The sequence below is a fragment of the Chelatococcus reniformis genome, assembly GCF_014640075.1.
GTDB classification, from domain to species: Bacteria; Pseudomonadota; Alphaproteobacteria; order Rhizobiales; family Beijerinckiaceae; genus Camelimonas; species Camelimonas reniformis.
This window is the reverse complement of the sequence record NZ_BMGG01000003.1, coordinates 361,440-475,093: the sequence shown is the minus strand read 5'-3', so window position 1 is coordinate 475,093 and position 113,654 is coordinate 361,440. Positions and strand designations below refer to the sequence as shown.

Genomic DNA, 113,654 nt, shown 5'->3' with positions numbered 1-113,654 from the left:
CGCCTTCGACGTAGATGGTTCGGCCGGCCGTCCGGGCGACGCCGTCGCCCCGGGCGCCGAGCTCGTCGATAGTGAGGTCAACGGCCATGGACAGCCTCGCGCCGGTCGGCGGCGATGAGGTATTCGCGGTTGCCGTCACCGCCGGCGATGGGCGAGGGGATGCTGCCATGCACCGCGAAACCCGCCTGCGTGAGGGCTGCCGCGACGTCCCGGCGGACGGTCTCGTGCACGCGGGTGTCGCGCACCAAGCCCTTGCGTACGTGCGCGCGCCCCGCCTCGAACTGGGGTTTGATCAGCGCCACCAGCCGGGCGTCGGGCGCGCACAGGGGCGGCAGTGCCGGCACCACCAGCGCGAGCGAGATGAAGCTCACGTCGATGACGGCGAGCTCGACGGGCTCGCCCAGCAGCGCGGGGGTGAGGCTGCGGGCATCGCGGCCTTCGTAGGCGACGACGCAGGGGTCGGCGGCGAGGCGCGGATGCAGCTGGCCGTGGCCCACGTCGACGGCATGGACGCGGCCAGCGCCGCGCGTCAGCAGCACGTCGGTGAAGCCGCCGGTCGAGGCGCCGAGATCCAGGCAGACGAGGCCCCTGGGGTCGATGGCGAAATGGTCGAGCGCCGCAGCCAGCTTGACGCCGCCGCGCGACACCCAGGGATAGGGGGCGGCCGCCTCGATCTCGGCCTCCGCGTCGACGAGCTCGGCAGGCCGCGTCACCGGCCGCCCGCCCGCCTGCACGAGGCCGGCGGCGATGGCCTCCTGGGCCTTGGCGCGGCTGGCGAAGAAGCCGCGGGCGACGAGCAGCTGGTCGGCGCGCCGACGGGTCATGGGTGGGGCGACATTCGCGGATCCTGCTCCTTGCATGGCGTCAGCGCTCAGGCTGTTCCAGTTCGCTGAACAAAGCCGAGATCAAGGAGTTGCATATGTTTCTTCGAGTCATCGCTTAAGTTATGCGCGGCCGGGCCCGCTCGCCCTAGGCGTGCAGAGCCGGCTCAACATCGGTCCGGGACAGGCCGGCGCCCTTGAACAACAGGGGCGCCTCGAGGGTCATGGCCAGCGCGTAGGCGGCGCAGTCGCCCAGGTTGAGCCGAGCGGGGTGACCGGAGCCGTGGCCGAAACGCCTGTAGGCGGAAAATGCCAGCTCGCTCTGGCGCCGGTCGAAACTGGCGGGGGCGATCGCCAGTCCGTCGACGAGTTCCGCCAGGTCCTCGGTCAGCGTCGGCTCAGCCGAGCGCAGGAGCACGGTGTGGGCTTCGAACAGATTGAAGGCGGAGATCGTCAGCCGCGAGGCGGCGAGCAGGGCGTCCTGCAACCGCGCCGCTTCGGCGTCCTTGAGCAGGATCGCCACCAATGCGGAGGCATCGACAACCACCGTCACCCCTCGCCCTCGCGCCGCTCGTCCCAGAGGCGATCGAAGTCCTTCGTGCCGACGTCCACGGTCCGGCCGGCAAGCTTGCGGGCCACGTTGTCCTGCACGCGGCCGACCAGCTGTCGCTTGCGCGCGATTTCGACGTCCCGCTCGGCCCGCGCTTGGGCAAGCCGGAGCTCCAGCGCCTTGCGGACGGCTTCGGTGATGGTGTCACCGGTCAGCTCCGCCACCTCGCGGGCGAGCCGTTCCGTCTCGGTGGATTTGATGTTGAGCGCCATTCGCCCTCGTCTTCCCCTTCCTGCCAAGGAAGATAGTCGTCCGGGGAAAACGCGCCAGCCGCTCTCTGCGGCTATTCCCCGGGCCTTCGCCGAGCCCGCCCGCGGTCGGGATCGGCGCGGGCCTCAGGGATGGATGCCGATCAAAGGGTGCTTCTGTCGGCGTCGAGGTCACGCTCGGTGAAGATGCCGAGCGGGCCCGGGCGACGGTCGTTGTCCTGCATGTGGCGCAGCTGCGCCATCTTGGCGGCCACCCGGGCGTTGTGCGCGGCGCGCGCCTGCACCAGGCGCGTCTCGAGCGATTTGCGGACCGCTTCGCCGACACTCTCGCCCGTGAGTTCTGCGACTTCCAGGGCAAGGCGCTCGGTCGTGGCCGAGTTGATGTGGAGAGCCATTTTATCTTCCTCCCTCAGCACAGGGAGATAGAGCCGTCGGGAAGAAGTCGCAACCTGCGAATTGGTCAAATTTTCGTCACGCTCGCCGGGCCGCGGACTCCTGGCCCAGGGCCGCGAAGACCGTCTTGACGATGCCGGCGGCGTCGAGGCCGGCGGCCGCGTACATGCGCTCGGGCTTGTCGTGCTCCTGGTAGATATCGGGCAGCACCATGGGGCGGATCTTGAGGCCCCGGTCGAGAACGCCGCGCTCGGCCAGAAGCTGGAGCACATAGGCGCCGAAGCCGCCGACCGAGCCTTCCTCGACGGTGACCAGAACCTCGTGCTCGGCGGCGAGACGCAGCACCAGGTCGACGTCGAGTGGCTTGGCGAAGCGCGCGTCGGCCACGGTGGTCGAGAGCCCGCGCGCCTCCAGCTCTTCGGCGGCGGCGAGGCAATCGGCGAGCCGGGTGCCGAGCGAGAGCAGGGCGATGCGGGTGCCCTCACGGACGACGCGGCCCTTGCCGATGGCGAGGGGAATGCCGCGCGCCGGCATCTCGACGCCGACGCCTTCGCCGCGCGGGTAGCGGAAGGCGATGGGTCCGTCCTCGTGGGCCGCCGCGGTGGCGACCATGTGGACAAGTTCGGCCTCGTCGCTCGCCGCCATCACCACCATGTTGGGCAGGCAGCCGAGATAGGCGACGTCGAAGGCCCCCGCATGGGTCGGCCCATCCGCGCCCACCAGCCCCGCCCGGTCGAGCGCAAAGCGCACGGGCAGGTTCTGAATGGAGACATCGTGCACCACCTGATCATAGGCACGCTGGAGAAACGTGGAGTAGATGGCGCAGAACGGCTTGTAGCCTTCTGTCGCGAGGCCGGCGGCGAACGTAACCGCATGCTGCTCGGCGATGCCGACGTCGAAGGTCCGGGTCGGGAATTCCGCTCCGAACAGGTCGAGGCCGGTGCCCGCGGGCATGGCGGCGGTGACGGCCACGATGCGGTCGTCCCGGCGCGCCTCGGCGATCAGGCTGTCGGCGAAGACGCGGGTGTAGCTCGGCGCGTTGGCCTTGGGCTTGGCCTGGGCGCCGGTGACCACGTCGAAGCTGACGACGCCGTGGTACTTGTCGGCCGACTGCTCCGCCGGCGCATAGCCCTTGCCCTTCTGGGTGACGACATGGACCAGGACGGGCCCGGCCTCCGCGTCGCGCACATTCTTCAGCACCGGCAGCAGGTGGTCGAGGTTATGGCCGTCGATCGGCCCGACATAGTAGAAGCCGAGCTCTTCGAACAGGGTCCCACCGGTGAGCAGCCCGCGCGCGAACTCCTCCGCTCGCTGCGCCTTCTCGTAGATGAACGACGGCATGCGCCGCGCCAGCTGCTTGCCGATCTCGCGGATCGAGCGGTAGGTGCCGCCGGAAACCAGCCGGGCCAGATAAGCCGACATGGCACCGACCGGCGGCGCGATCGACATATCGTTGTCGTTGAGCACGACGATCAGCCGCTCGCCGCGTGCGCCGGCATTGTTCATCGCCTCGTAGGCCATGCCGGCCGACATGGCGCCATCGCCGATGACGCAGACGACGTTGCGATTCTCGCCCTTCAAGTCGCGCGCTGCGGCCATGCCCAGGCTGGCGGAGATCGAGGTGGACGAGTGGGCCGCGCCGAAGGGATCGTAGGCGCTTTCCGTGCGCTTGGTGAAGCCTGACAGGCCGCCGCCCTGGCGCAGGGTGCGGATGCGGTCGCGCCGCCCGGTGAGGATCTTGTGCGGATAGGCCTGGTGGCCGACGTCCCAGATCAGCCGGTCGTGCGGGGTGTCGAAGACGTAGTGGAGCGCGACGGTCAGCTCGACGACGCCGAGCCCGGCGCCGAGGTGGCCGCCGGTGACCGACACGGCGTCGATGGTCTCCGCCCTGAGCTCGGCGGCCAGCCGGCCGAGGTCTGCCTCCGGCAGGCGGCGCAGATCGGCGGGAAGATGGATGGTATCGAGGAGAGGGGTCTCGACCGGCAAGTTCAAACCTTTGCGCTCGCGCCGCGCGGGTCTAGGTCGGGCGACCTGGCGGCAGAAACCTGTTCGGCAGACCTCATCAACACGTCCGATTTGGAGCGGTTCGATATAAGGACATAGGACTTCCGGGGGCGAGCGTCAAAAAACATCTCCGTGCTGGTCGTCAGTCCGACGAGTCCAGGGGCTCGACCCCCCTGGGCTTGCCGTCGCTGCCGAGCGAGATCTTCTCGATACGCGCCTCGGCGTTGCGCAGCAGGCTCTCGCAATGGTTTTTCAGCGCTTCGCCTCGCTCATAGATGGCGATGGATTCCTCGAGATCGACGCGGCCCTCTTCGAGCCGTTTCACAATCCCCTCGAGTTCGGCCATGGCGGCCTCGAAGCTGAGGGTGTCGATGTCAGGGGGCGGAGTGCCCGTCATCATGGCTTCCTCTCATGCGGGGCGAGGCGAGGCTTATGGCGCCGCGCCCCGCCTCATGCAAGCTTCGGCGTGTCGCCGGGTGGGTCCGCCTGAGGCGGCGGTCGGCGCACCAGCAGCTTCTGGTAGGCGAGCCCGATGCCGACGAGCACGACGCCGAGCCCGATGAACGAGAGCGCCCGCAGCATGCCCTCCAGGCTCGCCAGGTCGAGCAGGAACACCTTCAGCACGGCGGCGGTGACATAGACGGCCGAGAGGAGGCGGGCGAAGCGGATGTCGCGTAGCAGCCCGACGGCGAGCGCCAGCACGCCGATGGCGAGCAGCACCAGCGAATAGGCCCACAGTTCGCCCGAGCCGGTCGGCCGGGCCAGGCTGATGTCCGGGCCCTGGAACAGCCGGCGCACCTCGGCGATCGCATACATGAACTGGAGGACGAGCGCCGCGCAGGCCGCGGCGCGCGCCCACCCGGACGGCTGGAAGGTGCGTAGCGAGAATGCGAGCGCAGCCGCCGCCAGTGCCGGCAGCAGGTAGCCCGGCAGCAGCGTGTTGAAGATCGCGCCGCCCGCCACGGTGGCGCCGCCCAAGAGCGGGTTCACGGTCGTCAGCAATTGCTCGACGGCGATCGCCAGCGCCACGAGCCCGGCGGCAAGGGCGCCGTAGCGGCGGATGGGCTCGCTGCCGACCCGATCGGTCCGGAGCAGGACGGCCGCGAAGGCGAGCGCTGCCGCCGCCACCGTGCCGGCCTCGGCCAGGCCCCAGGTGCGGGCCAGGGGGTCGCCGCCTTGGAAGGCATGACGCAGTTCGAAGAACATCAGGCCGAAGCTGAACAGGATGGCCAGGCCCTCGCACAGCGAGACGACGAGGTCGCGGCGGCGCTCGGCCAGCAGGCGCGCCGCAAGGCCAAAGGCCAGCGCCGGCACGCCGTAGCCCCAGAGCAGCCAGTTGAAGATCGGCGTTGAGCCGAGCCGGTTGCCGACCAGCACCGGGTCCCAGACCAGGCGGGCGAGCACCAGTGCGCCCAGCGCCCCGACCGCATAGCGCAGTGCCGGGATCTCGGACCGCCGCGCGATCCAGGCGGCGGCGAGCGCGGTCACCGCGAACGACACGGTCAGCGTGCCCTGGGCGAACATGAAGGTGAGGCCGAGCGCGAGGGCGCCGACGGCGCCGGCGGCGCTGGCACCGAGCGCCAGCGCGAGCGCCGGGCTCCCCGCCGTCTCGCGCTTGAAGACGCCGGCGGCAAAGGCGAGCAGCAGCGCCAGGACGCCGGCCACCGCGGCAAACGGGACGCTCGTGTCGAAGGCCGTGACCCGCCAGTAGCTGATGACGAGCAGCAGCATCGGGCCGCCGAGCGGGGCAGCGACGTAGGGTGCGGCGACGGGAAGCGTGAGGGCGCGGCCCCGGCGCAGCCGCCAGAACGGGCCGGCGAGCAGCACCAGGCCGAGGCCGACGGTGAAGGCCAGATAGAGGCCGATGGCGGCCGGCAATTGCGTCGGCGCGGCGGCGCTCGGCAGCACGGCGGATGGCACGCGCGCCGCGAGTTCCGCCACCGGCCACAGCGCCAGGGTGGCGGCTCCCATGCCGGCGGCCAGCAGCGCAGCCGGTGAGACGGGCGAGAAGCGCAGGGCCAGCGTCAGCTGCATCAGCGCCAGCAGGCCGACCACGGCGGCGCGGGCGCCGCCGCCGGCACTGAGCTCGGCGGCGAGCACGCCGAGGATCGCCAACGCCGCGAGGACCGGCAGCGCGAAGCGGTCGAGGCGGGCGTCGGCGTCGGCGATGCCGCGGTGCGGGTCGGCCACCAGGAACAGTCCGGACAGAGCGGTCTGCGACACCACGAAGGCGACTACGGCGCCCAGATCAGCCGAGCTGGAGATGAGGACCAGCAGCAGGCCCCACAAGGACGCGCCGATGGCGGCAGCCAGGGCCAGCCACCGCCACAGGCGGACGCGGGCGAGCGCATAGGCGGCGGCGACGAGGAAGGCGAGGTAGAGCACCAATGGCCACGGCTGCGGATCGTCGGATGCGACAAGCAGCGGCGTGGCCAGGGCGCCGACGAGGCCGAGGGCCGCCAGCGCCGGGCCGTGCAAGGCCGAGGCGAACATGGTGGCGAGCGCGATGGCGCCAAGCAGGACGAAGGCGGCGGCCGGGCCGATGAAGCCATAGAGTGCGTGAGCGCCGTAGCCGGTGGCGAAGGCGGCGACGGTGCCGGCGGCGGTCAGCACGCCCGGCACATAAGCGTTGGCGAGTCCGGGCAGGCTCACCCGGGGCTCGCGGCGCCGGAACCATTCGCCGCCGGCCAGCAGCGCCGTCGCGAACAGCGCCGCGCAGACAATGCGGGCGCCCGGTCCGAAATAGCCCTGCTCGATCGAGTAGCGGACCATGAGCACGGCGCCGAGCGCCAGCGCCACGCCGCCGACCCAGACGGCCCAGCGGCCGCCGAGGCGGTCCTCGAACGCCCCGTGCGTGGGCGAGGCCGTGCCGGCAAGCGGCGGCGCGGGCGGCGGGCTCGCGGCCCGGCCGGGCATCCGCGGCAGGTGCGGGGCGGCCTTGGGCGATTCGCGTTCGGGCGGACCGGCCGGGGCGGGCGGTTCCGGCGCCTTGAGGTCATCGCCTGCCGGTAGTGCGTCGCTCGGCCGCGCGTCCTGCGGCGGCGGCGCGGTGGGCGGCGGGCCCGTGTCGAGCCCGGCGGCGGGCTCGGCCGCGGCCAGCCGAGCTGATGGTGCGGGTCCTGTGGCCCGCCGTTCAAGGAGGTCCAGCCGCTGCTCGAGCGTGCGCACGTGACGGCGCAGATTGAGCACCATGATGATGGCCGCGAGCCCCGCGAAGGGCAGGGCCAGAATCACCAGACCGAGAAGGATGTACTCCATTGCCACTCACTGGACCGGCGGTCCGCCTAGAGCATTCTGCCATTGGATGAGGCCATCCAATGGCAGAGAAAAGCTCGTAGTCTCTTGAATCTGGAGCGCTTATTCGCGATCGGGTGGTTCCACCCGATCGCGAATAAGCGCTCCAGGCCAACTCGCCGCTCCAATCCCCTGCGCTGGCCCCCAACCGATTCCGCGACGTCAGCCCATAGGGCGAGGTCGCCGCGCGAATGTCACACATGTCGGGGGTACGGGCAAAGCGGCCACGCGGCGGTGCCATGGCGCACTTGAGCGGCCGGTGCGGCTACACCGGCTCCGCGGAAGCTTCCGCGCGGCCCGTCGGAGCTGGCGGGTGCGAGCGCAGCACGAGGGTGCGCGAGCCGAGAGGTACGCGGCCGTACAGGTCGATGATGTCCTGGTTCAGCAGCCGGATGCAGCCGCTGGACGCGGATTGTCCGATCGACTGGGGCTCGGCGGTGCCGTGAATGCGGTAGAGCGTGTCGCGGCCCTTCTGATAGAGATAGAGGGCCCGGGCCCCGAGGGGATTGTCGGGGCCTCCCGGCATGCCCTTGGCCCACGGCCGGGTACGCGGGTCGCGTGCCATCATCTCGGCCGGCGGCGTCCAGGTCGGCCATTCGGCCTTGCGTGCGATGACGGCGCCGCCGCTCCATCCGAACCCCTCGCGGCCGACGCCCACGCCATAACGCAAGGCCCTTCCGCCGGGCTTGATCAGGTAGAGCGCGTAGGCGCCGGGATCGACGATGATCGTGCCGGGCGGTTCGCTGCTCGCGTAAGCAAGCTCCTGGCGCAGGTGCTGCGGGTCGATGCGGCCGAGATCGACGGCGGGGATCGGAAACTTCTCCGTGGGAATCGCCGCATAGCGCACATCGTTCATCAGGCGATCGTTCTGATCCAAGCTGCTTTTGTCCAAGGCGCTCTTGCCCAAGCTGTCTTTGGAGGCCTGCGTCCATGGATCGGCAGTACAGCCCGCAGTCAGGAGCGGGGCCGCGAAGGTGAAGAGTCGGCGGGTCAGCGTGACGGCCGCGGTGGGCGTATCCGGCCGCACGCAGGCGCGCGTCGGCATTGCGCCGCCATTGAGAGGGCACATGATGATACCTTTTTGCCTCAACGTTCGATGGATTATTTGGATATGGGTTGCGTCAACGTCGGCATCCCAATTTGGGCGCCGTCCTTGCGCAATTACGCCTGCGAAAGCGACCTGAACACTTCGAGCGCATTGCGCTCGACCCAGTTATGCTGGAGCATACCATCCTCCGAGACTTGCCAAACCGCTGTGCCGCACAACTCGATCGGCGACCCGCAAGGCTCGGTTCCCGCGAAGCCGTTGTTTCTGCCCGTGATGCGCCAGCGTGAGGCAACCCGATGTCCGCTCTCGCTTTGAAACGTCTCGACGACGTGGAAATTGAACCCATCGATCCTGGCGAGAAAATCCGCGACCCACTGTTTGAATGCTGCCTTTGAGCGAAGCTCGACGCCGCCGGACGTCAGGACGAAGTCGTCGGCGACCAGTCGATCGACGGCGCTCGGGTCGCGAGCCTGCCAGACCTCCCGCCAGAAGCGATTGACAATTTCCACCGAGTTCTGCGTCGGCATGGTGCATGAACCTCACATGTGATTGCACGCGTCATCGCGCGATGAGCCTGAAGACTGAATGCATGGGTGGCCGATCAGGAGCGTCGGGGTTGCCCCAGCGCGGTCGATCCGGATATGTTTGACACAATCGTCAAGTTTGACGGTTATGTCAATAATGGTCGAATCAGATTCTTGAACTGCGCTCTCCCACGCACCGAGCGTCGTGCGGTGAGGCCGGGCCACGGGACGCGGCCGGCGTGAGGAAGATGACATGGTCGGAGTTCGACAGTTCGATGAGGCGGAGGCGCTTCGGAAAGCGTTGACGCTGTTCTGGACGAAGGGCTTCGACGAAACCTCGATGCAGGAACTTGCATCCGCAACGGGTGTGCAGCGCGGCTCCCTCTACAATGCCTACGGGGACAAGGGGGCGCTCTTCCTCAAGGTCTTTGAGGTCTATCGTCGCGATTTCCTCCGGCAGCTGCGTGCGTCCCTCGACAGGCCGAAGCTGCACGACGCGCTGCAGAGCTTCTTCGATTGCGTGGTCACCTCGATGACCACCGGCAATCCCACCCGTGGCTGCCTCTCCACGAAGACCGCTGCCAGCACCGCCATCGTCGATGAGTCGATCCGCGAGGCCGTGCAGGGGCTGCTCGACGAGCTGGAGGGGCTCCTTGGCGGGCGCCTGGCCAGGGCGCAGCCGAGCGACGGCTTGAGGCTGGCGCCGGGGGAGGCCGCGCGCCTCATCGTCACGCTCACGCGCGGCATCGTCATCATCGAGCGGGTGTATCAAGACGAGCAGCGCTTGCGGGCAACCGCGGATGCATTGATTGCGCTGTTGTTGGACGACCGGGCGTTAGCGTCCGGCGGTGATCGCGCGTGAACCCCGGCCGGTCGCAGCGAGATATTCTAGATATAGCGCAGCTCGAACGGCTCGCCCTCGAAGGCGTCGGCGCCCCGGCCGATGGCGGCGACCGCGTTCACCATGCGGCCGTTGCGGCCGAGCAGGACGTCGGCGGCCGCAACCAATGCGGCATTCGGTGTCGCGGTCGGCGAGGCCTCGCGCAGCCGCCACGCCAGATCCGCCTCATCGATGGCCGGCGCCAGCGCGCAAGCGCTGATGAAAGCCGCGGCGGTCGAGCGGCTGACGCCGGCATAGCAGTGGATCAACAGAGGACGGCCGCGGTCCCAGCGCCGCACGAAGTCGAGCAGCGCCTCCACATGCGCGGCGCCCGGCAGCACGTGGCCGGGCTGGGCAGAGACGATGTCGCTGACGGCGAGGTTGAGATGGCAGTCCGCAGCGATCGCCGCCGGCCGCGTGACCGCGACGCCGCCGGCATTGAGCAACGTCACCAGATGGGTGGCGCCGAGCAGGGCGGTCGTCTCGCCGACACGCGACAGCGAGCAGACGTGCAGGGTCGGCATGGTCTAGACCTCCGTGGCCAGCGCCTCGAAGCGGGCAAGGAACGCCGTCTTGGCGGTGTCGGCGTCCCATGGGACGAGCATCGGATCGAGCGTGCGCGGCAGTGGGTCCGGCCGGCCGAAGACCTTGAGCGCTTCCTCGCGTGAGAAGCCGGCGAGGCGCGTGGATTCCAGATAGGCCGAGACGCGATCGGCGCGCTTCAGCACGCGGCGGACGGCTTGCGGGGTCTCGGGTGGGAGCCCGAAGCGCAGGTGGACGGCGGTGAGCAGCCGAGCCTCGATGGTCTTGTAACCGTCGCCCAGCACCACCTTGAATGGCGAGATCATGTCGCCGATGACGTATTCCGGGGCGTCGTGCAGCAGCACCATCAGCTTGGCCGGGGGCGGCAGCAGCGGCTCCAGGGTGCAGGCGATGGCGTCCACGAGCAGCGAATGCTGGGCGACCGAGAAGATCGACGCACCGACCGTCTGGCCGTTCCAGCGTGCCACGCGTGCCAGGCCGTGGGCGATGTCCTCGATCTCGATGTCGAGCGGGGAGGGGTCGATGAGGTCGAGCCTGCGGCCTGAGAGCATCCGCTGCCAGGCCCGTGGCGCAGATGGGGGCGGCATCAGACGGTGCTCCCGTAACGCTGAGGCGGATGGCGGGCAGCCGTGGGATCCATCGACCCGGAAGCGATGCGCTCGGCGCTACTCACGCCTCTGCTACCGCTTCTTCGCCAGGGCCGCGCAGGCCGCGTGGCGGCAGCAGCCGACCAGATGGTCGTTGACCATGCCGACCGCCTGCATGAAGGCGTAGGTGATGGTGGGGCCGCAGAAGGTGAACCCGCGGGCTTTGAGCTCCTTGGCCATGGCCTTCGACGCCGCGCTGTCCACCGGGATCTGGCTGCGCGCCGTGAAGCCGTTCTGCTGCGGCACCCCGTCGACGAAATCCCACAGGAAGCGCGAGAAGCTGTCGCGCTCCTGGATGGCGAGATAGACCTTGGCGCTCTTGATCGTGCCTTCGATCTTGGCGCGGTTGCGCACGATGCCGGCGTCGCCCATGAGCCGCGCCACGTCATCGTCGCCGAAGCGGGCGATCGCCTCGGGCTCGAAGCCGGCAAAGGCGCGGCGGAAATTGTCGCGCTTGCGCAGGATGGTGATCCAGGAGAGGCCGGCCTGGAAGCCGTCGAGGATGAGCTTCTCGAACAGCGCCCGGTCGCCGTACTCCGGCACGCCCCAGTCCGTATCGTGATAGGCGACGTAGAACGGGTCGCTGCCGGGCCAGAAGCAGCGCTGCTGGCCATCCTCGTGGAGAATCAGGTCGTCGGGCACCGGTCGGTCTCTCGCGTTGGCTCGAATCGGCGGCGGATCGGGCCCGCCCAGCGCCGAAGGTAGCGCCAGAGCGGCCGGGCGTCGCCAGGGCGTGTGCCCGACGGCGCGAACCCGAGGCTTCAGGAGGGTTGAGCTGCCGCCGGCTGCCGTGTGGGGAAGGGGAATGTCGCCCATGCCGGCTTCTCGATCGCGACCGGCACGCCCGCTGCCGTGATCGGCTGCCCGCCGGTGAGCGCATCGCCCAGCCGATCGAGCCGGACGAGGGCGAGCCCATGCGCCCCGGATGCCGAGACGAGGGTACCCAGCCGCGTGTCGGCGCAGACGATCTCACTGCCCGCAGCGACCGGCTGCGCCGCGATGAGGCGGGCGGCGACGATGCGCGTGCGCGCCGTGCCCCGGTGCTGCATGCGCGACACCACCTCCTGGCCGACGTAGCAGCCCTTGGCGAAGTCGACGCCGCCGAGTTGATCCATGTCGGCCTCGTGGGGGAAAGCGTCGGCAAAAGCGTAGTCCTTGCCGCCCTCCGGGATGCCGAGGGCGATGCGGTGGGCGTGATAGGAGTCGGCCTCGTCGGCGCCGAGCGCGGCGACGGCGGGGCGATCGCCGATGGCGCGCCAGCCGAGCGCGGCCAGCCGCGGATCGGCAAAGACGGGCGCGGCCACCGCCCGCAATCGTTCGGCCGCCGCCTCGTCGCCCCAGGCCGCCGCCACGGCGAGGGTGGCCGAGCGATCCGTCACGGTCACCTTGGCGCGCAGCTTGTAGAAGCCCAGCCGCTTGGCGAGTTCGGCCGCCTTGTCGGCGGCGACGTCGAGGAGGTACCGCGGGCCGTCCTCCGTCGGAACGGCGACGACCAGGAAATCGAACAGGATCTTGCCCTGCGGCGCCAGCAGCGCGCCGAGGCTGGCGCGGCCCGGCGCCAGCGCGTCGATGTTGCAGGTGACCAGGTTCTGCAGGAAGGTGGCGGCCTCCGGGCCACCGACCTCGATGACGCCACGATCGGCAAGATGGGTGATGGGCATCGGCTGGGCTTCCACGTCGGCATGAGTGCCGGGCTGACCTGATATGAGCTCGGAGCGTGACATCTTAGACCGCGCGAAGCGCCGCCGGCGAGCGCGCGCCGAGGCGGCTGGTAGCACGAGCGCCGCTTCGGGCGCCCCACAGGGCCAGCCGCGCCACGCGCCGGGTGATCGCCACGAGCAGCAGCAGGGCGAGCCATACATAAGCCGCGGCTGCCGCCACCCAGCCGGCCAGCGCCAGCACGCCGGAGGCCAGGACGATGGCTCCTCGGCCGAGGACCCGGAGCACGGCCCGTGTGGCCGTGCCGTGGCTCTCCGCCAGACGGGCGACGCGGCGCAGTTCGCTCGCGTCGCGCGCCAAGCCGAGCGCCTCAGACGTCGCCCGCACGCCGGCGCGGCGGCCGATCAGCGTCACGTCCGTGGCGATGCCGCGCAAGGCGCCGAGAGAGGCGGGACGAACCGTCGCCCGGGCCGCGGTGCGCGCCGCAGCGAGGTCGAGGCCGGCCAGCGATTTGACGGCGGTCTTGGCGGCCTGCGTATCGACCGCCGCATGAACGAGACGGCCCAAGTCGGCGGCCAGCGGCTTGGCCAGGCGGCCGCCCTTCGCTGCCGCCTTGAGGGTCGAGATGCCCCCACGTGCGGGCAGTGCCGCCCCGATCGAGGCGATGGTCGCCCCGGAGATAGCGAGCCCGACGGCGGCCAGGCCGACAACCAGGCGGTCGGGCTCTTCGCCGCCGGCAGCCCGACGTCCCTCGCGGATGAGATCGCGGACATCCCCAACACCGGAGAGATCGGCGGCAACGGTGCCGGCCAGGCCCGCGCCGGATGTGCCGTGGCCTCGGATGGCGCCCTCGTAGAAGTCCGTCGCCATGCGCCTGGCCTCCGCCGTCGAACTGGTCGCAGCCTCATAGCGTTCACGCAGCGCGGCGGGCACCGCCAGGCCCCGGGCCTCGGCGAGGCTGACGAAGCTTCCCGCCAGATCCACGTCGTCGGCGTCCAGCGCTCCTTCGAGCTCCGCACGCAGCCGGTCGGGCGTGAAGCTTTCCGATAGACCTCGTGCCGTCAGGGCAGAAGGGTCATCCTGCGCCGTCAGCCAGCCCCGGGCGTCGAAGGCGCGCGGCAGCAGCAGCCAGCCTGCCGCGACGAATGCGGCGGCCAGAGGAAACGCTAAACGTCCATGCCTCATGGATCCTCGCGCGGCATCAGCCGCGGGCAGAAGGGCTCGGCGGCAGGTGCGGCGCCCGATCCCGGCGGGAAGCGGTGCCGCGCTGATTCGGCCGGCCCGGGGGGGCGGGCATCGCAGGTCTGCGCTCCACGGCCGGTTGCACGGCCGCTACGGCTGACATAATCCCCCGCTAAGTGTGTTTAAACCGGTATCGCGACGGCTTGGTCCGCGGCGACCGAGGAGGGGCGTCCCCGATGGCCGAAGTCTACGATCTGGTGCTGAGCGGTGGCACAGTGGTCAACCACGACGGCGAGGGCACGCGCGACCTCGCCATAAGGGGGGGCAAGATCGCCCATATCGGGCCCGTCGACGCCTCCCGCGCCGCTCGCATCATCGACTGCACCGGCCTTACCATCCTGCCGGGCGTCATCGACACGCAGGTGCATTTTCGCGAGCCGGGGCTCGAGCACAAGGAAGACCTGGAGACGGGCTCGCGCGGCGCCGTGCTGGGCGGGGTCACGGCCGTGTTCGAGATGCCCAACACCGAGCCGCAGACCACGACGGCCGAGGCGCTGGCCGACAAGGTGGCGCGTGGGCGCCACCGGATGCATTGCGATTTCGCCTTCTGGGTCGGGGGCACCCGCGACAACGTCGAGGCCATCCCCGAGCTGGAGCGCTTGCCGGGCTCGGCCGGCATCAAGGTGTTCATGGGTTCGTCCACCGGCTCGCTGCTGCTGGAGGACGATGCGGGCGTCGCCGACGTGTTGCGGCGGACGCGCCGCCGCGCCGCCTTCCACTCCGAGGACGAGGCCATGTTGCGCGAGCGCAAGAACCTGCGCGTCGAAGGCGACCCGTGGAGCCACCCGGTGTGGCGCTCTGCCGAAGTGGCGCTGCGCTGCACCGAGCGGCTGGTGCGGATCGCCCGCGACGTGGGCGCGGCGATCCACGTGCTGCACATTTCCACCGCCGACGAGATGCGCTTCCTGGCCGGCCACAAGGACGTCGCCTCGGTCGAGGTGACGCCGCACCATTTGACCCTGGCCGGGCCCGAGGCCTACCGGCGCCTCGGCACCTACGTGCAGATGAACCCGCCGGTGCGCGATGCACACCATCGGGACGGCATCTGGGAGGGCGTGGGGCAAGGCGTCGCCGACATCCTGGGCTCGGACCACGCCCCCCATACGCGCGCGGAAAAGGACAAGCCCTATCCGGCCTCGCCCTCGGGCATGACCGGCGTGCAGACCCTGGTGCCGATCATGCTGGATCACGTGAACGCCGGCCGGCTCAGCCTGCAGCGCTTCGTGGACATGACCAGCGCCGGGCCGGCCCGGCTCTTCGGCATCGCCGGCAAGGGTCGGATCGCCGCGGGCTACGACGCCGACCTGACCATCGTCGACATGAAGCGCCGCAATGTCATCACCGACGATTGGATCGCCTCGCGCGCCGGCTGGACGCCCTACCACACGACGGCGGTGACGGGCTGGCCGGTCGGCACCCTGGTTCGCGGGCGCGTCGTGGTCTGGGACGGCGAACTGGTCGCGCCGGCGCAGGGCGAGACGGTGCGGTTCGTGCAGGCGCTGTGAGGCGGCGCTCGCCGTCGCTCGCAGGGGTTGGTACCGGCTGCATGATCGTTCGTGCCGAAGAACCCGGGGATCGGCGGGCCATCCGCGCCGTTCTCGAAGCGGCTTTCCCGACGCCGGCGGAAGCCGGGTTGGTCGACCGATTGCGGGCCGACGGCAACACAGAAATATCGCTGGTTGCGGTCGATGAGGGCGCCATCGTCGGCCATGTCATGTTTTCGAGAATCGCAGCCGAGTTTCGGGCTTTGGGACTGGCTCCCGTCGCGGTCCTGCCGACGCGGCAGAGATCGGGCATCGGCAGCCGCCTGATCAGGTCCGGCTTGGCGCGAGCTGAAGCCGACCTGTGGAGGCTCGCTTTCGTCCTCGGCGACCCGCCCTACTATCGGCGGTTCGGCTTCGATCCAGCGCTCGCCAGCGGTTTTACTTCGCCGTATGCAGGTCCATACTTCATGGCGTTGGCGCTCACGCGCCCGTTACCGCCGTTGTCCGGCAGAATAGACTATGCGCCTGCGTTCGCTGCCTTGGCTTAGATCCTCCGTGCGGACGCCATCTGCCAAGCGGGCTGCGGCCCGGCCGTCGAACTTCGCCTGACGGCTGATGGTCGCTTCGGGCGGCATTGGCTCGACCCCGGGCGCCCGCAGCGCCGCGGCGGTGGATCCGCCGGCTACTTGACGATGACCTTGGCGCCCACCGATACGCGATTGTAGAGGTCGATGACGTCGATGTTGCTCATGCGGATACAGCCGGACGAGACGGCGCGCCCGATCTTCTCCGGCTCGTTGGTGCCGTGGATGCGGTAGAGCGTGTCCTTGTTGCCCTGGAACAGGTAGAGCGCACGGGCGCCGAGCGGATTGCCGGGGCCGCCGGCCGTCTTCCGCACGTGGGGCCAGCGCGCGGTCATCTCGGCCGGGGGGTTCCAGTCGGGCCATTCGGCCTTGCGCTGCACCGTCGCCGCGCCGCTCCAGCCGTAAGCTTCGTCGCCGACGGCCACGCCATAGCGGATCATCTTCCGGTTGGGCAGCACGTAAAAGAGCAAGCGCCGCTTGGTGTCGACCACGATGGTGCCCGGAGCCTCGCCGGTCTCGTCATCGGTCAGGTAGCGGGCGTACTGGGGATCGAACTCCGCCTTGGGGACCATCGACATCCACTGCTGGTCGCGCGTGCCGACCTGCGGGTCTGGGACCGAGGCGAAACAGCCGCCCAAGGCCAACGCCATGGCAAGAACGGCCAGCTGTCGAGCTGTGTATATCACGGAATCTCTTGCCCCCGCCCGCTTTGAGCCGCGGAATCCTTATGGGCATAGCGCGCGATGGCGGGGGGGACAACACGGGCCGCATGAGCCGGTGCACTCGGCGCGCACGTGATGCGGTGTCACCACACTTTTTACGGCGCACGAGGCCTGTCGCCCGCCAGACGGAGGCACTCCGCCCGTGCTGGATACCTGCCAATCGCTTGTTTGATACTTGCGGCGCGGCACCGCGACGCTAGGCTGTGCAACCGTAAGAAGAGCGTCACCGTCGCAGATGGGCGGGCCGACGCGATGGGAAGGGAGGGACGTGTTTTCATGAGCATGGTTGGGAGACTCGCGGCCGGCGTTGCCGTCGCGCTGCTGTCGGCGCAGGCGGCGCAGGCCCAGAAGAGCTACGGTCCCGGGGCGAGCGACACCGAGATCAAGATCGGCCAGACGATGCCGTACAGCGGCCCCGCCTCCGCCTACGGGACGCAGGGCCGGGCGGAGGTCGCTTACTTCGCCATGCTCAACGCCCAGGGTGGCATCAACGGACGCAAGGTGAATCTCATCTCGCTGGATGATGCCTACAGCCCGCCCAAGACCGTCGAGCAGACCCGCAAGCTGGTCGAGTCCGACGACGTTCTGGCGCTGGTCAATACGATCGGCACGGCGACCAACGCTGCGGTACAGAAATACCTGAACACCAAGAAGGTGCCGCAGTTGCTGGTCTCCTCCGGTGCTGCCAGGTGGAACGATCCCAAGGCCTTTCCCTGGACCACGCCCGGCGTCTGGTCCTATCCCTACGAAGGCAGGGTCTACGGCAGGCAGGTCGTCAAGACGAACCCGAACGCCAAGATCGCGATCCTGTCGCAGAACGACGATGCGGGCCGCGACTACGTGCGCGGCTTCAAGGAAGGATTGGGCGACGCCGTCAAGGACGTCGTGAAGGAGGCGACCTACGAGGTCACCGATCCGACGATCGATTCGCAGATCCTGCAGCTGAAGAGCTCCGGGGCCGACACGCTGTTCGTGATGGCGACGCCGAAATTCGGTGCCCAGGCGATCCGCAAGGTCGCCGAGCTCGGCTGGAAGCCGGCGTTCTACATCTCATCGGTTGCGGCATCGCGCGCGCAGACCCTGGCGCCGGCGGGGCTGGACAATGCCAAGGGGCTCATCACCGCGACGGTGCTCAAGGAGGCGAGCGATCCGAACTGGGACAACGACCCGGGCATGCTGGCTTACAAGAAGTTCATGCAGGAGTGGTACAAGGACGGCGATCCGTTGAACAGCGGCAACGTGTTCGGCTACACGATCGCGCAGATCACCGCGCACATCCTGAAGAGCGCCGGCGACGATCTGACACGCGAGAACGTGCTGAAGCAGGCGACCAACATCCAGCGCCTGTCGGTGCCGCTGCTGCTGCCCGGCGTGACGCTGAACGTCTCGCCCACCAATTACGCCACGTACGATACCTTCCGCTTGCAGCGGTTCGACGGCGAGCGCTGGGTGGTCTTCGGCGACCCCATCACGGTCGAATAGGCTGATCCGCCGCCCCGTCCAGGACGGGGCGGCGCTGCCGCGCATGGACATCGGCGTGCGCCATTGTAACAGTTCCGGCTTTCGGCGCGGGGCATTGCCGCGGGCCGACCGCCACGCCGAGGCCGCTGTGAGCACGCTTTATCTGACGCATCCCGCCTGCCTGGACCACGAAACGCCGCTCGGCCATCCGGAGTGCGCCGAGCGGCTGCGCGCGGTCGAGCGCGCCCTGGAGCAGGAGAAGTTCGCGCTGCTGCTGCGCGAGCAGGCGCCGCTCGGCAGCCGCGAAGCGATCCACCGGGTTCATCCCGAGCGCTACGTGGAGGCTATCGAGCAGGCGACGCCACGCTCCGGCATCGTCCACATCGACGGCGACACGGCGTTGTCACGGGGCAGCTTCGAGGCGGCGCTGCGGGGCGTCGGCGCCGCGGTGCGGGCGACCGACGAGGTCATGGCGGGGCGGGTCGGCAACGCCTTCTGTGCCACGCGGCCACCGGGACACCACGCCGAGCGCGCACAGGCCATGGGTTTCTGCCTCTTCAACAACGTGGCCATCGCCGCCCGTCACGCCCGCACCGCGCACGGCGCCGGCCGCGTCGCCATCGTCGATTGGGACGTGCACCATGGCAACGGCACGCAGGACATCTTCTGGTCCGATCCGGACGTGCTGTACTGCTCGACCCACGAGATGCCGCTCTACCCCGGCACGGGCGCCATGTCGGAGCAGGGCGAGCACGACACCATAGTCAACGTGCCGTTGCCGGCGGGCACCAACAGCCGCAGCTTCCGCGAGGCGTTCGACTTCGCCATCCTGCCGCGCCTCGAGGCGTTCAAGGCGGATCTGATCATCATTTCGGCCGGCTTCGACGCCCACTGGCGTGATCCGCTGGCCAACCTCAACCTCACCGAAGCCGATTTCGCCTGGGCCACCCTGCGGCTGATGGCGATCGCCGACAGCCAGTGCAAGGGCCGCATCGTCTCGATGCTCGAGGGAGGCTACGACCTCGATGCACTCGCCAAGTCGACCGCCGGCCACGTCGAGGCGTTGATGGGCATGTAGCGGGGCGAGCGCTCCGGCAGCCGGCGCGCATGCGGGACCCTGCGAACCCGACCGCCATGGCGGACCCACCTGGCCCGGGATCGCTGGGCCATCGGAGGCCGTCAGGCGCCCTCCGCGACCAGCCAGTCGATGAAGGCGGCGAGCGACGATGTCTTGTCGGCGTCGAACGGGACCAGCGCGACGTAGCCCGCCCGCGGCACGCGGATATCGGGAAGGGGCGCTACCAGGTGTCCGTTCGCAACGTCGTCGCAGAGCACCGGCATCGGGCCGATGGCGAGCCCGAGGCCGTCCTTCGCCGCCTGCAACGTGACGAAGAAGTGATCGAACATGCGACGGCGCCGGCCGGTGGTGGGGGACAGGCCGGCGCGGCCAAGCCAGTCGTCCCAATCGCCAGGTCGCGTCTCGGTGGCAAGCAGGATGTGCTCTGCGATGTCGCTCGCCATTCGGATCGGAGATCGCGCAAATAGGGCTGGGCTCGCGATCAGCGTGTCGGCCTCGCCCAGGAAGCGGACGGCGCGGTGCTGCGGCCAGGCCTCCCGTTCCGCCGATCCCTGGCGGATGGCGACGTCGAAGCCGCCGCGCAATTCGTCATGCAGCGTCGTCGTGGTGGTGACCGCGACCTCGACCTCGGGCCTCTCCAGATGAAAGCGCTCCAGGCGGGGAATGAGCCAGCGGATGGCGAACGTCGTCGGGGCGCTGACGCGCAGGATGCGGCGGGCGCCCCGGCGTCCGTAGGCGTCCGCCGCGGCCGTCACCCGGTCAAACGACAGGCTGACCTCGCCGGCGAAGGCGCGCGCCGCCGGCGTCGCCACCATGCGCCGACCCGACCGCACGAACAGGCGCTGGCCGAGCCAGCTCTCCAGGGCAGCGATCTGGCGACTGACGGCTCCGTGGGTGAGGCCGAGCTCGGCGCCCGCCGCCGCGTAGCTGCCGGTGCGGGCCGCGACCTCGAAGATGCGAAGGGCGTTGAGCGGGGGAAGGCGGCGCATGCAATCCGTGAGGAAACCAAACAGATAGCGTGAGATATCACGTTCTATTCGAGAAAAACTCCCGTTCGTAGAGTGTGCCGACTGGGGACGGGGGCCATCGCATGGACGGCACGGACACGGCCGTTTCGTCGCGGCCCGAGAGCACGCAGCAAACGCCGGTTCAGCGGCGGGGACTCGCGGGCGCCTGTGTGGCTCATGCCGTCCACGACGGCTACACCGATCAGCTCTATGTGCTGCTGCCGATCTGGCAGGCGGAGTTCGGACTCTCCTACACCGGCCTCGCCGTGGTCCGCGCGTTGTACTTTGGCCCCATGGGTGGGCTGCAGGTGCCGGCCGACCGGGCGACCCGCTGGCTGGATCCGCGCACCGCCCTCGCGCTCGCCACATGCGTCGCCGCTGGCGGCTATCTGCTGATGGCTCTGCCGGCCGGCTTCGCCACACTTTGTGTCGGCCTCGTGCTCGCCGGTATCGGCTCCAGCGTGCAGCACCCTCGTGCATCGCTCCTGGTGACACAGGCCTACGGGTCGGCCGCGCGCGGGCCACTCGGCGTCTATAATTTCGCCGGCGATCTCGGCAAGGCGGCCTTTCCGGCCGCGGTGGCTCTGCTGCTGACGCTGCTGCCATGGCGGCCGGTCGTCGGCCTCATGGCCGGGGTCGGGCTTGCCGTCGCCGTCGCTCTGCTGGCGCTCATCCCGCGGCAGCTTGGCCAGCCGGCAGCGGGCCCCGCGCGCGCCGACGTCAGCGAGGGCAGCCCCGTGGGCTTCGGCCTGCTCCTGGCCATCGGCGCGCTCGATACGGCGGTCCGCACGGGCTACCTGCTGTTTCTCCCGTTCATGCTCCAGGCGCGGGGTGGTGGGGCGGCAAGCATCGGGCTCGGCCTGGCCCTGCTTTTCATCGGTGGGGCGCTTGGCAAGGCGGCCTGCGGCTGGCTCGGGCAGCGCCTCGGCGTCGCGTGGAGTGTCATCGTCACGGAGGCGGCTACCGCCTTGCTGATCGCCACGACAATCGTGCTGCCCCTGACAGGGATGCTCATCGCCCTGCCGATTCTCGGCATCGTGTTGAACGGCACTTCGTCGGTGCTCTACGGGACCGTTCCCGAGCTGGCGCCGAAGGGCGATGTCGGCCGCGCCTTCGCTCTGTTCTATACAGGCGGCGTCGGTGCCGGCGGGCTGGCGCCGATTGCCTACGGCGCGATTGCCGACCATGCGGGCCAGACGTTCGCCATCATTGCCGCGGCGTTGACGGCTATGGCCATCATGCCGCTCGTTCTGGCCCTGCGGTGGCAGCTGCCGAGGTGAGCGCCACCGGTCGAGCGTTTCTTTGTTATTGGATGAAGCCATCCAACGGCAGAGAAGTGCATATGACCTCGGCGGCCTCGCACGCCGGGCACGACGTCCTCATGGGCCTCGCCGTTCGGCGCCCGTTCGCAGCAAACCTTCGCCGAGCACGACAAGCGAGATGCCGAGCAGGGCGACGTCCTTGATGATGAACTGCCCGAGCGAGTTGAGCCACGGAAAGCCGCCCGACTCGGTGTCCCAGATCGGCTGCGCCAGCAGAATGGACACCGTCACGGCGAAGGTCGCGGCGCCGAAGGCGCCGGCTGCGACCCCGGCAAGTGGCCACCGCAGTCCGGCGAGGAACAGCACCGCCGTCGCCACCTCCACCACGCCGAGCAGGTAGGACGCGCCGGCGGCTCCAAGGAGGGCGGGCAGCCAGGCGAGCCAGGGCGTGCCGGTCAGCAGCGGCTCAACGCCCTCGATCTCGCTTTGCGTGAACTTGGAGATGCCGATGAGGACGAGCGGCAGGCAGACGCCAGCGAGCGCGACCGCGCGGCCGATACGGCGGAAGAGGCGGCCGAGCGCGGCGGCGCGCCGTGCGTCGGGCGGCCAGCTTGAAGCGTCCACGGTCATGGCGGACCCCCATCGGTCTGCGTCGCGGCCAACTGCCTGGCCGCCTTGAACGCCGCCGCGTCCCGGGTCGGCCCCGGGGCACATCGAAGCGCTCCAGACGCAATTCGCCGATCTGCGCCGATCGGTTACAGGGACCCGGCCCGGATGCGGCGCACCCCGTGCGCTAACCCCTGCTGCTATGGTTCGAGGGGCTCGGTGCGCACGATCTCGATGCCGAAGCCGGCGAGGCCGACGAAGGCCCGCGGCGTCGACGACGACAGGTGAACGATCGACGAGACGCCGAGATCGCGCAGGATCTGGGCGCCGAGGCCCACCTCGCGCCACAGCTGGGAGCGCGCCACCTCGGAGTTCGACGACCCGTCCTGCATCGTGACCGGCACGCCCGCGGTGCCGTCGCGCAAGTAGACGAGCACGCCGCGCCCTTCGCGGGAGAAGCGCTTCAGGGCGCGGTGCACCGTCGAGGGGCCGAGGACGTCAGGGACCACGTGGGCGCGGTGCAGGCGCGCGGGCACCTCCTTGCCGTCCCCGATATTGCCCATGACGAAGGCGAAATGCTGCACGGGATCGAAGGATGTCATGTAGGCGTGGCCCACCATGGCGCCCCATTCGGTGTCGACATGGAAGGTGTTGACGCGCTCGACCAGCTTCTCGCGTGCCTGCCGGTAGGAAATGAGGTCGGCGACCGAGATGCGCTTGAGCTGGTGCTTCTCGGCGAAGGCCTCGATCTGAGGCCCCTTCATGACGGTCCCGTCGTCGTTGGCGAGCTCGCAGATCACGCCCACCGGCGGCAGGCCGGCGAGCTTGCAGAGGTCGACCGCCGCCTCGGTGTGGCCGGAGCGCATGAGCACGCCGCCGTCGCGGGCGATCAGCGGGAAGACGTGGCCGGGCCGCACGAAATCCGCCGGGCCCATGTTGTTGTTGGCGAGCGCCCGCACGGTGGAGGCGCGCTGCTCTGCCGAGATGCCGGTGGTCAGCCCGTGCTTGACGTCGACGGTCACGGTGAAGGCGGTGCCGAGGGGCGCGTCGTTGGCCGCGACCATGGGATCGAGCCGCAGCCGCCGCGCCTCTTCCATGCTCAACGGGGCACAGACGATGCCGCAGGTGTTGCGGATGATGAAGGCCATCTTCTCCTGCGTGCACAGCGTGGCAGCGCAGACGAGGTCGCCTTCGTTCTCGCGGTCGTCGTCATCGGTGACGATGACGATCTCGCCGCGGCCGATGGCTTCGATGGCTTCGGTCACCGAGTGGGACATGGCTGATCCAATTCCGTTGAGCGCGGTTCTGTTGTGGGTGTGACGGATCCCGTCCCCTTGCACCGCATCTGCTTGTGGGCGCCTCAGGGCCAGGCGCGGACGGCGCCGATCTGGCCGCGATGACGCAGATAATGGTCGGCGAGGACGCAGGCAACCATGGCTTCGCCGACCGGCACGGCGCGCAGGCCGACGCAGGGGTCGTGGCGGCCCTTGGTGAGGATGTCGGTCTCGTGACCCTGGCGATCGACCGTCAGCCGGGGCGTCAGGATCGACGACGTCGGCTTCACCGCGAAGCGGGCGACGATCGCCTGGCCGGTCGAGAGGCCGCCCAGGATGCCGCCGGCATGGTTGGACAGGAACAGAGCCTGGCCGTCGTTGCCGCGGCGGATCTCGTCGGCGTTGGCTTCGCCGCGCAGGGTTGCGGCGGCGAAGCCATCACCGATCTCCACGCCCTTGACGGCGTTGATGCTCATCAGCGCGGCGGCGATATCGGCGTCGAGCTTGCCGTAGATCGGCGCGCCGAGACCGGGGGGCACGCCCTCGGCCACCACCTCGACCACGGCGCCCACGGACGATCCGTCCTTGCGGATGCCATCGAGGTAGTCTTCTAGCATCGGCACCATGGCCGCATCCGGACAGAACAGCGGGTTGCGGCCCACCTCGTCCCAGTCCCAGCGGTCGCGATCGACCGCATGAGGCCCGATCTGCACAACGGCGCCGCGCACCAGAAGGCCCGGCACCACCTTGCGGGCGATGGCGCCGGCCGCGACCCGCATGGCCGTCTCGCGGGCCGAGGCGCGGCCGCCGCCGCGGTAGTCGCGCACGCCGTATTTGACGTCATAGGTGAAGTCGGCGTGGCCGGGCCGATACTTGTCCTTGATGTCGCCGTAGTCCTTGGAGCGCTGGTCGGTGTTCTCGATGAGGAGACCGATCGGCGTGCCGGTGGTGATCTGTTGGCCGCTCGCCTCGTCGACGAAGACGCCGGACAGGATCCTCACCTCGTCCGCCTCGCGTCGCTGGGTCGTGAACCGGGATTGGCCGGGCTTGCGGCGGTCGAGCTCGCGCTGGATCTCGCTGGCCTCGATCGCGATCAGCGGCGGGCACCCGTCCACGACGCAGCCGATGGCCGGGCCGTGGCTTTCGCCGAAGGTGGTAACGCGGAAGAGATGACCGAACGTGTTGTGCGACATGACGAACCTTTGGCCGGTGCATTACGCACTGCCGCCGCGCCGGTCAAACCGGTCGGGCCACGCGCTCGAAGGTCTCGACGGCGGCGAGCAGCTGGCTGCGCAGCCAGGCGTTGGCTGGATCGTCGTCCGTCCTCGCGTGCCAGTAGAGATGCATGCCCGAACTCGCGGTATCGAGCGGGAAGGGCAGGATCTGGTTGTCGGTCCCGGCATTGAGGACCTGCGCGTATTGCTCCGTCAGCGTGAGCAGATAGTCGGTGGCGGCCACCATGTGGCAGGCGGCGAAGAAGTGCCGGCTGCGCACCTTGATGCGCCGCTCGAGCCCGGCGCCGTGCAGCGCATAATCTTCCAGCCCCAGACCCTTGCGCCGGGCGCTCACCAGGATATGGCCCTGGGCGAGGTAGGTGTCGAGATCGAGGTCCGGCCCTACCGCGGGATGGCCCCGGCGGGCAACGACAGCGAAGCGGCGGACGGTCAGTGCCGCGCTCCGCAAATCGCCTGACACGGGGCGCCAGATGTCGACGACCGCGTCGACGGAACCCGTCGCCAGCTCGGATTTCATCTGACCGCGGTCGACCTTGATCATGACGACGTCGACAGCCGGCGCCAGATGCGCGACCCGGGCCAGGAAGATCGGCATGGCCGTCGCCTCGAACGGCTCGGGCAGGCCCAGGACGAAGGTCGTCGCCAGCATCGATGGATCGAACGCGCCGTTCGGCGCGAAGGTCGTCTCCAGCCGTTGCAGCGCCGCACGCACCGATTCGACCATCTGCCGAGCGCGCTGGGTCGGCACCATAGCCTGGCCCCGACGCACGAACAGCGGGTCGTCGAACATCTCCCGCAGCCGTGTCAGGGCGTGGCTGATCGCCGGCTGCGACAGGTTGAGGCGTCGGCTGGCGGGCGTGACTCCGCCCTCGGTGAAGATCGCGTCGAAGATGACGAACAGATTGAGATCGACGCGCGACAGATGCACAGGATGCATGACCTTCGATGCGGACAAAGCATTTGCGCCGTTATAATCACGCCCCTAGCCTCCAGCAAGAACGAAAGTAGATCGGCTTCGATCGATCGTAAATCGGCAGAATTCATAAATAAATCAGGGAGGATGACATGACCCTCGACCGTCGGCGGCTGCTGGCCGCCGCGCTGTTCGGCTTCGCCCCGCTCCCGCTCGGCCCGGCGCGGGCGGCGGAGCAGGGCGTGTCGGCCGGCGAAATCGTCGTCGGCCAGACCATGCCCTACAGCGGCCCCGCGTCGGCCTACGGGACCGAGGGCAAGGTCCAGGCCGCCTATTTCGATATGATCAACGAGCAGGGCGGCATCGGTGGCCGCAAGCTTCGCCTGATCTCCCTGGACGACGCCTACAGCCCGCCCAAGACGATCGAGCAGGTGCGCCGGCTTGTGGAGGGCGACGAGGTGTTCGTGCTGTTCAGCCCGCTGGGCACCGCCTCCAACATGGCCATCCGCAGATACCTCAACGCGAAAAAGGTGCCGCAGGTGTTCGTCAACAGCGGCCTCGGCACCTTTGGCGATCCCAAGGCCTATCCGTGGACCATCGGCTGGCAGCCGGCCTACGAGGCGGAGGGCAAGATCTTCGGCCGGTACATCCTCGACACCGTGCCCGACGCTCGTCTCGGCGTGCTCTATCAGAACGACGACTTCGGCAAGGCCTACCTCGCCGGCCTCAAGCTGGCGCTCGGCGACCGATATGGCGCGCTGGTGGTGCGCGAGGAGCCCTATGCCGTCTCCGATCCGACGGTCGATTCACAGATCGTCAACCTCGAGGCCGCCGGCGCCGATACCTTCGTCAACGCCGCGACGCCCAAGTTCGCCGCCCAGGCCATCCGCAAGGCCGGCAGCATCGGCTGGAAGCCGCTGCATTTCGTCAGCTACGTCTCGGCCTCGATTCCGACTGTGATCCTTCCGGCCGGCGCGGAGCACGCAGTCGGCGTCATCACCACACAGTTCTTCGCCGACCCGGCCGACCCGCAGAATGCCGGATCGGCAGGGGCCAAGGAATACTTCGCCTTCATGGACAAATATTATCCAGCGGGCAACAAGATGGAGACGATCAACGTCTTCGCTTACATGATGGCGCAGACCTTCGTCCAGCTCCTCCGGCAGTGCGGTGATACTCTGACGCGCGAGAACGTCATGCGCCAGGCGGCCAATCTGGACCTCACCCTACCCATGCTGCTTGAGGGCGTGCGCATCAGGACCAGCCCGACGAACTTCCACCCCATCCAGACCTTGCGCCTGGGCCGCTTCGACGGCGAGCGTTTCGTCATCTTCGGCAAGGCGATCGACGCCGGGCTATGAGGATGCGGGCTCCGCGCGTAGAGCGCTTCCTGACCAATTGGTTCCACCCGATCAGGAGTGCTCCCAATTCAAAGACGTGGAGCATTTCACCGATCGGATGATTCCATCTGATCGGGAAGTGCTCTGGTCGCGCCCGATGAGCCGCGGGCGGGCGGGTGTGGTCCAGGCGGTGTGAGAACGGGCGGGGCCCGGACATGCCGCGATCGGACCGTCTCCGCCCCCTAGCGCATTTCCGTGTTTCTTCGAACCACCGAAATGCTCTATCTGTTTGATTTTCCGTGTTTTCTTCACGCGAACCGGCGTCCACTTCGCTCGAAAACGCTCCAAGTGAAGCGACAGCGCTCAACGCCCACGGATCACGATTCCACCGGTGGCGTAGGGATTGTTGGCGCTGTCGGCGGAGTAGGGGCTGCCATAGCGGCCATTGGGATTGTTGATGCTGTCGGGGGAATAGGGGCTGCCGTAGCGCCCGTGCGGGTTGGCCACCGAATCCGGGTCGTAGGGATTCTTGTTGAGGTGGCCGAGGAACTTGCCCTCCTTGCTGTAGAGGCAAGGGGAGCTGCTATCGCAGGCGAGCGCCGCGGGCGCCATCATCAGCAGAACGACGGATACACAGGCCGGCCGCATCGGCGATCCTCCCGACCGTCGACCGCGGTTGAGCACGGCCGAGTATCGAGCAATTGTTGCATATCAAAAATTGCAGATCAAATTTCATCATCTATCAATGATTGCAATTTGGGCCCAAGCTGCCCTGCTGCGATTGCTAGCGCCGCCTCCCGCGCCGTGGCCGCGCGGCAGGCCGGTCGCGGTGAGGGCGCTCAGGCCGCCGATTTGAGCTGCGGCGTCACCACCGCTGCCGCCGTCCCGTGCGCGACGGGCTCGGCCGGGGCGCCGGCCCATTCGCTGTGACCGGGGATCGACTCGCCCTTCATGACGATGGTCAGCGGCCCGATGCGGGCGAACGGGCCGACCTTGGTATCGTAGAGCACCGTCGCGCCGGCACCGATGGTCACGCCGTTGCCGATCGAGACCCGCCCGACCTTCATCAGGCGATCCTCGTAGAGGTGGGTCTGCAGCGCCGCGACGGCGTTGATGGCGACGAAGTCGCCAACCTCGACGCAGTCGAACTCGGTGATGTCGGTCGTATCCATGAACACGCCCTTGCCGAACTTGGCGCCGAACAGCCGCAGAACCCATGGCAAGTACGGGGTGCCGCGCAACTGCTCGAGCAGCACCTTGCCGGTCAGGCCCCAGTAGAGCACAGCGGTCGCCTCGGTGCGCAGCGACCAGAACGTCCACATGGGCTTCATGGTGGGCTTGTAGGCGCCCATCATCAACCATTTCAGGCCGATGACCACCGCCGTCATGGCCATCGAGATGGCGACGCTGAGGCCGATGAACCCCGGCACCAGGGTCGCGACATCGCCCGCCAGGATCGCCGGCGCCAGCAGCTCGACCGCGAGGGTGCCGAAGCTGATGAACAGCATGGTGGGCAGCGACAGGTTGAAGGCTTCGAACACGGCCCGGCCCAGGCGCCGCAGGCGCGACGGCTCATAGGTCCAGTTGGCGGCGACGTCGCCGAACGTCTGGCGCACCGGCAGCTTGATCGGCGGGGAGCCGAACCAGGTATCGCCCGATGACATCGCGTCGTTGGCCGGCGGCTTCGACTTGATGCCGATCAACGCATCCGCGGGAATGCGCGTACCGGGCGGCACGACGGCATCGTTGCCGACGAAGACGCGCGCTCCTGTCTTGACCCGTTTCAGGATCATCCAGCCCTGGCGGATGTCCTCGTCGCCGAGCACCACCTCGTCGGCGATGAAGTTCTTCTCGCCGATCTCGACCAGGTCGTAGCGGCCCGACAGATTGGTGGAGATCTCGGCGTCCTTGCCGATCTTGGCGCCCATCAGGCGGTACCAGCCGCGCATGTAGACGGTGGCGTAGAGGGTCGAGAGGGTCTCGAGCGTCACCTCGGTGGCGAGCGAGACCACCCACTTGCGCACGTAGAACCAGCTGTGGACCGAATAGATGCCCTCAGACACGCGCGGCAGCACGACCCAGCGCGCCGCCACGATGAAGGCGATGGTGGCGAGCACTAGGCAGAAGGCGGTCGGCCAGGCGAGCACGGGCAGGTAATAGAGGTAGCTGATGCCCAGGGGGCCGCTGAGGACGTCGTCCAGGCGGTCGAACAGGAAGAAGGCCGGGAAGATCGGCAGCAGACCGAGCGGCGGGATCAGCAGGCCGCCAGCCACGTAGGCGCAGTTCTGGAGCGTCCGTTTGACCGGACCGACTGTCGGCCGCGGCGGCAGATCGCTATCGGGGACCGTGCCGACATGCCGGGCGGGCGAGCCGTCCCACGTCTGGCGGGGGCCGACCGCGGTGCCGGCGGCGACGGCGGTCAGATCCGCAAGCTCGGCGCCTTCACCGACGGCGACACCGCCTTCGAGCACGCACGACGTGCCGACGTAGGCGTCCTTGCCGATGCTGATCGCGCTGATGACGAGCTCGTTGCCGACGACCTCCGCGGTCGCGAACTTGGCCTTGCCGCCGACGCACACGCCGTCGCCGATGGTGAGCAGGTCGAAGGCACCGCATTCAATCTCGGCCAGGATCGTGTCCTTGCCGATGCGCGCTCCCAGCGCCCTGAGGTACCAGACGATCAGCGGCGAGTTCTGCATCCACTTGATGTGGGCGAGCCCGATCAGCCGCGTCGTCAGCCACCAGCGGAAGTAATAGGTGCCCCAGAGCGGATAGCGGCCCGGCTTGGTGCGGCCGATGATGAGCCATTTGGCGACGATGGAAATCGCGATGGTGACGAGGTTGATGACGAGGTAGAGGCCGAGCAGAGCCGCGATCTCGGCACCGATGCCGGCTTCGCCGCCGGACAGCAGCATGTAACCGATGAAGATGCCGAGCCACTGCGCCGTCATCAGCGCGATGATGAAGGGCAGCGCCACAGCCTGACCCACACCGCACAAGACGCGGCGCAGCAGCGGCGGCGGTGTGAAGGAGAGATCGCGCGGCCCCTGGCCGCGACCGGCAGCTTCCAGCTTGGCGGCCATGGCGCGCAGGGTGCGGGCGCCGTAGACGTCCTGAAGGGTGATGCCGGCATAGGCATGGTCTTCGCGCACGGCCGAGACGAAGCGGGCGGCGAGCAGCGAATGACCGCCCAAGTCCATGAAGAAGTCGGCATCGAAGGGGATGGCCTGGCCCGGGAATACGAACTTGGCCGCGGCGAGCAGGGCGGCCTCGGCCGGCGTGCGCGGCTCGTCCTCCGCTAGCGCCTCGGCGGCGGTCAGGGACGCGGCCTTGAGCACCTTGCGGTCGATCTTGCCGGAGGTCAGCCGGGGCAGCGTGTCCACCAGCTCGAAATGGGCCGGCACCATGTAGGACGGCAGCCGGTCGCGCAGCCCCAGGCGCAGCGCCAGCCGGTCGATCGTCTGGCCGGGTTCGGGCACCAGGAAGGCCACCAGCCGGTCGAGGCCGTTGTCCTGGCGCAGCACCACGGCGACGTGGGCGACGTGAGGAAAGTCGGCCAGCTTGGCCTCGATCTCCCCCAGTTCGACGCGAAAGCCGCGGATCTTGACCTGGTCGTCGATGCGGCCGTGGAAAACGATGTTGCCGGCCCCGTCCAGGCTGACGGCGTCGCCCGAGCGGTACAGCACCGGGTCGATGCCGGTCTGATCGGCGAAGGGGTTGGCGACGAATTTCTGCGCCGTGAGCTCGGGCCGGCCGAGATAGCCGGCGGCGACGCCGGGACCGCCGATGAGCAGTTCGCCCTGCTGGCCGTCGGCCACGGGATTGAGGTCGTCGTCCGCGATGTAGCAGGTGTAGTTGGGGATCGGTCGGCCGATCGTCACCGCCTCGCCGGGGAGCACCTCCGCCACCGTCGCGACGACGGTCGCCTCGGTCGGCCCGTAGGTGTTGAAGATGCGCCGGCCGGGCCGGGCCCAGCGCGCCACCAGTGGCGAAGGCAGGGCTTCGCCGCCCAGCAGGATGATTCGCAGCGATGGGATGTCGCGTGGCAGCATGGCGAGCAGGGTCGGCACGGTGTCGAGCACGGTGACGCCGGCATCGATCATCAGGTCGGGCAGGCGTTCGACGTCGCCGATCATCTCGGGCGTCGCGACGAACAGCGTCGCTCCGACCAGATACGGCACCCAGATCTCTTCCATGGAGAGGTCGAAGGCGACGGAGGCGCCCTGGAACACCACGTCGTCGGAGGCGAAGCCGTAGACCTCGTTGGCCGAGCGCAGGAAGTGGCAGATGTTGCGGTGGCTGATGACGATGCCCTTGGGCGTCCCCGTCGAGCCGGAGGTGTAGATCAGATAAGCCGGACTGTCGGCGGTCAGGCCCCGCGCGCGCGGGTTGGGCAGCGCGCCGGGCGCCGCACGTTCTAACAGCGCGGCGCTCGTCCACACGGCAACGCCGGTGCCCTCGGCACGCTCGATGAAGGCCGCGCTGGTGAGGATGCCCTTGGCTTGGGCGTCGGCGAGGCAGACCGAGATGCGCTCGACCGGGGCGTCCGCGTCGAACGGCAGCCAGGCCGCACCGGACTTGGTGATGGCGATTTGCGCCATCAGCAACTCGACGCCGCGCGCCATCCACAGCCCGACGATGTGGCCGGGCCCGATGCCCTGGGCGACGAGCCCGCGCGCGATCGCGTCGGTCTCCGCCTGCACCTGGGCGTAGGTCCACACCTTGTCGCCGCTGATGTAGGCGACGCGGTAGCCGCGTCCCTGGACGGTGGACTGGAAGACTTCTCCCAGCACCTCGTCGCGGTTCAGGTCCGGGCGGACGGGACCGTCCAGCACGGGCGCGGTCAATACGGGCCGGGGCGCGCGGGGGATGGCGATGGAGGGCGTATAGGCGGCGGTGAGCGTCGTGTCGGTCGCGTGCTTCATGGTGTACGCCTCACTCGAGCCTGCTCGGCGTGGCGCTCCGCAACGCGGCCGCGCCGAGACAGCTCGGATCCGTGAGCGGTCGGGAGCACAACGCCTCGGCCACTCCTGGAGCAACGACGGCCGCTCGCGCTTCCCCGGGGCGGAGAAGTCGTCGCTACGGCAGCATCGTGGATTGCTCCGTTCGCCCCCCGTCCGGTGCCGCGCGCCTTGCGGACGCGGGGTCACCGGAATTCTTGCGGCAACGCCATGGATCGGGTGAGCCAACCGGAACGGCCGCTGCGCCGGGACCATGGGCTCCCGTCAGCGCTTCCAATGCGCCGGGATCGCTGAACCATTGATGAACAAAGCCGTCGGCAGGTCATCGAGGTCACGGCCAAGTTCTTATGCCGCATCGCAAAGGCGGCGCCCGCCGCGCTACGGAGGAGCCGTGGCAGCGGCCGCCGGCCCGCGCACCTAGCGCGGGCTGCGTCCGTGTCGACGGCGCCTTCCGGCGTAGGTCGCCGGCTTTGCGCCGTAGGCCTTCGCGCGGAAGCAGGTCATCCGATTTAGGCAGCCTCGCCGCCCATCGACTGAGCCGGCCTGACCGCAGTATCGCGCCTGGAGCATTTTCGCGTCTTCGAATCGCCGAAATGCTCTATCTGTTTGATTTGTCGCGTTTTCTTCACGCGAACCGGCGTCCACTTCGCTCGAAAACGCTCTAGAGACCTTCGCTCCAGGTCAGCCGGCCGCCGGCGAAGACGAGGACGCGACCCTGCCAGATGTCGAGCTTGACGGCCTCCGCCGTTGCGACGCCGGCGAGCCCTGCGGCCAGGGCGCGGGCGACGCCACCGTGCGAGACGATGACGGTGTCACGGACCAAGTCCCGCACGAAGGGGGTCAGACGGGCGGCGAGGTCGGCATAGCTCTCGCCGCCCGGGGGCACGAAGTCCCAGATACGGGCCTTCCGCTCGCCGTGCAGGCGCGGCTGGCCCGTGCGGATCTCGCGCCAGGTTAACCCTTCCCACCGCCCGAAGGAGAGCTCCATCAGCCGCTCGTCGAGCGCGTAGGCGGCGGGGGCGAGGCCGATCGCGTGACGCAGCCCCTCCATGGTGGCGCGCGCACGCCGCAGTGGGCTCGACACGTAGGCAAGCTCCGCCGGAGCGGCGATCAGCGCGCGCAGAGCGCGTCCGCTCGCCTCGGCCTGGCGACGGCCGGTGGCGTTGAGCTCGGTGTCGCGCCGGCCCTGCAGGCGACCTGCCGCGTTCCAATCGGTCTCGCCGTGGCGCACGAAGTAGAGGGTCGGCGCTGCCGCCGTCCCGGCGCCGGTCTCGGGCCCGCTCACTCCTTGCCGAGCACGATGTCGGGCGCGTCCGGGTTCTTCATGCCGACGACGTGGTAGCCGGCGTCCACGTGGTGCACCTCGCCGGTGACGCCGCGCGACATATCGGACAGCAGATAGGTTGCCGCCTCGCCGACCTCTTCGACCGTCACCGATCGCCGCAGCGGCGAATTATACTCGTTCCACTTAAGGATGTAGCGGAAGTCGCCGATGCCGGACGCGGCCAGCGTCTTCACCGGGCCGGCCGAGATGGCGTTGACGCGGATGTTCTGCGGCCCCAGGTCGGCGGCGAGATAGCGCACGCTCGCCTCGAGGGCGGCCTTGGCGACGCCCATGACATTGTAGTGGGGCATCCATTTCTCGGCGCCGTAGTAGGTCAGCGTCAGGATCGAGCCACCGCCCCGCATCAGCCGCTCCGCCCGCTGGGTCACCGCAGTGAGCGAGTAGCAGGAGATCAGCATGCTGCGCGAGAAGTTCTGTTCGGTCGTCTCCAGGTAGCGTCCGGTGAGCTGGTCCTTGTCCGAAAAGGCGATGGCGTGCACCAGAAAATCGAGACCGCCCCACAGCCGCTCCACCTCGGCAAAGACGGCGTCGATGCTCGGCCCGTCGGTGACGTCGCAGTGGCCGACAACGCTCGCGCCGAGCTCCGCCGCCAACGGCTCGACCCGCTTCTTCAGCGCGTCACCCTGGTAGGTCAGGGCCACGTCCGCCCCGTGCTGGCGCGCTGCCTTGGCGATGCCCCAGGCGATCGAACGGTTGTTGGCCACTCCCATGACGAGGCCGCGCTTGCCGGCCATGAGTGAGGATTTCTGCGCGACGCTCTCTGCCATGGTATGATCGGGGCCTTGTGATCGTCGGAACGAACAGCCGACGCTGCGGATGGGGGCATCATTAGCCGAGCCGATGGGGGGACGGAAGCCCGCATCGCCACCATGCCGGGGCCCGGCAACCGTGTTCGCGCTTGCGCTCCCGCGCCCCGTTATATACGTCCGGCGCCTTCGGCCAGCGCAAGAAGGTCAGCATGCCAGCGGACACCGCCCTAGCGGCGGACCCTCAGCCGGCGGGGGACGGAGACCCGTCCACCCACGTCGCCAGACCCGGCTTTTGGACGCTCGTCGTCGGCAGCGCCGGCGTCGTCTACGGTGATATCGGAACGAGTCCGCTCTACGCCTTCCGAGAGGCTGTGACCGCCGCGCGCAGCGGCGGGGCGCCCACGGCAGAGGCGGTGCTCGGCGTGCTGTCGCTCATTCTGTGGGCGCTGATCCTCGTCGTCACTGTCAAGTACGTCATCCTCCTGCTGCGGGCCGACAACAACGGCGAGGGCGGCACGCTCTCGCTCATGGCCCTGGCGCAGCGCGCGCTGCGGGGGCGGCGCGGACAGGTTGTGGCGACGCTCGGCATGCTCGGCGCCGCCCTGTTCTACGGCGACGCCATCATCACGCCGGCGATCTCGGTGCTGTCGGCGGTCGAGGGGCTGAAGCTGGTGACCCCGGTGCTGGACCCCTACGTGCTGCAGATCACCATCGTCATCCTCGTCGGGCTGTTCCTGGTGCAGAGCCGGGGCACGGCACGCGTCGCCGCGTTCTTCGGCCCGGTCATGCTGCTTTGGTTCGCGGTGCTCGCGCTCGGCGGGCTCATCCACATCGCGGACGAGCCCGGCGTATTCGCTGCCTTCGACCCGCGCCACGCGGTCTCGTTCCTGCTCGGCAACGGGTACATCGGCCTGCTGACGCTCGGCGCCGTGTTTCTGGCGGTCACCGGAGCGGAGGCCCTGTACGCCGACCTCGGCCATTTCGGCCGCCGGCCGATCCAGCTCACCTGGCTCGTGATGGCGCTGCCGGCGCTGGTGCTCAACTACCTCGGCCAGGGTGCGCTCGTCCTGGCCCAGCCGGACCGTCTCGAGAATCCGTTCTTCCTTCTCTATCCGGCCTGGGCACTGGCGCCCGTCGTGGCGCTGGCGACGGCGGCGACCGTCATCGCCAGCCAGGCGGTGATTACCGGCGCCTTTTCCCTCAGCCGCCAGGCCATCCAGCTCGGTTTGCTGCCGCGGCTCGAGATTCGCTACACGTCCGAGGCGCATGCCGGCCAGATCTACGTGCCGCGCATCAACGTCCTGCTGCTGATCGGCGTCATCGTCGCCGTGGTCATGTACCGGTCGTCGAGTGCGCTGGCATCCGCCTACGGCATCGCCGTCTCCGGCACCATGGTGGTGACGGCCCTCATGGCGTTCGTCGTGATCTGGAAGATCTGGCGCTGGCCCGTGTGGGCGGCGGCGCTCGTCATGGCGCCGTTCCTCGCCATCGAGACCATCTTCCTGTTGGCCAATCTCCTCAAGGTGCTCGACGGGGGCCTGTTCCCGATCATGCTGGGCGGCGCCATCATGCTGCTGATGATCAGCTGGCGGCGCGGCACGCGCATGGTGCTGCAGAAGACGCGCCGCACGGAGATGCCGATCGCCGAGCTGCTCGACGTGCTGGCCAAGAGCAGCCCGCACCGGGTCCGCGGCACGGCGGTCTTCCTCACCAGCGACCCGGCCTTTGCGCCGACGGCGCTGCTGCACAACCTCAAGCACAACAAGGTGATGCACGAGAAGAACGTCATCCTGACGGTGACCACGGACGACCGCCCCTGGGTGCCGGACGCGGAGCGTGTGCTCATCGAACCGATCAGGGACGGCTTCAGCCGTGTCAGCATGGCCTTCGGCTATGCCGAAACCCCGAATGTGCCCCGGGGCCTTGCCATCGCTCGCAGCATCGGATGGCGCTACGACATCATGGCGACGTCGTTCTTCGTCTCGCGCCGGTCGCTCAAGGCTGGCGCCACCACGAAGATGCCGCGGTGGCAGACGCAGATCTTCCTGCTGCTGGCTCGCAATGCCAGCGACGCCACGGACTTCTTCCAGATCCCGACCGGGCGCGTGGTCGAGGTGGGCACGCAGGTCACCATCTGAGCGCCGTTCAGGGCGGGTGTCGCGCCCGGCGCATGCCGGCTTAGCCTACGACGCGAAGGGGAACATCCGGACGGCGCAAGCCCTCGATGTGAGGGCCGCGGCGTCGGCGTGGGAGCGCGTCGGCGGTCGGGAAGCCCTCCCATGTGCCGCAGCGCACGCCGGCGCGTTCCCGCTTCAGCCAGGTTAAGAGAGTGAGCGGTGTCAATCGCCCGAGTGTCGGCACAACGGCGGCGGAATGCTCGATCCGGAGCGCTCAGCGCGAGGGAGGTCGCCGAAGCCACACGTTGCATTGCAGTATTTATCGACCTTGCACGAGGTTTCCTGAAACATCCGTTAATCTTTTGTTATCCGTCGCGGCCGTCATGCGGTCGCTGAGATCAACTCGCCTCTAAATTTACTCAATCAGGCCTTTTGAACGACCGGTTTCAACGCCACGTTATAAGGCCGCTCCGGGCGGTTCCCGGCGCGTGAGGCGACAGAGAAGGAATGTATTCGCCATGACGACCCCCACGACGACCTGGACAACGGGGATTGCGCCCGACGCCGCTCCTCGTCGCCGCGACCGCTCCGGCCTGACCTTCCGCGCCATCGGCATTCCGGCCGTGGTCGGTGCCCTCACGGCGTCGGCCAAGAGCGCCGTGGTGCGGCCGGCGGCCCCGTGCGGCGCCGGCTACGCCCAGGACGAGCAGGCGGACGAGGATCGGGTGGCGGGCCGCGGCGCCCACGACTGATGCCGGCGGTTACTCGCCGGCTAGGAAGTAGTGCCAGGTGCCGTCCGGACCGATACCGAGGCGCCATGAGCTGTAGCGGCCCGTGGCGAGCGAAGCCTTGAACTCGGCGGCACGCAGGATCCGATAGACCTCGACGCGCTGCCCGGCGTCGAGTTCTGTCGGCGGATACGCTGCAAACCACGGCCAGACATACATCTCCTCGGCCGTCCCGGGCTTCAGATGCACATAGGGCCCCTCGATCACGTCGAGCAGGATGCCCAGGGTCTCGCGGCCGTCGCCGTCGCCGGAGCGCGCCTTGAGCCCGGCGATCGGATCGCCCGTCTGGCCCTTGCTCAGCAGTGGCGGCATCTCGTTGCGTTCCAGAGCCAGCCGCAGCTTTTCCACATCGCCGGTCTGTGCCGCCTCGATGATCGCGGCGCGCATGCGCGCGACCAGCGGCGGGAGCTTGGACGGATCGGTCTCGATCTCGGGCAGCGTCCGCCTGGGCTGGGGCGTCGCGGTCGCGTCGGCGGCTGGGCGACGTTCCATGGGCCGTGTGCCCTTGGACGGGGCAGGCGGGTTCGCCTTGGACGGGACAGCCCCGCCGGGGGGCGTCTGGGCCCATGCTGCCCCGGAGCCGGCAGCTGTCAGGAGCATGGCCAGCGCGATGGCCGATGGCACGATCTGCCATGCCGGGCCGCGCAGCTGCGGCATGGCGCGGCGATCAGCGGGCGACTGGATGCGGTGGGCCAATCCTGCCTTGAGCGGCCGTCGTGGCCCGATCAGTGCCGGGGCCCGGTGGAGAAGCCGCCGCCGCGCAGGCGCTCGGGCAGCGTCTCGGCAAAGCGGGCGACGGCCTCCTCGCCATAGGCATAGACGAGTTCGCGGAACGCGGTGAACAGCGCCGCATGGGCCACGCAATCGCCGTCCAGCCCATCGAGCTGTGCCTCGGCGAAAGCTTCGGATAGATACGTCAGCGCCGCTCGCTTCTCGTCGGTCGATTCGATCAGGTCGTAGGAAAGCTGGTTGTCGTTCATGGTCCGCGCCTGGCCCGACGATACTGGATCGCCCCCTTAGAATAACGCCTGCACCGAAGGGCGCTATGCGGTTCTTGCCGAAGAGTTAATCCAGGCGCCGACGCTTGGCAAACGCGGCCGGCCGCGCCCTGAGCTTCAGCCGCCGTAGCGCGAGGCCAGCGAGCGCTGCAGCGCCTGGCCCTCCGCCAGGTAGCGGTCGATCGCCCTACCGGCTGAGGGCGTGCACTGGCGATAGGTGAGGGCGAAGCCTTGAAAGCCCTTGTTGAAGGCACCGGCGAGCCGGTCCCTGCGCTCCTCGGTCTGCGCCTCCACGTCCACGAGATTCTTCATACGGGTGCGCCACTCGGCCGCATCCGGCGCCTTGCACAGGGTGCGCAGGAAGGCCAGCGACCCCATCACCTCGGCGAGGCGGGCCAGATCGCGGTCGTAGGGGGCATGTGTCGCGTTGGGGTCCGCTGGCTTGGCTTCGGCGGGCTTGGTTTCGGCAGGCTTGGTGGCCGCTGCCTTGGGCTCGGCGCGGGTGGCCCGCGGGCCGGACTGGCCGGGCCGCTGCTGCGCGAACGCCATAGCGGGCAGCGTGAGCATCAGCACCGCTGCCAGTAGCGCCCGGATCACGGCATCAGCTCCACTGCGCGGGCGGCGATCTCGGGCAGGCGATCGGTGGTGGGAAGCGCCGCGATCTCAGCCGGCGTGGCCCAGGCCACCTCGGCGGCTTCGGCGCTGACGGCGGGCTCGCCGTCGCGCCAGCGGGCGGCGAAGGCGACGATGACGAAGTGCCGCCGCACCCGGCGGCCCGGGCTGGTCGTGTCCCACTCGATGTGCTCGACGTGGCCCGCGACGCCGCCGATCTCGGCACCGACACCGACTTCCTCCATGAGCTCGCGCAGTGCCGCTTCGGCCAGGTGCTCGCCCACCTCGACCAGCCCGCCGGGCAGGCTCCACACCTGCGCCATGGGCGGGCGGCCGCGCCGGGCAATCAGGACACGGCCATCGCGCACCACGGCGCAGCTCGCCGCCAGGATCGGCCGCATGGGAAAGAGCCGGTCGTCGTCGCCGGCAGCCGTGGCGCCCGGCGCCGCAGGTTGCGCGGCCGCCGTCATCACACGTGCTGGCCGCCGTTGATGTGGATTTCGGCGCCGTTCACGTAGGAGCTCGCCTCGGTGCAGAGGAAATAGATCGCCTTGGCGACTTCGTCGGGCTGGCCGAGCCGGCGAAGCGGGATCTGGTCGACCAGCTTCTCCGTACCCGGCGAGAGGATGGAGGTGTCGATCTCGCCGGGGGAGATGGCGTTGACACGCACCCCCAGCGGCCCGAAGTCCGCTGCCATCTCGCGGGTGAGCGAGGCCAGTGCCGCCTTGGAGGTGGCGTAGGCGGCGCCGGCGAATGGGTGCACGCGGGAGCCGGCAATCGAACTGACGTTGACGACCGAGCCCTTGACGCGGACCAACTCGTCGAGGAGCCCGCGCGCCAGCATGATCGGGGCGAAGAAGTTCACCTGGAACACGTGCTGCCAGTCGGCGAGCGGGGTGTTGATGGTGTTGAGCCGTGCGCCGCCGGTGCCCTTGGGCGAGATGCCGGCGTTGTTGACGAGCGCGTTGAGGCCACCTTCCGAAGCCAGGCGCTGCTTGATCTCGTCGATGGCGGCGGTGGTGCTCTCCGGATCGCTGAGGTCGACCTGGATATGATCCTCCGGGCCCATGTCCCACGGGCATTCCTCCGGGAAGGCGTGGCGCGAGCAGGTGATGACGCGAAAGCCCGCCGCCGAGAACCGCTTGACCGTCGCGTGGCCGATGCCACGGCTGGCGCCGGTCAGCAGCAGGACGCGACGGGGGGAGTTGGATGAGGTCGACACGGATCGAAAACCCTCGAACGGCGAGAGCGCTTCGCGATTGGGTGGAATCACCCAAGCGCTAAACAGCGCTCTAGATTCAAAAGACCTGGAGCATTTCTGTGCAACTGGATGATCCAATTGCACGAAAATGCTCTTGCGTGGCGAATCCTGAGTTCGCGTGACTTCAAGAGTCGCGTCACCTCGTGGCAGGGCTGGAGCGAATGTCCGATTCTCGGTCCACGCTGGCAACCCCGGGATTCCAGCGTGGTTTAGTGGATCTGAAGATCCTGAGCGCCGATGCCGACGCCGACGCCGTGCGGGTGGGAGACGTCATGTCCACGACGGGTGGACCCTACGCCACGCGCGAGGCAGCGTCCATGCGCACGGCGGCGCAGGCATCCTCTGCGCCGGCACGCCGCGCTCAGGGGAACAGGCGCTGACGCGCCCAAGGGACGTCGGCGCTAGCGCGCGAGAAGACGACGCGGTCGTGCAGGCGGAACGGCCGATCGTGCCAGAACTCGATGGCCGCCGGCAGCAGCCGGTAGCCGGTCCAATGCGGCGGCCGCGGTACGTCGCTCGCTTCCGGATAGCGGCGCTCCATCTCTGTGACGCGGCGAACCAGCGTCTCGCGGGAATCAAGGGGCCGCGACTGGTCGCTCGCCCAGGCGCCGATGCGGCTGCCCCACGGGCGGGTGGCGTAGTAGGCGTCGGCCTCCGCGTCACCGACGCGCTCGATCAGGCCGCGCGCCCTGACCTGCCGCCTGAGCGATTTCCAATGGAAGGCGAGGGCGGCCTTGCCGGTGCCGTCGAGCTCGCGCCCCTTGGCGCTCGCCGTATTGGTGAAGAACGAGAAGCCGCGCTCATCGAGGGCCTTCAGCAGTACGATGCGCACGTTGGGCAGACCGTCGGCATCGACCGTGGCCAGCGCCATGGCGTTGGCATCGTTGATCTCGCTCGCCGCGGCTTCCGCGAACCAGGCGGCGAACAGCGCCAACGGGTCCTCGGCAACGGTGAAGTCACCTGACGTTAACCGATCCACAGCAAATGTCCCTGTCGACGGATGGAGATGGAGGCCACACGCGTGCAGCTTGTCGCGAGGCGACAGAGATATAGGTTGTCCTGCGCCGCGCGCGAAGGGGCAAAGCCGGTCGCGGCGGTGCTCGTCTGTGTGCTGCTGGCGGGCATCACCGGCGGCTGCGCCCTGTCGTTCCCGATCATGCCGCTCGCCAGCGACGACATGCCGACCGGCTCGGTCAAGCCCATCGCCGATCCCTCGCCGCTCTCGCCGCGGCAGACGGCCGAGGACTGGCGGCGGGCCAGGAGTGCGCTCGCGGTGGCCCTCGACCCGGTCGGCAACGGCTCGCGGGCGGTCTGGGACAACCCGGCGACCGGCCTGTCCGGCTCGTTCACGCCGGCGGGCGCCCCCTATGTCAAGGCCGACCAGGTTTGCCGGGCCTTCCGCGCCGAGCTCGCCGGGCAGGGCGACGCGGACACGCTCGATGGCGTCGCATGCCGCGTCGCTGCCGAGGAATGGGTGCTCAAGTCCGTCAAGCCGCGCGAGAGCTGAGCCCGGTCGCGGGCGCTGCTGCCCGCGCCGCGGAGCGGTGCGCCGAGCGGCTTCCTTCCTGGCGATCCACGGCTTGTAGCGAGAACGAGCGTTGCAGAAACGCAACATATCGCCCATATGCATCCGGCCACCGCTCGCCCCGGCCGGATGAGGAGCCTTTCGACGATGCGTGACCCCTACGAGGTGCTTGGCGTCTCGCGGCAAGCGAGCAGCGACGAGGTGAAGAAGGCCTTCCGCAAGCTCGCCAAGACCTGGCACCCGGACCAGAACAAGGACCCCAAGGCGAAGGAGCGCTTTGCCGAGATCAACGCCGCGTACGAAATCGTGGGCGACGCGGGCAAGCGTGGCCAGTTCGACCGCGGAGAGATCGACGCGGAGGGCAAGCCCCGCTTCCAGGGCTTCGAGGGCTTCCGGCCCGGCGCCGGCGGAGGGGCGGGCGCCGGCGGCTTCGAGGGCTTCTCGTTCAACTTCGGGCGTGGCGCGCGGGTCGATCCTGCGGATATCTTCGGCGACGTGTTCGGCGATGTGGGCGGCGGCACCCGCACCGGTCGGCGCACGCGGGCGGCCCCACGCGGCGCTGACGTGGAGGCCGAGATCACGCTCACCCTGAAGGAGGCCGTGCAGGGCGGCAATCGACGGCTGGTGCTCCCCAACGGCCGCGAGGTGGAAATGACCGTTCCGATCGGGGTGACCGATGGAAAGGTCATGCGCCTGAAAGGGCTGGGCGAGCCGAGCACGTTCGGCGGCGAGCACGGAGATGCCCATCTCACCATCCGCATCGCGCCGCACGAGCGCTTCACCGTCGACGGCAAGCTGCTGCGGGCCCGGCTGCCGGTGGCGCTCGAGGATGCCGTCCTTGGCGGCAAGGTGCGCGTGCCGACGCTGGACGGCGAGGTCGAGATGACCATCCCGGCGATGACCAACAGTGGCCGCAGCCTGCGGCTGCGCGGCAAGGGCCTGCCCGCCAAGGACGGGCCGGGCGACCTTATCGTGACCGTGGAGATTACCCTGCCGCCGGAAGCCGATCCGGAGCTCGATGAGCTGATGCGCAAGCGCCGGGCCTCGAAGGGCTGAAGCCCGGTCGAGCATTGCGACCCGTCCGATGGTTGCATTCGGCCGGGATGTGTTCCGGGCCTCGTCCCGCGTCTGTCCCTCGCTTACCCGACCCCGCCGGCAGCCGCATGTGGGGGGCGGGCGTGGGCCAGCAGACGCTTCTTGCGGAGCAGGTGCCACGCCTTGACCAGGCGCTCGGCGAACGTGTCGTAGCCCTCGTGCGCGATCACGACCTTAGGCCAGCGCCGGCCGTAGATGTGCAGCGTGAGATACAATTTGCGGCTGCCGATGAACTGGCCCCAGCGCAGCTTGTCGCCCTCGCGGAACTCCAGCCGGATCTTGCCCTGGCCGTCGATCTTGAACTCGATCGGTCCCGCGAACGGGGTCTGCTCGATCGCGGGCTCGCTCAGAAACGGCCACGGCGAGCGCCATGCCACCGTATAGTGCGAGACGTAGATCGGAAACGGGCTCAGGTTCATCACCGTGATCTCGTCCGGCTCGTCCTCGAGGATGGTCAGGGATGCATCCGCGACCAGGCGCAGGCGGTCCCTGATAAATGTCTCCCACACCTTCAGCATCGCCAGCCCAGCCGAAAGCAGAAATCCGAGCGATGCGAGCCACGGCGTCAGCTCGATCATGCCAAAGCCTCCCTTTGCCAACGCACCACCTTGGTGATGGTTGAGTTTACGTAGGGTAAGGAAAGTTGGTTGACGAGAGATGACCGGTGGAGAGCAGCCGACAGTCAGTTACGGGCGATTTTTCGGGCCGACGGCTTTGGGGACACGCTGGCAGAGGCACCCCGACAGTCGATTCCGAAGTTGCGCGGAAGGCGTCGGCACCATGAGGGGAGGCGCCGCGCCTGGCTTGTTCGGCGAGATCGTCCTACAAAACCGCGGCGCGGCGTGGCACTGGCCTAGTTCCACGCGAGGCCATGGGGAGCGAGGCGAGGGCACGGGCGATGCCCGGGCTGCCGGCGCGCTTCGGCCTTGAAGGGAGGGCGACGATGAGCCTGGAATCGGCAGTCGGTCTGCCGGTCGATCTGCCGCCGCTCGGTGAGCGCAACGCGGTTGCCGCATTGAGGGGAGGGGCGGCGCGCCACCCCGACAAGCTCGCCGTGCGCGACCCCGAGCGATCGCTGAGCTATGCGGCGCTGTACCGGGAGGCGATGGCGCTGGGCGGCGGTTTCGATCGTCTGGGCGTCGGCCGCCAGGAGCCTGTGCTGCTGATGCTCGACAATCACCTCGACTATGTCAGCTGCTGGCTCGCCCTGAGCCTCACGGCACGGGTCGAGGTGCCGGTCAACACCGCCTACCGGGGTTCGATCCTCGCCCACGTCGTCAACAACTGCGGGGCAAGGGTCCTCGTCATCGATGCGCCCTATCTGGAACGCATCGCCGCCATCGCCGATCAACTGGGTCAGCTGGAGTGCGTCATCGTGCGCGGCGATGCCGGTTCGCCCGCATTGCCCGCGCACGTGCGGGCCATACCCTTTGCCGAGCTTCGGCAGGGGCCTGCCGCGGGGCCGGCAGAGGTCGCGCCCTCCGACCTCATCGGCATCATGTACACGTCGGGAACGACCGGCCTGTCGAAGGGTGTGCGGGTGACCCATGCTCACGCCTACGGTTATGCGGCGCCGGGCCTGTTCGGCGCCGCCCGGTCGACCGACACGACGCTGGTGCTGCTGCCGCTCTTCCATGTGGGCGGCCAATGGCAGGGCGTCTACAACGCCCTGATCGCGGGGGCGACGGCGGTCGTCCTGCCGCGCTTCAGCGCCTCCAGCTTCTGGGACGAGGTGCGCCGCTACGGCTGCACCTGGACCATGCTGCTCGGCGCCATGGCCAACATCCTCTACCGCCAGCCGCCGGCCCCCGACGACGGCGACCATCCGTTGAAGCGCATCCTGATGATCCCCGTGATGCCTGAGGTCGAGGCGTTCCGCACCCGCTTCGGCATGGAGGCGGTCGGCACGGGCTTCGGCTCGACCGAGGGCTCGACGATCATGCGCGCGCCGCCCGGCCTGGCCGTGCCGGACGCCGTCGGCTGGCTCCGCCCCGATTTCGAGGCGCGGCTCGTCGACGAGAGCGACATCGAGGTGCCGGACGGCCGCACCGGCGAATTGGTGATCCGCGCCAGGGAGCCCTGGTGCCTCATGGACGGCTACCACGGCATGCCCGAGGCGACCGTCGCCGCCTGGCGGAACCTGTGGTTCCACACCGGCGATGTCATGCGCCAACTGCCGTCGGGACAGTATCAGTTCGTCGATCGGGCCAAGGATGCGATGCGGCGGCGCGGCGAGAACGTCTCGTCCTTCGAGGTCGAACGGGAGATCCTGGCACACCCGCGTGTGCTCGAATGCGCTGTCATCGCGGTGCCGAGCGAACTGTCGGAGGACGACATCAAGGCCTGCGTCGTCTGCAAGCCCGGCATGACGGTGGAGCCGGCGGAGCTGCTGGACTTCCTGCTGCCGCGCATGCCCGACTTCATGGTGCCGCGCTATGTGGAGCTGCTCGACGCGCTGCCCAAGACGCCGACTGAGAAGATCCGCAAGCAGGAACTGCGCGCGAGCGGCGTCACGCCGGCGACCTGGGACCGCGAGGCGGCCGGCTTTACGCTGAGGCGGCGCGCCTGACGGCGCCGGAGTGCTGGTGAAAGGGCGCCGACAGCGCGCCGGACCGAACGGGGAGAATGGCTATGCAGCAGGTAGCGACCGGATTCACGCTGGTGGAGGGCCCGGTGTGGGACCCCGCCCGCGGGCTCTATTTCAGTGACGTGCTCAACGGGGGTATCCACCTGCTGGACCGGAGCGACCGTGTCTCAGTGGCGGTTCCCAAGCGGCGCGGTGTGGGCGGCATGGCCTTGCACGCGGACGGCGGGCTCGTCGTCGGCGGCCGCGACATTGCCCACGTCGGCTTCACCGGAGAACCGGCGAAGCCGTTCCTCACGACCGAGGCGATTTCCGGCGCCACTGGATTCAACGACCTGACGACGGACGCGCGCGGCCGCGTCTACGTCGGCTCGCTCGCCTTCCGCGTCTTCGGCGGGGAGCCGCCCAAGCCGGGACTGCTGCACGTGATCGATCTCGACGGCACGGTGCGCACCATCTCCGACGGTGTCATGCTGACCAATGGCCTCGGTTTTTCGCCGGACGGGACGCGTCTCTACCATTCGGATGCCGGCTCGGCGCATGTGCGGGTCTACGATGTTCATGCCGATGGCTCGGTGGGGCCGTGGCGCATCTTCGCCTCGCTGGCCCCCGCAGGCACGCCGGATGGGCTGAAGGTGGCGAGCGATGGCTCGGTGTGGGTGGCCGACGCCCACGGCGGGCGCGTCGCCGCCTTCAATCCCGACGGCTCCCATCGGGCCGACGTGCCGGTACCGCTGCCCATGGTGACGAGCCTGTGCTTCGGCGGCGACGACCTGCGCGACCTCTATGTCGTGACCGGCTCGAACGGCGGCCCGAGCGAAGCCTGTGGCTCGGTATTCCGGTGCCGGGTGGATATCCCCGGCCAGCCGTTGCCCAAGGCCCGCGTCCCTCTCGGTTGATGTGGTCGCCCGGCGAGCTCGGATGTTTGCCGAGCGGACGGACCCGCCGATCGGACGTAAAGATTTCAGATTCAATGCCTGAGATTCTAGAGCCCTCCCGCGTTTCTTCGAATCGCCGAAATGCTCTATCTGCTTGATTTGTCGCGTTTTCTTCACGCGAACCGGTCTCCACTTCGCTCGAAAGCGCTCTAGGCGACCGGCGTGGTCTGATCCCGGAGTAGCGTGGTTCCCGCTGGAAATGCGATCCACGCGGCCTTGGTCTCGCACCATGCCGCGACTTGCGGAGCCTGGAACGTGGGGTCGGCAAAAGCCCCGACGGGGATGCCGATCACGCCGGGCAGCTCCGGTGCGTTCCGCTCGGGCAGATGCGCGCGGCTCGTGCGAGCGACCCGAAGGCGGTGGACAAGGGGCCGGTCCTAACGCCGCATTAACATAGCACGCGGATTGATGCCGCCGCGTCGTCCGCGGAATGTCTGGCGCTCCCGCGGCGCCGAGCTATCAACAGGTTCGGGTGTGTGTCTCAGCCGAGTCCATTGACGAAATGTTCCCTATTTGTTCTCATGCGTCATGGGACAGGGCAACGCCGCATGCGGATCAATTCAGCTGGCGCGGGACTGGCCGCACCAAGTGGCGCTGCCATCGGAACCGGTGGTCGCTCACCATCCCGAGATCGTGGCGTTCTGTCGGGTGCTGTCGGTCGCGCCGCGCACCCATTCGGTGCGGCACGCCGAGTGCGACTACACCGTCTTCTGCTTTTCCGATGCTGCCGACGCAGTCCGGTTCCGGGAGCGGTGGGGCGGCGAGCCGTTCGACCCGCGTGACAAGGGTAAGGGCAACGAATGGTTCAAATGGCGCAAGGGGCCGTCGGCGAGCCGGCGAGATTGATCTAAATGGCTGAGATCATCATCTATTTTACTGCGGCGGCGCGCCTCCGACGTGCTTCGCTGCGCCTGCCGCAGCGGGCGACCGGCAGGCAGTACGGTGCCGCGGGCGTTGGAACAATAACGGTCCTATCCGGGTTTCCCAGCCCCCCGGAGCGCTGCCGCGTGCTCGCCTTTCCCCCTGCGGACCGCGGCGGTCGATCCATGTGATCGGCCGAACCCTGTGAACTGCGCCCGGGAGAAGGAGTACCTGATGAAGCTTATGTCGATGATCGGTGCCGTCGCGCTGCTGGTGGCGGTCGGCACGGGGGCGGCGCAGGCCGCGCCGCTAGGCCAGGCCGGCGCGGCCCTCCAGGGTCAAGATGCGTTGGTCGAGCACGTCCAGTATGGCGGGCGCTACCACCACAACCGCCACTATCATCCCCGCAGGGCCTACGGGCATCGCCACCATTATCGCCATCACCACTATCGTCGTCATCACGGGCATCACCGTGCCTATGGGCATCATCACCACAGGCGGTGATTTCGCCGACGCGGGCGCATCCGCACGCCGATGATGTCGAGGTGGCCGCCGCGGGGACGCGGCGGCCACCGTTGTCTACGTGAGCGGCCAGCCTCGGTCCGCCGCCCGTTGCAGGTTCGACCGGACGACTTGAACGTGAAACGGTTCGATGGTGGCCAGATAGAGGCGGCCCAACCTGTTGTGACAATGGACGACGGTGATGGCAACGAGCTCGGCCGGGGCCCCGCCGCGTTCCGGCCGGCGTAGAATAGAAGCTCGGAAGTCAAGGTGCCGATCGTCCTCGCCCACGACCAGCTCGTCGTCCAGGCGCATCAGCACGGGAAAGAAATCGATCTGCGCCTTGCCTTGCCGCCGCGCTTGCCGACCGATCTGGCTCGATGTCTTGACGCCGAGCGCCCCCATGGTCGCGTCGCGCACGCCCATGAGGCCGCGCAGCCAGCGGGGCGGGTGGCTGAGCACGGCTCGCGCCAGTGCCTCGATGTCCGATGTGGCCCGGGGCGGCAGGCGGATGGCAAACGCATCGACGAGATCGGCCCTGCCGAAGAGGGGCGCAAGCTTGCTCTCGCTCGGCGGCGGCACAGATCGAACCCGCTCCCGAGGCTGGTCCAGTCGCCGCATCATGGGTCCTTCACCGTCGCGAGCGTGCGTGGCAGTGGCCCACGATGGCAAGCACAGGCATGCGCGATGTGCAACGTGTGCGGCTGGCTCCTGCACATCACCGCGCTTAGAGCCTGTTTGGAAATGTCGGGCGGGTTGGTCCGACGGGTCTTTTCGCGCTCTGGTGCGTCGGCGATCTTGCCGATATCGACCGATATCGGCGGCGATCGCCTCCTGCCAGCGCGCGAAAATCCCTCGCCGGCCCTCCGCCGCCGAATTCCCAAACAGGCTCTTACGTCCTGACGCGGAAGCCTCGCAAACATGACAATCAAAGAGTGTAAGCTGGAGTTCCGCTCTCGTCCGGCCGTTGGCTGGTCAGAACTTATCATTTTTGGCGTCGGGGCATCACTGACGTCGATAAAACTAGATTGCACTAATTTCTCTTCGTAGCTTGATATGATGGACCTAAAGGCTAATTCTCTTGACATTTCCGCCTTTTACGCTAGTCGACAATGACGTTTTCTTTAAGAGGGGGCTCAGCCGCAATGGGGTTGGCCTTGGTCAGCTTTGTTGGATGTCGCGGTCGCCGTTTTTCTCATCGCCCTGAACGGGCTGTTTTCCCTGTCCGAGCTCGCCATCGTTTCCGCCCGTAAGGTGCGCCTCAAGGCCCTGGCCGACAATGGCAGGCCCGGCGCCGCCGCGGCCTTGGCGCTGGCCGAGGATCCCGGCCGCTTCCTGTCGACGGTTCAGATCGGCATCACCCTGATCGGGATTCTGGCGGGCGCCTTTTCCGGCGCGGCGCTCGGCCAGCGGCTGACGGATGTCGTGATCGCATACGGCGTGGCGCCGAACATGGCCGAGCCGATCGGCTATGGCGTGGTGATCGGGGCGATCACCTACCTGTCGGTGGTCATCGGCGAGCTCGTGCCCAAGAATCTGGCGCTGCGCAACGCCGAAGGCATCGCCTGCCTCGTGGCGCCGCTCATGTCGATGGTCTCGCGCGCCGGCGCACCCGTGGTGTGGCTTCTCGATGCGTCGACGCGGCTGATCTTCCGGCTCCTTGGAAGCACGGCGGAGCCGGCGTCCGCGATCACCGACGAGGAGATCCGCATGCTGATGGCGGAGGCGGAAACCGCTGGCGTCATCGAAATGGACGAACGAAAGATGATCTCCGGCGTCCTGCGCTTAGGAGATCGGCCCATCCGCGCCGTGATGACACCGCGCACCGATGTCGATTGGCTCGACCTGAATGACGACGAGGCCGAGCTCAAAGAGCAGCTGATCGCAACCCAGCACTCTCGCCTCCCGGTCTGCGAGGGCGATCCCGATCGCATGATCGGGGCGCTCCAGGTGCGCGAGCTGCTGCCGGCGCTGCTCATGGGTGAGGTGCCGAGCATTCGTGCTTACGTGCGTTCCGCGCCGGTCGTGCCCGACGGTCTCGACGCCCTCGATGCGCTGCGAACGTTGCAAGGGGCGGAGGTGCCCATGGCTCTCGTCCACGACGAGTATGGCCACTTCGAAGGGATCGCCACGCCGGCGGACATCCTGGACGCGATCGCCGGTGCGTTCCGCTCCGATGAAGCCGAGGCGGAGCCCGAGATCGTGGCGCGGGCGGACGGGTCCTACTTGCTCGCCGGCTGGATGCCGGTGGACGAGATGGCGGAGCAGCTGCGCATCAGCCTGCCGCCCAAGCGCAGCTACGAGACGGTGGCCGGACTGGTGATCAATGGGCTCCGCCATCTCCCGCAGACCGGGGAATGCGTGGACATTCACGGCTGGCAATTCGAGGTCGTCGATCTGGATGGCCGCCGAATCGACAAGGTGCTGGCGACGCCCTTGCGCGTGCCCACGTAAGGCGCCCGGGAGCGCGTCGCCGCGGGCTGACGCCGTGCCGTGACAGGGCCGCATCGGATCCACCGCAACGCCGCTGCACGCCCTTTGGGTCTCCGCGCGTCATGTGGCGGTCGCGCAACGCGTCGACGCAAACGGAGCCGGCTGGCCGACCGACGGCGTCGGTGGAGTTGCTATCCTCGGAAATCTAGATTCAATTTAACGAGGCAATGACGCCGGGGTAATACTGGCGCAGGTCTCAGGGGTCTGGGGTTTGCTGCGAGAGCCACACTTGCTTTGGGGCTCTCGCAGCATTCGCTCGTCGGCATTCTCAGCCGGGCGGCGCCTCTTACGCGAGGCGCTGAGCCCAGAGTTCTACTGTGCGTCTGGATAATCTTCTCCAACCGGACAGTAATGCTCCAGGCTTTTGAGACCGGAGCATTCCTGAGCGACGGGATGACACCACGCGCACCGCTCTCGGAGCGGCCGCCGGCGTCAGATCGAGCGGCCGGCGTTCTCCCAGAACGGCTCGCGCAGCTTGCGCTTGAAGATCTTCCCGGAATCCTCGCGCGGCAGGCCGGTGCGGAACTCGATGCGGCGCGGCAGCTTGTAGCCGGCCACCACGCCGCGCAGATAGCTGGTCACGTCATTCTCGGTCAGCTCGGCCCCGGGCTGAGCCTCGACGATGGCGCAGACGCTCTCGCCGAACTCTTCGTCCGGGATGCCGAACACGGCACAGTCGGCGACGCCGGGCATGGCGTGCAGCTGCGCCTCGATCTCGGCGGGGTAGATGTTGACGCCGCCCGAGATGATCATGTCGTTGGCGCGGTCGCACAAATAGAGAAAACCGTCGGCGTCGAAGTAGCCCACATCGCCGGGGGCGATCATGCCGTCCCGGTCGGCTTTGCGGCGCTTGGCGTCGTCGCCGTGGTAGGTGAAATCGCCCATGCCGTGGACGCGCGCCGCGACTTCGCCGATCTCGCCGGTGGGGAGCGGCTTGCCGTCGGGGTCCAAGATGCGGATCTCGGTGCCCGGCATCAGCGTCCGGCCTACCGTGCCCGGATGGTCGAGCCACTCCTGCGCCGAGCAGAAGGTGATGTTGCCCATCTCGGTCGAGCCGTAATACTCGTTGATGACCGGGCCCCACCAGTCGATCATGGCACGCTTGACGGCGGGCGAGCAGGGCGCGGCCGCGTGGACGACGAAGCGCAGCGACGAGAGGTCATAGCGCTTGCGCTCCTCCTCCGGCAGCTTCAGCAGCCGGTTGAACATGATCGGCACCATGTTGAGATGGGTGACGCGGTGGCGCTCGATCAGCTGGAGCAGCTCCAGCGGGTCGAAGCGCGGCGTGATCACGATGTTGGCGCCGAGCTTGTACGAGAAGTTGGCGTTGGCGTTCGGCGCCGAGTGGTAGATGGGCCCCACGACGGCCATGGTGATGTCCTCGGGCCGGTCCAGGTACTCGCTGAAGCCGTAGGAGGTCGCCAGCATGCGCCCGCGCACCGCGGCCTGCTCGGCGCTGGCCTGCGGCCGGCGCACGCCCTTGGGGCGGCCGGTGGTGCCCGAGGTATAGATGATGGTGCTCGGCATGTCGGCCGGCGCCTCGGCGCGGGCGGGAAAGCCCTCGCGCCACAGGTTCCAGTCGGTGTCGCTGGGCGCGACGCGGCCCCGCTCGGGGCCGATGCCGTAGGCCCGGGTGATGGCCTCGTCGACGGGGACGACCAGCACGGCGACCCCGGCAGGGATTGCCTCGCGCAGGCCGTGCAGCAGGTCAGCGTGGATGACCAGGACCTTGGCCTGGCAGTCCTCGAGCAGGTAGCGGAACTCGTCGACCGTGTAGTGCCAGTTGACCGCGACGGGATAGGCGCCGATCTGCCCGGCGCCCATACTGACCTCGAAGAAGGCGACATCGTTGCGCAGGCACAGCGCCACCCCGTCGCCGGGACCGACCCCGAGGCTTCGCAGACCTGCGGCCGCCTGGGAAATGCGACGGTCGACCTCGGATTTGTCCAAAACCTGGGTTGCCGTGGTGACCGTGCTCATGTCGTCTCTCTCCCTGATTGCGTGCGCCGTCTTGCGGGCGGTCCCGTGCAGTTCTAGCCGGTTTGCCGGGTTCGCACAGGGGCGCGCGGGGGATACCAGCCTCCAGGCCGCCGCAGGGGTAGCGCGCAGGCTTCGGGCAGCGGCGGGCGTGGTGATGGCATGACGCTTGCGTTCAAGCGCCGGCAGATCGAGGGGTGGGATGCAGGCAGGCCAGGTGTCGACGCTTCGGCGCTATCCGGTGAAATCGCTGCTGGGAGAGGACGTGCCCTCGGCCGACCTGACCAGCGCGGGCATGGCCGGTGATCGCGCCTTCGCGTTCATCGACGTAGAGACGGGCAAGGTGGCGAGCGCCAAGCGGCCGAAGCTCTGGCGCGACATGCTCGCATTTCAGGCAGCGACCGGCGCCGATGGCACCGTCGGCGTGCGTTTTCCCGACGGCCGGTGGTTGAGCATCACCGAGGGGGAACTCGATGCCGCCATGTCGCGCGCGCTCGGCCGTGCGGTGCGGCTCGCCGAGCGCGCCACGGCCGGCCTGGCACTGGACCGGGCGGTGCCCGAGGATGTCCTGGCCGTGGGCGAGGACGGCCAGGCGGCCTCGATCGAGCTGGTGCTCGCGCAGGGCTCGCCCGAGGGCGGCTTCTTCGACTTTGCACCGTATCACGTGATGACGCGCGCCAGTCTGGCAGCTATCGACGCGGCATGCCCGCACGACGCCATCGTCGCGGATCGGTACCGGCCGAATATCGTGCTCGACATGGATGTCCCGGCCTTCGCCGAGAACGATTGGGTCGGCGCGGAGCTCGCCGTCGGGGCGGACGTGATGCTCAAGGTCATCGCGCCGACCCCGCGCTGCGCCGTGCCGATGTTGGCCCATGGCGCCTACGCCCGGGCGCCGGGCGCGGTGTCGGCCGTTGCTGCCAGGAACAGCATTCCATTGGAGCTGCTCGGCCCAGGAAACGTCCCCTGCCTCGGTGCGTATGCGGTGCTGACGAAGCCCGGCAGGGTGTCGATGGACGATCCGGTGCGGGTCGTGACGATGCCGTCGTGAGCCCCTACGCTCACCGTCGCGGCCAGGCTCGATGCTGACGCTCGTCGCGACATTCGATCAGCACCATCACGGAAGGCCCATGCTGCGATTGCACGGCATCGTCGGACACGAGACGGATACGTCCCTTCGCGCGCAATTGCACGCGCTGGAGCACCGGGGCGCGATCGAGTTGCTCTTCGTGCCGCCGGAAGAGGCAGGCCGCAAGCGCTTCCGCCTGATCTCCGACCGGGGCACGGATTGCGCCGTCAGCCTGGGCCGTGACGAGGAGCTGCGCGACGGCGCGCTCCTTCACCTCGATAGGGAACGGGCGATCGTCGTGCGCTTCGGCCGCCAGCGGCTGTGGAAGCTGCGGCCGGCCGACGAGACGGCGGCACTGAAGCTCGGCTGGCACGCGGGCAACCTGCACTGGCGCGTGCGCTTCGAGGCGGGATGTCTGGTCGTGCTGATCGACGGGCCGCTGGCGGACTATCGGGCGCGGCTTGCCGATCTTCTCAGCGACGGCAGCGTCACCGAGATCGCCTATGATTGACGTCCCTACGGCACTGGCGCTGCTGCAGTACGGGGACAGCGCCTATCCCGCCGGCGGGTTCGCGTTCTCGTGGGGAATCGAGGGACTGATCGCCGACGGCCTGCTCGACGGCCGGCAGGATCTCGACGACTTCGTGTGGGAGCAATTGTCGTCGCGCTGGAACAGCATGGACCGGCCCCTCATGGCGCGCGCCTATCGGGCCGGCGATATCACCGCACTCGCCGCCGTCGACCGCACCATTGAGGGCGCGACGCCGTCGCGGCCGATGCGCGAGGGCTCTCGCCGCGCTGGACGAGCGCTGCTCGGGGTCTCCGCCCGCAACGGGGGGGCACTTTCCCTCAGCTACCGCGCAGTGCTCGCCGACGATACGTGTGGCGGCCATCTGCCGGTCGCCCAGGCGGTGGTCTACCGCGACGCCGGCCTGGAGCTGCCGTCGGCGGAGCTGGTGTCGGGCTGGACCATGGTCAACGGGCTGGTCAGCGCCGCCGTGCGGCTCGGCAGCGTCGGGCACCTCGAGGCCCAAAGATGCCTCGAGACCGCCCGGTCCGGGCTTGCGGAGCTGCTGGCCGAGCCGGTCGCGGCCGACGCCGAGCCCTGGAGCTTCACACCCCTCATCGATATCGCGGTATCGCGGGTCCGCTGCCGCGCCACACGCCTGTTCACCACCTGACGTCGAGGCTCGGCCATGATGAACCTATCGCCCACGGAGATGGACCGGCTGGTCATCTTCACCGCCGCCGAGATGGCGCGGCGCAACCGCGCGCTCGGCATCCGCCTCAGCCATCCGGAGGCGGTGGCGCTGCTGACCGACGAAGTGATGCTCGCCGCCCGCAGGGACATGGCCTACGACGAGATCCGCGACATGGCGGGCCGCCTGCTCACCACGGACGATGTGGAGCCCGGCGTCGCCGAGATGGTACCCATGCTCTACATCGAATGCCTGTTCGCCGAGGGCACCAAGGTGATGGCGCTGTTCGAGCCGATCGGGCCCGGCGAGACGCCGCTGCCGCAGGGCGTCAGCCCCGGCGAGATCATCTCGCCGGACGACGATATCGAGATCTTCGCCGATCTGCCGGCCGTCACGATCGACGTGGTCAACACGGGGGATCGCGATGTTCAGGTGCGCAGCCATACGCATTTTTTCGAGGTCAACCGGGCCCTTCGGTTCGATCGCGCTGCGAGCTGGGGCATGAAGATCGATCGTCCCGCGGGGTTGGGGGTCCGCTTCGAGCCCGGGGTGGTCAAATCGGTGCGTCTGGTGCCGATCGGTGGCGGCCGCGTCGTGCGCGGCCAGGCTGGCCTGGCGAACGGGGCGTTGGACGAGCCGGGGGCGAAGCAGCGCGCGCTCGGCCTCGCCAAGGCCCGCGGCTATCTCGGGGCGTAAGGAGGCGGTCATGACCACGCTGAGCCGGCGCGCCTACGCCGAACTTTACGGGCCGACCAAGGGGGACGTCGTCCGCCTGGGCGATACCGAGTTGCTCGCCGAGATCGAGCACGATTACGCGGTCTATGGGCACGAGCTGCTCGTGGGGGCCGGCAAGAACCTGCGCGACGGCGAGGGTGTGTGCGCCTACCGCACCTCGGGCGACAAGATCCTCGACATCGTCATCAAGAACGCCACGATCATCGACGCGGTGGCCGGCATCGTCAAAGGCGACATCGGCATCCGCGACGGCCGCATCGTCGGCATCGGCAAGGCGGGCAACCCGGACACCATGCCGGGCGTGCACCCCGAGCTGGTGGTCGGTGCCTCGACCACGCCGGTCTTCGGCGCCGGCTTCATCGTCACCGCGGGGGCCATCGAGTCCCATGCCCATATGAGCTCGCCCGAGCAGTCCGAGCATGCGCTCGCCGGCGGCACCACCACCATGATCGGCAACGGGTCGGGTCCGGTGTTCGATGTCGGCAGCGGCAGCGACGCGACCTTCGGGCGCTTCCTGCAGGCGACCGAGTTCTCGCCGCTCAACTTCGCCCTGTTCGGACGCGGCGCCTCGAGTGCCGCAGCCGTCGAGGCCGCGGTGGCGGCCGGGGGCATGTCGGTCAAGATCCACGAGGATTTCGGCGCCGCGCCCTCGGTGATCGACCAGAGCCTGATCGCCGCCGATCGCAACGACTTCGCCGTCCATCTGCACACCGACTCGATCAACGAGTTCGGCTTTTGCGAGGACACCATGGCCGCCATCGAGGGGCGGACCATCCACATGTACCACGTGGAGGGGGCCGGTGGCGGCCATGCGCCGGACCTGCTGAAGGTCGTCTCCTACGACAACGTCATCCCGTCCTCGACGAACCCCACCAATCCCTTCACGCCTTACGGGCTGGAGGAAGGGGTGGCGATGGCGATGATCTGCCACCAGCTCAGCCCCAACGTGCCCGAGGACGTGGCCTTCGGCGAGGCGCGCCTGCGCGCCCAGACCATCGCGGCGGAGGACTTCCTGCACGACATGGGCGCCATCTCGATCTTCGGCACCGACACCCAGGGCATGGGGCGGCTGGCGGAGAACGTGGCCAACTGCTGGCAGCTCGCCAGCGTCATGAAGGAGCGTGTCGGCCGTCTTCCGGAGGAGACCACGGCCATCGCCGACAACGAGCGCATCAAGCGCTACATCGCCAAGCTGACCATCAACCCGGCCATCGCCGTGGGCATCGACCATGTGGTCGGCTCGATCGAACCGGGCAAGATGGCCGACCTCGTGCTCTGGCCGCGCGCCTCCTTCGGCATCAAGCCTTCCATGGTGATCAAGAACGGCTTCGTGGTCTGGGCCGCCATGGGCGATGGCAACGGCAGCCTGCCCGTGGCCGAGCCGATGATCCAGCGGCGCATGTGGGGCTATCTCGGCCAGGCGCCGCAGCACCTGGGCGTCACCTTCGTCTCCAAACTGGTGCAGGAGGCCGAGGTGAGCCGCAAGCTCGGCCTGCGCAAGGCCATGGTGCCGATCAAGAACGTGCGGTCGTTGCGCAAGCGCGACATGGTGCGCAACAGCGCCCTGCCGGTGGTCGAGGTCGACCCGCAGTCCTTCGAGGTGCGGGCCGACGGCAAGCTCTTGATGTGCGCTCCGGCGACGAAGGTGCCGCTGGCGCGGAGGTACATGCTGCGATGATCGAAGCGGGGAAGACATCGGCGACGGCAACGGCGGCGCGGCTTCCGGCGGCGCGCGTCGGCATCGGCGGCCCCGTGGGGTCGGGCAAGACGGCGCTGGTCGAGCGTCTGATCCCGGCGCTGGCGGCGCGCGGCGTCGACCTTGCCGTCATCACCAACGACCTCGTCACCGCGGAGGACGCCGAGCGCATCCGCCGCTCCGGCCTGATCGATCCCGCCCGGGTCTCGGCGGTCGAGGCCGGCGCCTGCCCGCATACGGTCATCCGCGAGGACCCCACCTTGAACATCGAGGCGGCGGACGAGCTCGAGCGCCGCTTTCCCGGCGTGGAGCTCATCCTGCTGGAGAGCGGCGGCGACAACCTCGCCTCGACCTTCTCGCGCGACCTGACCGACTTCTGGATGTTCGTCATCGATGTCGGCGGCGGCGGCGACATCCCGCGCAAGCGGGGGCCCGGCGTCGTCCGCTGCGATCTGCTCGTCATCAACAAGACGGATCTCGCCCCCCACGTCGGCGTCGATCTCGAGCTCATGCACGCCCAGGCTCTGGCCGTGCGCGACGGCCGGCCGGTGCTGCTCACCAACTGCCGTAGCGGCGAGGGCATCGACGCCGTCGTGGCGATGCTCGAGAGCCAAGTGCTGTTCCGCGCCTGACCGAGATGGAGGACGCACGGCCGCAGCTCGATCTGGTCTTCGCCCGGCGGCTGGATCGAACCATCCTGGAGCGGCGCATCTTTCGCTGGCCGTTCGTCTTGACGCGAACCTTCGCGTTGGAGCGCACACCACCTTGCCTGCTGTCGGTGTTCCTCCAGACGAGCAGCGGCGCCGTGCACGGCGAGGACGATCTGCGCCAGCGCCTGCACATCCGCGGCGGCGCGGCCGCGTATGTGACGACCCAGGGGGCCTCGCCCGTTCATCGTGCGACGCCCGGGCAGACGTCGAAGGAAAGCGTCGGCATCCGGATCGAGGACGACGGACATCTGGAGTATGTGCCCGAGCCGCGGATCCTGTTTCCGGGGGCCGCGCTGGATCAGACCATCGAGGTCGACTGCGCGCCGGGCGGCTTCGCGCTGGCTGCGGACGTCTTCACCATCCATGACCCGGCAGGCGAGGGCCGTCGCTTCCGCAGCCTGCGTGCGACGACGATCCTGCGTCGCGGCGGCGACGCGCCGCTTCTCGTCGACCGCGTCGACATCCGCGGCCTGGGGCGGGGCCGGACGGCGGCCTTCGCCGCCTTCGGGTCGGTCTACGTCCTGGCGCCGGACGGCGCCGCGGCGCTGATGGCGGACGTGGCGGCGATGCTGCCGGGCATTCCAGGCCTCTATGGGGCGACCAGCGAGCTTCCTGGCGACGGAACCGGGTTCAGCGTGCGCCTGGCCGGATATGATCTGCGCAGCGTGAGAACGGCTGTCGCCCTGACGTGGAGCCTGTCGCGGCAGTCGCGCTTCGGCTGCAAGCCGTCGGCGCGCGGCAAGGACGACGCGTGGTCGACGAAGTCCGACGAAGACCAGCTCGGCGGGGGGAGCGCCGTCGATGACGCACTCGCCCGCGGCGGCGCCGATGCCCGGGCGTCGTCATAGCTCCTCATTCACGAAAGCCTTGCGCCTTGGCCTTCCGGTCGTTGAACCCTTCCTGGTTGAACAGTGCGTTCTCCAGGCACGGCACCATCGACCGGTAGAACTTGGGCGCCGGCCCGAACCCGATCTGGCTCATCCGGCAGACGAACTGGGAATAGCCGTTGACGCGGCCCCAGATCTCCCGCACGCGATCGTATGCCTGCCGTTCGGCCACGATACAGGCGGGTACGTGGCGGCAGTTTCCCTCCACGTCGGTCTGCGGGACGGAGCCGCCGTCGGCCTGCGCGAACGCGACGCCCGTCTGCGCGACGAGCACAAGCCCTGCCAAGGTCCACCTCACCGTTCACTCCGCTGCTGTGGCGTCGTCAGGCTTGAATGGCGCCTCGAGGCTGCGCTCGCAAGCCGTAAGCGCGGCTCAAGGACGGCAGGCCTTACGGGCTCGCGCAAACAGCCGTTCGCGAGCCGCCGCGGCGGGAGGCTACGCCCCCAGATACGCCTTGGCGATCTCCCCGTCGCCCTGGGCGCCGCGCCATTGCTCGGGCGGGATCGCGCGGGTCACCCGGCCGAGGCTCATGACGTAGGCCCGGTCGGCAGCTTCGGTTGCCAGCGCCACGTTCTGCTCGACCAGCAGGATGCCCACCCCCTGCCGGCGGATCCGGGCGATGACGTCGACGAGGCCCTTGACGATCTTCGGCGCGAGGCCGGTCGAGGGCTCGTCCAGCACGAGCAGGTCGGGCTGCAGCAGCAAGGCGCGGGCGATGGCCACCATCTGCTGCTCACCGCCGCTCAGCAGCTGGATCGATGCGCCGAGCCGCTCACGCATGAATGGGAACAGCTCGAACAGGCTGGCGTGGTCGAACCGCCGCGCCTGGGCCGGGCGCCTGTCGCCCTCCCGTGCGGCGAGGTCCAGGTTGGTCTTGACGGACAGCTCGCCGAACAGTCGGCGATTTTCTAGCACCGCGGCGATGCCCGTCGCGGCGCGGCGATGGGGCGCCAGGCGTTCGATCGCCACGCCGTCCTTGACGATGCGGCCTGCGCGCGCCGCCGTCAGCCCGCAGAGGGTGCGCACCAAGGTGCTCTTGCCGGCGCCGTTGGGCCCGATGACGGCAACGCTCTCGTTGCGGGCTACCGCGAGCGACAGCTCGCGCAGCACGAGAATATCGCCATAGCCGGCGGACAGCTCCTCGACGCTCAACATCGTGTCGCGTCCTGCCATCGTCAGGCCCCCAGATAGGCTTCGCGCACGCGCGGATCGGCCTTGACCGCGGCGAATGGACCGCTGGCGATGGTCTCGCCGAAGCAAAGGACGTTGACGGTGGCTGCGCAGCCCATCAGCTCCATGTCGTGCGAGACCAGGAAGACCGTCATGCCCTCCTCGTTGAGCTGGGTGAGCATGCGGGCGAGCTGGTCGACCTCGTCGCCGTTGAGGCCGGACGACGGCTCGTCCAGGCACAGCAGCTCCGGATCGGCAATGGCGGCGCGGGCGAGTTCCAGCAGGCGCTGCTGGCCCACCGGCAGCTTGCCTGCCAATACGTCGGCGACGGGCTCCAGGCTGAAGCGCGCGGCGGTGAGCGCGGCTCGCCGCTGCATCTGGGCGAGCTCGCGCCGCGCCAGAGGCAATCCCAGCATGTCGGCCAGCATGCCGCTGCGGCCGAGCTTGTGGCAGCCGGCAACCAGGTTCTCGCGCACGGTCAGGTGGCCGAAGACCTGCGGCGTCTGGAACGTCCGCACCAGCCCGGCGCGGCTGCGGTCGACGACGCTGATGCGGCCGATCGGACGGCCGTGATAGATCACGTCGCCGCGGTCGGGTGCCAGGAAACCGGAGACGATGTTGAACAGCGTGCTCTTGCCCGCACCGTTCGGCCCGATCAGGCCGGTGATGCTGCCCCTGGCGATTGTCAGGTCGACGGCGCGCAGCACATGCAGGCCGCCGAACGACTTGGAAACGGCGCGCACCTCGAGCAGCGCGCTGCTGGGCGTCGTGGTCAGCGGAGCGTCGGCCCTCGTCACGTTCCGCTCCCGGGCGCAGGAGGCGCCGGCGGCCAGAGGCGGCGCCACAGGGTCGTGACGAGGCCCCCCATGCCCTGCGGCAGGAAGATCACGGCGACCACCAGGACCCCGGCGAACAGCAGCGGATGCACGTCGCCCACGCGGCTGAGCAGGTTCGGCACCAGGGTGACGAAGGCCGCGCCGAAGAGGGGGCCGATCACCGACTGGGCACCGCCCACCACCGCGAGCAGCAGGAAGCTGACGGCCCGGTCGACGCCAAAGCTGTCAACGCTGACGAACGAGACGTAATTGGCGAAGAGGCTGCCGGCGAGCGAGCCGAGCAGGGCGCTGAGCACGAAGATGCGAACCTTGAGCTTATGCACGTCGATGCCGAGCACCAGAGCGGCGGCCGGGGCATCGCGCATGGCGCGCATGGCATAGCCGCTGCGCGAATGGAGCAGGTTGTAGAGCAGCCAGTAGATCAGCGCCGCGAGCGGCCAGATGAAGTAATAGAACTTCTGCGGAGTGTTCAGCACCAGGCCGAACAGCGAGATCTGGGGGATGCCGCCGACGCCCAGCGTGCCGCCGGTGAGCCAGTCCCACTCGAGGAACAGCACGTGGCCGATGGTCGCCAGTGCCAGCGTCGCCAGCGCGAGGAAGTAGCCGGACAGCCGCAGGACCGGCCAGCCGATGACGAGCGCCGTGGCACCGGAGATCACCATGCCGATGACGAGCGCCGCATACCACGGCCAGCCCCAGGTGGTGCAGCAATAGGCCGTGGCATAGGCGCCGATGCCGTAGAAGACGCTTTGCGCCAGCGAGACGATGCCGCATTGGCCGAGCAGGAAGGCGACGCCCAGGCCGGCGATCGCGTAGAGCGCCGTGAACACCAGGAGGTCGACGGTGCCGCGCGAGAGCACCTGCGGCAGCGCCGCCCAGATGGCGATGCCGGCGAGCGCCAGCGTGGCGCCGACGAGCCGGCGCAGGTGCCGGTGGGTGAGGAGGGCCGCGGCGGGGGCCCGGATCGGTTCGACGCTCATCCGCCGACGCGGCCCCGGCGGCCGAGCAGGCCGTTCGGCATGGCGATCATGATCAGGATCAACAGGCTCATGGCGATGACGTCCTTGTAGCCGGACGACACGAAGACGATGGCCATGGCCTCGACGAGGCCGAGCAGCAGGCCGCCCATGATGGCGCCGAACGGATTGCCGAGACCGCCGACGATGGCCGCGGTGAACCCCTTCAGGGTCAGCAACAGTCCCATCTCGTAGTGGATGGTGATCAGCGGCGACACCAGAACGCCGGCGACGCCGCCGACGGCGCCCCCGAGCATGAAGGTGAGGGTGCGCATGCGCGGCACGTTGATGCCGATGGTGGCGGCCCCCTCGGGATCGATGGAGGCGGCCAGAATCGATTGGCCCAGCGGGGTGCGCTGGTAGAACAGCCTGAGCGCCACGACGACGACGATGGCAATGGCGATGAGCCACACCGCGTGCACGCGGATCGCCGCATCGAAGACGTCGAGCGAGCGGTTGCCGCCGAAGCCCGGCATCGACCGGCTGTCGCGGCCGAAGTACAGCAGCGCCGCGGCGGAGACGGCGAAGGCGCCGCCCAGCGTCACCAGCAGCAGCGAATCCTCGCTGCCGCCGCGCGCCTGGGTCGGGCGGATGAGGAGCAGCTCGACGGCCCAGCCGACCAGCGCGCCGGCGATGATGCCGCCGAGGAAGCCCACCGCGATCGGCAGTCCGAGCCAGTCGAGGGCGAGGCAGGCGGCAATGCCGGCGACCAGCGCAAAGTCGCCCTGCATGGCGTTGACCACTCGCGTGCCGCGGAAGATGACGGAGATGCCGAGGCCGATCAATCCGTAGACGAAGCCGTTGGTCAGGCCGGCCAACAGCGACTGGATGAACAGAGTGGTCGTCATGGGGCGGTCCGCCCGGCCGCGTCATGGTCGGGCTTGACCCGACCATCCATCCGACGAGGGATAGGGGCCAAGGCCAGCCCTGCCGGGCTCCGGTTTTCCAAGCGATGGATGGCCGGGTCGAGCCCGGCCATGACGCGTGGAGGAGGGCTGCGTCCCCCGTGCCCGGCCGTGGCGCGGGTCGGCGGCGTCACGAGCCGACCTTGAACGGCAGCCGCGTGAACTGGCCCTTGACCAGCTTGGAAAAAACATAGCTCGACAGGTCGATGCCGGTGAGGTCCGCGGCCGAGAAATCATAATTGGCCAGCACGCCCTTGAACGGCTGCCGCATGGCCTGGGCGATGGCCTGGCGATCGGCATTCGGGCCGGCCTTGGCGATCGCCTGGGCGACGATGTTCACTGCGTCCCAGCCTGCGGCCTCGTAGTTCTTGGGCAGAGCGCCATAGGTCTTCTTGTAGAGCTCGACGAAAGCCTTCTGCTGCGGCTCGGGATCCTCGCCGACGAGGAACTCGGGAAAGACGATGTCGTCGCCGAACTCGCCCATGCCGCGCACGTAGTCATAGGCGGAGGAGCCGATGGCCGAGATGATCGGCTGGGTGATCTTGACCTGGCGGGCGCTGCGGAACGGCACCGGCGACGTGGCGATGACATAGACGGCCTCCGGTTCCGCGGCGCGCACCTTGGCGGCCTGGGTCGAGACGTCGGAGGCGCCGACCTCGAACTTTTCCACCGCGACGAACTCGACCCCGTAGCTCGCCGCCATGGTCTTGAGGTTGCTGAACACCAGCTGGCCGTAGCCGGAATCGTGTAGCACGCCGATCTTCTTGAGCTTGTTCGCCTTGGTGTATTCCAGCATCGCCTTGGCGTTGAGGCTCTGCGGCGGCAGCACGTGATAGAGCGACTTGTAGGTGAGCTCGACGGCGGGGCCGAGCCCGGTCAGCGCCACCTCGGCCATCTCTTCGGCGTTGGTGAGCGCGGCGATGGCGCCGGTCGAGGCGGTGAGCGAGCCGCCGATGACGGCCACGACCTTGTCGTTGAAGATCAGCCCTTCGGCCTTCTGCTTGGCGATGTCCGGCTTGGAGCCGTCGTCCTCGATCAGCACCTTGATCGGCCGGCCGCCCACGCCGCCGGCATCGTTGATCGCCTCCTCCGCCAGCTGGATGCCGTTGCGCTCGGCCTGCCCCAGGCCGGCGCCCGGGCCGGTCAGGCACAGCACCGCGCCGATCTTGATCGGTTCGGCCGTCTGCGCCATGGCCGGGCCGGCCGCAGCGACGAGGAGGCCCGCGGCAAGCGCCCAGGCGCCCGCACGGATCGGGTCGGTCAGCTTCGTCATCGTCTCCTCCCGGTCTGCACCGGCATCTCGCGGCCGGGTTGTCAGACTATGTTGTGGTCAACCTGGCACGGACGCCACCGCCCAAAAAGGAGGGCGATCGCTGCCGGTCCAACGGGCCGCGCACCAGCGGCCTTCGCCGCTCCTCTACTCCGCGGCGGCCCGGTAGTCCGCAGCGTCTAGCAGCGGCACCACCTCGCGCATGAACAGGTCCAACTCCTCCAGCATCACTTCCGTGGGGCATTGGGCCCAATGCCAAATGAGCGTGATGTACTCGCACGGTACCTGGTCGTAGATCCTGCGCCAGACATCCTTGCTGTCCTGGAGCGTGCCGCCGACGAAGAGGTCGCTCTGCTTCATGCCCTCGACCAGGGTGTCATCGTCGCCCTGGGGCAATTGCGGGAAGAACGGACCGTAGAAGTTGCGGTAGATGTCGAGGTCGTATTTGCGCAGGCGCTCGTCGAACTCGGCCCGTGTGCGGGTGATATGGGGATAGCGCACCACGTTCTGCCGCTCGCCCAGCTTGAAGTCGAAGCCGTGCCGGCGCGCCACGTCGAGGTAGAAGCGGGCGCTCTCGGCGACCTGCGGCGTCGGCGAGAAATAGGTCGGCACGAAGCCGCGCTTGGCACAGAACTCCACGCTGTCCTTGCTCTTGGTGGTGGCGCAGAAGATCTGCGGATGCGGGCGCTGGTAGGGCTTGGGCACCACGGCGATGCGGGCCACGTTGCCCTGGTCGTCGACCTCGCCCGGCACGCCCGCAAGCTTCGCCGTCGGCGCGGCCGGGTAGCCGGCGATGCCCGAGCGCGGGTAGGGGGCCTTGTAGGTGGGCCCGTCGAGGACGACCGAATCCTCGGTCCAGCACTGGATCAACTGATCGATGCGTTCCTCGAAGACGTCGCGGTTCTTCTGGTCGCTGGCGCTGCCGTCGGACACGGTCGCCACCGAGCCCGCCCACTGACCCAGCACGTTGGCCCAGCGTGACTGGTAGCCGCGCGCCACGCCGACCCAGTAGCGCCCCTTGGTCAGGTGATCGAGGATGGCGGTCTCTTCGGCAACGCGGATCGGATCCTGCGTCGCCATCACGTAACCGATGGCGCCGACGTTGATCGTGGTCGTCTTGGCCGCCCAATAGGCGTTGAGAATGCCCGGGTTGGGGCCGACCTCATAGCCCTCGGAATGGAAGTGGTGCTCGATGGTGGAGGCGCCCCACACGCCCATGCGCTCGGCCGCCAGCACGATATCGGTCCACTCGTGCACGACCTGCTGGTACTGATCGCGGTCGACGCCCATCGGCCGGCGGCGGATGCGATCCTCGAAGCCGTCGCTCGCGAACATAGGATAGAGCTGCAGAATGACCTTGGGCCGCGCCATGCGTGCCTCCCTCTTGCTCTTTTTTCACGATGGTAAGCCCGACCATCGCCCTGGGTATCGAGCGATTGCCTATGTCTGTTATCGGGTCGGCCTATGGGCATTGGCGCCGCAGCCGCACCGCGGCGGAGCCGGCCTTGCTCGATGGTTGCCAAGCAGTTTCGCCGGTTTGGCTTTTCGCGAAAGCTGATAAGCTGCGATGTCAGCTATAGCGGGGGGCTATAGGGCGGATTTGAATGGAGCTGCGCCACATCTCAGCCTTCGTCGCGGTCTGCGAGGAGGGCAGCATCAACCGGGCCGCGCAACGGCTGAACCTGTCGCAGCCGAGCGTCAGCGCCATCATCCGTGACCTGGAGACGGAGCTCGGCAGCGAGCTCCTCGTGCGGCTGGCGCGCGGCACCCGGCCGACGACCGCGGGCGAGACCTTCTACCGCCATTGCCAGCGGGTGCTCGCGGAGGTCGACGGCGCCCGCAAGGCGGTGGTCAGCGGCGTCGACCATGTGGCCGGTCCGATCAACGTCGGCCTGGCGCCGACCGCGGCCAAGGGGCTGATGCCGCGCTTCCTCGCCGGCTATCTCGACGACTACCCCGACGTCACGGTGCGCATTGCCGAGGCCTTCAGCGGCCCGCTGACGGAATGGACACTATCGGGCAAGGTGGATTTCGCTGTCGTCGCCGTGCCGCCCGTCGACCGCCGGCTGATCATCCGCCGCCTCGCCGCCGAGCCGCTCGTCCTGGTGTCATCGGCGCGGCACGGCGCACCCGCCGCGGGCTCGATCGTGGATGGCCCCCCGCTCAAGCTGGTGCTGCCGGCGCCGGACAACGGCTTGCGCGTCATGCTCGACCGCTACATCCACTCGGTCGGCCTGCCGGTCGCCCGCGCGGTCGAGATCGACAGCCTGCACGGCATGCTCGAGGTGGTGCGCCGCAGCGACTGGGTGACGCTGCTGTCGGTGACCTCCGTCATCAACGAGGTCTCGCGCGGCGAGCTCGCCGTGCGCCGCACCGACCCGCCGCTGGAGCTGGAGTTCTACCTGATCCACCCGGCGCGGCGTACCTTGTCGGCGGCGGCGGTGCGCTTCATCGAGCGGCTCGACGAAGCCTTCACCCAGTCGCACCGGGACTGGATGCGCATGTTTCCCGATCCCGGTGGCGAGTAGAGCGGCCAGTATAGAGCCGCCCGCTCAGGCCTATGACAGAATTGACCTCAAGGCAGATGGATGGGCGGATCGGTTTGGCCGCGAGACTGTGCCGAGCGCCGGAGATCCCTGACGTCGTGGCGAAGCTTTGATCCGACCATTTGCTTGAAGTGCGCCGCTCAGCTCGTCATGCCGCCGTCGACCGGCATGGCGATGCCGGTGACGAAGGACGCGGCGTCCGACAAGAGCCACGCCACCGCCTCGCCCAGCTCCTCCGGCCGGCCGAAGCGGCCGTTGGGCTGTGAGCCCTCCATGCCGCGGCGAACGGAGGCGCGATCGTCGATGATCTGGCTGACCATCGGCGTGTCGACCACGCCCGGGCAGACCGCGTTGATGCGGATTGGCGACTGGGCCATCTCGAGGGCAGCCGACTTGGTGAGTCCGATGACGGCGTGCTTGCTGGCGCTGTAGGCGGCCATCGCCCGCACGCCCCTGAGGCCGGCGGCCGACGAGGTGTTGACGATGGCGGCCGGCCCGCCTTGCGCCTGCATCTGCCGCAGCTCGGCCCGCATGCACAGCCATACGCCCTTGGCGTTCACCGCCATGATGCGGTCGAAGTCCTCCTCCGTGCCGTCCAGCAGGCGGCCGAGGCGGCCCGGCACGCCCGCATTGTTGAAAGCCCCGTCGAGCCGTCCGAAGCGCGAGACGGCGGCCGCTACGGCCGCCTCCGCGTCGGCCTCACGGGTCACGTCCGTCTGGATGGAGGCGGCAGCGCCGCCGGCCCCCGTGATCTGGGCGGCTGTTTCCTCGGCTCCGGCCTGGTCGATATCGCAGACCATGACTTTGGCTCCCTCGCGGCCCAACACCAGGCTCGTCGCCCGGCCGATGCCGGAGCCGCCGCCCGTCACCAGAACGACCTTGCCTTCCAATCGTCCGCTCATTCGCCTGTCCTCCCTGTTGTCCGGCTCAGCCATTGCCGGTGGCCGCCGTGGTGTCCAGGCGCTTGATGATATTGGGGTGTCCAGTGGTGCCGTAGGTGAAGCCGGATATGGTCGACAGCGCCCGGTTGCTGGCTCTGGCCTGGAAGAAATTGCCGTGGGCCGCGGTCAATCCGCCGTCCACGGTCAGCGTCTGACCGGTCATAAAGGCACTCTGCTTTGAGGTCAGAAAGAGCAGCGCATCGGCGATGTCGCCCGGCTGGCCCTGGTCGGGCCAAGGCTGGAAGTTGCGGATGGCGTCGGCGGCGCCGTCCTCGTCTCCGGCGATCCAGAGCTGGGTGAAGATCACGCCGGGGCAGATGGCGTTGACGCGGATGCGATGGGCCGCCAGTTCCACGGCCGCCGTCTCGGTGAGATTGATCACCGCGGCCTTGGCAGCGGAATAGGCTTGCGGGCCGAAACCCGCGCCGGTCCCTGCGATCGATGCGGTGTTGACGATGATCCCACCATCACCCTGTGCGATCAGCAGCCGCGCGGCGTGCTTGATGCCGAGGAACACCCCGCCCACCAGGATGTCGAAGGTGCGGCGCCAGTTGTCGTAGCCGATCTCGGTGATCGGTCCCACGGCGCCTCCCAGCCCGGCGTTGTTGAACAGAATATCCAGCCGGCCGAATTGATCGACCGCATAGCCGAACATGCGCTCGACCTGCGTCTCGTCCGCAACGTCCGTCGCCACGAACCGCAGGTTCTCGCTGCCGAGCTGGCGAAGCACCTCCGCCCCGCGCTTCTCGTTCAAGTCGGCGACGACGACCCTGGCGCCGGCCGCGAGCAGCCGCTCCACCGCCGCGAGCCCGATGCCGCTCGCACCGCCGGTCACCACGGCGACCTTTCCTTGGAGTTCTCCTGTCAATTTTTCCTCCCCGTGCCGCCACTATGGGCGCAAAGCGCCTGCCGTGCATCGCCCTCGCTAACGAGGGGCCACAGTCCGGGCGGCGCACCCTACACTGGCACGGCGGGCGGCTGGGTAGACACCTGCGCCGGCTGTTGCGAGCCCTTCGTGGGCTGCATAGTGCGCAGCCGGACCCTGTAGGGCCGGCCCCAACGTTCAGCGTGTGAGAGCCCATGTCCCTCGATCCCAGCATTCGCAACGCGCTCGTCCTGCCGGCGATCTGCGCGCCCATGTTTCTGGTCAGCGGCCCGGATCTGGTCCGCGAAGCCTGCAAAGCCGGCCTGATCGGCGGGCTGCCGCGCCAGAACGCGCGATCGTTCGAGCTCTTCGAGGGGTGGTTGAAGGACATCCGCGAGGCGCTCGATCGGCACGGCGCCGAGACCGGCGCCCGCGTCGGGCCGATCGCAGTCAATCTGGCAACGCGCCTGCCCGAGGACGAGATCGACGCCCATTTCCGCGTCTGCCAGCGCTACGGCGTCGAGATCCTGATCACCGTCGGCGGCGACCCCACCGCGCTGGTCCGGCGCGCCCACGATGCAGGCCTCAAGGTCTTCCACGACGTGACCAGCCTGCGCTTTGCCGAGAAGGCGATGGCGGCGAAGGCGGACGGCCTGACCTGCATCGGCGCCGGCGGCGGGGGCCATTCCGGCACCATCAGTCATCTCGCCCTGATCCGGACGATCCGGGCCATGTACGACGGCACCATCATCATGGCCGGTGCGGTCTCCGACGGGGCGACGATCCGGGCGGCGGAGGTGCTGGGCGCCGATCTCGCCTACCTCGGCACCCGCTTCATCGCCACGGTCGAATCGGAGGCGCCGGCCGCCTACAAGGATCTCCTCGTCAGCCAGACCTCGTCGGACCTCGTCTACACCGGCAAGGTGGCGGGGGTGCCCGCCAACTGGCTGCTGGAGTCGATCCGCCGCGTGGGGCTCGACCCGGACAACCTGCCCGAGCCGCTGGGCCGCGGCATGCGGCACGACCATCTGCCCGCGCAGGCCCAGCCGTGGAAGACGATCTGGAGTGCCGGACAGGGCATCGACCTGATCAACGACATCCCGACGGTGGCCGACCTGGTGCGGCGCCTGCGCCGGGAATACGTCGCCGCCTGCCAGGTCCCGGATATGGCCGAGGTCGCCCGTCTCGTCGATGAGGCCGGCGCGGCGTAGGACGGTTCGGGCCGCGTTGGCGCCGCCGTCAGGCTCGGCCTGGGGCGCTTTCCCGTGATTGGGTGATTTCACTCAAATGCGAAGCGCTTTAGCCTGGGCGCGGGCGGACCGGGAGCCGGGCCGCCCCCCACGACAACGACAAGCATAGGGTGGACGCGCGATGGCCGTATCGTTCTCGCTCGAGGGACAGGTGGCGCTGGTGACCGGGGCCGGCCGGGGCAACGGACGGGCGATCGCCATCGGCCTGGCCGATGCGGGAGCCAGCCTCATCGCGACCGACCGGGACGCGGACGTCGCCGAGGCGACGGCGGAGGCGATCCGTATCGCCGGTGGCCAGGCCTGGGCCGCCGTGCTCGATGTCGCCGACCGCGAGGCCTGCGTCGCGCTGGCCCGGCGTACCGCGCGCGAGCAGCCCGTGTCGATCCTCGTCAACAACGCGGGCATCGCCGCCGTCGGCCCGCTCGAGGACGACGATTCCGCCGAGAAATGGGATCGGACGCTGAGCGTCAATCTCACCGGCTCCTACAACACGGTACGGGCCTTTCTCGCCCAGTTGAAGGAGACGAAGGGCTCGATCATCAACATCGGCTCGGTGCTGTCCTTCGTCGGCGTGCGTCACGCGCTGCCCTACGTCGCCTCGAAGGGGGCGGTGCGGCAGATGACCAAGGCGCTGGCGGTCGAGCTGGCCGCTGACGGCATTCGCGTCAACGCCATCGCACCGGGCTTCATCGAGACGGCGATGACCGAGCGCACCCGCGAGGATCCGGAGCGGCTCGAGCGCGTGCTCGCCCATACGCCGATGGGCCGGATGGGCCAGCCCGCCGAACTCATCGGGGCCGCAGTCTTCCTGGCGTCGCCCGCCGCGAGCTACGTCACCGGGGTGATGCTGCCCGTCGACGGCGGCTATCTCGCACAATAGCGGCCGGCGCGAGAGACGGCCGCCGGCCGGCGCCATCGGGACGTCGATCATATCAACACGTTGACGCATTCCGGCGCCGTCCGTATGAGATGAGGGTGGCGGCGGGTCTTTGTTTCGCGCGCCGGAGGGAACGAAACCGATGACGATAGCCAAGCTCCTGATCGCCAACCGGGGTGAGATCGCGGTTCGCATCGCACGCGCGGCGTCGGAGCTGGGCCTCGCCAGCGTCGCCGTCTTCGCCCGGGACGATGCCAGGTCGCTGCACGTTCGGGTCGCCGACGAGGCGGTCGAGCTCGAGCTCCAAGGGGCGGCCGCCTACCTCGACATCGAGGCTCTGGTGGCGGTGGCGAAGGCGACGGGCTGCGATGCGATCCACCCGGGCTATGGCTTCCTCAGCGAAAGCGCCACCTTCGCCCGGCGAGCGGCCGGGGAGGGGATCACCTTCGTCGGGCCGGCGCCGGAGCATCTCGAGCTGTTCGGCGACAAGTCGAAGGCGCGTGCCGCGGCGCGCGCCGCCGGCATCCCGCTGCTCGCCGGCACCTCCGGCCCGACCAGCCTGGACGAGGTCAAGGCCTTCTTCGCATCCCTGGGCCCGGACGCGGCGGTGATGATCAAGGCCATCGCCGGCGGCGGCGGCCGTGGCATGCGCGTCGTCACCGCGCTCGACGCCATCGACGCCGCCTACGAGCGCTGCCGCTCCGAGGCGCAGAGCGCCTTCGGCTCGGGCGATCTCTATGTCGAGCGCTATCTGCCGTCGGCCCGCCATATCGAGGTCCAGGTGGTGGGCGATGGCCGGCGCGTCACCCATCTCGGCGAGCGCGAATGCTCGATCCAGCGCCGCAACCAGAAGATCGTCGAGGTGGCCCCGAGTCCGACGCTGCCGTCGGCGCTACGCGAGGCGCTGTGCGCCGCCTCCGTCCGCCTCGCCGAAGAGGTGGGCTACCGCGGCCTCGGTACCTTCGAGTATTTGGTGCCCGCGGGCTCCGCCACGCCGACCGAGTTCGCCTTCATGGAGGTGAACCCGCGGCTTCAGGTGGAGCACACGGTGACCGAGGAGGTCTACGGCGTCGATCTCGTGCAGACACAGCTGAAGCTCGCAGCCGGCGCTTGCCTCGCCGACGTGGGCCTCGGCGAGCGCCTCGCGCCGCGAGGCTTCGCCATCGAGCTGCGCGTCAACATGGAGACCATCGCGGCCGACGGCTCGGCCCGCCCCTCGGGCGGCACGCTGGAGGCCTTCGACACGCCGGCGGGGCCGGGCATCCGCGTCGACAGCTTCGGCTACGCCGGCTACACCACCAGCCCGCGTTACGACTCGCTGCTCGCCAAGCTCGTCGTCCATAACGCCTCGCCCGACTATGGGGATGCGGTGCGCCGGGCCTACCGGGCCCTGTGCGAGTTCCGCATTCAGGGGGTGGCGACCAACCTGCCGCTGCTCCGGGCCCTGCTGAAGAGCCCCGCCTTCCTCGCCAACGAGGTGCACACGCGCTTCCTGGAGCAGCACATCGGCGCGCTGCTGGCCGACGCGGACGCCGGCCACCGGGAGCTGTTCCATCGCCCGGCCGCCGCGGCCGCCGGCAGGCCCAAGATCCGCAGCTCGCGCGAACGCGATCCCCTCGCCGTGTTCGACGGGGAGGGCGGTGGTGCCCTGGCGGAGGAGCCGTCCGCGGCGGCTGACCCGATCGAGATCGATGCGCCGGAGGGCCTGGTGGCCGTCGCCGCGCCGCTGCAGGGCACCATCGTCGGCATCGACGTCGCGGCAGGCACCCCTGTGCGGGCCGGTCAGCCGGTGCTCGTGCTCGAGGCCATGAAGATGGAGCACGTGGTCACAGCCGAAGTCTCCGGCATCGTTCGCCAGATCCTCGTCGCGCCGGGCGACACGGTGTTCGAGCGCTCGCCGCTCGTTTTCGTCGATCCGGCTGAAGTTGACGGCGTGCATGCGGAGGGGGCCGAGGCGGAGGATCTCGACGCCATCCGGCCCGACCTGGCGGAGGCCATCGAGCGCCACGAGGAGCTCTATGACGCGCGCCGGCCCGACGCCGTGGCGCGCCGCCGCAAGACCAATCAGCGGACCGTGCGGGAGAACATCGCCGACCTCGTCGACCCCGGCAGCTTCATCGAGTACGGCGCGCTCGCCGTCGCCGCCCAGCGCCAGCGGCGCTCGTTCGACGAGTTGCGCCGCGTCAGCCCCGCCGACGGCATGGTGACCGGTCTCGCTTCGGTCAACGGCGACGACTTTGCCGACGAGGCGGCACGCTGCGCCGTCATGGGCTACGACTACACGGTCTTCGCCGGCACGCAGGGCGTGATGAACCACCGCAAGAAGGACCGCCTGCTCGGCCTTGCGGAGCATTGGCGGCTGCCGGTGGTGGTGTTCGCCGAGGGCGGCGGCGGCCGGCCCGGCGACGAGTGGCCGGCGCCGGCGGGGCTCGACACCACGACCTTCCTGCGCTTCGGCGCCCTCAGCGGCCTCGTGCCGGTGGTCGGCGTGACCGCAGGGCGAGCGTTCGCGGGCAACGCCGCCGTGCTCGGCGGCTGCGACGTCATCATCGCCGCCGAAAACAGCAACATCGGCATGGGCGGCCCGGCCATGATCGAGGGCGGGGGCCTCGGCATCTTCCGTCCCGAGGACGTCGGGCCGATGAGCGTTCAGGTGCCCAACGGCGTCGTCGACATCGCCGTGGCCGACGAGGCCGAGGGCGTCAAGGCCGCCAAGAAATACCTGAGCTATTTTCAGGGGCGGCTCGCCGCATGGGATTGCGCCGATCAGCGCCGGCTGCGCCGCGCCATCCCCGAGAACCGTCTGCGCGCCTACGACATCCGGCCGCTCATCGAGACGCTCGCCGACAGCGGCTCGGTGCAGGAGCTGAGGCCTGGCTTCGGGGTCGGCATGATCACTGCGCTGATCCGCGTCGAGGGCCGGCCGATGGGCCTCATCGCCAATAATTCGCGGCACCTGGGCGGGGCCATCGATGCCGACGGCGGCGACAAGGCCGCTCGCTTCATCCAGCTCTGCGACGCTTTCGACCTGCCGATCGTGTCGCTGTGCGACACACCCGGCATGATGGTGGGACCGGAGGTGGAGAAGACGGCGCAGGTGCGGCACGTGTCGCGCATGTTCATTGCGGCGGCCAACGCCACCGTGCCCTATTTCACCGTCGTGCTACGCAAGGGCTACGGGCTGGGCGCGCTGGCCATGGCCGGCGGCAGCAGCCACGCCTCGTTCTTCCTCGTCTCCTGGCCCACCGGCGAGTTCGGCCCGATGGGTCTGGAGGGCGGCGTCAAGCTCGCCTACCGCAAGGAACTGCTGGCGATCGATGACCCGGCGCAGCGCAAGGCCTGGTTCGATCAGATGGTGGCCCAGGAGTATGAGAAGAACAAGGCGCTGAGCAGCGCCAGCTATCTGGAGGTCGACGATGTCATCGACCCCTCCGAAACCCGCCGTTGGCTCGTCCGTGGCTTGCGCTCGCTGCCGGCGCCGACGCCGCGTGCAGGCAAGAAGCGCGTCAGCGTCGACGTCTGGTAGCCGTTCCGGGCGCTGGCACAATCACCTGTCGCCCGTAGCATCCCGGCCAGGGCTCACGCGGGCCCGGCGGGCGGTCATCGGTCCGTCTTGAGCTTGGCGGCTTCGGCCTCGAGCTTGGCGCGGTCGTGCCCAAAGCGCTGGATCAACTCCCGCGCCTTGGCGGTGGTGATGCCGTGGCGCTCGGCGAAGCCATCGACGTCATACCCCGCCCCGGTCAGCGCATCGCGCTCCTGGCCGCCGGACGTCCTGATGTCACCGGTCATGGTGATCTCCGTTGCGAAGAGCCCCCAGGCCTATGAAATGGGAATTGCGGCCGAGCCGTTCCACCGTGCCCTGACCGACGTCGGGCACGGTTGCCGCTGCCATGGCCGGATCGATCCTATATAGGGCTTTAGACCTGATCTCTTGGGGCCGGAGCGCCGGGCGATCCGATGGGACACATCGATCGGCGGGACATGCTCCACGGAAACGCGCTCGCGCGGAGAAGCGGATATGAGCCGGTTCGGGATGGTGGCGGGAGCGGTGCTGGTGATCGGCGCCTGTCTCGCCGCGCAGACGGCCAACACGCCCGGCGTGCCGACACCGCGGACCGATGCTGGCCCGCCCGGGACGGCTCCGGCCGCAGGGCCGCCCGCCCCGCCCGTTGCCGCTGCCGATTCCGCGACGCTCGTTCCGCCGGGAGCCCATCCGCCGGCCCGGGAGGATCCGGCGCCGCCAGCGGGCGAACTGGCGCCGGGGTCCGGGCCACCGGCGTCGGGGGGCGTCACACCGATTGCGCCGCTGCACCTGCCGTCACCCATGCTCGAGGCGCGCACCATCGCGCGCGAGGCCTATGTCTACGGTGTGCCGCTGGTCAGCAGCTACGCCAGCCTCTACGCCCTCGCCGTCGACAAGGGGGGCCCGAACTACAAGGGACCCTTCAACACCCTGGTCAGCGTTGCCCAGGCGCCGACGCCCGACGACACGGCTTCCGTCGCCCCCAACGCCGACACCCTCTATACCTTCGCCGGCCTCGATCTCCGGGCCGAGCCGGTGGTGCTGACGGTGCCGCCCATGGAGAAGGAGCGGTACTTCGCCTTCCAGCTGATCGATCTCTACACCTACAATTTCGCCTATGCCGGCACGCGGAGGACGGGCAATGGGGGCGGCCGTTTCCTCATCGCCGGACCGAACTGGACGGGCACCGCGCCCGCGGACATCAGCCGGGTGATCCGCGCCGACACGGAGCTGGTCAGCCTTATCGGCCGCACGCAGCTGTTCGGGGCCTCTGACCTCGACAAGGTCAAGGCGATCCAGGCGGGCTACAAGCTCGAGCTCTTGTCGACCGTCACCGGCCGGCCGGCGCCGCGGGCGCCGGCCGTCGACTGGCTGAAGCCGGCGCGGCCGCGGGAGCTGCGTTCGTCGCTGGAGTTCTACGACATCCTGGCATTCGCGCTGCAGTTCGCGCCGCCATCGCCGGCCGAGGCGGCGTTGCGCGAGCGCTTCGCCACTATCGGTGTCGTGCCGGGCCGGCGCTTCGCCGTGACGGATCTCTCCAACGACATGAAGGCCGCGCTCTACACGGGCATGGCCGAGGGGCAGCGGACGATCGACACGCGCCGCACCGCGCTGGGCGGCAGGGTCGACGGGCTGTTCGGCACGCGCGAGATGCTGGCCGACGACTATGTGGCGCGGGCCCTCGGTGCCCAGGTCGGCTTCGGCGCCAACTCGCGCGACGAAGCGCTGTTCCCGCTCTACGAGCTCGACGCCAAGGGCCAGCCCCTCGACGGCAGCGAGGGCCGCTACACGCTGCGTTTCGCCAAAGGCCGGCTGCCGCCGGTCAACGCCTTCTGGTCCCTCACGCTCTACGACGCGCCGAGCCGGCGTCTGGTCGCCAATCCGATCAATCGCTACCTGATCAATTCGTCGATGCTGCCCTCTCTGAAGCGCGATCGCGACGGCGGTGTCACCATCCACATCCAGAACCAGCCGCCCGGCGGCGACAAGGACGCCAACTGGCTGCCGGCGCCCGACGGCCCGTTCGTGCTGGCCTTGCGTTACTACTGGCCCAAGCCCGAGCTGCTGAACGGAACTTGGCCGGCACCCAGGGTCGACAAGCTGCCCGAGCCGACGGCGCAGGCTCCATCGCATCAGCGGCCGGCGGCGCGTCCCGCGCGCGCCGCCGGCCGCTGATGCGGACGTCGGGAGGACACCCGTGAGCCCAGACGACCGCATACTCTCGATTTCGGATCTGCGCCGGCAGCCGGCACTCCGCGACGTGGTCACCGACCGCATCTGGAATGCCTGGTGGCGCACCAAGGGCATCCCGCTCGCGGTCATTGCCCGCCGGGTCGAGGAGACCCTGGCCGCGGACGGCCTGCCGTTGGCGCTGGTCGCCCATCGCGGCGAGCAGTTCCTTGGTACCGCGTCGGTGATCGCGAGCGATATGCCCGAGCGGCCGCTCTACACGCCCTGGGTCGCCGCGGTCTGGGTCGAGCCCGAACATCGCACGCGCGGCATCGGCGCGGCCCTGGTGCGTGCCGCCGCGGAGGCGGCGTTCGCCCGGGGCTTCGATCCGGTCTACCTCTGCGCCACGCCGGCAAATTCGCCGTTCTACCGCCGTCTCGGCTGGCGGCAGGTCGAGGCCGACATCGCAGGCCTCAACCTGTTCTCCGCATCGCCCGGTCAGTTGCACGCTCCCGCGGGCGTCTCGGCGGTCTAAAGCGCTTCCCGATCGGTGGAACCGGCCGAACGCAATGGAGCGAGGCAGGCCGCGCCCTGCTGAAGCAATTGCGGCACTCTCAGCCTGCGCTATGACGTAAAATCGCCTGGGCCGGGATAGGCTCCGGCGCCACTGCCCCGTAGGCCAGCGCAGCGAGCTTCCCATGTCGACGGTCACCTGGTCAGACGCCGTCTTCTCGATCAAGACGTTTGCGGCGGCGATGCTGGCTCTGTTCGTCGCCTTTACGCTGGACCTCTCGCAGCCCGGGTGGTCGGTCCTGACGGTCTACGTGGTGTCCCAGCCGAGTGCGGGCATGGTCGTCGCCAAGGCGACCTTCCGCGTCGTCGGCACCGTCATCGGGGCGCTCATGGCGGTGACGCTGGTCGGCGCCTTCTCGCAGGTGCCGGCGCTGTTTCTGATCGGGCTCGCCCTCTGGATCGCGGGCTGCGTCTTCGTCTCTGTACTGCTGCGGGACGCGCCGGCCGCCTACGGCGCCATGCTCGCCGGCTATAGCGCCGCGATCATCGGCGTGCCGGCGGTGCTGGCGCCCGACACCGCCTTCGACAGCGCGGTCGCGCGTTGTCTGGAAATCTCCCTCGGCATTCTCTGCGCGACCCTGGTCAGCCGGCTGGTCCTGCCGCGCACGACGGGCGAATCGCTGACCGCAGCCATCGACAGGTGCGTGGCGGCGAGCTGCGCCTGGGCGGGCGACGTCCTGAACGAGCGCATCGGGGGCGACAAGGGGCTGGCCGACCGTGCCGAGATGCTGGCCGACGTCGCCGCACTGGAGCAGTTGCGGATCTTCGCTGCGATCGACACGCCGGGCGCGCGGGCCGTCTCGGCGGCAGTGCGGCAACTTCAGGCGCAACTGCTGCGGCTGCTGGCCAATATGGTCTCCGTCCGCGATCGTCTGTCGGTGGTCAAGACCTATGCGCCCTATCTGCTCGACGAGCTGCGGCCGCTGCTGCAAGCGACGGACGCGGTCCTTCGCCAGCAGCTGACCGAGCCCGCGGAGGCCGCTCAAGCTCTGCCCCGCGAGACACAGCTGCGCGCGACGATTGCGGCGGCCCTGCCGGGTATGGCCGAGCTGGTGTCGGACAGGCAGCGGGTGCTGAGCCGCAACGTGCTGCTGCGGCTGGACGACACGCTGGTCACCGCGGCCGAACTGGCGCGGCTGCGCGATGCCATCACCGCCGGCAGGCCGTGGGCCGGCCCACCAGGCGAGGCCGAGGTGGCGCGATACCGCGACTATCCGCTCGCCGGGGTGGCGGCGGCGGTGGCCTTCATCGCAGTGCTGACGACAAGCATCTTCTGGGTCCTCACCGCCTGGTCGAACGGCAGCTCAGCCCTGCTGTTCGTCGGCGTCATCACCTCGATCGTGGCGAGCCTGGATGATCCGGTCGCCTCCGCTTCCAGCTTTCTGGGCATGACCGTTCTCGCCGCGGTGGTGGCAGGCGTCTACCTGTTCTGGGTATTTCCGGGCATCGACGACTTCGCCGGTATGGCTGTCTCGTTGATGGTGTTCCTCGTTCCGCTCGGTGCCGTGCTCGCCGTGCCCGGTGTCGGCCCCCGCTTCGTGCCGCTGGCGCTCAATACCGTGGCCCTCATCGGTTTCAGCAATGGCATGGCGCAGACCGATTTCGCCACCTTCGCCAACGGTGCGCTGGGGCTCATGGGCGGCATCGGCGTGGGCATCCTCAGCCTGCGCTTGCTGCGGCCGGTCGGCGTGGGATGGACCATCGAGCGCATGTGCCTGGGCCTGTTCGCGGATCTCGGCCGTCAGGCGGGCCGTGGCCGGCCGCGGCCGCGCACCCGCTTCAGCGGGCTGGTTCTCGATCGCATCAACACCCTGCTGCCGCGGCTGACCCCTGGAGACTCGGGGCACAGCGAGCTGATCGAGGGCGCGATGGCGGGCCTGCGCATCGGCCTCAACATCACGGAACTCCAACTGGTCAAACGGTCGCTGCCGCCGGCCCTGCGTCTGCGGGTCGAGGCCGCGCTCGATGCCCTCGCCCAGCATTTCCGCGCGCTCGCCGCCGGGCGCCCCCGCATGGACGCCATGGCGGAGGTCGACGCGGCCATCGCCGCGCTCCTGGCGGACGAGGCGAAGCGGCAGGAGCGAGGGGACGAACCCCTGACCGACGCGTTGTCCCAAGCCGCGATCATGAGCCTGGTGTCGCTGACGGCGATCGGCGGCGGGCTCCGCCGCCATCGGGACGTCTTCGCCATCGCCCTGCCCGGTGCCGCCTCGCCGGCCATCGTCGGAGCGCCGGCATGATGCCTCACTTCCGGGAGATCGGCGTCTTGGGCGTGTACCTGCCGCCCATTCTCGTCTACGCGCTGGTGGCGGGCCTGCTGTTCGCGGTGCTGCGGCGACTGCTCTCGTATGCCGGCTACGAACGCTTCGTCTGGCATCCCCCGCTGGCCGAACTTGCCCTCTACGTCCTGTTGCTGGCGGCTGTCGCGGCCGTGGCCCCGCTCTACATGCCTTAGGTCTCGCTCCTGTGCATATCCTCCTCTCCCGCGTCTTCGTGACCCTCGTGCTGGTGACCGCTGCCGCAGCGGCGGGGTTCTTTCTCTGGCGCAACTACGTGCTGAGCCCCTGGACGCGGGACGGACGCGTGCGTGCCAACGTCGTCGAGGTCGCCCCGGACGTTGCCGGGCAGGTTGTCGAGCTGAAGGTTCGGGACAACCAACGGGTCAGGAAAGGTGACGTTCTGTTCGTCATCGACCAGGAGCGCTTTCGCCTGGCCGTCGAGCAGGCCGTGGCCGCGATCAGCGGCCGCCAGGCCGAGCGCGACGAATTGAACCGGGAATACCAGCGGCGCACGAAGTTATCGGAGGCCGCTGTCGCCGCCGAGACGGTCGAAAAGGCGCGAGCCGCGGTGCTCAGCGCCGACGCCGCGCTGGCCCAGGCCCAGGTGGACCTCGGCGTGGCTAAGCTCAATCTGGAGCGCGCCCAGGTGCGCTCGCCAGTCAACGGCTATGTAACCAACCTGCTGCTCGACGTCGGCGACTATGCTACCGCCGGCAAGGCCATGCTGGCCGTGGTCGACGCCGACAGCTTCTACGTGCTCGGCTATTTCGAGGAGACGAAGCTGCCGGCGATCCGGCTGGGCGCCAGGGCATCCATCCGATTGATGAGCTTCGCACAGCCTCTCGACGGCCACGTTGAAGGGGTGGCGCGCGCCATTGTCGACCGCGAGGCGACCGACGGGCTGATCGCCAACGTCAATCCCACCTTCGCCTGGGTGCGCTTGGCCCAGCGCATCCCCGTGCGCATCGCGATCGACCATGTTCCGGAGGGCGTCGAGCTCTCCGCCGGCATGACCGCGACGGTCGTCGTCGAGCGGTGAGGTTTGCGCCCGTCAGCGGCGCGTGCCGACGCGGTGGCCGGTTGCCGCGGCCTTGTCGACGCCGCCATGAGCGTTGCTGTCGTTGGCGACGTCACCCTCGATCGTCGTTGCACCGCCCAAAAGGTCCAATTCGCCGCTGGGGACCTGGGCTGCGCCCTTCGAGCCGCCGATCATGGGATTGCCCTTCAGGTCCGCGTCAGTGGGTTTGGCGGTCTTGCGATGCTTGCTCACAGGCTCCTCCTGGAGCGCTTCGCGATGGGGTTTGATCACCCTCTCGCTAAGAAGCGCCAAAAATTCAAAAGACCTAGGAAAGCATTTCCGCGTTTCTTCGGATCGTCGAAATGCTCTATCTGTTTGATTTGTCGCGTTTTCTTCACGCGAACCGGCGTCCACTTCGCTCGAAACGCTCTAGGCGGGGAGAACGCCGAGACCAAATGCTCTCGATTCCCCGCCCGGCGCCGCGGCGGCTCCTGGGATCAACCCCTGTTGCGCGCGAATGTTCGCTGGCTCTTGGCCGTAGGCGTCGCCTTCGGTCCGAGAGATGGCGCAAGCCTCAGGAGTGAGCGCTCGTCTGGCAGGAGGCGATCGCAGATATCGGTCGATCGCGGCAAGATCGCCGCCGCACCAGAGCGTGAAAAGACCGGTCGGACCCGCCCGCCCGACAATGCCAAACAGGCTCTAAGAGGCCTGCCTGTTGAAGATCGGCCGCCGCTTCTCCAGGAAGGCGGCAATGCCCTCCTTGGCGTCGGGGCTGGCGGTTGCGGCGCGGGCCTCGGCCGCTTCGACGTCGAGGCCAGCGCGGGTCACCGTGTCGCCCGAAACCTCGACGCAGCGCCGGATGCCGTTCACGGCCGCCCGGCTGAAGCCGGTCACCGTCCGCGCCAGCGCCTCGGCCGCATCCAGCACGGATTCGCCCGCTGCGACGACCCGGTCGAGCAGACCCATGGCCAGCGCCTCGGCCGCCGGGACGGAGCGGCCGGTCAACATCATGTCGAGGGCCCGCGCCCGCCCCACGAGCGCCGGCAGGAACTGCGTGCCGCCGTAGGAGGGCAAGACGCCCAGCTTGATCTCGGGCAGGGACACGCTGACGTGGGGAGCGGCAACCCTGAAGGTGCTGCACATGGCGAGCTCCAGGCCGCCGCCGTAGGCGAGACCGTTGATCGCCGCGACGCTAATGACGGGCGAGCGGCTCAGGCGCACGAACAGGTCGCGCGCCAGGTCTGTCTTCGCCGCCGCGGCCTCGTCGCTCATCTGCATGATCTCGGCGAGGTCGGTGCCCGCGCAGAACGCCTTGTCTCCCTGCCCGTGGATTAGAAGGAAATGCCCGCGGCCGCCCTCCAGCTCCGTCAGTGCCGAGGCCAGGCCGTCGAGCACGGCGCGCGTGACCGCGTTGAGCTTGGCTTGGCGGGTGATCCGGAAGATGCCGCCGCCCTCCAGCCACTCGATCTCGCAATCGTCGCTTGTGCAGGGGGCGCTGGCCGTCATGACGTCCTCGATGAGATGGAATGGTCAGGGTTCGCAGTCATGGCATCCATGATCGGGAACTTCAAACCTGCCCATCAGCACCAGGCGCACAGCGCGGGCGATTGCGCGGGCCGCCCCGAGGAAGGCTGTTGGGGCAGGACGCATGGCGGGATAGGCTGCGGTGCTCCTGCCCCGCGCTCCGGGGTGTCGCCCGCCACGCGTCCGCTTCAGCCATGTGCAATCTCTACAGCTTGACCACCGCGCAGAAGGCCATCCTCGAGCTGGCGCGGGCGCTGCGCGACCTCACCGGAAACCTGTCGCCGCTGCCCGGCGTCTTTCCCGATTATGCGGCGCCGATCGTGCGCACCGGTGCCGACGGCGTGCGGGAACTCGCCATGGCGCGGTGGGGGATGCCGAGCCCCTCCGGCGCGCTCAAGGGCCGCACCGCCGACCCGGGCGTGACCAACATCCGCAACACCGCGAGCCCGCATTGGCGCCCCTGGCTCGCGGCGGAGAACCGCTGCCTCGTGCCCTTCAACTCGTTCTCCGAGCCCGAGTATCTGCCCACGGGCAAGAGCCAGCCGGCCTGGTTCGCCTTCGATGAGGGCCGCCCGCTCGCCTTCTTCGCCGGGCTGCACTGCTGTGGCTGGCGCTCCGTGCGCAAAGTCAGGGAGGGTGAGACGACGAACGATCTCTTCGCCGTGCTGACCACCGAAGCCAACGCCGAGGTCGGCGCCATTCATCCCAAGGCGATGCCGGTGATCTTGACCACGCCGGACGAGTGGGAGGCTTGGCTTGCGGCGCCGCCGGCGGGGGCGCTCAAGCTGCAGCGCCCGTTGCCGGACGGCGCGCTCACGATCGTGGCGCGCGGCGAGAAGGAGGACGGGCGTGGCGCCGTCGGCACGCCCCTGCCGGTGCCTCCGCCGGCGCAGGGCAGCCTCTTTTGAACGCGACGCCGCGGCCCCGTCGTGGCGGCGTCGATCGCAGCCGATATCGGCAAGATCGCCGACCCGCCAGAGCGTGAAGAGACCCGTCGGACTGAGCTGCCCGACATGTCCAATAAGGCCCTTAGGGCCGAGGCTTCGATCGGCTGGCGCCGCTGGTGCGGAGCCAGGCCTGCATATCGGCGATCTCCTTCAACTGGTCATCGATGATCTTCTGGGCCAGCGCCCGGGTTGCGGGGTCCGTGGCATAAGTGAGTGCCACCCGTGCCATGTCGATGGCGCCCTGATGATGCGGGATCATGTGGGTGCGGAAGTCGACGTCGGCGTCGCCGGTGTAGACGACCTGCATATTGCGCATCATGGCGTTGTCGGCCGCCTTGAACGCCTTGGTCGAGACGGCCTCTCCCGTGGGGGCCACGCCCTGATGCATGCCGTGCGTCGCAGCTCCATCGGTAGCGGGCGCGGCGTGGTCATGGGCGCTCTGGGCCGCAGCCGCTCCGATCGATGCGGCGAGTACGGCGGTGGCGGTGAGGGGCCTGATCGTCGAGGTCATCGGTCTGTCCTTCAGAGTGAGGTGCCCCGTTCGGCAGCTGGCGCGTGCACGCTTGCTTGCGGCGCACGTCAGCGCGGCCGGCGGGCAGGGACGGAAGGTGGGCGGGGCCCGAGGGCGCCGTCAGCCGGCTGCTCTGGGAGGTTCGGCGGGTGCTTCGGCTTCGACGCCGGTGGGTATCAGCGCCAAGGGGGCGGGCACCCGCCGGCCGGGCGTGGCGAGCGGCGCGATCTCGATCCGCGCAGGTAGCACCCCGCAGATGCAGCAAGCCATAGCGGCGGCACCGCAGCACAGGGCGCCGCACTCCGTGCCCGACGTGCCTGCCGCGTCGGCCACAGAAGCCGGCGCGTGATCTGCGACGCCGGCTGCCGCCCTGTGAGCGGCCGCGTGCGAGGCGATCACGCGGACATCGTGGCGCAAACCGTCATGGCCGGCGTTGGCACGGACGGATGACGGCGCCAGGGCCGCGGCGATGAGCGCGATCGCCGCGACGAACATCCCCGCCAACTGCCGTTCGAAACTGGCCAAGCCCGGTCCGCCTCACGTGTCCAACGGAGAGGGCTAAGGCTTGCCATGCGGGAAGGTCAACGGGTGTCGCGCGCGCCGCGGCGCAAAAAGGCGTCGGCATAAGGCCTGTCATCGAGAGAATGACATGCTAGCAGGGAGTTGCATGGGGGATGGATTCCCCCCGGGCAAATGAAGAGCGCCGCTGGGAGCGGCCCGAAGCTGGGAGAGAAGCATGACGCAGCTGTACAATTCCGACCTGTCGCCATTCGCCGGGCGCGTGCGCGTCGGCTGCCTCTACAAGGGGGTGCCGCTCGAGTTGGCCGACCCGCCGGGCGGTCTGCATTCGGAGGCGTACCGGGCCATAACCCCGATCGACAAGTTGCCGGTGATGACCCACGGCGACCTGGTGATGCCGGAATCGCAGGTCATCCTGGAGTATCTGGACGAGACCCACGAGGGGCCCTCGCTGTTGCCGGGCACGGCCGCGGAGCGGGCGCGGGCGCGCTTGCTCGCGCGCCTCGGTGACCTCTACGTGTTTCCGCCGCTCACGACGCTATTCGGCCAGCTCAATCCCAAATACCGCGACGCGGCGGTGGTGGATGCCAAGTTGGCGGAGCTCAAGAAGGCCCTTGGCTATGTGGAGCATCACCTGGCCGGCGGCCCGTTCGCGGCCGGCCCGGCCTTCAGCGTGGCCGACTGCGCATTGCCGACCGTGTGCTTCTTCGTCGACAATTTCGCGCCGGTGTTCGGCCTGACCGAGCCCTATGCGGAGGCGCCGAAGCTGCGCGCCTACCTGGCCGGGATCGCGGCACACCCGGCCGTGGCGCCGATCCTTGCCGCGCAGACCGAAGCGTTGCGCAAGATGCAGAAGCGCTGATCGACGTTGCCGGAGTGCCGCAGCGGCGTGCCTGCCGCCGCGGCGCTCCGGCCCGCTCGAAGACGGCGCACCATCCCCCGGGAGTATCTGATAAGCCGGCTGATTTTTGCCGAAGCAGCGCTGCGCCGCGTCCACGATGAGCCTATGCGGCTCAATCCGGCTCGGATGTGACGCGCGCTGCGAACATGGCTTCGATCTGTGTATCGCCGAGGCCTGCCTCGTGCAGGACCTCACGGCTTTGCTCGCCCAGGCGCGGGGCGGGCCGGGCGGCGCAGCCCTCGGTCTTGGAGAATTGAGCGGCGACGCCGGGCATGCGCAGGGCGCCTTCGGAGGGGTGCGCGATGTCCACGAAGAAGTTCTTCGCTGCCAGATGGGGATCGTCGATCAGGTCGTCGACGGAGTTCATGCGGGACACGGGGATATCGGCGCCGTCCAGCAACGCCAAGCACTCCTCCGTCGTGCGCTCGCGCATGACGTCGGCGACCATGCCGTAGATCTCGTCGATATGCCTGGTGCGGCTGGTGATCGAGGCGAAGCGCGGATCCGACGTCCAGACCTCGGGCCGGCCGATCGCCTCGAAGAAGCGCCTCCATTGACGGTCGTTGTAGATCAGCGCGCAAACGTAGCCGTCGCGCGTCCGGTAGGGCCGGCGGTCCTTTGAGAGTAGACGCGGGTAGCCGGTCGCGCCCTCCGCCTGGTCGAACAGCCGCCCGCCCAAATGGTCGGCGAGAACGAAGCCGGCCATGGTCTCGAACATGGGGATGTCGAGCCTCTGGCCCTCGCCGGTGCGCTGGCGATGCCACAGGGCGGCCATGATGGCAGAGACGCCGTAAAGCCCGACGACCCGGTCGGCCATCGCCAGCGGCACGTAGCGCGGTTCCGCCGAGCCCGAGGCCGAGAACAGGCTGGGGATGGCCGCCATGCCCTGGATCAGATCGTCGTAGGCCGGTCGCGCGGCGTTGGGGCCGTCCTGGCCGTAGCCGAACAAGCCCGCATAGACGATGCCGGGGTTCGCCGCCTTGATCGCGTCGTAGGACAGTCCCAGCCGGTCCATGACCTTGGGGCGCAGATTGTAGACGAACAGGTCGCAGCCCGCGGCGATGCGCAGCAGCGCGTCGCGCCCTTCGCGCGCCTTGAGGTCCAGCACGACGCTGCGCTTGCCCCGGTTGGCCTGCAGGAAGATGGCGCCCATGCCTGCGTGGCGGGCGGGGCCGAGGCCACGGACGGTATCGCCGTCCGGTGGCTCCACCTTGATGACGTCCGCCCCCATGTCGGCCAGCATCTGGGTGGCGTAGGGACCCATCAGGGTATTCGTCAGGTCGACGACCTTGAGGCCGCTCAGCGCTCCGGCCATGGTCAGTGCATCTCGAAGCTGAGCTTGGCGACCGTCGCCCGCCGTTCGTCGGGGGTCAGTAGCGACATCAGCGCCTTGCCCATCGAGTTGACCTGGATGGGCCGCGTCTCGCCGATCTTGGCTGAGTAGCGGATGCGGTGGGTGGATTTAAGCACGTCCGGATGGTGATACCGTGTGCTGGCAAAATAGCGAGAAGAACCGACCCCCGCGTGACGCCCTTGCTTACATAAATGGTCATGCCTCAGTGTGACGCCTTTCCTTACAGGAATACATATGCGCCGCTGGGCGCTTAACCCATACGCGATGTGACATGCGCATCGCGCATGGGCATGATCGACCGAGCGAAATACGCGCCCGGCCTGAACACCCATTAATTGGTCGAGATCGGCTTGCCGACGGCCCGCCAGGCAGTGCCGTCGAACTCCTGCAACTGCATCTTGTTGTAGATGCTGTAGTTGTCCGGCGTGATGGTCAGGCTGATGTCGGGCAGCAGCATGGGCGGGCGGTAGTCGCGCACCTGTTTAGCGGTGGCCATCAGCCGCTCTTGGGTGAGCTCCTTGCCGGTCTTCTCGATGATATGACGGATGAGATCGCCAATGACATAGCCGAACACATTGCTGCCGCTGGTCTTGTCACCGCGCGGATAATACTTGTCCATCCACGCCAGCCACGCGAGGGTTTCCGGATCATCCTTCCAGCGGACGTCGGTCGGGTCCTTGAGCACCGCGGCCGTCACCACGCCCTTGGCGTTCTCAAAGCCGGCGTTCTTGAGGGTCGGGTTCACTGCGGAGCCGATGTAACTCAGGTAAATCTTCGGCCTCCAGCCCATGACGCCCATTTTCTGCAGGGCCTGGCTTGTCTGCTTGGAATAGGAGCCCATCACCAGGGTGTCGGCCCCCGAGGCTTTCAGCGCCAAGATCTTGGAATCTACCGTCGGGTCCGTCAGCTCATAGCTTTCCTTTGCGACGATCAACTTGTCAGCCTTGTCGCCGAGACCGATCTGCACGCCCTTGACGTAATCCTTGCCGAAGTCGTCGTTCTGATAAAAGATGCCGATCCTTGCGTTCGGGTTATCCTGCAGGATCGCCCTGGCGTAGAGTTTGGCCTCGCCGAAATAGGTCGGCAGGCCGGGTAAGCTCAGCGGCGCGTTCTTCGGCTCCTGGAAAACATGCGAGCCGGACATCACGAACAACTGAGGTATACCCTTGACGTGCAGGTATTTCTGCACGGCGACCCCGGTGGGGGTTCCACTCTGACCGAACAGGGCGAAAATGCCGTCCTGCTCCACCAGCGCCCGTGTCTGCTCCACCGCTTTCGGCGGACTGAGAGCGTCGTCGCGCAGCAGCACCTTGATCTTGCGGCCATTTATGCCGCCTTCATCATTGACCTTGGTGAAATAGCCCTCAAAGGCGTAGCCGAGGATGCCATAGGCCGAAGCCGGACCGCTCAGCGGCTGCAAGGTTCCCAGCCTGATTTCCGTATCGGTGACCCCGGGAGCGTCGGCGGCGACAGCCGCCCTGCCCATTCCCGCCACAACCACGGACAACCCGATCGCGCATACACAAAACCCGCGCGTGATTTTCATGGTGTTTCCTCGCCTTGCGCCGGCTGCTGTCATGTCAATGCGCGCCAGTTTGCACGGATGGTATGGGCTGGCGTCGCCCCGCCGTCAATTTGCTCGCCATCGCGATCGCCACGAAACCATGAACGAGGCCATATCCACGAAGCCTGCGGGAAGACCGGCCGGCTGCTGTCTCTAAGGAATTGCCAGGCCAAAGTCGCCGACGAAACGAACGCGGTGCAGGACACTCTGAAGTCCTTCGCTGAGATCGGCGGTGTGTCGGTCGGTGCACACGATGATGGCCAGCCGCTGGGCGACGTCACTACAAGGCGATCGGGCCGGGCCGGCTTCAAAGCCGTTGGCAACCAGGCTGACCGCCACCATGGCGGAGGCCGTCGGCATATAGAGGCCCGCGGCGACGGCGAGCAACGGTACCACCGTCACCTGCGCCGCGCGGCCCGAGGCGCGCTTCACCTACTGCCATCTCGTGCTTGAGGATCATGCGGACGTGCCGCCGGTTGCCGCCGCCCGTCCTCTGCATCGAGGGGCGCCAACTCACTCCGCGGGGACTACGGCCGGCGCGAGTCGCCGCGGCACCGTCTTCTTGCGCTGCAGCTTGCTCATCAGCAGGTAGATCACCGGCGTGGAATATAGCGTCAGCACCTGCGACAGCACCAGGCCCCCGACGATGGTGATGCCGAGCGGCCGACGCATCTCGGCGCCGGCGCCGATGGCGACGGCGAGCGGCACGGCGCCCAGGATCGCCGCCATGGTGGTCATCAGGATCGGCCGGAAGCGGGCCAGGCAGGCCTCGAAGATGGCGTCGTGCGCGGACAGGCCACGCCGTCGCTCGGCCATGATGGCGAAGTCGACGAGCATGATGCCGTTCTTCTTCACGATGCCGATCAGGAGAATGATGCCGATGAAGGCGATGATGGTCAGCTCGGTGTTGGCGGCGCGCAGCGCGAGCAGCGCCCCCAGGCCTGCCGGCGGCAACGTCGAGATGATGGTGATCGGGTGCAGCAGGCTTTCGTAGAGGACGCCGAGGATGATGTAGATGGCGAGCAACGCCGAAAGCAGCAGCACGATCTGGTTGGCGCCCTCTTGGGCGAGCGCCTTGGCGTCGCCGGCGAAATCCGCATGGATGCCGTCGGGCAGGTGCAGCCCGTCGATCGCCCGCCGCAGCGCCGCATTGGCGCTTTCCAGCGGCACGGCGGGGGCGTTCGCGTAGTTGATGGTGATCGACGGGAACACCCCCTGGTGGTTGACCACGAGCGGCTGGGTGGTGCGCTCCACGCGCGCGATGCTGGCCAGCGGGATCTGCCGGTTGCCGCTGCCGCTCACATAGATGCCGGTGAGGTCCTCGGGATCGCGCTGGCGCGACGGCGTGATGCCCATGATCACCGAATACTGGTTCTTCTGACCGTAGATGGTCGAGACTTGGGACTGGGCGAAGGCGGCGGCGAGCGCGTTGTCGACGTCCTTCATGGCGACGCCGACGCGGGCCGCCGCCTGGCGGTCGATGACGAGGTTGGCCTGCAAGCCGCCCTGCTCGCGATCGGTCGAGACGTCGACGAGCTCAGGCACCTTGCGCAGGCGGGCGAGCACCTGGGGCGTCCAGGTGTCGAGGTCGTCGAGGCTCGATGACCACAAGGTGAATTGATAAGCGGACTTACCGGCCCGGGCACCGGTCCGCAGGTCCTGCACCGGCGTGAGATAGACGGCCAGGCCCGGCAGCTTCGACACCTCGCGGCGCAGCCGCGCGACCACCTGGGCGGAGGTCAGGCGCCGCTCCGCTTCGGGCTTCAGACTGACGAACAGCCGCCCCTGGTTGACCGAGCCCATGCCGCCGCCGATGAACGAAGCCGTGCCCTGCACGGCCGGGTCTGCCGCCACGATGTCGGCCGCCTGCTGCTGCAGCGCCGCCATTTGCGGAAAGGACACGTCGGCGGAGGCGTTGGTGAAGCCGAAGATGAGCCCGGTATCGTCCTGGGGAAAGGTGCCTTTGGGGATGTCCTTGAACATCTGCACCGTGAGCGCCACCGTCCCCACCAGCACGATCAGCATGAACCAGGGATGGCGCAGCACCACGTGCAGCGAGCGCCCGTAGGCGGCGATCACCCAGGCCATCGCGCCTTCGAACAGCCGCCCCACCAGGCTCCGTGGCGGGCCGCTGTCGGGCTTCATGAAATGCGCGCAAATCATGGGCGTCACCGTCAGCGATACCAGCGTCGAGGTGATCACGGCGAAGGTGAGGGTGAGCGAGAACTCACGAAACAGCAGGCCGCCCAGCCCGCCCATGAACAGCAGCGGGACGAAGGCGGCGATCAGCGACAGGCTGATCGAGATGACCGTGAAGCCGATCTCGCGGGCGCCGGCGAGCGCCGCGGAAAAGCGATCCAGGCCGCGCTCCATGTGGCTGTGGATATTCTCGATCATGACGATGGCGTCGTCGACGACGAAGCCGACCGAGATGGTGATGGCCATCAGCGACAGGTTGTCGAGGGTGAAGCCCACGGCCCACATGGCGGCGAAGGTGCCGGCCAGCGACAGCGGCACCGTCACGCCGGCGGCCAGCGTCGGTGTCAGCCGCCGCAGGAACAGGAACACCACCATCATCACCAGCGCGATGGTGATGAGCAGCGTCTTCTGGATGTCGTCGACCGAGGCGCGGATGGTCATGGTGCGGTCGGACATGATGGCGACGTCGATGCCGGCCGGGATCCAGGCTTTCAGTTCCGGCAGCAGGGCCTTCACGCGGTCGACCGTCTCGATGACGTTGGCGTCGGGCTGCTTGGTCACCGTGATCAGCACGGCGGGCTTGCCGTTGTACCAGCCCGCCGCGCGGGTGTTGCGCACGCCGCGCTCGATCGTGGCGATGTCCTTCAGCTGCACGATGGTGCCGTTGGCCGCTCTCACCACCAGACGCCCGAACTCCTCCGGCTCGGTCATCTGGTTGTTGGCGGCGATGGTCAGGCCCTTGCTGGCGCCGTCGAGCGTCCCGAGCGGCGACACCGTGTTGGCAGTGACGATCGCGTTGCGGACGTCGGCGAGCGCGATGCCCATGGCGGCCAGGCGCTGCGGGTCGACGTTGACGCGGATCGACGGCTGCTCGGCGCCGGCCACCGTCACGTCGGCGACGCCCTCCACCTGCGACACGCGCTGCAGGAGCACCGTGTCGGCCGCATCGTAGATGGCGCTCGGCGGCATGGTGTCCGAGGTGAGCGCCAGGATCAGCACCGGCATGGCGGCGGAGTTCGCCTTGCGGAACGTCGGCAGGATCGGCAGGTCGCTCGGCAGATCGATGGCGGCGGCATTGAGCGCGGCCTGGACGTCGCGGGCCGCCGCGTCGACCGGGCGCGACAAATCGAACTGCACCGAGATCACGGTCGAGCCGAGCGAGCTCGACGAGGTGAGCTCGTTGACGCCGGCCATGCTGGCGAGGCTCCGCTCGAGGGGGGCGGCGACGGTCGCCGCCATGGTGGCCGGGTCGGCTCCCGGTCGGCTGGCGATCACCCGCACGGTCGGGAACTCAATGGCCGGCAGGCTGGCGACCGGCAGGAAGGCGTAGGCCACCGCGCCCAGCAGGAACAGGCCGACCGCCAGCAGGGTGGTGCCGACCGGCCGCCTGATGAAGGGCGCCGAGATGTTCATCACTCTGCCGCCTTGCGCAGGGAGGCCGTCATCTCCTCGGCCGCAGGCGGACGAGCCTGCGGCGTGCTGCCGCTCAGCCGTTGCCGCAGGCGCTCCACCGCCAGATAGATGACCGGCGTGGTGTAGAGCGTCAGCAGCTGGCTGAGCACGAGGCCGCCGATGATGGTGATGCCGAGGGGAACGCGCAGCTCGCTACCCGTGCCGCTGGCCAGCGCCAGGGGCAGGGCGCCGAACAGGGCGGCGAGCGTCGTCATCATGATCGGCCGGAAGCGCAGCCGACACGCTCGGACGATGGCGTCGGCCGGCGACAGGCCGTCGTTGCGCTCGGCGTCGAGGGCGAAGTCGATCATCATGATCGCGTTCTTCTTCACGATGCCCATCAGCAGCACGATGCCGATGAGGGCGACGATCGACAGGTCATGCCCGGTCAACATGAGCGCGAGCAGGGCGCCGACGCCTGCCGACGGCAGTGTCGTCAGGATCGTGAAGGGGTGGGCGAAGCTCTCGTAGAGAATGCCCAGCACGAGATAGATGGTTACGACGGCCGCCAGCAGCAGCCAGGGCTCGCTCGCCAGGGACTTGCTGAACTCCGCCGCGTCGGCGCTGAACCGGCCGGTGACGGTTGTCGGCATGCCGATGTCGGCTTCAGCCTTGGAGATCGCCTGCACGGCGGCGCCGAGCGCGGCCCCATGGGCCAGGTCGAAGCTGATGGTGGCGGCCGGAAACTGCTCCTGGCGAGCGATCGACAGGGGCGCCGTGCGATGCTCGAAGCGCGCGAACGCGGCCAGCGGCACCTGGGCGCCGGTCGCGCCCAGGACGGATGAACCGATGGTGGTGTTGCCAGACGTGGTGCTGGTGTTGGTGAGGTACTGGTTGGAGCCGGCCCCCGGCACGTACAGCTTGGCGAGCTGGGACGGATCACGCTGGTAGCGCGGATCGATTTCGAGGATCACCCGGTATTGGTTCGACTGGGCGTAGATGGTCGACACCTGACGCTGCCCGAAGGCATCGTACAGGATGTCGTTGACGTTCTGCATGGAGATGCCGAGCCGGCCGGCCTTCTCGCGGTCGACGTCGATGAACAGCCGCAAGCCGTTCTGCTCGGTCTCGTTGGCGACGTTGCGCATCAAGGGGTCGCCGCGCAGGCGCTCGGCCAGGCGTTGCGACCACGTGGCGACGACGTCGGGGTCGGTTCCGGTGAGCGTGTACTGGTACTGGGAGCGGCTGGCGCGGGTGGTGATCTGGATGTCCTGCACCGGCTGCACGAAGGCCGTCGCGCCGGGCACGACGGCCACGGCCCGGCGCAGGCGCTCGGCGATGATCGCCGCATCGTCGGTGCGCTCGTCCTTGGGCCTCAGCGTCACGATGAGGCGCGCCGTGTTGGTGGTGGCGTTGAGCGGGCCGACGCCGAGCACGGAAGCGACGCCGGTGACGTCTCCGTCCTTGCGGATGACGGCGACGGCTCTCTCCTGGAGCTCGCCCAGCGCCTCGAATGAGATATCGGGAGTGCCCTCGAGCACCACGTTGAGCAGGCCGGTATCCTGCACCGGGAGGAAGCCCTTGGGCATGCGCACGTAGAGCACCACGGTGAGCACCAGGGTGGCTAGCGTCAGCAGCAGCATGAGGCCTTGCCGCTTGAGCGCCCAGCCGAGCGTCAAGTCATAGACGCGCGCCATCCACTCCCAGGGTTTCTCCGCGAGCCGCATGAAGAGGTTGGGACGCTCGCCGCTCTCGGCGCGCAGCAGGCGTGAGCACATCATCGGCGTCAGCGTGAGCGACACCACGGCCGACACCACCACCGCGATGGTCAGCGTCAGCGCGAACTCGCGGAACATGCGGCCGACCACGCCGGTCATGAACAGCAGCGGGATGAACACGGCGATCAGCGACACCGTGAGCGACACGACGGTGAAGCCGATCTCGCGCGCGCCGTCGATCGCCGCCTTGAACGGCGATTTGCCGCTTTCGATGTTGCGGACGATGTTCTCGATCATCACGATCGCGTCGTCGACGATGAAACCGGTGCCGATCGTCAGCGCCATCAGGGACAGGTTGTCGAGGCTGAAGCCGCAGAACCACATGACGGCGAACGTGGCCACGAGCGACAGAGGCAGTGCCACACCGGCGATGATGGTGGCCCGGACGGTGCGCAGGAACAGCAGCACCACGAGCACCACGAGCCCTGCCGACAGCACCAGCGTGAACTGCACGTCCGCGATCGAGGCGCGGATCGTGTCCGTTCGGTCGTGCACGACCTTGAGCTCGATTCCCGACGGCAGGGCTTGCTGAAGCCGCGGCAGTTGCTGAAGCACGTTGTCGACGGTGGCGACGATGTTGGCGCCAGGCTGCCTCTGAATATCGAGCAGCACCGCGCGCTCGCCGCGGAACCAGCCGCCCACGCGTGTGTTCTCCAGCCCCTCGACCACGTTGGCGACGTCGCGCAGCAGCACCGGAGCGCGGTTGCGGTAGGCGATGATGATGTTGCGGTATTCCTCGGCGGAGGCGATCTGGTCGTTGGCGCCGATGGTGTAAGCCTGATGGGTGCCGTCGAGCGCGCCTTTGGAACCGGCGACGTTGGCGGCGATGATCGCCTGGCGCAGGTCCTCCAGGCTGATCTGGTAGGAGGCGAGCCGGGCGGGATCGGCCTGGATGCGCACGGCGGGCTTGATGCCGCCGGCGACGCTCACCCGCCCGACGCCGCTCATCTCACTCAGCCGCGGCGCGAGCAGCGTGTCGGCGAGATCGCTCAACTGGCGCAGTGCAACGTTGTCGGAGGTCAGCGCGATGGTGAGAACGGGAGTGTCCGCCGGATTGACCTTCGCGTAGGTGGGCGGATAGGGCATGTTCTTGGGCAGGAGCGAGGCAGCCGCATTGATGGCCGACTGCACGTCCTGGGCGGCGCCGTCGATGTCCCGGTCGAGGCTGAATTGCAGCGTGATCTGGCTCAGGCCGAACGAGCTCTGCGACGACATCGCTTCCAGCGCCGGAATTTTGCCGAGCTGTCGCTCCAGCGGTGCTGTGACGATCGCTGAAATGGTGTCGGGATTGGCGCCGGGCAGCTGCGTGGAGACCTGGATGGTCGGGAAGGCGACCTGCGGCAGGGCGGACACGGGCAGCCAGAAGTAGCCTAACACTCCGCACAGCAGTACCGCGACGCCCAGCAGCGACGTCGCGATCGGCCGGACGATGAAGGGCGTCGAGATGCTCATCGCTTGCCGTCCGCCGCCTCCGACTGCTGTCGATGTGGGCGGTGAGGGCCATCCTGATCGGCGTTTGCCGTGGCCGACGCAGGGGCCGGCGCTGCGGCGCCGGGCGCGGTCGCATCCGCGACGGTGACGGCGACGTGCGCGCCGTCGGTAAGACGGGAAAATCCGGTGGTGACCACCCGCGCCGGCGGGGCCAGCCCCGACGTGATCACCGCCCGGGTCTCGTCCTGGCGGCCGACGACGACGTTGGCGAGCCTGACGGTGTCGTCGTCGTTCAGCACGTAGACATAGGCGCCGCTCGGGCCGCGCTGCACCGCGGCGGTCGGCACCACCACCGCCTTGGCGATGGTGTCGACGAAAATACGGACGTTGACGAACTGGCCCGGCCATAGGCTCCGCTCGGCGTTGGTAAAGATAGCCTTGATCTTGACCGTGCCGGTCGTGGCGTCGACCTGGTTGTCGATCACGGCCACGGTGCCGGTGGCGAGTACCGTGGCATTGTCGGAGTCGAGTGCCTGCACCTGAACCGAGCCTCGCCCCATCGCCCTGTTGGCGGCGGTGAGATATTGCTGCGGCAGGTTGAAGACGAGGGCGATCGGCTCGAGCTGCGCCACCACGACGATGCCGGTGGCATCGGAGGCGCGCAGAATGTTGCCGGCATCGACGAGGCGAATGCCGGTGCGCCCCTCGATCGGCGAGGTGATGGTGGTGCGGTCGAGCTGCGCCTTGGCATTGTCGATGGCGCCCTGGTCCGACCGCACCTGGGCCTGATACTGGGCGACCAGAGACTTCTGGGTATCGGCTTGCTGCTGCGAGCCGTAGCTGGAGGCTGCAAGCTTGCTGTAGCGCTCCAGGTCGAGGCGCGCGTTGGCGAGCAGCGCCTCATCCTGCGCCTTCTTGGCGACGGCCTGGTCGTATTGGGCCTGGTAGGTCACCGGATCCACATGGGCGAGGACGTCGCCGCGCTTGACGTCCTGTCCGTCTTTGAACGCGAGCGACAGCAGGCGTCCGTCCACCTGCGTGCGGACCGTCACCGTATTGAGCGCCTGGATGGTGCCCACCGCATCGATGCTGACCGGCACGTCCTCACGGCGCACCGTCGCGGCGAGCACCGGGATCGGCCCGTCGGTGCCGCGGCCGCGGCGGCCCCGGCCGGCCGGGGCCTCGCCCCGACGGCCGTCGTCACCGGCGGTGGCCGCCTGGTCCTGGCCTCCGCCCACGCCGGGAAGGCCGCGCAGCCAGCCGCGCTCGTAGGCCTGCCAGGACGCGATGCCGGCGACCGCGACCAAAATGAGCAGGAGGAGGGAACGGCGTGTCATGGGCTGGCATTCGCTTCTGAGCTGGCATTCGCTTCAGTTGGGGACATCGTGACGGATCGGCCTTCATGATTGGTTATGCAGCGAGAGCTTAACCCTGCGCTCGCATCTGCGAGTGCGGCAGCTGTCCTCTGTTGTGGCGCACCAATGTGGCGAGTCGACCACTGTCGGCTGTCCTCCTTGCAAGCGACGGCGGCGCGATCGGCCGCAGTGTGGTCCCGAGGGCCGCATGCAACTGATCACAATGACTTAGAGGTCGCGGTGCCGGCATGAAAGTTACATCGCTGTAATGCTGGCCGGCCACGAAAGCGCCACCGCTGCGATCGAGGGATGGCTGATGACGTCAACGGAGAGGGCAGACGTGGAGGACGGGAGCGGGAACGAGCACGGCCGGTGGTTGGCAGCGGTCTTGGCATTGACGGCGGCAAGCTTCGTCTTGCAGATCGCCGGCGCCTGGGCCGGCGGCAGCCTCGCTCTCGGCGCTGGCGCCGCGCACATGTTCGCCGATGCCGCGGCGCTCGCCGTCGCCCTGGCGGCCCTGCGCTCCGGCTGTCAGCCGCCGGACGACCCGCGCGCCTTCGTCTACCGCCGTTTTCAGCTCCTGACGGCCGGCTGCAACGTCGTGCTGCTGGTGGCCGCGATGGCCTGCATCATCGGCTTCGGTGCGCTCAGGTTGTTGGGGCAACCCTTCGTCGACCCCACGGCGCTGGTGCTGGCCGGGAGCCTCGCCCTGCTCGTCGATCTGGCCCGCACCGGCCTGCTGGCGGAACGTCGTGGCTTCCGCGCCGGCGCGCTGGCGGCCGCCCGCGACGGCTGGCACGAAGGGCTCGATTCGCTGGCGATCATCGTCGCCGGTGTCCTGATCTGGCTGAGCGGATGGGCTTGGATCGACACCGTGGTCGCCGCCGGTCTCGCCGTTCGCCTCCTGCCGCGGGCGTGGGCGCTGGCCGGCGATGCGACCCGAGTGTTGCTGAACGGCGTTCCGTACGGGCCCACCCTCGCTGAGATAAGGGCGGAGCTGAGGGGTGTCGACGGGATCGCCGACATCCACGACCTCCACCTTTGGGCCACCGATCAGCAGGAGACCCAGGCGTCGGTCCACCTCGCGCTCGTCGACGCGGCCGAGCTGGAGAGCATTCGCGTGGCAGTGATCCGGATCGTCAACGACTTCGGCATCAAGCATGTGACGGTTCAGCTTGGCCGCCCGGCTGTCACCGCGCGAGCGCGGCGGTAAGGCTTCGGCCGCGCCTCAAGGGCTCCGCGCTGCGGCCCGCGCCCGGCCGCGAGCGCCAAAGCGAAGCTTGAGGGCGAGCGCGGCGGCCAAGCCGCTGATCGCCAGCGCCAACGACAGGTAGAGCGCGCCCGCCGGCCCAAAGCGCTCGGGGATGAACGCGAAGGCGAGAGGTGCGGCGGCAGAAAGGATAAAACTGGGTGCGAGCAGGCGGCCGACGACGGCGCCGTAGCTTCGGTGGTCGAACAACACCAGCGGCAGCGCGCCGCGGGTGATCGTGATCAGGCCGTTGCCGGCCCCGTACAGGAAGGCGAAGCCGATCGAGGCGAGGCTCGTCTGGCCACCCAACAGGCCCGAGGCGAACGACGCCACAATCATCGCCATGGCCGACAGGTTGAGCGTGAGTGGATCGGTGCGGGCCTGGAACACGACCTCGAGCGCCCGCGCGGCCGACTGGCCGACGCCGCGCAGCGCGCCGACCCATACCGAGGCCGATGCCGTCAGGCCGAGGCCGGCCAAAATGGCGATCATGTGGGACGACATGGCGGCGTTGAGGACATTGGTGGTGGCTGCCAGGCTGGCGAACAGGACGGCGGCGACCGTCGCCTCTCGCCCGGCCGAGGCAAGCGGCTCCGGAAGGGGTCTGCGATCACTCCCGGCCGGTGCGTCCTCGCCATAGCGCCTGTCCGACAGCGCCGCGTTAAGCGGGATGCAGAGCAATGCCAGGCCCGCGAAGACCCAGAGCGCGCCGCGCCAGCCGAGGTGGGTGGTGAGGACGGCGCCGAGCGGCCAGAAGGTCGTCGAAGCCAGGCCGCCGAGCAGGGTGATCTGGGCCATCGGGCGGCGCGCCTGCGGGCCGCCCGCGCGCGCCAAGGCGGCAAAGGCGGCATCGTATAACGTCAGCCGCATCGCGACCCCGAGGCAGGTCCACGCCGCAACGTAGAGCGCTACGCCATGGCAGGAGGCGAGGGCGGCACAGCCGAGCGCGTTCAGCACCGCGCCGGCCCCCATTACCCGGCGGCCGCCGTAGACGTCGATGAGGCGTCCGGTGGTGCCGGACGTGAGGCCCATCACCAGCAGGGCGAGGCCGAAGCCGCCGTAGACCAGATTTTGCGACCAGCCGAGCTCGGCGGCTATGGCGCTGCCGAAGCCGCCAATCAGATAGTAGGACGTGCCCCAGGCGATCATCTGCGCCAGCCCCAGGCGCAGGGCGGGGCTGCATGCGATCACGACCCGGGCCGAGCACCGAAGGGCGTCGTCGTGTCGGCCAGGCCGAGCGGCCGCTGCATCAGCACGGTGTCGACCCACCGGCCCATCTTGAAACCGACCGAGGTCAGCGTGCCGACGGCGCGAAATCCCATGCGCCGGTGCAGCGCGATCGACGCGGCGTTGTCGCTGTCGCCGATCACCGCCAGCATCTGCCGCCATGGTCCGCGTTCGCACCGCTCGATCAATTCCGCCAGCAGAGCGCTGCCGAGGCCGTGCCCCCCCATCCCGAGCCGCACGTAGACCGAGTTCTCCACCGTGTGGCGATAGGCCGGCCGCAGCCGGTAGGCGGTTGCGTAGCTGTAGCCGACGACGGCGCCGTCGATGTCCGCCACCAGGTAGGGCAGGCCGGTGGCTTCGACCGTCGTCCGGCGCGCGCGCATCTCGGCGGCCGAGGGCGGCTCCTCCTCGAAGGTCGCCAAGCCGTGCCGCACGTAATGCGCATAGATGGCGCAAACGGCCTCCATGTCCGCATCGATCGCCGCCCGCACCGTGGCCGCCGGCCACGCTGTGCACCCTGTCTCGCCCATGCCATTCGTCCTGGTCCCGGTGACGACCTTGTTGCATGACCCATTATGATAAGGGTAGCTTTGTCATCTTATGCCGAGCATGAGTTTTTCTTTGAGATGCGGACCCTCAATCTCGACCAGCTCAATACCTTCGTGGATGTGATCGAACTCGGCAGCTTCTCGGCCGCGGCCGAGCGGCAGGAGCTCTCTCAGCCGGCTGTCAGCCTCCAGATCCGCCAACTCGAGCGCCGCCTCGGAGTGCCCCTGATCGAGCGGGTGGGGCGCACCGCGAAGCCCACGGCCGCGGGGGCCGATCTGTTGGCCCACGCCGCTCAGATCGACGCGGCGGTGGCCGCGGCCCTCGACGCCATGACGCAATACCGCAGCGATGCCATGGGCCGGGTGCGGCTGGGAACCGGCGCCACCGCCTGCATCTTCATGCTCCCGCCGATCCTGCGGCAGCTGCGCGAGCAGTTTCCCGATTTCGAGATCGCTGTCAGCACCGGCAACAGCGGCGACGTCGTGAGGGCCGTGGAGGAGAACACGATCGATATCGGTCTGGTGACGCTGCCGGCCTCCGGCCGGATGCTCGAGGTGACGCCGCTGCTGCGCGACGAATTCGTGCTGATTGCGCCCCCTGGCGCCCCTATGCCGCGGCGGCCCGCGCCGTCGGAGGTGGCGCGAATGCCTCTCCTCATGTTCGAGGGTGGCAACACGCGCCGCATCACCGACGAATGGTTTGCGCGCGGGCAGGCGCCGCTCAGGCCGGCGATGTCGCTCGGCAGCGTCGAGGCCATCAAGGAGTTGGTGAGCGCCGGACTGGGCTATGCCGTCCTGCCGGCGATGGCGGTACGCCCGACCGATGGCGGAGCCCGCTTCAGCGTCCGCCCGCTGGCGCCACGACTATACCGCACGCTTGCCATCGTGGTGCGCCGGGACAAGCGAATGACGCGTGGACTGCGCGAGCTCGACCGCGCGCTGCGACGCCTGGCGACTCAGGGCGCCGATTGACGGCGACCGTCGCCCCGTCGCCTGCGATGACGAACTCGACGTTGAGGGGCGGGCTAGACCACGGCGGCCGGTCCAACGGCGAGAGGCGCAGGCTCAAACGAGTGGGCTGCGCCCCCATTCCACGGGCGAGGAGTTGCTTCGGCCACCCACTGGCTTGGGCTGAGTCATCTCCTCGGCGCGGCGCGCGATCCAGACCTGCGCCGCCTCCTTCGTGCGATAGGGGCCGATCACCGGTCGGTTCTTGTCCATTACCCACCAGCCCGGGGGCATCCCTAAGCGATGGGCTTCGTCAGGCTTGAAGTGATGGGGTTTGTGCAAGGCGTCGTCCTCCCGAGACCACGAGAGGAAATGCCGCAACGGATCATTGGTTCCATCGGTTTTCCGGGCGTCAATGCAGATGCTAGCGTCCCGCCTCGATGAGCATCCAGATTCGAGACGAACTGGCCCAAGTCGCCCGGGCAAAGATCCTGGACGTGGCAAGCGAGCTGTTCTTTCGCAACGGCTTCACGCAGACCACGATCCAGGACATCGCCGATGCGCTCGGTGTCGGTAAGCCGTTTCTCTACAACTATTTTTCCGGCAAGGCCGACATCCTCGCCGGTGTCGCCGGGCGCACCACGGCGTTCGCCGCGGCCATGGCGCGGGACGTGGTGAGCGGAGAGGGCGCGCCGAGCCAGCGTCTGTCGCGGCTCGTCTACGAGCTGACACTGAGCGTCATCGAGGGGCGCACCTACCTCGGCGTCATGTTCCGCGAAGAGAAGCACCTGCCGGACGCTGCGGCGCGTGCGCTCGGCGACAACCGCAGGGCTTTCAATGCCGCGCTGCGTCAACTTTTGGAGGAGGGCGCCGCGGCCGGTGAATTCGCCGTTGAAGATCCTGGGGTGGTGACCGAAGGCCTGACCGGGATGACCACCTGGATCTTCTCCTGGTATCGCCCCGGCGGCCGCCTGCCGCCCGAGGCCGTCGCCGGCCAGATGGCCCGCATGGCGTTGCAACTGGTCCGCGCCGGCGGCTGAGGGTCGGCCGTTGCACGATCGGCGCTCCCCCAGCGCCGAACGGCGGAGCCTTGACGAAAACCCGTCGGTACGATTACGTAACAATTGGTTTTAGCCCTTCGCGGCAACGACGCCTGAGCTGCCCCAGAAGCAGCCGGCTCACAGGGAGGATCGCTATGATGCAGGGTGGATTTCTGCTGACGTTCGCAGCCGTGCTGGCGGCGGTCGCAGCGCCGGCCATGGCGCAGGTCTCAGATAACGTCGTGCGCATTGGCGTGCTCAACGACCAATCCGGCCCCTATGCCGACCTTTCCGGTCCCGGCTCCGTCGTTGCAGCGCGCATGGCGGCCGAGGAGTTCGAGGGCAAACTCGGCGGCGCCAAGGTCGAGATCGTGGCGGCAGACCACCAGAACAAGCCGGACATCGGCTCGACCATCGTGCGCGAGTGGTTCGACACGCGCGGCGTCGATGCGGTGGCCGACGTGCCGACGTCGTCGGTGGCCCTGAGCGTGCAGGAGGTGGCGCGCCAGAAGCAGAAGATCTTCCTTGTTTCGGGCGCGGCGAGCGAGGCCATGAGCGGCAAGGCCTGCTCGCCGTTCTCGATCCACACGGCCGACGATACCTATGCGCTGACCCACGGCACAGTGAAGGCCGCCGTCGAGAACGGCGCCGACACCTGGTTCTTCATCACCGCCGACTACACCTTCGGCCATCTCATCGAAGAACAGAGCCGCAAGCTGATCGAGGCTGCGGGCGGCAAGGTGCTGGGCGCGGTCCGCCACCCGCAGAATACGCGTGACTTCGCTCAGTACGTGCTGCAGGCCAAAGCGTCCGGGGCCAAGGCGATCGGGCTTGCGAATGCCGGCGCCGACACGGTCAACGCCATCAAGCAGGCCGGCGAGTTCGGGCTGTACGCCGGCGGCCAGCGCCTCGTCGGCCTGATCCTGTTCATCTCCGAGATCAAGGCGCTCGGCCTCAAGGATGCCCAGGGTCTGCTGCTGACCGAGGGCTTCTACTGGGACATGAATGACGAGGCACGCGCCTGGTCGAAGCGGTTCGAGGCGCGGTTCGGGCGCATGCCGACCCGAGAGCAGGCCACCACCTACGCCACCATCGTGCACTATCTGAAGGGCGTCGCGTCGGTGGGCACGGACGACCCGGTCAAGGTGATGCAGGCGATGAAAGCCGCGCCCATGGCCTTCTTCGGCCAATCCGGACCGATCCGCGCCGACGGCCGCTTTGTCCACGACCTCATGCTCTACCAGGTCAAGTCGCCCGAGGAGTCCAAGGGCGAGTGGGACTTCTACAAACCGGTCCGCGCCATTGCCGGACAGGACGCCTTCGTGCCGCTCGACAAGAGCGAATGTCCGCTGGTCAGGGGAGGTCAATGAGCTCGATCAACGCAAAGGCGCAAGCTAAGCCCACGGCGGCCGGGCAGGCGCCCTCGCCCCATGCCGACAAGCTGGCCGAACTCGCCGCCTGGAACGTCAAGGCGTTGTCCATGGGAGGGCCGGCGCGCATCGCGCGCCAGCACGCTCTGGGCAAGCTCACCGTGCGCGAGCGGGTCGACGCTCTGTTCGACGCCGGCAGCTTCGAGGAGTATGGCCGGCTCACCTCGCACTACGCCATGGATGCACCGACGCTGGAGGAACTGACGCCGGCGGACGGCGTCGTCATGGGCTTCGGCTTGATCGAGGGCCGAGCCGCGGCCGTCGTCGGCGAGGACTTTACCGTGAAGGGCGGCTCGCACGGCGTCGTCAACGCCCGCAAGAAGCTGCACGCGGTGCAGATGGCGCGGCGCGAGCGCGTGCCGTTGATCTGGCTGCTCGACGGCGCCGGCGCGCGCGGTCAGGAACTGATGAACGACGGCCTTCCGGACGTGACCCACTTCCTGGAGATCGCGCGGCTGTCCGGCACGGCGCCGCAGGTGGGCGTCGTGCTGGGCCCGTGTGCCGGCGACGCCGCCCTGGTGGCGGCGGCGTGCGAATTCGTGATCATGCGCAAGGGCACCGGCATGCTCGCCGCGGGCGGGCCGCCGGTCGTCAAGGCGGCCACCGGCATCGACGTGACCAAGGAGGAACTCGGCGGCTCGCAGCTGCACTGCGAGGTCTCCGGCGTCGCCGACAACGAGGCGGAGACCGACGAGGAGGCGCTGGCGCTGGCGCGGCGGTTCCTGTCGTACCTGCCCCACAACGCCTGGGCCTATCCGCCGCGCGCCGCGCCCTGCGAGCCGGAGCCCGCCGATCTCGACGCCATCGTGCCGGCCGAGCTGCGGCGGCCCTACGACATGCGCAAGCTCGTCCGCGCGCTCGTCGATCGTGACAGCTTCTTCGAGATCAAGCCCGCCTATGCGCGCATGATGTTGACCGGATTTGCCCGGCTGGACGGCCACCCCATCGGCATCATCGCCAACCAGCCGATGGTGTACGCCGGCGCCATCACCGCGGCGGCGGCCGACAAGGCGAGGCACTTCGTCGAGCTGTGCTCGGCCTATCACGTGCCGCTGCTGTTTCTCCAGGACGTGCCCGGGGTGATGACCGGCCCGCAAGCCGAACGCGAGGGCACGCTGCGGGCCGGGCTCGCCCTGGTGCATTCGCTCGCCTGGGCGGACGTGCCCAAGGTCACCGTCGTCGTCCGCAAGGCCTTCGGCTTCGGCGCCTGCGCCATGGGCGGCTGGGGCGGCGAGCAGAGCCTCGTCGTCGCCTGGCCCACGGCCGATTTCGCCTCGCTGCCCGTGCAGGGCGGCGTGGCCGCCGCCTTCAAGAGTGAGATCGAGGCGGCCGCCGATCCCGTGGCCTACCAGCGGGAACTGGAAGCACGCTTCGCGGTGGGTACCGGGCCGCTCAATGCCGCGGCCCGCTTCACCGTCCACGACGTCATCGCGCCCCGGGACACGCGGCGGCGCGTGTTGCACGCGTTTGCACTCGCCCGCTCGCGCCGCACCGCGGCGCCCGAGCCGGTTCCGCGTTACGGCGTGACGCCGTAGCATCACGTCGTCGAGCGGCCAGGGCTACACAAGGGCCGCCGGGGAGGAGGAGACATGATGGCTGACGAGGCTGCCGTGCGGCGCGACCCGCGCATTCCCGCGGCGAATGATTGCGTGCTGCGCAACCTGCTGGAGCGCTGGGCCGGCGAAAAGCCCGATGCACCCTATGCGGTCTTCCACGGCGGGCCGACGCTCACCTTTGCCGACATGCGCGATCGGGCCGCCGCCACGGCGACAGGCCTGGCCGCGCTCGGCGTCAAGCAGGACGACACAGTCGTCGTCTGGCTGCCGAACGGGCCCGACTGTCTCAAGGTGTGGTTCGGCATCAACTGGCTCGGCGCCGTCTACGTGCCGATCAACACCGCCTACAGGGGGCGGCTGCTCGAACACGTGCTGGCCAACTCCAACGCCCGCATCGTCGTCGCTCATGCCGATCTGCTGGAGCGGCTCGACGGCATCGATCTGGCGCGCGTCGAGCGCGTCGTTGTGGTCGGCGGCACCCCGCGCCCCATTGCCGGGGCCGAGGTACTGCCTGCCACGAGCCTCGACGGCGATGCCGCGGCGCTGCCGCCCCTGGCGCGGGCCATCGCCCCGTGGGACACCCAGTCGATCGTCTACACCTCCGGCACCACGGGCCCCTCCAAGGGCGTGTTGTCGAGCTACGCCCATCTCTTCGCCATGGCGGGGCGAGATGGCTTCTCGATGGTGGGGACGGACGACCGCTACATGTGCAACCTGCCACTCTTCCACGTCGGCGGCACCATCCCGGTGATGGGCATGCTGGCGCGCGGCGGCTCGGTGTCCTTCATCGACCAGTTCACCACCGATGGCTTCTGGGCAAGCATCCGCGAGACCGGCACCACGGTGGTGCTGCTGCTCGGCGCCATGGCGACCTTCGTCGCCAAGCGGCCGCCGGGGCCGGGCGATCGCGATCATCCGCTGCGGACGGTGATCATCGTGCCGTTGGCGGAGGATGCGCCGGCCTTCGCGGCCCGCTTCGGGGTCGCAGTCTACACCCTCTATAACATGACCGAGATCTCGACGCCGCTGGTCTCCGGGCTCAACCCGGCCAAGCTGGGCATCTGCGGGCGGCCGCGGCCCGGCGTGTCGCTGCGGATCGTCGACGACAACGACTGCGAGGTCGCGCCGGGTGAGGCGGGCGAATTGATCGTGCGCACCGACGGGCCGTGGGCGCTCAACTCCGGCTATTTCCAGAACCCGGAGGCGACCGCCAAGGCCTGGCGCAACGGCTGGTTCCACACCGGCGACGCCTTCAAGATCAACGATGACGGCGATTTCGTCTTCGTCGACCGCATGAAGGACACCATCCGCCGGCGCGGCGAGAACATCTCCTCGTTCGAAGTGGAGGCCGAGGTCGCCGCGCATCCGGACGTCAACGAATGCGCCGTGGTGCCGGTGCCGAGCGAACTGTCGGAGGACGAGATCCTGTGCGTGGTGGCGCCGGTGCCCGGCCGCAGCATCGATCCGGCCGAGCTGACCGCCTTCCTGCTGCCGCGGCTCGCCCATTTCATGGTGCCGCGCTACGTGCGCATCGTCGCCGCCCTGCCGCGCACCCCGACCGCGAAGATCCAGAAGCACCTTCTGCGCTCGGAGGGGCTCGCCGCCGACGTCTGGGACCGGGAGGCGGCCGGCATCCGCGTCCGCCGCGAGCGGATCGGCGCCGGCGCGGGCTGAGGCGCACGGCCGCGCGATGGCCCGACAGGCCGGAGCGTCATGTGCCCCGGCCTTGGCCCGCAGGTCCGTCTCAGGCCTTGGCCGTCATCGGCTCGCCGAAGGACGACCAGGTCTCGCCTTCGAACTTCATGAGATAGACGGTCCTGAGCGGGTAGTGGTTGTCGGCCGAGGTCGACACCTTGACGCCCGGCAGCAGCATCGGCGCCGCCAGGTCGCGGATGTCGAAGGCCTGCCTCATGACGTTCTCGCGGGTCATCTCGCCGCCGCAGGCGAGCAGCACCTGATGCAGCGTGTAGGACACCGCGAAACAGAAGGCGGTGGCGTTCTCGGATTTCGACACGGACGTGTTGTAGGTGTCCATCCAATGGAGCCAGGCCTTGTAGTCCGGGCTCTGGTGCCATTTGGGATCGGTCGGATCCTTCATGTAGTTGATCGAGATCATGCCCTGGCAATTCTCCAGGCCCGCGGCGCGCAAGGTCGGCATCGAGATGCTGGTGCTGTTCATGTAGTGGACGACCTTCCACTGCATCTCCGCCACCTTGCGGATGGATTGCGCGGCGAATTTCGGCGAGCTGATGTTGAAGAACACGTTGGCGCCGGAGGACTTCAACTTCACCATCTGCGAATCGACCGTGGGATCGCTGATCTCGTAGGTGGCGAGCTCGGCGATCCTCTCGCGGCCGCCGAGGCCGGCGACGAAGCCGTTGAAGTAGTCCTTGCCGAAGTCGTCGTTCTGCATCAGCACGGCGACCTTGGGATCCTTGATGGTCGCCAGCATGTGCTGGGCGATGATCTGGCCCTCGGCGCTGTACGGGGGCTGGAAGCCGACGGTCCAAGGATACTCCTTCGGATTGCCCCATTTGGAGGCGCCGGAGGTGATGAAGAGGGCGGGGATCTTGCGGGCCGTGAGGTATTTCGCCACCGCGCTGTTGGCGGCGGTGCCGACGTTGTTGAACATGCAGAACACCTCGTCCTGCTCCACCAGGCGGCGCACCGCCTCCACCGTCTTGGGCGGAGAATAGGCGTCGTCCAGCGCGATGATCTCGACCTTGCGGCCGTTGATGCCGCCCTGGGCGTTGACCATGTCGAAATAGGCTTTGTCCGACGTGCCGATGATGCCGTAGGCCGATGCCGGGCCGCTGAACGGCACCGTCGTGCCGATGCGGATCAAGGTGTCGGAGACGCCCGGGTCCTTGTAGGAGCGCGCCAGCGCCGGCCGCGCAATGCCGCTCGCCAGCAAAGCCGCTCCCGTGCCCAGCACGCCGCGGCGTGTGAGGTTCACCATCGTTTCCTCCCGATGCTCGTTATGTGAGGTCGCCGGGCGAGGGCTGCCGCGCCTCGCCCATGCGCCGCCGACGTGCCGGCGGCGCCGGGACGGGCTCAGTCGCGGTACGAGGGGTCCTGCCGGTCGAGCAGGCGCAGCAGCGCCGGCCACTCCAGATTGCCGCCGATGGCGTCGCGATTGGCCACCTGCCGCGTCACCGTCTCCTGCGCCGCGGCGGGCGGGAAGTGCAGGTTGTCGTAGCCGGCGCTGAGCGCCGCGATCTGCGCCGTGCAGGCCTTCTCCAGGAAGAACATGCGCACGAAGGCTTCCGCCACCGTGCGGCCGACGGTGAGCAGGCCGTGGTTGCGCAGGATCATGTTGTTCCTGGTGCCGAGGTCGGCGACGAGGCGGGTGCGCTCGTCCATCTCCAGCGCGATGCCCTCGTACTCGTGATAGGCCATGTCGTCGGTGTAGGTCATCGACGTCTGCCCGATGGCCAGCAGGCCCCACTTCTGGGCCGAGACGGCAACGCCCGCGGTGGTGTGGGTATGCAGCACCGCCTGGGCGTCGTCGCGGGCCTCGTGCACGGCCCCGTGGATGACGAAGCCGGCCTTGTTGATGCCGTAGCCGGTGGGCAGGACGATCTCGCCATGCTGGTCGATCTTCACCAGGCTCGACGCGGTCACCTCGCCGAACATCATGCCGAACGGGTTGATCAGGAAGTGGTGCTCAGGGCCGGGCACGCGCGCCGACAGGTGCGTGTAGATCAGGTCGTCCCAGCCGAAATGGGCGACGAGCCGGTAGCAGGCGGCGAGGTCGACGCGGACCGCCCACTCTTCGGCCGACACTCGGTCCTTCACATGCGAGGATGGCACGTCAGCGGGCTGGGCCCGAAGGGCGCTCTGGGCAGGCATGGTTTCCTCCGTCCGATCCGCTTGTCCCGCGGTGCGTTTGCCCAGCGCGCTCTTGGCTCGTCGCCGCGCGGAGCTTCGCCGACAGGGTAGCGCTATCGTCGGAGCAGACAGTCGCCTACTTTACAATCTCTCCAGTTTTTCCTCATCGGGCATTGATCGGCGGGCGTCTCGTCCAAGCTCCGGGCCCACCGCTCGCGCTTCGGCGATGATCGTCGCGCGGCAGGACCCATCCGGCGCTGCGACCAGAAGAATGCCTACCCGTCCGGCGACGCCCGCGACGTTTTCATCCGTCGTTGGCTTTCGGCAGATCGACGGGCGTCCGCGTCCGCTCCTTGGCGTCGTAGATCCTGACCTGAACGAACGGAAATTTCCTCTTGATCTCGATACCGGCGTCGAAGGCGATCTCCGGGGCGGGGTATTGCGCCTTCAACTTCCCATCAACTTCCACCGAATAGCCTTCGGTTGGCAGAAGATCCGCGCGTGCGTCCGGAGGGCGTCTCTCCTCGAACCGTTCGACGGGTGTCTTCGACATGTGATCTCGCTTCCGTCCCCTTGGTTGATCAAGGCAACCGGCGCCGGGGACATGGCGCCAATCGCCGGCAGCACGGCTGCGCCGACGCTACGAATACACTGCTGCGACCCTGATCTGTCCCACATTGCGCAGCCCCTGCACCGCTACACCGGTGCCGTGCCGGCGCAGCATCAGGTCAACCGCCGATTGCCCGAGCCGCTGATTGCACAGCAGGATCCCGTGCCGGTCTGGATCGAATTGGAGGCCCAGCACGGACTGGAGGAGCAAATGCGGCGCGCCGGCAGCCCAGGCTTGGGGAGAGCAGGCCGCCGGGTCGAGCGTGGGGCGCCGCCACTCACGCCCCGTTGGAAGCCACAATAGAGCCTCGGCTGGCGCCGCAGGTCCATGGAGCTTGCGGCGTCGAACAGGCCGTTGAACACGCGACCGACCGCTTCCGTGCATCCGTAGCGGGCCAATCCGGCGGCGATCAGGAGTGCTCCGTCGAGGGCGAGCGCGTCGCCTTAAGCAAGGTGCGGCCTCGACATCGGCGCAGCAAGCCCGTCTGAGAGAAGGGGGCCGACCTCAATCAGGTCGGCATTGCGCGCATAGGATGCAACCAGCGAGCGATAAACCGCGACATAGTCGTGGGCCATGCGTGTGGCGGAAAAGCGCTGCTCGAAACGCTGGCGCACCGTCCTTCGATCGAGTGCCATCACGTGTGGCAGCACCGCAATCGCCTCCTCGACGGTGTCCACTATGATGCCGGTCACGCCGTCTTCGATGATCTCCGGCACCGACCCGCAGCGGAATGCCAGGACCGGTGTTCCGCATGCCATCGCCTCGATCATGGAGAGCCCGAACGGCTCCGGCCAATCCACGGGAAACAACAGCGCGCGCGCGTTGCCGAGAAATTCGGTCTTCTGACGCTCGTTGATCTCACCGACGAACTCGACGCCCGGGCCGTCGAGCAGAGGCTCGATATGGGTGCGGAAGTAGGACTCGTCGGCTCGGTCGACCTTGGCCGCGATCTTCAGCGGCACGCCCGCGGCGCGGGCCATCAGGATGGCCCGGTCGGGGCGCTTTTCCGGCGAGATGCGCCCGAGGAAGGCCACATAGCCGCCGTCGGGCGTGGTGCGGGGAGCATGCAGCTTGGTCGGCAGCCCGTGGTGGATCGTCGCCGCGAAATTCGCATGCGGGATGGCGCGGCGCTGGTCGTCGGAAATCGACACCAGGGGCATGTCGCTGAAGCCCAGATACAGCGGCAGCAGGTCAGGCAGATCCTGCCTGCCGTGCAGCGTGGTGACCGTGCGCCCTGCGGTCGGCCGGAACAATGGGAAATGATACTGATCGATGTGGAAATGCATCACGTCGAAGTCGGCCGCCATCTCGCGCACGCGATCGAGCATCAACATGTAATAGGGCGTCGGATCGCGCACGCTGGTATCGAGCCGAAGCGCTTGCGGAACACAGGAGACGAGGTTGGCGGCGGTGATCGAGTCGCCGCTCGCGAATAAGGTAACCTGGTGACCGAGGGCCACCAGTTCATCGCTCAGATAAGAAACGATCCGCTCGGTTCCGCCGTAGAGCCGCGGCGGCACGCTCTCGATCAGCGGTGCGATCTGGGCGATTTTCATTGCTGCCTTTCGGGCTGAGCCTATGGGCGCTGCGCGGCTCTCTTTCCGCGCGACGCGCGCTTGATCCCATCCTCAGATCTCGTCACCGCCGGCACGCGGCGTTCGCGCCGTGGAGCCGGCGGAGCCGACGTATCGGCGGCACGTGAATACGAGCTTCCTGAGGACATTGCCCCGCAGTGACGCATATGGGGTGCCACGATCCGATAGATAGGGCTTGGACATTGAATCGCGCCGAGGCTCAAATTTTTCTCCAGTTCCGTGCGACGGGCATGGGTGGAACAGGCCGCAGCTGGCTCCAGGCCAGTCGTTCGCGAGAGTCTTGTCAGGAGTTTCTCATAGAGTTGCGCGTTGGGAACGAACGTCACGGTACTGTGTTGGTGCAACGGGCATCATGCGCGCAAGCGTGGAAACAATGCCGCACTATTGCATAGCGCGACGCGCGCGCAGGTATATCAATGCAGCGTAGGCGACCGATCGGTGGCACACCGTGCCCCTGTCGCAGGTGTATAATGCTTGATCTGCGGCTGATCTCGTGCAAGACGGTGCCCAGCAGCGTGCGATGAGCTCAGTGACCGGTTATAGTCGATAAAGCCAAGCTTCCGAAATTTGTTCATGAAGAAATTGACGCGGGGTCGGGTCGTCTTCATGGCTGATTTTGTGATCGCCGGTTGCGCCTCCTCGTCCTCGTCGAAGGTTGGCAGCGGGAGGCGTTTCTCGCGCGAGTTGAAGAGTTGATGGACGAGCTCTGCCTCGACGCGCAGGGTCCGTCCGGCAAGTGGCCGGCGAATGACTCGAACAAGCCGGTCCTTGATGGACGCTGCGAAGATGGTCGTTCCAGCCAGCCGAACAATCGGGGCAACTGTCGTCGCCGTCAATATCGGTTTCCTCTGGCCGGCAAGGGGCCCTTCGCCGAGGAATTCGAGGGTCGCGACGACCCTTCCTTGCGCTGCCCGCAAATGACGGTGATCTCAACGTTGCGCCTGGGATGTAGAGCACCGCGTCCGGCAGACTCTCCCTGCGCGAACACGACACGGCCCTTGCGTTGTCTGCGGCTGCTCCGCTCCTCGCCAATGCTGGCGAGAAATGACGTGATAACGCAGAAGGGCGTGTCTGGATCGCTTGCGTTCGGAGGCGCCGGGTTTCGATCTGCCCCAGCACGGCTCCAGTGGCGCGGGGCCCATATTGATCGGGCACGCCCGGGGGGCGCAATCTCGCGCGTGGGAACACGATGTCGGGGCGCGGGGGCGCAGCGCACTCCGGACGCCTGCTGCCGATGGGACGCCTGTTTTCGAGAGGCGGGCCACGGCTCCTCCCCGATGCTCGTGTTGCATGGGCGCGGGTGCCTGATGATCGACCAAATGCGGGGCTCGCCCGAGTGGACGCCTCCCCGTAAAGGAACACGCGTCAATGAATGATCGACAAGTCGAGTCCCGAGCGCTGGTGCAACTGCTCGCCCGCTACCGGGAGCCGGACCTGGCGCGCAGCATATTTGAGCTGCTCGTGACGGCTGTGCCCTTCGCTCTCATCTGGTTCGTGATGGTGTCGGCCCTTGCCGGCGGATTTTGGCTGGCCCTGCTGCTCGCCGTCCCCGCAGCGGGCTTCCTCGTTCGCCTCTTCATCGTCCAGCACGACTGCGGTCACGGATCGTTCTTTCGCGGCCGCCTTGCAAATGATTGGGTCGGCCGCATCCTCGGTGTTCTGACACTGACCCCTTACGATTTCTGGCGTCACAGCCATGCGCTCCACCACGCGAGTTCCGGCAACCTCGATCGCCGGGGCATCGGCGATATCGACACGCTGACGGTACGCGAATTTCTCGCGCGGCCCCGGTGGCGTCAGCTTCTCTATCGTCTCTATCGGCATCCCGTCGTAATGTTCGGTGTGGGGCCTACCTATCTGTTCATGCTGCAGCATCGCCTGCCGGTCGGAATGATGCGGGGCGGCTGGAAGCCCTGGCTCAGCACCATGGGCACGAATATCGCGATTGCTATTCTGGCCGCGGCGATGATCTGGCTGGTCGGCCTTGGGCCGTTCCTGCTCGTGCACTTGCCGATCACGGTTCTGGCCGCGTCGATCGGCGTCTGGATGTTCTACGTTCAGCACCAGTTCGAAGACACCGTCTGGGCCCACGACGAGGCCTGGAGCTTTCATGAAGCGGCGCTACACGGCAGCTCCCACTATGACCTGCCGGCCGTCCTGCGCTGGCTCACCGGCAACATCGGCATCCATCACGTCCATCATCTCAGCAGCCGGATCCCCTACTACCGCCTGCCGGACGTGTTGCGGGATCATCCGCAGCTCGCCGCCGTCGGACGGATCACCCTGCTGGAGAGCTTGGGGTGCGTGCGAAGGACTTTGTGGGACGAACGCAGGCAGCAGCTCGTTTCCTTCAAGGAAGCGCGAAGCGGCGCATAGCCCGTCGCGAGCAGGGCCCGGCGGGCAATCCGAGCGACGGAGGCTCGATCGACAGGAGTGCTTGGCCCGTCTCGGGAGAAATCGCGGGGTACGCGCGTTCAAACGAAGCGGATCCAACGAAGCTGGCACCGCATTGAGAGCGCTGGCAGCTGTTTGGCATGAACGGCTTGCTTCTCTGTCTCGTCCTGACGCCGGAGTCGTCCGGCAGCTAGCTAGCGCCACATGCCGCGCATGCGGGCGCCGACATCGACGCGCACGCCGGTCGCCGGCGCTCGCGGCGGCGCCCCGGCACTGGCCGGCGGCCAGCTCACCCGCTCGAAGAGGGGCGTCAGCGCGTCGGGGATGAAGCGCGTGCGCGCCGCCGTGACGTAGCGGGCGCCGAACGCCGCCTGGCCGTGGGTGAAGAAGCGCTGCGGGACGACGAGGGCGAGCTCGTCCCGGGCGCGCGTCATGGCGACGTAGAGCAGGCGGCGCTCCTCCTCCAGCTCGGCTGCGGTGCCCGTGGCGAGGTCCGACGGCAGGCAGCCGTCGACGACGTTGAGGACGGTGACCGAGCGCCATTCCTGGCCCTTGGCGGAATGGATGGTGGAGAGGATCAGGTAGTCCTCGTCGCGCAGGGGCGGTCCGGCCTGGTCGCTCGCAGCGTCAGGCGGGTCGAGGGTGAGTTCGGTCAGAAAGCGCTCGCGGGAGGGGTAGGTGGCGGCGATCTGCTCGAGCTGGACGAGATCGGCGCGTCGCATGGCGGCGTCCTCGTGGCGCTGCTCCAGATAGGGCTCGTACCACTGCCGCGCCCGCTCCAGCTCGGCCGGCCAACCGGTGCCGGCGGAGCGCAGCTCGGTCACCGCGGCGACGAAGGCGGGCCAGTCGGCGGCGGCGCGAGCCGGCGGGACGACGGTCGCCAAAGCGGCGGCCGGATCGGCGGCCGCCGCCATCTGGTCGAGCACGCGTTGGGCCGACGCGGGCCCGATGCCGGGGATCAGCAGCAGGACACGAAACCCGGCGACCCGGTCACGCGGGTTCTCGGCCAGACGCAGCAGCGCCAGCACGTCCTTGACGTGGGCCGAGTCGAGGAACTTGAGGCCGCCGAACTTGACGAAGGGCACGTTGCGCCGCGTCAGCTCCACCTCCAGCGGGCCGCTGTGGTGGGAGGCGCGAAACAGCACCGCCTGCTGCTTTAGCACCGTGCCGTCCTCCCGCTGCGCCAGCACACGCTCGACCACGCAGCGGGCCTGATCGGCCTCGTCGCGCACGGCGACCAACTGCGGCCGCCGCGACGACGGGCGCTCGGTCCACAGGTTCTTGGTGAAGCGCTCGCGCGCCAGCCCGATCACGCCGTTGGCCGCGGCCAGGATCGGCTGCGTGGAGCGATAGTTGCGGTCGAGCGTCACCACATGGGCCGGCGGGCTGAAGTGGCGGGGAAAATCGAGGATGTTGCGCACGGTGGCGGCGCGGAAGGAATAGATTGCCTGGGCATCGTCGCCCACCACCGTCAGCCCGTCGCCGTGGGGCTTGAGCGCCAGGAGGATCGAGGCCTGCAAGCGGTTGGTGTCCTGGTATTCGTCAACCAGCACGTGATCGAAGCGGGTGCCGATCTCGCCGGCGAGCTCCGGCTCGCCGATCATCTGCGCCCAATAGAGCAGCAGGTCGTCGTAATCGAGCACGTTCTGGGCCTGCTTGGCCTCGACATAGGCGGCGAACAGCTGCTTGATCTCACCGGCCCAGGCGGCGCACCAGGGGAAGGCGGCCCGCAGCACCTCCTCGATCGGCGCCTCGGCGTTGACGCAGCGCGAGTAGATGGCGAGGCAGGTGCCCTTCAGGGGGAAGCGGCTTTCCGTCCTGGAGAAGCCGAGTTCGTGGCGCATGAGGTTCATCAGGTCCGCGGCATCCTCGCGGTCGTGGATGGTGAAGGCCGGATCGAGCCCGATGTCGGCCGCGTATTCGCGCAGCAGGCGCGCGCCGATGCCGTGGAAGGTGCCGGCCCAGGCCAGCGCTTCCGTCATAATGTCGGCCCGCTCTCCCATGACCAGGCGCGCGATGCGGCCGACCCGCGCCGTCATCTCGGCGGCGGCGCGGCGCGAGAAGGTCATCAGCAGGATGCGCCGCGGGTCGGCGCCGTCGACGATCAGATGCGCCACCCGGTGGGCCAGCGTGTTGGTCTTGCCCGAGCCGGCGCCGGCGATGACCAGCAGCGGCCCTTGCCGGGCCGCCGCATCGGCCGCGGTGCCGTGCACCACGGCCTGGTGCTGTTCGGGGTTGAGCTTGTCGAGATAGGCGAGGGACATGGATCCGAATCGTCTGCTGCCGGCAGGCGACTGAATCATGTTTCCTGTTTTGTTCACAGCCCGTGAACGATCCGGGCCGCGCGGCTCGGTCCTCACTTGATCTTGCAGAGCTCCACGAACTCTCGCAGGCGCTCGTGGCGGCCGGCCTCTGCCAGCTCGGAGGCCCTGGCGCCGATCGCGAGGCGGACCCGGCCGGCGCTGCCGAGCAGGCCGACCACGGCACGGTAGGGCACCCGGCGCGCGTGGCCGTAGACGCCGTTGTCATTGGCCGCCAGCCCCTTCAGCGCGATCCGCTGCTCGCCGGCGA

105 protein-coding genes (2 of these 105 cut by a window edge) are annotated in these 113,654 nt (G+C 68.5%); 41 read left to right on the top strand and 64 right to left on the bottom strand.

Annotated elements, in window-relative coordinates:
- The 10 genes from IEW34_RS10290 to IEW34_RS10245 form a co-directional block, all read right to left on the bottom strand.
- Positions 1-88 carry the 5' portion of a class I SAM-dependent RNA methyltransferase gene (locus IEW34_RS10290; protein WP_188609070.1) on the bottom strand. It extends 1,199 nt beyond the left edge of the window, so the window shows 88 of its 1,287 coding nt (coding positions 1-88); its start codon is at positions 86-88; its stop codon lies beyond the left edge, outside the window.
- Positions 78-824, bottom strand: coding sequence for a TlyA family RNA methyltransferase (locus tag IEW34_RS10285; RefSeq protein WP_188609069.1), 747 nt, complete (start codon positions 822-824; stop codon positions 78-80). The genes IEW34_RS10290 and IEW34_RS10285 overlap by 11 nt, the downstream gene beginning before the upstream one ends.
- Before the next feature lie 145 nt (positions 825-969).
- A complete protein-coding gene (locus IEW34_RS10280) occupies positions 970-1,374 on the bottom strand; it encodes a type II toxin-antitoxin system VapC family toxin (protein ID WP_210324480.1) in 405 nt (134 codons plus the stop codon).
- On the bottom strand, positions 1,371-1,643 hold the full coding sequence (locus IEW34_RS10275) for a type II toxin-antitoxin system VapB family antitoxin (RefSeq protein WP_188609068.1): 273 nt from the start codon (positions 1,641-1,643) through the stop codon (positions 1,371-1,373). Before IEW34_RS10275 ends, IEW34_RS10280 begins: the two co-directional genes overlap by 4 nt.
- Before the next feature lie 140 nt (positions 1,644-1,783).
- On the bottom strand, positions 1,784-2,035 hold the full coding sequence (locus IEW34_RS10270; protein ID WP_188609067.1) for a type II toxin-antitoxin system VapB family antitoxin: 252 nt from the start codon (positions 2,033-2,035) through the stop codon (positions 1,784-1,786).
- A 76-nt stretch (positions 2,036-2,111) separates the two neighbouring features.
- A complete protein-coding gene (gene dxs, locus IEW34_RS10265) occupies positions 2,112-4,019 on the bottom strand; it encodes a 1-deoxy-D-xylulose-5-phosphate synthase (RefSeq protein WP_373288229.1) in 1,908 nt (635 codons plus the stop codon).
- A gap of 160 nt (positions 4,020-4,179) precedes the next feature.
- Entirely contained in the window at positions 4,180-4,434 is a 255-nt protein-coding gene (locus IEW34_RS10260; protein WP_188609250.1) for an exodeoxyribonuclease VII small subunit, read from the bottom strand.
- A 53-nt stretch (positions 4,435-4,487) separates the two neighbouring features.
- A complete protein-coding gene (locus IEW34_RS10255; RefSeq protein WP_188609065.1) occupies positions 4,488-7,295 on the bottom strand; it encodes a DUF2339 domain-containing protein in 2,808 nt (935 codons plus the stop codon).
- Positions 7,296-7,596: 301 nt separating this feature from the next.
- The gene (locus tag IEW34_RS10250; RefSeq protein ID WP_188609064.1) at positions 7,597-8,376 is read right to left on the bottom strand and encodes a L,D-transpeptidase; all 780 of its coding nucleotides are present in this window, start codon (positions 8,374-8,376) and stop codon (positions 7,597-7,599) included.
- 116 nt (positions 8,377-8,492) lie between these two features.
- Complete coding sequence (locus IEW34_RS10245; protein WP_188609063.1) at positions 8,493-8,906, bottom strand: ester cyclase; 414 nt, start codon at positions 8,904-8,906, stop codon at positions 8,493-8,495.
- A 250-nt stretch (positions 8,907-9,156) separates the two neighbouring features.
- On the opposite strand from IEW34_RS10245, the gene IEW34_RS10240 reads away from it, so the two are divergent.
- Positions 9,157-9,765 (top strand): TetR/AcrR family transcriptional regulator, encoded by a 609-nt coding sequence (locus tag IEW34_RS10240; RefSeq protein WP_188609062.1) that lies wholly within the window; start codon positions 9,157-9,159, stop codon positions 9,763-9,765.
- 26 nt (positions 9,766-9,791) lie between these two features.
- On the opposite strand, the gene IEW34_RS10235 is transcribed toward IEW34_RS10240, so the two are convergent.
- From IEW34_RS10235 to IEW34_RS10215, 5 genes are all read right to left on the bottom strand, one after another.
- On the bottom strand, positions 9,792-10,307 hold the full coding sequence (locus tag IEW34_RS10235; protein WP_188609061.1) for a tyrosine phosphatase family protein: 516 nt from the start codon (positions 10,305-10,307) through the stop codon (positions 9,792-9,794).
- A gap of 3 nt (positions 10,308-10,310) precedes the next feature.
- Positions 10,311-10,913: an HD domain-containing protein gene (locus tag IEW34_RS10230; RefSeq protein WP_188609060.1), complete on the bottom strand. Its 603-nt coding sequence runs from the start codon at positions 10,911-10,913 to the stop codon at positions 10,311-10,313.
- A 93-nt stretch (positions 10,914-11,006) separates the two neighbouring features.
- Entirely contained in the window at positions 11,007-11,615 is a 609-nt protein-coding gene (locus tag IEW34_RS10225) for a DNA-3-methyladenine glycosylase I (RefSeq protein WP_244641906.1), read from the bottom strand.
- A gap of 119 nt (positions 11,616-11,734) precedes the next feature.
- A complete protein-coding gene (gene ygfZ, locus IEW34_RS10220) occupies positions 11,735-12,634 on the bottom strand; it encodes a CAF17-like 4Fe-4S cluster assembly/insertion protein YgfZ (RefSeq protein WP_188609058.1) in 900 nt (299 codons plus the stop codon).
- Positions 12,635-12,698: 64 nt separating this feature from the next.
- Complete coding sequence (locus tag IEW34_RS10215; protein ID WP_188609057.1) at positions 12,699-13,817, bottom strand: hypothetical protein; 1,119 nt, start codon at positions 13,815-13,817, stop codon at positions 12,699-12,701.
- 233 nt (positions 13,818-14,050) lie between these two features.
- Here IEW34_RS10215 and IEW34_RS10210 point away from each other — a divergent pair, with 233 nt between their 5' ends.
- A complete protein-coding gene (locus tag IEW34_RS10210; RefSeq protein WP_188609056.1) occupies positions 14,051-15,379 on the top strand; it encodes a dihydroorotase in 1,329 nt (442 codons plus the stop codon).
- Positions 15,380-15,420: 41 nt separating this feature from the next.
- A complete protein-coding gene (locus tag IEW34_RS10205) occupies positions 15,421-15,906 on the top strand; it encodes a GNAT family N-acetyltransferase (RefSeq protein WP_188609055.1) in 486 nt (161 codons plus the stop codon).
- Between the two features lie 134 nt (positions 15,907-16,040).
- Here IEW34_RS10205 and IEW34_RS10200 read toward each other — a convergent pair whose 3' ends face one another.
- Complete coding sequence (locus tag IEW34_RS10200) at positions 16,041-16,592, bottom strand: L,D-transpeptidase (RefSeq protein WP_188609249.1); 552 nt, start codon at positions 16,590-16,592, stop codon at positions 16,041-16,043.
- A 348-nt stretch (positions 16,593-16,940) separates the two neighbouring features.
- Here IEW34_RS10200 and IEW34_RS10195 point away from each other — a divergent pair, with 348 nt between their 5' ends.
- A complete protein-coding gene (locus IEW34_RS10195) occupies positions 16,941-18,146 on the top strand; it encodes an ABC transporter substrate-binding protein (RefSeq protein WP_188609054.1) in 1,206 nt (401 codons plus the stop codon).
- A 127-nt stretch (positions 18,147-18,273) separates the two neighbouring features.
- Positions 18,274-19,203, top strand: a complete 930-nt coding sequence (locus IEW34_RS10190) for a histone deacetylase family protein (protein ID WP_188609053.1) — start codon at positions 18,274-18,276, stop codon at positions 19,201-19,203.
- A 101-nt stretch (positions 19,204-19,304) separates the two neighbouring features.
- Here the strand turns inward: IEW34_RS10190 and IEW34_RS10185 are convergent, their stop codons facing one another.
- Positions 19,305-20,192 (bottom strand): LysR substrate-binding domain-containing protein, encoded by an 888-nt coding sequence (locus IEW34_RS10185; RefSeq protein WP_188609052.1) that lies wholly within the window; start codon positions 20,190-20,192, stop codon positions 19,305-19,307.
- 101 nt (positions 20,193-20,293) lie between these two features.
- On the opposite strand from IEW34_RS10185, the gene IEW34_RS10180 reads away from it, so the two are divergent.
- On the top strand, positions 20,294-21,490 hold the full coding sequence (locus IEW34_RS10180; RefSeq protein ID WP_188609051.1) for an MFS transporter: 1,197 nt from the start codon (positions 20,294-20,296) through the stop codon (positions 21,488-21,490).
- Positions 21,491-21,589: 99 nt separating this feature from the next.
- Here the strand turns inward: IEW34_RS10180 and IEW34_RS10175 are convergent, their stop codons facing one another.
- From IEW34_RS10175 to IEW34_RS10160, 4 genes are all read right to left on the bottom strand, one after another.
- Positions 21,590-22,102 (bottom strand): DUF417 family protein, encoded by a 513-nt coding sequence (locus tag IEW34_RS10175; RefSeq protein WP_188609050.1) that lies wholly within the window; start codon positions 22,100-22,102, stop codon positions 21,590-21,592.
- Positions 22,103-22,278: 176 nt separating this feature from the next.
- Positions 22,279-23,355, bottom strand: a complete 1,077-nt coding sequence (ribB, locus tag IEW34_RS10170) for a 3,4-dihydroxy-2-butanone-4-phosphate synthase (RefSeq protein WP_188609049.1) — start codon at positions 23,353-23,355, stop codon at positions 22,279-22,281.
- Between the two features lie 83 nt (positions 23,356-23,438).
- Entirely contained in the window at positions 23,439-24,545 is a 1,107-nt protein-coding gene (aroC, locus tag IEW34_RS10165; RefSeq protein ID WP_188609048.1) for a chorismate synthase, read from the bottom strand.
- Positions 24,546-24,588: 43 nt separating this feature from the next.
- On the bottom strand, positions 24,589-25,524 hold the full coding sequence (locus IEW34_RS10160; protein WP_188609047.1) for a LysR family transcriptional regulator: 936 nt from the start codon (positions 25,522-25,524) through the stop codon (positions 24,589-24,591).
- Between the two features lie 128 nt (positions 25,525-25,652).
- Between IEW34_RS10160 and IEW34_RS10155 the strand changes: the two genes are divergently transcribed.
- Entirely contained in the window at positions 25,653-26,861 is a 1,209-nt protein-coding gene (locus IEW34_RS10155; protein ID WP_188609046.1) for an ABC transporter substrate-binding protein, read from the top strand.
- Positions 26,862-27,203: 342 nt separating this feature from the next.
- Here the strand turns inward: IEW34_RS10155 and IEW34_RS10150 are convergent, their stop codons facing one another.
- The 4 genes from IEW34_RS10150 to fabI form a co-directional block, all read right to left on the bottom strand.
- Positions 27,204-27,488 carry a hypothetical protein gene (locus IEW34_RS10150; RefSeq protein WP_210324479.1) on the bottom strand — a complete coding sequence of 95 codons (285 nt, stop codon included), beginning with the start codon at positions 27,486-27,488 and terminating at the stop codon, positions 27,204-27,206.
- Positions 27,489-27,679: 191 nt separating this feature from the next.
- Positions 27,680-31,765 (bottom strand): Pls/PosA family non-ribosomal peptide synthetase, encoded by a 4,086-nt coding sequence (locus tag IEW34_RS10145; RefSeq protein ID WP_188609045.1) that lies wholly within the window; start codon positions 31,763-31,765, stop codon positions 27,680-27,682.
- Positions 31,766-32,462: 697 nt separating this feature from the next.
- On the bottom strand, positions 32,463-33,086 hold the full coding sequence (locus IEW34_RS10140) for a histidine phosphatase family protein (RefSeq protein ID WP_188609044.1): 624 nt from the start codon (positions 33,084-33,086) through the stop codon (positions 32,463-32,465).
- Positions 33,083-33,913 carry an enoyl-ACP reductase FabI gene (gene fabI, locus IEW34_RS10135; protein WP_188609043.1) on the bottom strand — a complete coding sequence of 277 codons (831 nt, stop codon included), beginning with the start codon at positions 33,911-33,913 and terminating at the stop codon, positions 33,083-33,085. The genes IEW34_RS10140 and fabI overlap by 4 nt, the downstream gene beginning before the upstream one ends.
- Before the next feature lie 191 nt (positions 33,914-34,104).
- Between fabI and IEW34_RS10130 the strand changes: the two genes are divergently transcribed.
- Together IEW34_RS10130 and IEW34_RS10125 are read left to right on the top strand one after the other, a co-directional pair.
- Complete coding sequence (locus IEW34_RS10130; RefSeq protein ID WP_188609042.1) at positions 34,105-36,033, top strand: potassium transporter Kup; 1,929 nt, start codon at positions 34,105-34,107, stop codon at positions 36,031-36,033.
- Between the two features lie 497 nt (positions 36,034-36,530).
- Positions 36,531-36,764 carry a hypothetical protein gene (locus IEW34_RS10125; RefSeq protein WP_188609041.1) on the top strand — a complete coding sequence of 78 codons (234 nt, stop codon included), beginning with the start codon at positions 36,531-36,533 and terminating at the stop codon, positions 36,762-36,764.
- Positions 36,765-36,773: 9 nt separating this feature from the next.
- Here IEW34_RS10125 and IEW34_RS10120 read toward each other — a convergent pair whose 3' ends face one another.
- The 6 genes from IEW34_RS10120 to pdxH form a co-directional block, all read right to left on the bottom strand.
- On the bottom strand, positions 36,774-37,292 hold the full coding sequence (locus IEW34_RS10120) for a hypothetical protein (RefSeq protein ID WP_188609040.1): 519 nt from the start codon (positions 37,290-37,292) through the stop codon (positions 36,774-36,776).
- A gap of 233 nt (positions 37,293-37,525) precedes the next feature.
- On the bottom strand, positions 37,526-37,780 hold the full coding sequence (locus tag IEW34_RS10115; RefSeq protein ID WP_188609039.1) for a hypothetical protein: 255 nt from the start codon (positions 37,778-37,780) through the stop codon (positions 37,526-37,528).
- A gap of 135 nt (positions 37,781-37,915) precedes the next feature.
- Positions 37,916-38,365 (bottom strand): TIGR02301 family protein, encoded by a 450-nt coding sequence (locus IEW34_RS10110; protein ID WP_188609247.1) that lies wholly within the window; start codon positions 38,363-38,365, stop codon positions 37,916-37,918.
- 26 nt (positions 38,366-38,391) lie between these two features.
- Positions 38,392-38,880 carry an NUDIX hydrolase gene (locus IEW34_RS10105; RefSeq protein WP_188609038.1) on the bottom strand — a complete coding sequence of 163 codons (489 nt, stop codon included), beginning with the start codon at positions 38,878-38,880 and terminating at the stop codon, positions 38,392-38,394.
- On the bottom strand, positions 38,880-39,632 hold the full coding sequence (locus IEW34_RS10100; protein WP_188609037.1) for an SDR family NAD(P)-dependent oxidoreductase: 753 nt from the start codon (positions 39,630-39,632) through the stop codon (positions 38,880-38,882). Before IEW34_RS10100 ends, IEW34_RS10105 begins: the two co-directional genes overlap by 1 nt.
- A gap of 400 nt (positions 39,633-40,032) precedes the next feature.
- A complete protein-coding gene (gene pdxH, locus IEW34_RS10095) occupies positions 40,033-40,650 on the bottom strand; it encodes a pyridoxamine 5'-phosphate oxidase (protein ID WP_188609036.1) in 618 nt (205 codons plus the stop codon).
- Positions 40,651-40,725: 75 nt separating this feature from the next.
- Between pdxH and IEW34_RS10090 the strand changes: the two genes are divergently transcribed.
- Together IEW34_RS10090 and IEW34_RS10085 are read left to right on the top strand one after the other, a co-directional pair.
- A complete protein-coding gene (locus tag IEW34_RS10090; protein ID WP_244641905.1) occupies positions 40,726-41,178 on the top strand; it encodes an RT0821/Lpp0805 family surface protein in 453 nt (150 codons plus the stop codon).
- A gap of 165 nt (positions 41,179-41,343) precedes the next feature.
- Positions 41,344-42,252, top strand: coding sequence for a DnaJ C-terminal domain-containing protein (locus IEW34_RS10085; RefSeq protein WP_188609034.1), 909 nt, complete (start codon positions 41,344-41,346; stop codon positions 42,250-42,252).
- Positions 42,253-42,335: 83 nt separating this feature from the next.
- Here IEW34_RS10085 and IEW34_RS10080 read toward each other — a convergent pair whose 3' ends face one another.
- On the bottom strand, positions 42,336-42,869 hold the full coding sequence (locus tag IEW34_RS10080; RefSeq protein ID WP_188609033.1) for a hypothetical protein: 534 nt from the start codon (positions 42,867-42,869) through the stop codon (positions 42,336-42,338).
- A 365-nt stretch (positions 42,870-43,234) separates the two neighbouring features.
- Here IEW34_RS10080 and IEW34_RS10075 point away from each other — a divergent pair, with 365 nt between their 5' ends.
- The 4 genes from IEW34_RS10075 to IEW34_RS10060 all read left to right on the top strand — a co-directional run bounded on the left by IEW34_RS10075 (position 43,235) and on the right by IEW34_RS10060 (position 47,178).
- Positions 43,235-44,860, top strand: a complete 1,626-nt coding sequence (locus IEW34_RS10075; RefSeq protein WP_188609032.1) for an AMP-binding protein — start codon at positions 43,235-43,237, stop codon at positions 44,858-44,860.
- Between the two features lie 62 nt (positions 44,861-44,922).
- Positions 44,923-45,774 carry an SMP-30/gluconolactonase/LRE family protein gene (locus IEW34_RS10070; protein WP_188609031.1) on the top strand — a complete coding sequence of 284 codons (852 nt, stop codon included), beginning with the start codon at positions 44,923-44,925 and terminating at the stop codon, positions 45,772-45,774.
- A 627-nt stretch (positions 45,775-46,401) separates the two neighbouring features.
- The gene (locus IEW34_RS10065) at positions 46,402-46,659 is read left to right on the top strand and encodes a hypothetical protein (RefSeq protein ID WP_188609030.1); all 258 of its coding nucleotides are present in this window, start codon (positions 46,402-46,404) and stop codon (positions 46,657-46,659) included.
- A 249-nt stretch (positions 46,660-46,908) separates the two neighbouring features.
- Entirely contained in the window at positions 46,909-47,178 is a 270-nt protein-coding gene (locus IEW34_RS10060) for a hypothetical protein (protein ID WP_188609029.1), read from the top strand.
- A gap of 75 nt (positions 47,179-47,253) precedes the next feature.
- Here IEW34_RS10060 and IEW34_RS10055 read toward each other — a convergent pair whose 3' ends face one another.
- Complete coding sequence (locus IEW34_RS10055; RefSeq protein WP_244641904.1) at positions 47,254-47,799, bottom strand: DUF2867 domain-containing protein; 546 nt, start codon at positions 47,797-47,799, stop codon at positions 47,254-47,256.
- A gap of 543 nt (positions 47,800-48,342) precedes the next feature.
- Between IEW34_RS10055 and IEW34_RS10050 the strand changes: the two genes are divergently transcribed.
- Entirely contained in the window at positions 48,343-49,629 is a 1,287-nt protein-coding gene (locus IEW34_RS10050; RefSeq protein ID WP_188609028.1) for a hemolysin family protein, read from the top strand.
- A 471-nt stretch (positions 49,630-50,100) separates the two neighbouring features.
- On the opposite strand, the gene IEW34_RS10045 is transcribed toward IEW34_RS10050, so the two are convergent.
- Positions 50,101-51,648, bottom strand: a complete 1,548-nt coding sequence (locus tag IEW34_RS10045) for an acyl-CoA synthetase (protein ID WP_188609027.1) — start codon at positions 51,646-51,648, stop codon at positions 50,101-50,103.
- Positions 51,649-51,847: 199 nt separating this feature from the next.
- Here IEW34_RS10045 and IEW34_RS10040 point away from each other — a divergent pair, with 199 nt between their 5' ends.
- From IEW34_RS10040 to IEW34_RS10010, 7 genes are all read left to right on the top strand, one after another.
- The gene (locus tag IEW34_RS10040) at positions 51,848-52,696 is read left to right on the top strand and encodes an MOSC domain-containing protein (protein WP_188609026.1); all 849 of its coding nucleotides are present in this window, start codon (positions 51,848-51,850) and stop codon (positions 52,694-52,696) included.
- Between the two features lie 79 nt (positions 52,697-52,775).
- Positions 52,776-53,225, top strand: coding sequence for an urease accessory protein UreE (ureE, locus tag IEW34_RS10035; protein ID WP_188609025.1), 450 nt, complete (start codon positions 52,776-52,778; stop codon positions 53,223-53,225).
- Positions 53,218-53,895, top strand: a complete 678-nt coding sequence (locus IEW34_RS10030; RefSeq protein ID WP_188609024.1) for an urease accessory protein UreF — start codon at positions 53,218-53,220, stop codon at positions 53,893-53,895. Before ureE ends, IEW34_RS10030 begins: the two co-directional genes overlap by 8 nt.
- Positions 53,896-53,910: 15 nt before the next feature.
- Complete coding sequence (ureB, locus tag IEW34_RS10025) at positions 53,911-54,609, top strand: urease subunit beta (RefSeq protein ID WP_188609023.1); 699 nt, start codon at positions 53,911-53,913, stop codon at positions 54,607-54,609.
- Between the two features lie 10 nt (positions 54,610-54,619).
- Complete coding sequence (gene ureC / locus IEW34_RS10020) at positions 54,620-56,326, top strand: urease subunit alpha (RefSeq protein WP_188609022.1); 1,707 nt, start codon at positions 54,620-54,622, stop codon at positions 56,324-56,326.
- Entirely contained in the window at positions 56,323-56,976 is a 654-nt protein-coding gene (gene ureG, locus IEW34_RS10015; RefSeq protein ID WP_188609021.1) for an urease accessory protein UreG, read from the top strand. Before ureC ends, ureG begins: the two co-directional genes overlap by 4 nt.
- A 5-nt stretch (positions 56,977-56,981) precedes the next feature.
- Positions 56,982-57,902, top strand: coding sequence for an urease accessory protein UreD (locus IEW34_RS10010; RefSeq protein ID WP_188609020.1), 921 nt, complete (start codon positions 56,982-56,984; stop codon positions 57,900-57,902).
- A 4-nt stretch (positions 57,903-57,906) separates the two neighbouring features.
- Here IEW34_RS10010 and IEW34_RS10005 read toward each other — a convergent pair whose 3' ends face one another.
- The 7 genes from IEW34_RS10005 to IEW34_RS09975 form a co-directional block, all read right to left on the bottom strand.
- A complete protein-coding gene (locus IEW34_RS10005) occupies positions 57,907-58,227 on the bottom strand; it encodes a hypothetical protein (RefSeq protein ID WP_188609019.1) in 321 nt (106 codons plus the stop codon).
- Positions 58,228-58,377: 150 nt separating this feature from the next.
- Entirely contained in the window at positions 58,378-59,097 is a 720-nt protein-coding gene (locus IEW34_RS10000; RefSeq protein ID WP_188609018.1) for an ABC transporter ATP-binding protein, read from the bottom strand.
- Between the two features lie 20 nt (positions 59,098-59,117).
- Positions 59,118-59,909, bottom strand: coding sequence for an ABC transporter ATP-binding protein (locus tag IEW34_RS09995; RefSeq protein ID WP_188609017.1), 792 nt, complete (start codon positions 59,907-59,909; stop codon positions 59,118-59,120).
- Positions 59,906-60,928: a branched-chain amino acid ABC transporter permease gene (locus IEW34_RS09990; protein WP_188609016.1), complete on the bottom strand. Its 1,023-nt coding sequence runs from the start codon at positions 60,926-60,928 to the stop codon at positions 59,906-59,908. The genes IEW34_RS09995 and IEW34_RS09990 overlap by 4 nt, the downstream gene beginning before the upstream one ends.
- Positions 60,925-61,812, bottom strand: a complete 888-nt coding sequence (locus tag IEW34_RS09985; RefSeq protein ID WP_188609015.1) for a branched-chain amino acid ABC transporter permease — start codon at positions 61,810-61,812, stop codon at positions 60,925-60,927. The genes IEW34_RS09990 and IEW34_RS09985 overlap by 4 nt, the downstream gene beginning before the upstream one ends.
- Before the next feature lie 187 nt (positions 61,813-61,999).
- Complete coding sequence (locus tag IEW34_RS09980; protein WP_188609014.1) at positions 62,000-63,142, bottom strand: ABC transporter substrate-binding protein; 1,143 nt, start codon at positions 63,140-63,142, stop codon at positions 62,000-62,002.
- A gap of 144 nt (positions 63,143-63,286) precedes the next feature.
- A complete protein-coding gene (locus tag IEW34_RS09975) occupies positions 63,287-64,510 on the bottom strand; it encodes an LLM class flavin-dependent oxidoreductase (RefSeq protein ID WP_188609013.1) in 1,224 nt (407 codons plus the stop codon).
- A 233-nt stretch (positions 64,511-64,743) separates the two neighbouring features.
- Here IEW34_RS09975 and IEW34_RS09970 point away from each other — a divergent pair, with 233 nt between their 5' ends.
- The gene (locus IEW34_RS09970; RefSeq protein WP_188609012.1) at positions 64,744-65,667 is read left to right on the top strand and encodes a LysR family transcriptional regulator; all 924 of its coding nucleotides are present in this window, start codon (positions 64,744-64,746) and stop codon (positions 65,665-65,667) included.
- 158 nt (positions 65,668-65,825) lie between these two features.
- Here IEW34_RS09970 and IEW34_RS09965 read toward each other — a convergent pair whose 3' ends face one another.
- Both IEW34_RS09965 and IEW34_RS09960 read right to left on the bottom strand, forming a co-directional pair.
- Positions 65,826-66,587, bottom strand: coding sequence for a glucose 1-dehydrogenase (locus tag IEW34_RS09965; RefSeq protein ID WP_188609011.1), 762 nt, complete (start codon positions 66,585-66,587; stop codon positions 65,826-65,828).
- Positions 66,588-66,612: 25 nt separating this feature from the next.
- Positions 66,613-67,494, bottom strand: a complete 882-nt coding sequence (locus IEW34_RS09960) for an SDR family NAD(P)-dependent oxidoreductase (protein ID WP_188609010.1) — start codon at positions 67,492-67,494, stop codon at positions 66,613-66,615.
- Positions 67,495-67,706: 212 nt separating this feature from the next.
- Here IEW34_RS09960 and IEW34_RS09955 point away from each other — a divergent pair, with 212 nt between their 5' ends.
- The 3 genes from IEW34_RS09955 (at position 67,707) to IEW34_RS09945 (ending at position 73,144) form a co-directional block, all read left to right on the top strand.
- Entirely contained in the window at positions 67,707-68,702 is a 996-nt protein-coding gene (locus IEW34_RS09955) for an NAD(P)H-dependent flavin oxidoreductase (protein WP_188609009.1), read from the top strand.
- A gap of 160 nt (positions 68,703-68,862) precedes the next feature.
- Positions 68,863-69,621 carry an SDR family NAD(P)-dependent oxidoreductase gene (locus IEW34_RS09950; RefSeq protein ID WP_188609008.1) on the top strand — a complete coding sequence of 253 codons (759 nt, stop codon included), beginning with the start codon at positions 68,863-68,865 and terminating at the stop codon, positions 69,619-69,621.
- 139 nt (positions 69,622-69,760) lie between these two features.
- Positions 69,761-73,144, top strand: coding sequence for a carboxyl transferase domain-containing protein (locus tag IEW34_RS09945; protein WP_188609007.1), 3,384 nt, complete (start codon positions 69,761-69,763; stop codon positions 73,142-73,144).
- Between the two features lie 74 nt (positions 73,145-73,218).
- Here IEW34_RS09945 and IEW34_RS09940 read toward each other — a convergent pair whose 3' ends face one another.
- The gene (locus IEW34_RS09940; RefSeq protein ID WP_188609006.1) at positions 73,219-73,407 is read right to left on the bottom strand and encodes a DUF3606 domain-containing protein; all 189 of its coding nucleotides are present in this window, start codon (positions 73,405-73,407) and stop codon (positions 73,219-73,221) included.
- A gap of 229 nt (positions 73,408-73,636) precedes the next feature.
- Here IEW34_RS09940 and IEW34_RS09935 point away from each other — a divergent pair, with 229 nt between their 5' ends.
- From IEW34_RS09935 to IEW34_RS09915, 5 genes are all read left to right on the top strand, one after another.
- Positions 73,637-75,316: a DUF1254 domain-containing protein gene (locus tag IEW34_RS09935; protein WP_244641903.1), complete on the top strand. Its 1,680-nt coding sequence runs from the start codon at positions 73,637-73,639 to the stop codon at positions 75,314-75,316.
- A 22-nt stretch (positions 75,317-75,338) separates the two neighbouring features.
- Positions 75,339-75,845 (top strand): GNAT family N-acetyltransferase, encoded by a 507-nt coding sequence (locus tag IEW34_RS09930; RefSeq protein WP_188609005.1) that lies wholly within the window; start codon positions 75,339-75,341, stop codon positions 75,843-75,845.
- Between the two features lie 163 nt (positions 75,846-76,008).
- Positions 76,009-78,123 carry an FUSC family protein gene (locus tag IEW34_RS09925; RefSeq protein WP_188609004.1) on the top strand — a complete coding sequence of 705 codons (2,115 nt, stop codon included), beginning with the start codon at positions 76,009-76,011 and terminating at the stop codon, positions 78,121-78,123.
- Positions 78,120-78,338, top strand: a complete 219-nt coding sequence (locus IEW34_RS09920) for a DUF1656 domain-containing protein (RefSeq protein ID WP_244641902.1) — start codon at positions 78,120-78,122, stop codon at positions 78,336-78,338. Before IEW34_RS09925 ends, IEW34_RS09920 begins: the two co-directional genes overlap by 4 nt.
- Before the next feature lie 11 nt (positions 78,339-78,349).
- A complete protein-coding gene (locus IEW34_RS09915) occupies positions 78,350-79,201 on the top strand; it encodes an efflux RND transporter periplasmic adaptor subunit (protein ID WP_188609003.1) in 852 nt (283 codons plus the stop codon).
- Positions 79,202-79,213: 12 nt separating this feature from the next.
- Here the strand turns inward: IEW34_RS09915 and IEW34_RS09910 are convergent, their stop codons facing one another.
- Together IEW34_RS09910 and IEW34_RS09905 are read right to left on the bottom strand one after the other, a co-directional pair.
- Entirely contained in the window at positions 79,214-79,432 is a 219-nt protein-coding gene (locus IEW34_RS09910) for a hypothetical protein (protein ID WP_188609268.1), read from the bottom strand.
- A 447-nt stretch (positions 79,433-79,879) separates the two neighbouring features.
- A complete protein-coding gene (locus IEW34_RS09905) occupies positions 79,880-80,686 on the bottom strand; it encodes an enoyl-CoA hydratase/isomerase family protein (RefSeq protein WP_188609002.1) in 807 nt (268 codons plus the stop codon).
- A 212-nt stretch (positions 80,687-80,898) separates the two neighbouring features.
- Here IEW34_RS09905 and IEW34_RS09900 point away from each other — a divergent pair, with 212 nt between their 5' ends.
- The gene (locus IEW34_RS09900) at positions 80,899-81,612 is read left to right on the top strand and encodes an SOS response-associated peptidase (protein ID WP_188609001.1); all 714 of its coding nucleotides are present in this window, start codon (positions 80,899-80,901) and stop codon (positions 81,610-81,612) included.
- A gap of 121 nt (positions 81,613-81,733) precedes the next feature.
- Here IEW34_RS09900 and copM read toward each other — a convergent pair whose 3' ends face one another.
- Together copM and IEW34_RS09890 are read right to left on the bottom strand one after the other, a co-directional pair.
- Positions 81,734-82,162, bottom strand: coding sequence for a CopM family metallochaperone (gene copM / locus IEW34_RS09895; RefSeq protein WP_188609000.1), 429 nt, complete (start codon positions 82,160-82,162; stop codon positions 81,734-81,736).
- Positions 82,163-82,282: 120 nt separating this feature from the next.
- Positions 82,283-82,657 (bottom strand): hypothetical protein, encoded by a 375-nt coding sequence (locus IEW34_RS09890; protein ID WP_188608999.1) that lies wholly within the window; start codon positions 82,655-82,657, stop codon positions 82,283-82,285.
- A gap of 241 nt (positions 82,658-82,898) precedes the next feature.
- On the opposite strand from IEW34_RS09890, the gene IEW34_RS09885 reads away from it, so the two are divergent.
- The gene (locus tag IEW34_RS09885; RefSeq protein WP_188608998.1) at positions 82,899-83,543 is read left to right on the top strand and encodes a glutathione S-transferase family protein; all 645 of its coding nucleotides are present in this window, start codon (positions 82,899-82,901) and stop codon (positions 83,541-83,543) included.
- A gap of 151 nt (positions 83,544-83,694) precedes the next feature.
- On the opposite strand, the gene IEW34_RS09880 is transcribed toward IEW34_RS09885, so the two are convergent.
- The 7 genes from IEW34_RS09880 to IEW34_RS09850 form a co-directional block, all read right to left on the bottom strand.
- Complete coding sequence (locus tag IEW34_RS09880) at positions 83,695-84,897, bottom strand: CaiB/BaiF CoA transferase family protein (protein ID WP_188608997.1); 1,203 nt, start codon at positions 84,895-84,897, stop codon at positions 83,695-83,697.
- A gap of 2 nt (positions 84,898-84,899) precedes the next feature.
- Entirely contained in the window at positions 84,900-85,052 is a 153-nt protein-coding gene (locus IEW34_RS09875) for a hypothetical protein (RefSeq protein ID WP_188608996.1), read from the bottom strand.
- Between the two features lie 215 nt (positions 85,053-85,267).
- The gene (locus IEW34_RS09870) at positions 85,268-86,482 is read right to left on the bottom strand and encodes an ABC transporter substrate-binding protein (protein ID WP_188608995.1); all 1,215 of its coding nucleotides are present in this window, start codon (positions 86,480-86,482) and stop codon (positions 85,268-85,270) included.
- 171 nt (positions 86,483-86,653) lie between these two features.
- Positions 86,654-86,932 (bottom strand): hypothetical protein, encoded by a 279-nt coding sequence (locus tag IEW34_RS31205; protein ID WP_188608994.1) that lies wholly within the window; start codon positions 86,930-86,932, stop codon positions 86,654-86,656.
- 81 nt (positions 86,933-87,013) lie between these two features.
- Positions 87,014-90,112, bottom strand: a complete 3,099-nt coding sequence (locus tag IEW34_RS09860) for an efflux RND transporter permease subunit (protein WP_188608993.1) — start codon at positions 90,110-90,112, stop codon at positions 87,014-87,016.
- Positions 90,112-93,321 carry an efflux RND transporter permease subunit gene (locus IEW34_RS09855; RefSeq protein ID WP_188608992.1) on the bottom strand — a complete coding sequence of 1,070 codons (3,210 nt, stop codon included), beginning with the start codon at positions 93,319-93,321 and terminating at the stop codon, positions 90,112-90,114. The genes IEW34_RS09860 and IEW34_RS09855 overlap by 1 nt, the downstream gene beginning before the upstream one ends.
- The gene (locus IEW34_RS09850; RefSeq protein WP_188608991.1) at positions 93,318-94,637 is read right to left on the bottom strand and encodes an efflux RND transporter periplasmic adaptor subunit; all 1,320 of its coding nucleotides are present in this window, start codon (positions 94,635-94,637) and stop codon (positions 93,318-93,320) included. The genes IEW34_RS09855 and IEW34_RS09850 overlap by 4 nt, the downstream gene beginning before the upstream one ends.
- Positions 94,638-94,971: 334 nt before the next feature.
- On the opposite strand from IEW34_RS09850, the gene IEW34_RS09845 reads away from it, so the two are divergent.
- Positions 94,972-95,868, top strand: a complete 897-nt coding sequence (locus IEW34_RS09845) for a cation diffusion facilitator family transporter (RefSeq protein WP_188608990.1) — start codon at positions 94,972-94,974, stop codon at positions 95,866-95,868.
- A gap of 15 nt (positions 95,869-95,883) precedes the next feature.
- Here the strand turns inward: IEW34_RS09845 and IEW34_RS09840 are convergent, their stop codons facing one another.
- Together IEW34_RS09840 and IEW34_RS09835 are read right to left on the bottom strand one after the other, a co-directional pair.
- Entirely contained in the window at positions 95,884-97,095 is a 1,212-nt protein-coding gene (locus IEW34_RS09840; RefSeq protein ID WP_244641901.1) for an MFS transporter, read from the bottom strand.
- Positions 97,092-97,661, bottom strand: coding sequence for a GNAT family N-acetyltransferase (locus tag IEW34_RS09835; RefSeq protein ID WP_188608989.1), 570 nt, complete (start codon positions 97,659-97,661; stop codon positions 97,092-97,094). The genes IEW34_RS09840 and IEW34_RS09835 overlap by 4 nt, the downstream gene beginning before the upstream one ends.
- A 96-nt stretch (positions 97,662-97,757) precedes the next feature.
- Here IEW34_RS09835 and IEW34_RS09830 point away from each other — a divergent pair, with 96 nt between their 5' ends.
- The 5 genes from IEW34_RS09830 to IEW34_RS09810 all read left to right on the top strand — a co-directional run bounded on the left by IEW34_RS09830 (position 97,758) and on the right by IEW34_RS09810 (position 104,327).
- Positions 97,758-98,651 (top strand): LysR family transcriptional regulator, encoded by an 894-nt coding sequence (locus tag IEW34_RS09830; RefSeq protein ID WP_188608988.1) that lies wholly within the window; start codon positions 97,758-97,760, stop codon positions 98,649-98,651.
- Positions 98,652-99,067: 416 nt separating this feature from the next.
- The gene (locus tag IEW34_RS09825) at positions 99,068-99,667 is read left to right on the top strand and encodes a TetR/AcrR family transcriptional regulator (protein WP_188608987.1); all 600 of its coding nucleotides are present in this window, start codon (positions 99,068-99,070) and stop codon (positions 99,665-99,667) included.
- Between the two features lie 158 nt (positions 99,668-99,825).
- The gene (locus tag IEW34_RS09820) at positions 99,826-101,037 is read left to right on the top strand and encodes an ABC transporter substrate-binding protein (protein ID WP_188608986.1); all 1,212 of its coding nucleotides are present in this window, start codon (positions 99,826-99,828) and stop codon (positions 101,035-101,037) included.
- Positions 101,034-102,632, top strand: a complete 1,599-nt coding sequence (locus IEW34_RS09815; protein WP_188608985.1) for an acyl-CoA carboxylase subunit beta — start codon at positions 101,034-101,036, stop codon at positions 102,630-102,632. The genes IEW34_RS09820 and IEW34_RS09815 overlap by 4 nt, the downstream gene beginning before the upstream one ends.
- Before the next feature lie 57 nt (positions 102,633-102,689).
- On the top strand, positions 102,690-104,327 hold the full coding sequence (locus tag IEW34_RS09810) for an AMP-binding protein (protein WP_210324478.1): 1,638 nt from the start codon (positions 102,690-102,692) through the stop codon (positions 104,325-104,327).
- A gap of 70 nt (positions 104,328-104,397) precedes the next feature.
- On the opposite strand, the gene IEW34_RS09805 is transcribed toward IEW34_RS09810, so the two are convergent.
- The 5 genes from IEW34_RS09805 to IEW34_RS09785 all read right to left on the bottom strand — a co-directional run bounded on the left by IEW34_RS09805 (position 104,398) and on the right by IEW34_RS09785 (position 109,525).
- Positions 104,398-105,612, bottom strand: a complete 1,215-nt coding sequence (locus tag IEW34_RS09805) for an ABC transporter substrate-binding protein (protein WP_188608983.1) — start codon at positions 105,610-105,612, stop codon at positions 104,398-104,400.
- 95 nt (positions 105,613-105,707) lie between these two features.
- Positions 105,708-106,505: a class II aldolase/adducin family protein gene (locus IEW34_RS09800; RefSeq protein WP_188608982.1), complete on the bottom strand. Its 798-nt coding sequence runs from the start codon at positions 106,503-106,505 to the stop codon at positions 105,708-105,710.
- Positions 106,506-106,788: 283 nt separating this feature from the next.
- Entirely contained in the window at positions 106,789-107,037 is a 249-nt protein-coding gene (locus tag IEW34_RS09795) for a hypothetical protein (RefSeq protein WP_244641900.1), read from the bottom strand.
- 500 nt (positions 107,038-107,537) lie between these two features.
- Entirely contained in the window at positions 107,538-108,650 is a 1,113-nt protein-coding gene (locus tag IEW34_RS09790) for a glycosyltransferase family 4 protein (RefSeq protein ID WP_188608981.1), read from the bottom strand.
- Between the two features lie 452 nt (positions 108,651-109,102).
- On the bottom strand, positions 109,103-109,525 hold the full coding sequence (locus IEW34_RS09785) for a hypothetical protein (protein ID WP_188608980.1): 423 nt from the start codon (positions 109,523-109,525) through the stop codon (positions 109,103-109,105).
- A gap of 532 nt (positions 109,526-110,057) precedes the next feature.
- Between IEW34_RS09785 and IEW34_RS09780 the strand changes: the two genes are divergently transcribed.
- Positions 110,058-111,065, top strand: coding sequence for a fatty acid desaturase (locus IEW34_RS09780; protein WP_188608979.1), 1,008 nt, complete (start codon positions 110,058-110,060; stop codon positions 111,063-111,065).
- Positions 111,066-111,277: 212 nt separating this feature from the next.
- Here the strand turns inward: IEW34_RS09780 and IEW34_RS09775 are convergent, their stop codons facing one another.
- Both IEW34_RS09775 and IEW34_RS09770 read right to left on the bottom strand, forming a co-directional pair.
- Positions 111,278-113,347 (bottom strand): ATP-dependent helicase, encoded by a 2,070-nt coding sequence (locus IEW34_RS09775; protein WP_188608978.1) that lies wholly within the window; start codon positions 113,345-113,347, stop codon positions 111,278-111,280.
- Between the two features lie 92 nt (positions 113,348-113,439).
- A protein-coding gene (locus IEW34_RS09770) for a hypothetical protein (protein WP_188608977.1) crosses the window boundary here: on the bottom strand, positions 113,440-113,654 show its 3' portion. The gene runs 244 nt beyond the window's last position; only the last 215 of its 459 coding nucleotides appear in the window; its start codon lies beyond the right edge, outside the window; it ends in the stop codon at positions 113,440-113,442.

Coding starts and splice junctions, on each gene's coding strand:
- IEW34_RS10285 (WP_188609069.1), bottom strand. CDS start 824: ATGACCCGTCGGCGCGCCGACCAGCTGCTCGTCGCCCGCGGCTTCTTC.
- IEW34_RS10275 (WP_188609068.1), bottom strand. CDS start 1,643: ATGGCGCTCAACATCAAATCCACCGAGACGGAACGGCTCGCCCGCGAG.
- IEW34_RS10270 (WP_188609067.1), bottom strand. CDS start 2,035: ATGGCTCTCCACATCAACTCGGCCACGACCGAGCGCCTTGCCCTGGAA.
- IEW34_RS10260 (WP_188609250.1), bottom strand. CDS start 4,434: ATGACGGGCACTCCGCCCCCTGACATCGACACCCTCAGCTTCGAGGCC.
- IEW34_RS10255 (WP_188609065.1), bottom strand. CDS start 7,295: ATGGAGTACATCCTTCTCGGTCTGGTGATTCTGGCCCTGCCCTTCGCG.
- IEW34_RS10250 (WP_188609064.1), bottom strand. CDS start 8,376: ATGCCGACGCGCGCCTGCGTGCGGCCGGATACGCCCACCGCGGCCGTC.
- IEW34_RS10245 (WP_188609063.1), bottom strand. CDS start 8,906: ATGCCGACGCAGAACTCGGTGGAAATTGTCAATCGCTTCTGGCGGGAG.
- IEW34_RS10240 (WP_188609062.1), top strand. CDS start 9,157: ATGGTCGGAGTTCGACAGTTCGATGAGGCGGAGGCGCTTCGGAAAGCG.
- IEW34_RS10235 (WP_188609061.1), bottom strand. CDS start 10,307: ATGCCGACCCTGCACGTCTGCTCGCTGTCGCGTGTCGGCGAGACGACC.
- IEW34_RS10230 (WP_188609060.1), bottom strand. CDS start 10,913: ATGCCGCCCCCATCTGCGCCACGGGCCTGGCAGCGGATGCTCTCAGGC.
- ygfZ (WP_188609058.1), bottom strand. CDS start 12,634: ATGCCCATCACCCATCTTGCCGATCGTGGCGTCATCGAGGTCGGTGGC.
- IEW34_RS10215 (WP_188609057.1), bottom strand. CDS start 13,817: ATGAGGCATGGACGTTTAGCGTTTCCTCTGGCCGCCGCATTCGTCGCG.
- IEW34_RS10210 (WP_188609056.1), top strand. CDS start 14,051: ATGGCCGAAGTCTACGATCTGGTGCTGAGCGGTGGCACAGTGGTCAAC.
- IEW34_RS10205 (WP_188609055.1), top strand. CDS start 15,421: ATGATCGTTCGTGCCGAAGAACCCGGGGATCGGCGGGCCATCCGCGCC.
- IEW34_RS10200 (WP_188609249.1), bottom strand. CDS start 16,592: ATGGCGTTGGCCTTGGGCGGCTGTTTCGCCTCGGTCCCAGACCCGCAG.
- IEW34_RS10195 (WP_188609054.1), top strand. CDS start 16,941: ATGAGCATGGTTGGGAGACTCGCGGCCGGCGTTGCCGTCGCGCTGCTG.
- IEW34_RS10185 (WP_188609052.1), bottom strand. CDS start 20,192: ATGCGCCGCCTTCCCCCGCTCAACGCCCTTCGCATCTTCGAGGTCGCG.
- IEW34_RS10180 (WP_188609051.1), top strand. CDS start 20,294: ATGGACGGCACGGACACGGCCGTTTCGTCGCGGCCCGAGAGCACGCAG.
- IEW34_RS10175 (WP_188609050.1), bottom strand. CDS start 22,102: ATGACCGTGGACGCTTCAAGCTGGCCGCCCGACGCACGGCGCGCCGCC.
- ribB (WP_188609049.1), bottom strand. CDS start 23,355: ATGTCCCACTCGGTGACCGAAGCCATCGAAGCCATCGGCCGCGGCGAG.
- aroC (WP_188609048.1), bottom strand. CDS start 24,545: ATGTCGCACAACACGTTCGGTCATCTCTTCCGCGTTACCACCTTCGGC.
- IEW34_RS10160 (WP_188609047.1), bottom strand. CDS start 25,524: ATGCATCCTGTGCATCTGTCGCGCGTCGATCTCAATCTGTTCGTCATC.
- IEW34_RS10155 (WP_188609046.1), top strand. CDS start 25,653: ATGACCCTCGACCGTCGGCGGCTGCTGGCCGCCGCGCTGTTCGGCTTC.
- IEW34_RS10150 (WP_210324479.1), bottom strand. CDS start 27,488: ATGCGGCCGGCCTGTGTATCCGTCGTTCTGCTGATGATGGCGCCCGCG.
- IEW34_RS10145 (WP_188609045.1), bottom strand. CDS start 31,765: ATGAAGCACGCGACCGACACGACGCTCACCGCCGCCTATACGCCCTCC.
- fabI (WP_188609043.1), bottom strand. CDS start 33,913: ATGGCAGAGAGCGTCGCGCAGAAATCCTCACTCATGGCCGGCAAGCGC.
- IEW34_RS10130 (WP_188609042.1), top strand. CDS start 34,105: ATGCCAGCGGACACCGCCCTAGCGGCGGACCCTCAGCCGGCGGGGGAC.
- IEW34_RS10125 (WP_188609041.1), top strand. CDS start 36,531: ATGACGACCCCCACGACGACCTGGACAACGGGGATTGCGCCCGACGCC.
- IEW34_RS10120 (WP_188609040.1), bottom strand. CDS start 37,292: ATGGAACGTCGCCCAGCCGCCGACGCGACCGCGACGCCCCAGCCCAGG.
- IEW34_RS10115 (WP_188609039.1), bottom strand. CDS start 37,780: ATGAACGACAACCAGCTTTCCTACGACCTGATCGAATCGACCGACGAG.
- IEW34_RS10110 (WP_188609247.1), bottom strand. CDS start 38,365: ATGCTCACGCTGCCCGCTATGGCGTTCGCGCAGCAGCGGCCCGGCCAG.
- IEW34_RS10105 (WP_188609038.1), bottom strand. CDS start 38,880: ATGACGGCGGCCGCGCAACCTGCGGCGCCGGGCGCCACGGCTGCCGGC.
- IEW34_RS10085 (WP_188609034.1), top strand. CDS start 41,344: ATGCGTGACCCCTACGAGGTGCTTGGCGTCTCGCGGCAAGCGAGCAGC.
- IEW34_RS10080 (WP_188609033.1), bottom strand. CDS start 42,869: ATGATCGAGCTGACGCCGTGGCTCGCATCGCTCGGATTTCTGCTTTCG.
- IEW34_RS10075 (WP_188609032.1), top strand. CDS start 43,235: ATGAGCCTGGAATCGGCAGTCGGTCTGCCGGTCGATCTGCCGCCGCTC.
- IEW34_RS10070 (WP_188609031.1), top strand. CDS start 44,923: ATGCAGCAGGTAGCGACCGGATTCACGCTGGTGGAGGGCCCGGTGTGG.
- IEW34_RS10060 (WP_188609029.1), top strand. CDS start 46,909: ATGAAGCTTATGTCGATGATCGGTGCCGTCGCGCTGCTGGTGGCGGTC.
- IEW34_RS10055 (WP_244641904.1), bottom strand. CDS start 47,799: ATGATGCGGCGACTGGACCAGCCTCGGGAGCGGGTTCGATCTGTGCCG.
- IEW34_RS10045 (WP_188609027.1), bottom strand. CDS start 51,648: ATGAGCACGGTCACCACGGCAACCCAGGTTTTGGACAAATCCGAGGTC.
- IEW34_RS10040 (WP_188609026.1), top strand. CDS start 51,848: ATGCAGGCAGGCCAGGTGTCGACGCTTCGGCGCTATCCGGTGAAATCG.
- ureE (WP_188609025.1), top strand. CDS start 52,776: ATGCTGCGATTGCACGGCATCGTCGGACACGAGACGGATACGTCCCTT.
- IEW34_RS10030 (WP_188609024.1), top strand. CDS start 53,218: ATGATTGACGTCCCTACGGCACTGGCGCTGCTGCAGTACGGGGACAGC.
- ureB (WP_188609023.1), top strand. CDS start 53,911: ATGATGAACCTATCGCCCACGGAGATGGACCGGCTGGTCATCTTCACC.
- ureC (WP_188609022.1), top strand. CDS start 54,620: ATGACCACGCTGAGCCGGCGCGCCTACGCCGAACTTTACGGGCCGACC.
- ureG (WP_188609021.1), top strand. CDS start 56,323: ATGATCGAAGCGGGGAAGACATCGGCGACGGCAACGGCGGCGCGGCTT.
- IEW34_RS10010 (WP_188609020.1), top strand. CDS start 56,982: ATGGAGGACGCACGGCCGCAGCTCGATCTGGTCTTCGCCCGGCGGCTG.
- IEW34_RS10000 (WP_188609018.1), bottom strand. CDS start 59,097: ATGTTGAGCGTCGAGGAGCTGTCCGCCGGCTATGGCGATATTCTCGTG.
- IEW34_RS09990 (WP_188609016.1), bottom strand. CDS start 60,928: ATGAGCGTCGAACCGATCCGGGCCCCCGCCGCGGCCCTCCTCACCCAC.
- IEW34_RS09985 (WP_188609015.1), bottom strand. CDS start 61,812: ATGACGACCACTCTGTTCATCCAGTCGCTGTTGGCCGGCCTGACCAAC.
- IEW34_RS09980 (WP_188609014.1), bottom strand. CDS start 63,142: ATGACGAAGCTGACCGACCCGATCCGTGCGGGCGCCTGGGCGCTTGCC.
- IEW34_RS09975 (WP_188609013.1), bottom strand. CDS start 64,510: ATGGCGCGGCCCAAGGTCATTCTGCAGCTCTATCCTATGTTCGCGAGC.
- IEW34_RS09970 (WP_188609012.1), top strand. CDS start 64,744: ATGGAGCTGCGCCACATCTCAGCCTTCGTCGCGGTCTGCGAGGAGGGC.
- IEW34_RS09965 (WP_188609011.1), bottom strand. CDS start 66,587: ATGAGCGGACGATTGGAAGGCAAGGTCGTTCTGGTGACGGGCGGCGGC.
- IEW34_RS09955 (WP_188609009.1), top strand. CDS start 67,707: ATGTCCCTCGATCCCAGCATTCGCAACGCGCTCGTCCTGCCGGCGATC.
- IEW34_RS09950 (WP_188609008.1), top strand. CDS start 68,863: ATGGCCGTATCGTTCTCGCTCGAGGGACAGGTGGCGCTGGTGACCGGG.
- IEW34_RS09945 (WP_188609007.1), top strand. CDS start 69,761: ATGACGATAGCCAAGCTCCTGATCGCCAACCGGGGTGAGATCGCGGTT.
- IEW34_RS09940 (WP_188609006.1), bottom strand. CDS start 73,407: ATGACCGGTGACATCAGGACGTCCGGCGGCCAGGAGCGCGATGCGCTG.
- IEW34_RS09935 (WP_244641903.1), top strand. CDS start 73,637: ATGAGCCGGTTCGGGATGGTGGCGGGAGCGGTGCTGGTGATCGGCGCC.
- IEW34_RS09925 (WP_188609004.1), top strand. CDS start 76,009: ATGTCGACGGTCACCTGGTCAGACGCCGTCTTCTCGATCAAGACGTTT.
- IEW34_RS09920 (WP_244641902.1), top strand. CDS start 78,120: ATGATGCCTCACTTCCGGGAGATCGGCGTCTTGGGCGTGTACCTGCCG.
- IEW34_RS09905 (WP_188609002.1), bottom strand. CDS start 80,686: ATGACGGCCAGCGCCCCCTGCACAAGCGACGATTGCGAGATCGAGTGG.
- IEW34_RS09900 (WP_188609001.1), top strand. CDS start 80,899: ATGTGCAATCTCTACAGCTTGACCACCGCGCAGAAGGCCATCCTCGAG.
- copM (WP_188609000.1), bottom strand. CDS start 82,162: ATGACCTCGACGATCAGGCCCCTCACCGCCACCGCCGTACTCGCCGCA.
- IEW34_RS09890 (WP_188608999.1), bottom strand. CDS start 82,657: ATGTTCGTCGCGGCGATCGCGCTCATCGCCGCGGCCCTGGCGCCGTCA.
- IEW34_RS09885 (WP_188608998.1), top strand. CDS start 82,899: ATGACGCAGCTGTACAATTCCGACCTGTCGCCATTCGCCGGGCGCGTG.
- IEW34_RS09880 (WP_188608997.1), bottom strand. CDS start 84,897: ATGGCCGGAGCGCTGAGCGGCCTCAAGGTCGTCGACCTGACGAATACC.
- IEW34_RS09870 (WP_188608995.1), bottom strand. CDS start 86,482: ATGAAAATCACGCGCGGGTTTTGTGTATGCGCGATCGGGTTGTCCGTG.
- IEW34_RS09860 (WP_188608993.1), bottom strand. CDS start 90,112: ATGAACATCTCGGCGCCCTTCATCAGGCGGCCGGTCGGCACCACCCTG.
- IEW34_RS09855 (WP_188608992.1), bottom strand. CDS start 93,321: ATGAGCATCTCGACGCCCTTCATCGTCCGGCCGATCGCGACGTCGCTG.
- IEW34_RS09850 (WP_188608991.1), bottom strand. CDS start 94,637: ATGACACGCCGTTCCCTCCTCCTGCTCATTTTGGTCGCGGTCGCCGGC.
- IEW34_RS09845 (WP_188608990.1), top strand. CDS start 94,972: ATGACGTCAACGGAGAGGGCAGACGTGGAGGACGGGAGCGGGAACGAG.
- IEW34_RS09835 (WP_188608989.1), bottom strand. CDS start 97,661: ATGGGCGAGACAGGGTGCACAGCGTGGCCGGCGGCCACGGTGCGGGCG.
- IEW34_RS09830 (WP_188608988.1), top strand. CDS start 97,758: ATGCGGACCCTCAATCTCGACCAGCTCAATACCTTCGTGGATGTGATC.
- IEW34_RS09825 (WP_188608987.1), top strand. CDS start 99,068: ATGAGCATCCAGATTCGAGACGAACTGGCCCAAGTCGCCCGGGCAAAG.
- IEW34_RS09820 (WP_188608986.1), top strand. CDS start 99,826: ATGCAGGGTGGATTTCTGCTGACGTTCGCAGCCGTGCTGGCGGCGGTC.
- IEW34_RS09815 (WP_188608985.1), top strand. CDS start 101,034: ATGAGCTCGATCAACGCAAAGGCGCAAGCTAAGCCCACGGCGGCCGGG.
- IEW34_RS09810 (WP_210324478.1), top strand. CDS start 102,690: ATGGCTGACGAGGCTGCCGTGCGGCGCGACCCGCGCATTCCCGCGGCG.
- IEW34_RS09805 (WP_188608983.1), bottom strand. CDS start 105,612: ATGGTGAACCTCACACGCCGCGGCGTGCTGGGCACGGGAGCGGCTTTG.
- IEW34_RS09800 (WP_188608982.1), bottom strand. CDS start 106,505: ATGCCTGCCCAGAGCGCCCTTCGGGCCCAGCCCGCTGACGTGCCATCC.
- IEW34_RS09795 (WP_244641900.1), bottom strand. CDS start 107,037: ATGTCGAAGACACCCGTCGAACGGTTCGAGGAGAGACGCCCTCCGGAC.
- IEW34_RS09790 (WP_188608981.1), bottom strand. CDS start 108,650: ATGAAAATCGCCCAGATCGCACCGCTGATCGAGAGCGTGCCGCCGCGG.
- IEW34_RS09780 (WP_188608979.1), top strand. CDS start 110,058: ATGAATGATCGACAAGTCGAGTCCCGAGCGCTGGTGCAACTGCTCGCC.
- IEW34_RS09775 (WP_188608978.1), bottom strand. CDS start 113,347: ATGTCCCTCGCCTATCTCGACAAGCTCAACCCCGAACAGCACCAGGCC.